Source organism: Prescottella equi, assembly GCF_002094305.1.
GTDB classification, from domain to species: Bacteria; Actinomycetota; Actinomycetes; order Mycobacteriales; family Mycobacteriaceae; genus Prescottella; species Prescottella equi.
Genome location: NZ_LWTX01000001.1, coordinates 230,687 through 346,029, shown reverse-complemented (window position 1 = coordinate 346,029; position 115,343 = coordinate 230,687). Strand labels below are relative to the sequence as shown.

The 115,343-nt window shown below is 69.5% G+C and carries 106 protein-coding genes and 1 tRNA gene (1 of these 107 cut by a window edge); 38 read left to right on the top strand and 69 right to left on the bottom strand.

Features of this window, described 5'->3' with window-relative positions; all coding sequences use genetic code 11:
* Positions 1-128: 128 nt before the first annotated feature.
* The gene (locus tag A6I89_RS01660) at positions 129-665 is read right to left on the bottom strand and encodes a hypothetical protein (RefSeq protein WP_013416688.1); all 537 of its coding nucleotides are present in this window, start codon (positions 663-665) and stop codon (positions 129-131) included.
* A 127-nt stretch (positions 666-792) separates the two neighbouring features.
* Here A6I89_RS01660 and A6I89_RS01655 point away from each other — a divergent pair, with 127 nt between their 5' ends.
* The gene (locus A6I89_RS01655) at positions 793-2,436 is read left to right on the top strand and encodes an acyl-CoA synthetase (RefSeq protein ID WP_060934501.1); all 1,644 of its coding nucleotides are present in this window, start codon (positions 793-795) and stop codon (positions 2,434-2,436) included.
* 161 nt (positions 2,437-2,597) lie between these two features.
* Here the strand turns inward: A6I89_RS01655 and A6I89_RS01650 are convergent.
* A tRNA-Met gene (locus A6I89_RS01650) sits at positions 2,598-2,674 on the bottom strand.
* A gap of 458 nt (positions 2,675-3,132) precedes the next feature.
* Between A6I89_RS01650 and A6I89_RS01645 the strand changes: the two genes are divergently transcribed.
* Positions 3,133-3,684, top strand: coding sequence for a transglycosylase family protein (locus tag A6I89_RS01645; RefSeq protein ID WP_022597055.1), 552 nt, complete (start codon positions 3,133-3,135; stop codon positions 3,682-3,684).
* Positions 3,685-3,768: 84 nt separating this feature from the next.
* Here A6I89_RS01645 and A6I89_RS01640 read toward each other — a convergent pair whose 3' ends face one another.
* On the bottom strand, positions 3,769-6,690 hold the full coding sequence (locus tag A6I89_RS01640) for a UPF0182 family protein (RefSeq protein WP_013416690.1): 2,922 nt from the start codon (positions 6,688-6,690) through the stop codon (positions 3,769-3,771).
* Positions 6,691-6,917: 227 nt separating this feature from the next.
* Between A6I89_RS01640 and A6I89_RS01635 the strand changes: the two genes are divergently transcribed.
* Positions 6,918-7,502, top strand: coding sequence for a PPA1309 family protein (locus A6I89_RS01635; RefSeq protein WP_041674339.1), 585 nt, complete (start codon positions 6,918-6,920; stop codon positions 7,500-7,502).
* On the opposite strand, the gene A6I89_RS01630 is transcribed toward A6I89_RS01635, so the two are convergent.
* Positions 7,499-8,557: a YlbL family protein gene (locus A6I89_RS01630; RefSeq protein WP_197939404.1), complete on the bottom strand. Its 1,059-nt coding sequence runs from the start codon at positions 8,555-8,557 to the stop codon at positions 7,499-7,501. The genes A6I89_RS01635 and A6I89_RS01630 overlap by 4 nt on opposite strands.
* A gap of 111 nt (positions 8,558-8,668) precedes the next feature.
* On the opposite strand from A6I89_RS01630, the gene A6I89_RS01625 reads away from it, so the two are divergent.
* A complete protein-coding gene (locus A6I89_RS01625) occupies positions 8,669-10,111 on the top strand; it encodes a zinc-dependent metalloprotease (protein WP_022597060.1) in 1,443 nt (480 codons plus the stop codon).
* Here the strand turns inward: A6I89_RS01625 and A6I89_RS01620 are convergent.
* Complete coding sequence (locus tag A6I89_RS01620) at positions 10,108-10,710, bottom strand: M48 metallopeptidase family protein (RefSeq protein WP_231813109.1); 603 nt, start codon at positions 10,708-10,710, stop codon at positions 10,108-10,110. The genes A6I89_RS01625 and A6I89_RS01620 overlap by 4 nt on opposite strands.
* A 157-nt stretch (positions 10,711-10,867) precedes the next feature.
* Here A6I89_RS01620 and A6I89_RS01615 point away from each other — a divergent pair, with 157 nt between their 5' ends.
* Together A6I89_RS01615 and A6I89_RS01610 are read left to right on the top strand one after the other, a co-directional pair.
* The gene (locus A6I89_RS01615; RefSeq protein WP_022597062.1) at positions 10,868-11,761 is read left to right on the top strand and encodes a TOMM precursor leader peptide-binding protein; all 894 of its coding nucleotides are present in this window, start codon (positions 10,868-10,870) and stop codon (positions 11,759-11,761) included.
* Positions 11,762-11,768: 7 nt separating this feature from the next.
* The gene (locus tag A6I89_RS01610; protein ID WP_005518826.1) at positions 11,769-13,112 is read left to right on the top strand and encodes an ABC1 kinase family protein; all 1,344 of its coding nucleotides are present in this window, start codon (positions 11,769-11,771) and stop codon (positions 13,110-13,112) included.
* 89 nt (positions 13,113-13,201) lie between these two features.
* Here A6I89_RS01610 and A6I89_RS01605 read toward each other — a convergent pair whose 3' ends face one another.
* A complete protein-coding gene (locus A6I89_RS01605; protein ID WP_041674341.1) occupies positions 13,202-13,534 on the bottom strand; it encodes a WhiB family transcriptional regulator in 333 nt (110 codons plus the stop codon).
* Between the two features lie 492 nt (positions 13,535-14,026).
* Positions 14,027-16,198: an ATP-dependent DNA helicase UvrD2 gene (locus A6I89_RS01600; protein WP_005518823.1), complete on the bottom strand. Its 2,172-nt coding sequence runs from the start codon at positions 16,196-16,198 to the stop codon at positions 14,027-14,029.
* Between the two features lie 125 nt (positions 16,199-16,323).
* Between A6I89_RS01600 and A6I89_RS01595 the strand changes: the two genes are divergently transcribed.
* Positions 16,324-16,548: a mycoredoxin gene (locus A6I89_RS01595; RefSeq protein WP_022597066.1), complete on the top strand. Its 225-nt coding sequence runs from the start codon at positions 16,324-16,326 to the stop codon at positions 16,546-16,548.
* Between the two features lie 28 nt (positions 16,549-16,576).
* On the opposite strand, the gene nudC is transcribed toward A6I89_RS01595, so the two are convergent.
* Both nudC and A6I89_RS01585 read right to left on the bottom strand, forming a co-directional pair.
* Positions 16,577-17,479, bottom strand: a complete 903-nt coding sequence (nudC, locus tag A6I89_RS01590) for an NAD(+) diphosphatase (RefSeq protein WP_013416698.1) — start codon at positions 17,477-17,479, stop codon at positions 16,577-16,579.
* A gap of 42 nt (positions 17,480-17,521) precedes the next feature.
* Positions 17,522-18,589, bottom strand: a complete 1,068-nt coding sequence (locus A6I89_RS01585) for a potassium channel family protein (RefSeq protein ID WP_005518820.1) — start codon at positions 18,587-18,589, stop codon at positions 17,522-17,524.
* A 143-nt stretch (positions 18,590-18,732) separates the two neighbouring features.
* Between A6I89_RS01585 and A6I89_RS01580 the strand changes: the two genes are divergently transcribed.
* Positions 18,733-19,128, top strand: a complete 396-nt coding sequence (locus tag A6I89_RS01580) for a DoxX family protein (RefSeq protein WP_013416699.1) — start codon at positions 18,733-18,735, stop codon at positions 19,126-19,128.
* A gap of 10 nt (positions 19,129-19,138) precedes the next feature.
* Here A6I89_RS01580 and A6I89_RS01575 read toward each other — a convergent pair whose 3' ends face one another.
* Positions 19,139-22,516, bottom strand: coding sequence for an ATP-dependent helicase (locus A6I89_RS01575; protein WP_022597073.1), 3,378 nt, complete (start codon positions 22,514-22,516; stop codon positions 19,139-19,141).
* Positions 22,513-25,830, bottom strand: a complete 3,318-nt coding sequence (locus A6I89_RS01570; RefSeq protein WP_022597074.1) for an ATP-dependent helicase — start codon at positions 25,828-25,830, stop codon at positions 22,513-22,515. The genes A6I89_RS01575 and A6I89_RS01570 overlap by 4 nt, the downstream gene beginning before the upstream one ends.
* A gap of 56 nt (positions 25,831-25,886) precedes the next feature.
* Between A6I89_RS01570 and A6I89_RS01565 the strand changes: the two genes are divergently transcribed.
* The 3 genes from A6I89_RS01565 to A6I89_RS01555 are packed head-to-tail and all read left to right on the top strand — an operon-like array spanning position 25,887 to position 28,779.
* Positions 25,887-26,663: an alpha/beta fold hydrolase gene (locus A6I89_RS01565; protein WP_044991357.1), complete on the top strand. Its 777-nt coding sequence runs from the start codon at positions 25,887-25,889 to the stop codon at positions 26,661-26,663.
* 8 nt (positions 26,664-26,671) lie between these two features.
* Positions 26,672-26,968 (top strand): MGMT family protein, encoded by a 297-nt coding sequence (locus tag A6I89_RS01560; RefSeq protein WP_022597076.1) that lies wholly within the window; start codon positions 26,672-26,674, stop codon positions 26,966-26,968.
* A 41-nt stretch (positions 26,969-27,009) separates the two neighbouring features.
* Positions 27,010-28,779, top strand: a complete 1,770-nt coding sequence (locus A6I89_RS01555) for an NTP transferase domain-containing protein (protein WP_022597077.1) — start codon at positions 27,010-27,012, stop codon at positions 28,777-28,779.
* Positions 28,780-28,786: 7 nt separating this feature from the next.
* Here A6I89_RS01555 and A6I89_RS01550 read toward each other — a convergent pair whose 3' ends face one another.
* Both A6I89_RS01550 and A6I89_RS01545 read right to left on the bottom strand, forming a co-directional pair.
* Positions 28,787-29,137: a PLDc N-terminal domain-containing protein gene (locus A6I89_RS01550; protein ID WP_005518808.1), complete on the bottom strand. Its 351-nt coding sequence runs from the start codon at positions 29,135-29,137 to the stop codon at positions 28,787-28,789.
* Between the two features lie 138 nt (positions 29,138-29,275).
* Positions 29,276-30,340 carry an alpha/beta hydrolase gene (locus tag A6I89_RS01545; protein ID WP_044991316.1) on the bottom strand — a complete coding sequence of 355 codons (1,065 nt, stop codon included), beginning with the start codon at positions 30,338-30,340 and terminating at the stop codon, positions 29,276-29,278.
* A gap of 393 nt (positions 30,341-30,733) precedes the next feature.
* On the opposite strand from A6I89_RS01545, the gene rsgA (A6I89_RS01540) reads away from it, so the two are divergent.
* Together rsgA (A6I89_RS01540) and A6I89_RS01535 are read left to right on the top strand one after the other, a co-directional pair.
* Entirely contained in the window at positions 30,734-31,837 is a 1,104-nt protein-coding gene (gene rsgA, locus A6I89_RS01540; protein WP_044991358.1) for a ribosome small subunit-dependent GTPase A, read from the top strand.
* Positions 31,838-31,868: 31 nt separating this feature from the next.
* Positions 31,869-32,378, top strand: a complete 510-nt coding sequence (locus tag A6I89_RS01535) for a GNAT family N-acetyltransferase (RefSeq protein ID WP_022597081.1) — start codon at positions 31,869-31,871, stop codon at positions 32,376-32,378.
* On the opposite strand, the gene A6I89_RS01530 is transcribed toward A6I89_RS01535, so the two are convergent.
* The gene (locus A6I89_RS01530) at positions 32,351-33,391 is read right to left on the bottom strand and encodes a hypothetical protein (RefSeq protein WP_022597082.1); all 1,041 of its coding nucleotides are present in this window, start codon (positions 33,389-33,391) and stop codon (positions 32,351-32,353) included. The two genes, A6I89_RS01535 and A6I89_RS01530, sit on opposite strands and share 28 nt — an antisense overlap.
* A gap of 55 nt (positions 33,392-33,446) precedes the next feature.
* Positions 33,447-34,418 carry a R2-like ligand-binding oxidase gene (locus A6I89_RS01525; RefSeq protein ID WP_005518799.1) on the bottom strand — a complete coding sequence of 324 codons (972 nt, stop codon included), beginning with the start codon at positions 34,416-34,418 and terminating at the stop codon, positions 33,447-33,449.
* Positions 34,419-34,618: 200 nt separating this feature from the next.
* On the opposite strand from A6I89_RS01525, the gene A6I89_RS01520 reads away from it, so the two are divergent.
* On the top strand, positions 34,619-35,461 hold the full coding sequence (locus tag A6I89_RS01520) for an acyl-CoA thioesterase domain-containing protein (protein WP_005518798.1): 843 nt from the start codon (positions 34,619-34,621) through the stop codon (positions 35,459-35,461).
* On the opposite strand, the gene A6I89_RS01515 is transcribed toward A6I89_RS01520, so the two are convergent.
* The 8 genes from A6I89_RS01515 to A6I89_RS01480 form a co-directional block, all read right to left on the bottom strand.
* The gene (locus A6I89_RS01515; protein WP_022597084.1) at positions 35,415-36,146 is read right to left on the bottom strand and encodes a sirohydrochlorin chelatase; all 732 of its coding nucleotides are present in this window, start codon (positions 36,144-36,146) and stop codon (positions 35,415-35,417) included. The genes A6I89_RS01520 and A6I89_RS01515 overlap by 47 nt on opposite strands.
* Entirely contained in the window at positions 36,143-37,312 is a 1,170-nt protein-coding gene (locus A6I89_RS01510; RefSeq protein ID WP_044991360.1) for a uroporphyrinogen-III synthase, read from the bottom strand. The genes A6I89_RS01515 and A6I89_RS01510 overlap by 4 nt, the downstream gene beginning before the upstream one ends.
* On the bottom strand, positions 37,309-37,731 hold the full coding sequence (gene nirD, locus A6I89_RS01505; protein WP_005518795.1) for a nitrite reductase small subunit NirD: 423 nt from the start codon (positions 37,729-37,731) through the stop codon (positions 37,309-37,311). The genes A6I89_RS01510 and nirD overlap by 4 nt, the downstream gene beginning before the upstream one ends.
* A gap of 63 nt (positions 37,732-37,794) precedes the next feature.
* The gene (gene nirB / locus A6I89_RS01500) at positions 37,795-40,320 is read right to left on the bottom strand and encodes a nitrite reductase large subunit NirB (protein WP_022597087.1); all 2,526 of its coding nucleotides are present in this window, start codon (positions 40,318-40,320) and stop codon (positions 37,795-37,797) included.
* Positions 40,317-41,804 (bottom strand): FAD-dependent oxidoreductase, encoded by a 1,488-nt coding sequence (locus tag A6I89_RS01495; protein ID WP_080668426.1) that lies wholly within the window; start codon positions 41,802-41,804, stop codon positions 40,317-40,319. The genes nirB and A6I89_RS01495 overlap by 4 nt, the downstream gene beginning before the upstream one ends.
* Positions 41,801-43,921: a molybdopterin oxidoreductase family protein gene (locus tag A6I89_RS01490; protein WP_013416710.1), complete on the bottom strand. Its 2,121-nt coding sequence runs from the start codon at positions 43,919-43,921 to the stop codon at positions 41,801-41,803. Before A6I89_RS01490 ends, A6I89_RS01495 begins: the two co-directional genes overlap by 4 nt.
* Entirely contained in the window at positions 43,918-45,315 is a 1,398-nt protein-coding gene (locus tag A6I89_RS01485) for an MFS transporter (protein WP_085989452.1), read from the bottom strand. Before A6I89_RS01485 ends, A6I89_RS01490 begins: the two co-directional genes overlap by 4 nt.
* Before the next feature lie 183 nt (positions 45,316-45,498).
* Positions 45,499-46,665, bottom strand: coding sequence for an MFS transporter (locus A6I89_RS01480; RefSeq protein ID WP_044991362.1), 1,167 nt, complete (start codon positions 46,663-46,665; stop codon positions 45,499-45,501).
* Positions 46,666-46,920: 255 nt separating this feature from the next.
* On the opposite strand from A6I89_RS01480, the gene A6I89_RS01475 reads away from it, so the two are divergent.
* Positions 46,921-47,586: a FadR/GntR family transcriptional regulator gene (locus A6I89_RS01475; RefSeq protein ID WP_013416713.1), complete on the top strand. Its 666-nt coding sequence runs from the start codon at positions 46,921-46,923 to the stop codon at positions 47,584-47,586.
* 27 nt (positions 47,587-47,613) lie between these two features.
* Here the strand turns inward: A6I89_RS01475 and A6I89_RS01470 are convergent, their stop codons facing one another.
* The 4 genes from A6I89_RS01470 to A6I89_RS01455 form a co-directional block, all read right to left on the bottom strand.
* Positions 47,614-48,468, bottom strand: a complete 855-nt coding sequence (locus A6I89_RS01470; RefSeq protein WP_005518784.1) for a TIGR02569 family protein — start codon at positions 48,466-48,468, stop codon at positions 47,614-47,616.
* Between the two features lie 79 nt (positions 48,469-48,547).
* Positions 48,548-49,726 carry an adenylyltransferase/sulfurtransferase MoeZ gene (moeZ, locus tag A6I89_RS01465; protein WP_044991363.1) on the bottom strand — a complete coding sequence of 393 codons (1,179 nt, stop codon included), beginning with the start codon at positions 49,724-49,726 and terminating at the stop codon, positions 48,548-48,550.
* A gap of 42 nt (positions 49,727-49,768) precedes the next feature.
* A complete protein-coding gene (locus A6I89_RS01460; RefSeq protein ID WP_013416715.1) occupies positions 49,769-50,524 on the bottom strand; it encodes a beta-phosphoglucomutase family hydrolase in 756 nt (251 codons plus the stop codon).
* Positions 50,525-50,533: 9 nt separating this feature from the next.
* A complete protein-coding gene (locus A6I89_RS01455) occupies positions 50,534-51,622 on the bottom strand; it encodes a DUF3152 domain-containing protein (protein ID WP_013416716.1) in 1,089 nt (362 codons plus the stop codon).
* A gap of 360 nt (positions 51,623-51,982) precedes the next feature.
* Here A6I89_RS01455 and A6I89_RS01450 point away from each other — a divergent pair, with 360 nt between their 5' ends.
* Complete coding sequence (locus tag A6I89_RS01450; protein ID WP_013416717.1) at positions 51,983-52,654, top strand: HTH-type transcriptional activator FasR; 672 nt, start codon at positions 51,983-51,985, stop codon at positions 52,652-52,654.
* A gap of 67 nt (positions 52,655-52,721) precedes the next feature.
* On the opposite strand, the gene A6I89_RS01445 is transcribed toward A6I89_RS01450, so the two are convergent.
* Together A6I89_RS01445 and A6I89_RS01440 are read right to left on the bottom strand one after the other, a co-directional pair.
* Complete coding sequence (locus tag A6I89_RS01445; RefSeq protein ID WP_022597096.1) at positions 52,722-52,952, bottom strand: DUF3107 domain-containing protein; 231 nt, start codon at positions 52,950-52,952, stop codon at positions 52,722-52,724.
* 106 nt (positions 52,953-53,058) lie between these two features.
* Positions 53,059-53,739 (bottom strand): ferritin-like fold-containing protein, encoded by a 681-nt coding sequence (locus A6I89_RS01440; RefSeq protein WP_005518776.1) that lies wholly within the window; start codon positions 53,737-53,739, stop codon positions 53,059-53,061.
* A 370-nt stretch (positions 53,740-54,109) separates the two neighbouring features.
* Between A6I89_RS01440 and A6I89_RS01435 the strand changes: the two genes are divergently transcribed.
* Together A6I89_RS01435 and A6I89_RS01430 are read left to right on the top strand one after the other, a co-directional pair.
* Positions 54,110-55,747, top strand: a complete 1,638-nt coding sequence (locus tag A6I89_RS01435) for a DEAD/DEAH box helicase (protein ID WP_005518774.1) — start codon at positions 54,110-54,112, stop codon at positions 55,745-55,747.
* A gap of 20 nt (positions 55,748-55,767) precedes the next feature.
* Positions 55,768-56,982, top strand: a complete 1,215-nt coding sequence (locus tag A6I89_RS01430; protein WP_022597098.1) for an Rv3212 family protein — start codon at positions 55,768-55,770, stop codon at positions 56,980-56,982.
* A gap of 15 nt (positions 56,983-56,997) precedes the next feature.
* On the opposite strand, the gene A6I89_RS01425 is transcribed toward A6I89_RS01430, so the two are convergent.
* Positions 56,998-57,801, bottom strand: a complete 804-nt coding sequence (locus A6I89_RS01425) for a ParA family protein (protein WP_013416719.1) — start codon at positions 57,799-57,801, stop codon at positions 56,998-57,000.
* Between the two features lie 55 nt (positions 57,802-57,856).
* On the opposite strand from A6I89_RS01425, the gene A6I89_RS01420 reads away from it, so the two are divergent.
* Positions 57,857-58,471, top strand: a complete 615-nt coding sequence (locus A6I89_RS01420; RefSeq protein WP_044991317.1) for an acid phosphatase — start codon at positions 57,857-57,859, stop codon at positions 58,469-58,471.
* A 23-nt stretch (positions 58,472-58,494) separates the two neighbouring features.
* Positions 58,495-58,983, top strand: coding sequence for a GNAT family N-acetyltransferase (locus tag A6I89_RS01415; protein ID WP_044991318.1), 489 nt, complete (start codon positions 58,495-58,497; stop codon positions 58,981-58,983).
* Between the two features lie 13 nt (positions 58,984-58,996).
* Here A6I89_RS01415 and A6I89_RS01410 read toward each other — a convergent pair whose 3' ends face one another.
* Positions 58,997-59,419, bottom strand: a complete 423-nt coding sequence (locus tag A6I89_RS01410) for a hypothetical protein (protein ID WP_022597104.1) — start codon at positions 59,417-59,419, stop codon at positions 58,997-58,999.
* Positions 59,420-59,464: 45 nt separating this feature from the next.
* On the opposite strand from A6I89_RS01410, the gene A6I89_RS01405 reads away from it, so the two are divergent.
* Together A6I89_RS01405 and A6I89_RS01400 are read left to right on the top strand one after the other, a co-directional pair.
* The gene (locus A6I89_RS01405; protein WP_022597106.1) at positions 59,465-60,421 is read left to right on the top strand and encodes a diacylglycerol/lipid kinase family protein; all 957 of its coding nucleotides are present in this window, start codon (positions 59,465-59,467) and stop codon (positions 60,419-60,421) included.
* A 338-nt stretch (positions 60,422-60,759) separates the two neighbouring features.
* Entirely contained in the window at positions 60,760-61,014 is a 255-nt protein-coding gene (locus A6I89_RS01400; protein WP_005518766.1) for a WhiB family transcriptional regulator, read from the top strand.
* Between the two features lie 89 nt (positions 61,015-61,103).
* Here A6I89_RS01400 and A6I89_RS01395 read toward each other — a convergent pair whose 3' ends face one another.
* Complete coding sequence (locus A6I89_RS01395; protein ID WP_005518765.1) at positions 61,104-62,615, bottom strand: sensor histidine kinase; 1,512 nt, start codon at positions 62,613-62,615, stop codon at positions 61,104-61,106.
* A 28-nt stretch (positions 62,616-62,643) separates the two neighbouring features.
* Positions 62,644-62,895 carry a biotin/lipoyl-binding carrier protein gene (locus A6I89_RS01390; protein WP_115155946.1) on the bottom strand — a complete coding sequence of 84 codons (252 nt, stop codon included), beginning with the start codon at positions 62,893-62,895 and terminating at the stop codon, positions 62,644-62,646.
* Between the two features lie 72 nt (positions 62,896-62,967).
* Here A6I89_RS01390 and A6I89_RS25060 point away from each other — a divergent pair, with 72 nt between their 5' ends.
* The gene (locus A6I89_RS25060) at positions 62,968-63,042 is read left to right on the top strand and encodes a 50S ribosomal protein bL37 (RefSeq protein WP_022597109.1); all 75 of its coding nucleotides are present in this window, start codon (positions 62,968-62,970) and stop codon (positions 63,040-63,042) included.
* Between the two features lie 73 nt (positions 63,043-63,115).
* Here the strand turns inward: A6I89_RS25060 and rsrA are convergent, their stop codons facing one another.
* Together rsrA and A6I89_RS01380 are read right to left on the bottom strand one after the other, a co-directional pair.
* A complete protein-coding gene (gene rsrA / locus A6I89_RS01385) occupies positions 63,116-63,415 on the bottom strand; it encodes a mycothiol system anti-sigma-R factor (RefSeq protein WP_005518761.1) in 300 nt (99 codons plus the stop codon).
* Positions 63,412-64,083 carry a sigma-70 family RNA polymerase sigma factor gene (locus A6I89_RS01380; protein WP_169717430.1) on the bottom strand — a complete coding sequence of 224 codons (672 nt, stop codon included), beginning with the start codon at positions 64,081-64,083 and terminating at the stop codon, positions 63,412-63,414. The genes rsrA and A6I89_RS01380 overlap by 4 nt, the downstream gene beginning before the upstream one ends.
* A 234-nt stretch (positions 64,084-64,317) precedes the next feature.
* Here A6I89_RS01380 and ybaK point away from each other — a divergent pair, with 234 nt between their 5' ends.
* Together ybaK and A6I89_RS01370 are read left to right on the top strand one after the other, a co-directional pair.
* Positions 64,318-64,812, top strand: coding sequence for a Cys-tRNA(Pro) deacylase (gene ybaK, locus A6I89_RS01375; RefSeq protein WP_013416724.1), 495 nt, complete (start codon positions 64,318-64,320; stop codon positions 64,810-64,812).
* Positions 64,813-64,885: 73 nt separating this feature from the next.
* A complete protein-coding gene (locus A6I89_RS01370) occupies positions 64,886-65,911 on the top strand; it encodes an LLM class flavin-dependent oxidoreductase (protein WP_005518754.1) in 1,026 nt (341 codons plus the stop codon).
* Here A6I89_RS01370 and A6I89_RS01365 read toward each other — a convergent pair.
* Positions 65,898-66,653 (bottom strand): SOS response-associated peptidase, encoded by a 756-nt coding sequence (locus A6I89_RS01365; RefSeq protein ID WP_022597113.1) that lies wholly within the window; start codon positions 66,651-66,653, stop codon positions 65,898-65,900. The two genes, A6I89_RS01370 and A6I89_RS01365, sit on opposite strands and share 14 nt — an antisense overlap.
* Positions 66,654-66,690: 37 nt before the next feature.
* Between A6I89_RS01365 and aroA the strand changes: the two genes are divergently transcribed.
* The gene (gene aroA / locus A6I89_RS01360; protein WP_037085019.1) at positions 66,691-68,040 is read left to right on the top strand and encodes a 3-phosphoshikimate 1-carboxyvinyltransferase; all 1,350 of its coding nucleotides are present in this window, start codon (positions 66,691-66,693) and stop codon (positions 68,038-68,040) included.
* Positions 68,041-68,048: 8 nt separating this feature from the next.
* A complete protein-coding gene (gene rsgA, locus A6I89_RS01355) occupies positions 68,049-69,029 on the top strand; it encodes a ribosome small subunit-dependent GTPase A (protein ID WP_022597114.1) in 981 nt (326 codons plus the stop codon).
* A gap of 93 nt (positions 69,030-69,122) precedes the next feature.
* Here the strand turns inward: rsgA (A6I89_RS01355) and A6I89_RS01350 are convergent, their stop codons facing one another.
* From A6I89_RS01350 to A6I89_RS01315, 8 genes are all read right to left on the bottom strand, one after another.
* Positions 69,123-70,403, bottom strand: a complete 1,281-nt coding sequence (locus A6I89_RS01350; RefSeq protein ID WP_005518747.1) for an NADH:flavin oxidoreductase — start codon at positions 70,401-70,403, stop codon at positions 69,123-69,125.
* Between the two features lie 113 nt (positions 70,404-70,516).
* Entirely contained in the window at positions 70,517-70,900 is a 384-nt protein-coding gene (locus tag A6I89_RS01345; protein WP_060934502.1) for an SHOCT domain-containing protein, read from the bottom strand.
* A gap of 154 nt (positions 70,901-71,054) precedes the next feature.
* Positions 71,055-72,293, bottom strand: a complete 1,239-nt coding sequence (locus A6I89_RS01340) for a fatty acid desaturase family protein (RefSeq protein WP_005518745.1) — start codon at positions 72,291-72,293, stop codon at positions 71,055-71,057.
* Between the two features lie 70 nt (positions 72,294-72,363).
* Positions 72,364-73,623, bottom strand: a complete 1,260-nt coding sequence (locus tag A6I89_RS01335; RefSeq protein ID WP_005518743.1) for a fatty acid desaturase family protein — start codon at positions 73,621-73,623, stop codon at positions 72,364-72,366.
* Positions 73,624-73,744: 121 nt separating this feature from the next.
* Positions 73,745-74,860 carry a ferredoxin reductase gene (locus A6I89_RS01330; protein WP_005518741.1) on the bottom strand — a complete coding sequence of 372 codons (1,116 nt, stop codon included), beginning with the start codon at positions 74,858-74,860 and terminating at the stop codon, positions 73,745-73,747.
* 118 nt (positions 74,861-74,978) lie between these two features.
* Positions 74,979-75,494 carry a DUF6912 family protein gene (locus tag A6I89_RS01325; protein ID WP_005518740.1) on the bottom strand — a complete coding sequence of 172 codons (516 nt, stop codon included), beginning with the start codon at positions 75,492-75,494 and terminating at the stop codon, positions 74,979-74,981.
* Between the two features lie 21 nt (positions 75,495-75,515).
* Positions 75,516-76,952: a WS/DGAT/MGAT family O-acyltransferase gene (locus A6I89_RS01320; RefSeq protein ID WP_005518738.1), complete on the bottom strand. Its 1,437-nt coding sequence runs from the start codon at positions 76,950-76,952 to the stop codon at positions 75,516-75,518.
* Complete coding sequence (locus A6I89_RS01315; protein ID WP_005518737.1) at positions 76,952-77,392, bottom strand: HAD-IA family hydrolase; 441 nt, start codon at positions 77,390-77,392, stop codon at positions 76,952-76,954. Before A6I89_RS01315 ends, A6I89_RS01320 begins: the two co-directional genes overlap by 1 nt.
* Positions 77,393-77,483: 91 nt before the next feature.
* On the opposite strand from A6I89_RS01315, the gene A6I89_RS01310 reads away from it, so the two are divergent.
* Positions 77,484-78,113 carry an Rv3235 family protein gene (locus tag A6I89_RS01310; protein WP_022597124.1) on the top strand — a complete coding sequence of 210 codons (630 nt, stop codon included), beginning with the start codon at positions 77,484-77,486 and terminating at the stop codon, positions 78,111-78,113.
* A 10-nt stretch (positions 78,114-78,123) separates the two neighbouring features.
* On the opposite strand, the gene secA is transcribed toward A6I89_RS01310, so the two are convergent.
* From secA to A6I89_RS01220, 18 genes are all read right to left on the bottom strand, one after another.
* A complete protein-coding gene (secA, locus tag A6I89_RS01305) occupies positions 78,124-80,961 on the bottom strand; it encodes a preprotein translocase subunit SecA (RefSeq protein ID WP_037086126.1) in 2,838 nt (945 codons plus the stop codon).
* A gap of 155 nt (positions 80,962-81,116) precedes the next feature.
* Complete coding sequence (hpf, locus tag A6I89_RS01300) at positions 81,117-81,794, bottom strand: ribosome hibernation-promoting factor, HPF/YfiA family (protein WP_041674361.1); 678 nt, start codon at positions 81,792-81,794, stop codon at positions 81,117-81,119.
* Between the two features lie 240 nt (positions 81,795-82,034).
* Positions 82,035-82,700, bottom strand: a complete 666-nt coding sequence (locus A6I89_RS01295; protein WP_232244768.1) for a ComF family protein — start codon at positions 82,698-82,700, stop codon at positions 82,035-82,037.
* A gap of 51 nt (positions 82,701-82,751) precedes the next feature.
* A complete protein-coding gene (lpqB, locus tag A6I89_RS01290) occupies positions 82,752-84,524 on the bottom strand; it encodes an MtrAB system accessory lipoprotein LpqB (protein ID WP_022597128.1) in 1,773 nt (590 codons plus the stop codon).
* Entirely contained in the window at positions 84,521-86,392 is a 1,872-nt protein-coding gene (gene mtrB / locus A6I89_RS01285) for an MtrAB system histidine kinase MtrB (protein WP_084978806.1), read from the bottom strand. Before mtrB ends, lpqB begins: the two co-directional genes overlap by 4 nt.
* Positions 86,389-87,066 carry an MtrAB system response regulator MtrA gene (gene mtrA, locus A6I89_RS01280; protein WP_005518730.1) on the bottom strand — a complete coding sequence of 226 codons (678 nt, stop codon included), beginning with the start codon at positions 87,064-87,066 and terminating at the stop codon, positions 86,389-86,391. Before mtrA ends, mtrB begins: the two co-directional genes overlap by 4 nt.
* 66 nt (positions 87,067-87,132) lie before the next feature.
* Positions 87,133-87,801 carry a dTMP kinase gene (locus tag A6I89_RS01275; RefSeq protein ID WP_005518728.1) on the bottom strand — a complete coding sequence of 223 codons (669 nt, stop codon included), beginning with the start codon at positions 87,799-87,801 and terminating at the stop codon, positions 87,133-87,135.
* A 59-nt stretch (positions 87,802-87,860) separates the two neighbouring features.
* Complete coding sequence (locus A6I89_RS01270; protein ID WP_022597132.1) at positions 87,861-89,138, bottom strand: metal-dependent hydrolase family protein; 1,278 nt, start codon at positions 89,136-89,138, stop codon at positions 87,861-87,863.
* Positions 89,139-89,257: 119 nt separating this feature from the next.
* On the bottom strand, positions 89,258-90,736 hold the full coding sequence (gene ahcY / locus A6I89_RS01265) for an adenosylhomocysteinase (protein WP_044991319.1): 1,479 nt from the start codon (positions 90,734-90,736) through the stop codon (positions 89,258-89,260).
* Positions 90,737-90,811: 75 nt separating this feature from the next.
* Entirely contained in the window at positions 90,812-91,420 is a 609-nt protein-coding gene (locus A6I89_RS01260) for a TetR/AcrR family transcriptional regulator (protein ID WP_005518722.1), read from the bottom strand.
* 33 nt (positions 91,421-91,453) lie between these two features.
* Complete coding sequence (locus A6I89_RS01255) at positions 91,454-91,636, bottom strand: rubredoxin (RefSeq protein WP_005518720.1); 183 nt, start codon at positions 91,634-91,636, stop codon at positions 91,454-91,456.
* A gap of 20 nt (positions 91,637-91,656) precedes the next feature.
* Positions 91,657-91,818 (bottom strand): rubredoxin, encoded by a 162-nt coding sequence (locus A6I89_RS01250; RefSeq protein WP_005518718.1) that lies wholly within the window; start codon positions 91,816-91,818, stop codon positions 91,657-91,659.
* The gene (locus A6I89_RS01245) at positions 91,815-93,032 is read right to left on the bottom strand and encodes an alkane 1-monooxygenase (RefSeq protein WP_022597136.1); all 1,218 of its coding nucleotides are present in this window, start codon (positions 93,030-93,032) and stop codon (positions 91,815-91,817) included. Before A6I89_RS01245 ends, A6I89_RS01250 begins: the two co-directional genes overlap by 4 nt.
* A 109-nt stretch (positions 93,033-93,141) precedes the next feature.
* On the bottom strand, positions 93,142-94,668 hold the full coding sequence (locus A6I89_RS01240; protein WP_022597137.1) for an amino acid permease: 1,527 nt from the start codon (positions 94,666-94,668) through the stop codon (positions 93,142-93,144).
* 158 nt (positions 94,669-94,826) lie between these two features.
* Positions 94,827-96,065: a mannose-6-phosphate isomerase, class I gene (gene manA / locus A6I89_RS01235; protein ID WP_005518714.1), complete on the bottom strand. Its 1,239-nt coding sequence runs from the start codon at positions 96,063-96,065 to the stop codon at positions 94,827-94,829.
* Positions 96,065-97,180: a hypothetical protein gene (locus A6I89_RS01230; RefSeq protein ID WP_022597140.1), complete on the bottom strand. Its 1,116-nt coding sequence runs from the start codon at positions 97,178-97,180 to the stop codon at positions 96,065-96,067. The genes manA and A6I89_RS01230 overlap by 1 nt, the downstream gene beginning before the upstream one ends.
* 84 nt (positions 97,181-97,264) lie before the next feature.
* On the bottom strand, positions 97,265-98,647 hold the full coding sequence (locus A6I89_RS01225) for a phosphomannomutase/phosphoglucomutase (protein WP_022597141.1): 1,383 nt from the start codon (positions 98,645-98,647) through the stop codon (positions 97,265-97,267).
* A gap of 189 nt (positions 98,648-98,836) precedes the next feature.
* A complete protein-coding gene (locus tag A6I89_RS01220) occupies positions 98,837-99,235 on the bottom strand; it encodes a DUF3499 domain-containing protein (protein WP_013416746.1) in 399 nt (132 codons plus the stop codon).
* Positions 99,236-99,380: 145 nt separating this feature from the next.
* Between A6I89_RS01220 and A6I89_RS01215 the strand changes: the two genes are divergently transcribed.
* Positions 99,381-99,872 (top strand): metallopeptidase family protein, encoded by a 492-nt coding sequence (locus A6I89_RS01215; protein WP_037085013.1) that lies wholly within the window; start codon positions 99,381-99,383, stop codon positions 99,870-99,872.
* Positions 99,873-99,879: 7 nt separating this feature from the next.
* Here the strand turns inward: A6I89_RS01215 and A6I89_RS24740 are convergent, their stop codons facing one another.
* The gene (locus tag A6I89_RS24740; RefSeq protein WP_172504596.1) at positions 99,880-100,113 is read right to left on the bottom strand and encodes a WhiB family transcriptional regulator; all 234 of its coding nucleotides are present in this window, start codon (positions 100,111-100,113) and stop codon (positions 99,880-99,882) included.
* Positions 100,114-100,593: 480 nt separating this feature from the next.
* On the opposite strand from A6I89_RS24740, the gene cofD reads away from it, so the two are divergent.
* From cofD to A6I89_RS01195, 3 genes are read left to right on the top strand one after another with little or no spacing between them, the layout of a single operon-like run.
* The gene (gene cofD, locus A6I89_RS01205; RefSeq protein WP_022597145.1) at positions 100,594-101,589 is read left to right on the top strand and encodes a 2-phospho-L-lactate transferase; all 996 of its coding nucleotides are present in this window, start codon (positions 100,594-100,596) and stop codon (positions 101,587-101,589) included.
* A complete protein-coding gene (locus tag A6I89_RS01200; protein ID WP_022597147.1) occupies positions 101,586-102,953 on the top strand; it encodes a coenzyme F420-0:L-glutamate ligase in 1,368 nt (455 codons plus the stop codon). The genes cofD and A6I89_RS01200 overlap by 4 nt, the downstream gene beginning before the upstream one ends.
* Positions 102,954-103,517 carry an NUDIX hydrolase gene (locus A6I89_RS01195; protein ID WP_005518702.1) on the top strand — a complete coding sequence of 188 codons (564 nt, stop codon included), beginning with the start codon at positions 102,954-102,956 and terminating at the stop codon, positions 103,515-103,517.
* Positions 103,518-103,555: 38 nt separating this feature from the next.
* Here the strand turns inward: A6I89_RS01195 and A6I89_RS01190 are convergent, their stop codons facing one another.
* Positions 103,556-104,203, bottom strand: a complete 648-nt coding sequence (locus A6I89_RS01190; RefSeq protein WP_022597149.1) for a CoA transferase subunit B — start codon at positions 104,201-104,203, stop codon at positions 103,556-103,558.
* A complete protein-coding gene (locus A6I89_RS01185) occupies positions 104,200-104,946 on the bottom strand; it encodes a CoA transferase subunit A (RefSeq protein ID WP_022597151.1) in 747 nt (248 codons plus the stop codon). Before A6I89_RS01185 ends, A6I89_RS01190 begins: the two co-directional genes overlap by 4 nt.
* Positions 104,947-105,127: 181 nt before the next feature.
* On the opposite strand from A6I89_RS01185, the gene pcaH reads away from it, so the two are divergent.
* From pcaH to A6I89_RS01155, 6 genes are read left to right on the top strand one after another with little or no spacing between them, the layout of a single operon-like run.
* Entirely contained in the window at positions 105,128-105,850 is a 723-nt protein-coding gene (gene pcaH / locus A6I89_RS01180; RefSeq protein WP_005518695.1) for a protocatechuate 3,4-dioxygenase subunit beta, read from the top strand.
* Complete coding sequence (gene pcaG / locus A6I89_RS01175) at positions 105,843-106,487, top strand: protocatechuate 3,4-dioxygenase subunit alpha (RefSeq protein ID WP_022597153.1); 645 nt, start codon at positions 105,843-105,845, stop codon at positions 106,485-106,487. Before pcaH ends, pcaG begins: the two co-directional genes overlap by 8 nt.
* A 13-nt stretch (positions 106,488-106,500) precedes the next feature.
* On the top strand, positions 106,501-107,832 hold the full coding sequence (locus tag A6I89_RS01170; RefSeq protein ID WP_022597155.1) for a lyase family protein: 1,332 nt from the start codon (positions 106,501-106,503) through the stop codon (positions 107,830-107,832).
* Positions 107,829-109,016, top strand: a complete 1,188-nt coding sequence (pcaDC, locus tag A6I89_RS01165; protein ID WP_022597156.1) for a bifunctional 3-oxoadipate enol-lactonase/4-carboxymuconolactone decarboxylase PcaDC — start codon at positions 107,829-107,831, stop codon at positions 109,014-109,016. The genes A6I89_RS01170 and pcaDC overlap by 4 nt, the downstream gene beginning before the upstream one ends.
* Positions 109,017-109,018: 2 nt before the next feature.
* A complete protein-coding gene (locus A6I89_RS01160) occupies positions 109,019-109,849 on the top strand; it encodes an IclR family transcriptional regulator (RefSeq protein ID WP_005518689.1) in 831 nt (276 codons plus the stop codon).
* On the top strand, positions 109,842-111,053 hold the full coding sequence (locus A6I89_RS01155; RefSeq protein ID WP_013416755.1) for an acetyl-CoA C-acetyltransferase: 1,212 nt from the start codon (positions 109,842-109,844) through the stop codon (positions 111,051-111,053). Before A6I89_RS01160 ends, A6I89_RS01155 begins: the two co-directional genes overlap by 8 nt.
* A gap of 83 nt (positions 111,054-111,136) precedes the next feature.
* On the opposite strand, the gene A6I89_RS01150 is transcribed toward A6I89_RS01155, so the two are convergent.
* The 4 genes in view from A6I89_RS01150 to A6I89_RS01135 are tightly spaced (each overlapping or abutting the next) and all read right to left on the bottom strand, a layout consistent with a single transcriptional unit that may run on beyond the window.
* Positions 111,137-111,958, bottom strand: a complete 822-nt coding sequence (locus A6I89_RS01150; RefSeq protein ID WP_022597159.1) for a sugar phosphate isomerase/epimerase family protein — start codon at positions 111,956-111,958, stop codon at positions 111,137-111,139.
* Positions 111,955-113,679 (bottom strand): FAD-dependent oxidoreductase, encoded by a 1,725-nt coding sequence (locus A6I89_RS01145; RefSeq protein WP_022597161.1) that lies wholly within the window; start codon positions 113,677-113,679, stop codon positions 111,955-111,957. Before A6I89_RS01145 ends, A6I89_RS01150 begins: the two co-directional genes overlap by 4 nt.
* Positions 113,676-114,770: a Gfo/Idh/MocA family protein gene (locus A6I89_RS01140; RefSeq protein ID WP_022597162.1), complete on the bottom strand. Its 1,095-nt coding sequence runs from the start codon at positions 114,768-114,770 to the stop codon at positions 113,676-113,678. Before A6I89_RS01140 ends, A6I89_RS01145 begins: the two co-directional genes overlap by 4 nt.
* Positions 114,770-115,343: the 3' portion of an aldo/keto reductase gene (locus tag A6I89_RS01135; protein ID WP_022597164.1), read on the bottom strand. Its footprint extends 230 nt past the window's final position; the window shows 574 of its 804 coding nt (coding positions 231-804); the start codon falls outside the window, past its right edge; its stop codon occupies positions 114,770-114,772. The genes A6I89_RS01140 and A6I89_RS01135 overlap by 1 nt, the downstream gene beginning before the upstream one ends.

Below are 115,343 nucleotides of genomic sequence, written 5' to 3'. Positions count from 1 at the left end.
GGATCGGCGCGCGAAACGAACGCGCGCCGCAAGGAATCCGCCGACGGGCCCCGGAACACGGGTCGTGTGGGGACATCGGCGGTGAAGACGACGGCAGATGCCGGGCACGCGAGCGCGTGACCGGTCGGCTACCGGGAAAGAGCGGGCGGGCCGCGGGTTCCGCCCGCGACGAGGGCGACGCGAGCGCCGGTCGGGTCGAGGCGACGGACGACCGTGGGTGTCCACCGGCGAATGTGGGGGACGGGGGGCGCGGACAGCACCGCGACGACGACCCGGAGCACCGATCCGAGGAGGCTCAGCAGCGACCGCTCGGCCGCCCGGATCAAGACGGCGCCGACGATGGTCGCCGCGGCGTGCGCACCCAGCATCTGCGGGGTGAGCTGCAGTCCGTGTGCGTGCTCGGACGCCAACGTGAGGGTGAAGTGGCCGATTCCCTGCCCCGCTGCCAGCATCAGCGCGAGAAGTACCAGCGGGCCACGCCGGGAGCGCAGCGACGCGACCGCGGCGCCGACGACGGCACTCGCCGCGACCAGCAGCACGATCGCCTCGTCTCCGGGGAACGCGGAGCCTCCGCCCAGTCCGTGTGCCGCGATACTGAGCGCCCCGGACAGCGCGCCGACGACCGTGCCGCGCAGTTGCGCGGCGGCGTCGGGTCCGGATTCCACTCCGCGAGACTAACTGCCGGCGTCCGACTCGCCCGCGGCCGCCGACTGTCGGACCAGGACGAATTGCCCCACTGTGACGCACATCACCGCTAGTCTGGGGCTGCCGACGTCACCGATGGGAGCAACCATGCAGGACGTTCTGACGAAGATCACCGACACACTCAGCGCGGTGCGCGTGATGCAGCGTTCCGGGCTCATCCCCTTCCCCCGTGTGGACGAGGGGGTTCGCGTGCTGCTCGCCGTCGACAAGTACGGCCCGTTCGCGGGTTCGGTGCACGCCCATGCCGCGGCCGGACACGGACGGATCGCACTGATCGACGAACGCGGCGCACTCACCTACCGCGAGCTCGAGGCACAGTCCAACGCGCTGGCACGCGCCTGGAAGACCGAGGGCATCGGTGTCGGCACCTGCGTCGGCGCGATGTGCCGCAACCACCGCGGCCTGATCCTCACGATGCTCGCCGCAGCCAAGAGCGGAGTTCGCCTGGTGCTGATGAACACCGGATTCGCGCGGCCGCAACTGGTCGACGTCGCGGTGCGGGAGAAGGTGGAGTTCTTCGTTTTCGACAGCGAGTTCGCCGACATCGCCGATGCCCTCCCGTCCGACGTCGCCACGTACCTGTCGTGGGTCGACGAGCCGGTGCGCACTCCCCCGGCCGAGACACCGCCGCGCACCCTCGACGACCTCATCGCCGGACAGTCCACCGACACCGTGCCCGCCCCCGAACAGCCCGGCGTCTTCATCCTGCTCACGAGCGGCACCACCGGCACCCCCAAAGGCGCGCCCCGGGGGCACACCTCCCCGTTCGTCACCGCACAGTTCCTCGACCGGATTCCCTTGCGTCCCAAGCAGACCATGCTGATGGCCGCTCCCGCGTTCCACGGCACCGGCATCTCCCAACTCGGCCTGGGCATGGCGCTCGAGAACACCGTCGTGATGCAGCGTCGGTTCGACCCGGAGACCACGGTGCGCCTGATCGCCGAGCACCGCGCCGACACCCTCGTGCTGGTGCCGACGATGCTGCAGAGAATCATCGATCTCGGCCCCGACGTGCTCGGCAAGTACGACACGTCGTCACTGAAGGTCATCTTCGCGGCCGGATCGGCCATACCCCCGGACCTGTGCATCCGCACCCAGGAGGTGTTCGGCAAGGTGCTGCACAACTTCTACGGCTCCACCGAGGTCGCCGCGGTCACCGTTGCCACCCCGGACGACCTCGAACGCGCACCCGGCACCGCGGGACGACCGCCTGCCACGTGCCACATCGCCCTGTTCGACGACGCCGGCAAGCGGATCACCGAACCCGACGTCGTCGGGCGCATCTTCGCCAAGTCCGGACTGAGCTTCGAGGGTTACACCGACGGACGCGACAAGGAACGCATCGACGGCATGCTCTCGACCGGCGACGTCGGCCACTTCGATCACGACGGACTGCTGTTCGTCGACGGACGCGACGACGACATGATCGTCTCGGGTGGGGAGAACGTCTACCCACTCGAGGTCGAGAACCTCATCGCCGAGCGGCCGGATGTCCTGGAGGTCGCGGTGATCGGCGTGCAGGACGACGAGTTCGGCCACCGCCTGCGCGCCTTCGTCGTCGCGGCGTCCACGTCCACGCGCGATCCCGACGAGATCCGTGCCCACGTGAAGTCGAATCTCGCCCGATACAAGGTGCCGCGCGACGTCGTCTTCATCGAGGAACTGCCCCGCAACGCCACCGGCAAGTTGCTGCGTCGGGTGCTCTCGGAAATGGACGTCGAGTCGTCCTGAGCGGCCCCGGCGCACACACATCGCCCCGGCGCACTGAACCCGATCGGAATCGGCACAGACAGCACGATCGACCACCCACGGCAAGTTCCCGTGCGAGGACGCTGCCTGCACGAGCACAAAAGGAAGAACCCCCGCCCTGATCCAGGACGGGGGTTCTTCATTGGTAGCGGGGACAGGATTTGAACCTGCGACCTCTGGGTTATGAGCCCAGCGAGCTACCGAGCTGCTCCACCCCGCGATGCATGAACGAAGTTACACGAGCGGCGGAACGGAAGGCAAATCGCCTGCAGCGAGCCGGTCGCGTCCGCCGAAGCCGCCACCGAAGCTCGTTGCAGGGTGACTCGGATCACGAAAAATCGGTAATCCATCTCACATAACACGCATGTAACGGCCAGGGCTCGAAAAGGCAACGCGCCGCTCGGACCTGCATGAATGCGGCCGGGTAGCACTTCCGAACGGGTCGACCGGACTGTTTCGTCGACATGACTTTCCGGCGGGCGTCGTCGTACGTTCGTTACCAGCTCGTGATGTTCGAGTGCAGGACCGACCCGCCGCTGCCAGCTCTGCCCCCGCGGGATTCGGACGAACACAAACCCTTCGAGGGGCAGGGACGCGACACCACGAACGGTGTGCCCGGGAGGACGAACCCGTCTCCCGCCGGCCCAGTCGCGTCGGCGCAGGAGAGGAACTACCCGCATGACCAACACCAGCTTCACCAAGCGCGCCCTCGGCTGGGCCGCCGTCACCGGCGCCCTCGTCGCAGTCCCGTTCGCCGCAGGCACCGCCACCGCAAGCGCCGCCACCCACAACTGGGACGGCGTCGCGCAGTGCGAGAGCGGCGGCAACTGGGGCATCAACACCGGCAACGGCTACTACGGTGGCCTGCAGTTCTCGCAGAGCACCTGGACCGCCAACGGGGGCACCGGCTCCCCGCACACCGCGTCCAAGGAGGAGCAGATCCGCGTCGCCGAGAACACCCTCGCCTCGCAGGGTCCGGGCGCCTGGCCCACGTGCGGCCAGTACCTGACCACGGCCGAGCCGGCCCCGATCGCCGAACCCGCGCCTGCCCCTGCCGAGGCCCCCGCACCGGCGCCGATGCAGGCCCCGTCCGCTGCCGACCTCGTCGACCAGGCCGTCCGGCTTGCCGGCGACGCGGCCTCCCAGCACGGCTACGGCGACCAGTTCCAGCAGCTGCTCGACACCCACGGTGGCGCCGTCACCGACGTGAAGGCCGCGCTCACCCGCTGAGCCCACACAGCTGAAGGGACCCTTCGTACGCTCGGAGCGTACGAAGGGTCCCTTCAGCTGTTTACCGGACTCGGAACCTACCGATCAGCCACCAGCCGACTGGTAGGCGTTGACGGCCCGCTGCAGGCGATCGAGCGCCTCACCGTAGGCCTTGAAGTCGCCGCCGGCCTGCGCCGACTGCAGGTTGGCCAGTGCCGCATCGAGTTCCGCGACCGCAGCAGCCTTGTCCGGCGTCTGACCCGGTGCCGGCGGAGCCGGAGTGGGTGCCGGCGTCGTCTGACCGCCGGTCTCCGGCTGGGCGGCGGGCTCACCACTCGGCCTGGTGGCCGAGCTGCCCGTGCCCGACCCGAACACCTGGTCCAGCGCCTCCGCGAGCGTCGGCGCGTAGCCGACCCGGATGCCGGTGGTGTCGGTGAAGCTGACCATCACCCTGGCGAGCTGCGGGAAGGCGTTGGCCGAGTTGCGCTGCGTGTACAGCGGTTCGACGTACAGGATGCCGCCGTCCGCGATCGGCAGCGTCAACAGGTTTCCGAAGATCACCTTGTTCGACTGCCGCAGCAACGCCAGCTCGCTGGCGACGCGCGGATCCGACGTCATCGCGGACTGCGCCTGCTGCGGACCCTGCGTCTGGGTGTTGGTCGGCAACTGCAACACCCGGAACTTGCCGTAGTTCTCGGGGTCCGACTGCACCGAGATGTACGCCGACAGCAGCTCGCGCTGGTAACCGACCATCGGGCTGGTCAGAACGAACTGCGGCTTCGCCGTCTCCGGGTTGCCGGCCAGCACGTAGTACGGCGGCTGGTTCTTGTCGGTCTCGACCGTCGGGTCACTGGGCACCGACCAGAACGCGTTGTTGCTGAAGAACTCGCCCGGATCGTCCACGTGGTACTTCGCGAGCATCTCGCGCTGCACCTTGAACAGATCCTCCGGGTACCGGAAGTGCGCCTGCAGATCCGGGCTCACCTCGGACTTGGGCTTGACGGTGTCGGGGAAGACGCCCATCCAGGCCGAGAGCACCGGATCCTTGTCGTCCACCTGGTACAGGGTCACCGTGCCGTCGTACGCGTCGACGGTCGCCTTCACCGAGTTGCGGATGTACGAGACTTCCTTCTTCGGCAGCATGCGGCCGTTGGCCTGGTTCGTGCTGTCCTGCACCAGACCGTCGAGCGAGGACCGCTGCGCGTACGGGTAGTTGTCGAGCGTGGTGTACGCGTCGACGATCCACTGCATGCGCCCGTTCACAACGGCCGGGTACACGGTGCCGTCCGTGGTGAGCCACGGCGCCACCTTGTTCACGCGGTCGGCGGGATCACGGTTGTAGATGATCTTCGAATCCGAACCGATGGCTCCGGAGAACAGGATGTTGCGCTCGGTGTACTTGGCTGCGAACGCCAGGCGGTTGAACCAGTTCCCGATGCCGACACCGCCCGCACCGGTATAGGTGTACTTCCGCGAGTCGGTGTCGTACTCGCGAGGAGCACTGCCCGGCTCGCCGCCCACGATCGCGTAGTCGGCATCCGAGGACGCGATCACCGGACCGTAGTAGGTGCGCGGATTCTCGACCTCGAGGGCGGGGTCCGCGGGCTTCGTCTCCAGGTCGCTGACGCTGTAGATCGGGTAGCCGCCGGTGTTGTTCTGGGTGTCGCCGCTGACCGCCGTCACCTGGTTCGCGTACGCAGCGACGAAACCGTTGCCGTGCGTGTACACGGTGTGCTTGTTGATCCAGTCCGTCTGGTTGCCCTGCAGACTCGACGGCGACAGCTCGCGGGCCGCGACGACGAAGTCGCGGAGCGTGCCGTCCATCTCGTACCGATCGATGTTCAGCGACTTCGGGAACGCGTAGAAGTTCTTGAGCTGCTTCTGCGCGGTGAACGTCGGCGAGAGCACGTTCGGATCGAGCAGGCGGGTGTTCGCGATGGTCGTGACGTCCGCCGGAACATCCTTGGGTTGCTTGGTCGACGTTCCCGAGTAGTCGACGTATTCGACTGTCTGGTCCGTGATCCCGTACGCCTGTCTGGTCGCGGTGATGTTCCGTTCGATGTAGGTGCGTTCCTTGTCGGCCGCGTTCGGCTTCACCGAGAACTGCTCGACGACGAGCGGGTACACGGCACCGACGAGCACCGACGACAGCACCAGCAGCGCGACGGCCATCGCCGGGATCCGCAGATCGCGCAGGAAGATCGCCGCGAAGAAGGCGATCGCGCAGATGACGGCGATCGCCAGCATGATCAGCTTGGCGGGCAGCACCGCGTTGATGTCGGTGTAGCCGGCGCCGGTGAACGTGGGCTCCTTGCGTGAACTCGACAGCAGCGCGTACCGGTCGAACCAGTACGAGACCGCCTTGAGGAGCACGAACGTGCCGGCGAGCACCGCCAGCTGCACGCGCGCCGACTTCGTCAGCGCGCCCTGACGACCACTGAGCCGCAGCCCGCCGAAGATGTAGTGCGTGATCAGGCTGGCGAAGAACGCGATGACCACGGCGACGAACAGCCAGTTCAGGACGAACTGGTAGAACGGCAGATCGAACGAGTAGAACCCGATGTCCTTGCCGAACTGCGGGTCCGTGATCCCGAAATTCTGGCCGTTGAGGAACAACTGCACCGTCGCCCAGCTGGCCTGTCCCGCGAGACCGGCGAACAGGCCGATCACGACCGGGATGCCGATGCCGAACAGCTTCTGACGGGTCATCACCGCGGTGCGGTAGCGCGCGACCGGGTCGTTCGAGCCCGGCGAGGGCAGGAACATCGGACGCGATCGATACGCCAGCAGCAGCGCGAGCCACACGATGGCGCCCACCACGAGGCCGACCACGAAGAACAACGCGATCCGGGTCAGCAGCACCCTGCTGAACACGCTCCGGAAGTCGACCTCACCGAACCACAACCAGTCCGTGTAGACGTCGATGAATCGCGGGCCGACCAGCAACAGTGCTGCGGCGATCAACGCCAGGATCAGCAGCACCCGTGTGCGTTTCGACAACGAAGGTAAACCGGCGGGGGGCCTCATGCCCACGTGCCACTCTCCCAACAATCCGGCGACGCCTTCGCGCCGCAGCCAATGCACCGTCCAGCGTCACCTGAGAGTGACCGTTTCGTCCCACTCTACGTAACTACCCGTCGACGTCGCGCCCCGTGACCGAGCCGCGCGCCGTCGGGCCATGGTGCAAGGATAAGGATGTGATCGATAGCGATGGTGTTTTCCACGGCGACGGGTCCCCGGGAAACCGCGGAAATGTGAGCCTGTCCAGCGAATCCTTGAGCCGATGCGTGCACGAGGTGATCGACTTCGTCGACGCCGGCGGGTGGGGTCAGCCGCCCACCGTGTTCGCCATCGTCCCGACGGCGCTCGTCGCGGCGGCCGAGCCGTCGCTTCTCGACCAGCTGGACGACGGGGCCGAGCTCACGCCCATCGAGCAGGAGTCGCTGCCCGACGACGTCGAGGGCGGCTCCCCCGCGCTCGACGAGTTCCTGGCCACGACCACGTGGCCGTCCGAGGTGGTCGGCTGCGCTCTGGTGCAGGAGATCGTGGTGCTGCCGCCCGAGGCGGAGTCCGACCTGGACGACGCGGTCGCCCCGACGCTCACCGATCGGCACGCCGCGAACGAGGCCGCCCGGACCGCCGCCGAGTCGCATCCCGACCGGCGTGAGGCCCGGCTGATCGCGGCGGTGCTGCGGGACGGCCCGTCACTGGCCCTTCTGCAACTGCGACCGACTGACGACGACGATCCGTTCGCCGGGGTCGAACTGCGCACGTACGACAATCTCGCTCCCGGCGTCGTCTCCGCTCTCTACGCGACGCTCGACGCGGACGAGCTCTAGCAACTCGGCGCCGGACGGCCCTCGTTGATGTCGGCGAGGGCGTCGATCGCGCCGCCGAGCGTCTCGACCTTCACCAGGTCCAGGCCGTCGGGCCGGTTCGCCACCGCCTCGTCGCAGTTCTTGGCCGGAACCAGGAAGGTCGTGGCGCCGGCTTCCTTGGCGGCGATCATCTTGTAGGGAATGCCGCCGATCGGCCCCACGTCACCGGCGGGGTCGATCGTGCCGGTGCCGGCGACGAAGTCGCCGCCGTTGAGTTCGCCCGGGCTGAGCTTGTCGACCACGGCCAGGCTGAACATGAGGCCGGCCGACGGCCCGCCGATGTCGGCGAGGTTGAAGTCGATCGTGAACGGCACCTCCGGCACCGTCCCGGCGCCGACACCGAGGTAGCCCGGGTTCGAATCGTCGCCGTCGCCGTGCGGGCGGGAGCCGAGGGTCACCGGCGCGGTGGTTTCCACACCGTCCCGCACGAACGTGATGTCGACGGTGGATCCGGCACCGGCCGCACCGACTGCGTCCTGCAGTTCGTCGGCGCTGTCGACCGGAGTGGAGCCCACCCGCAGCACACGGTCGCCCTCACGCAGGACGCCGGCGGCCGGGCCGCCCTCCGCGACGGTGCGGATCTCGACGGCGACCGGAAGGTTCAGATACCGGAGGGCCGCGAGCTCGGCACTGTTCTCCGACTTGGCGAACTGAGCCGAATTCTCTTCCTTGACCTCTTCCTGCGACTTCTGCGGCGGGTAGACGTCCTCGCGGGGCACCAGCCCCTGCCGTCCGCTCACCCACAGACCGAGCGCGTCGAACAGCGTCAGGTTGTTGCGCACCGCGACGGTCGTCATGTTGAGGTTGCCACTCGTGGCGTCGACCGCGGTGCCGTCGATCTCGACGACGGGCTTGCGCACGATCTCGCCGTTCTCTTCGACGTCGGTCTCGCCGAGCGTGTTGAAGGTCGGGCCGGGGCCGAGCGCGACGAACGGGACCTTCACCGTCGTTCCGAGGACGCCCAGTGCCAGGACCGGGGCCAACGTCGCCAGTAGGGTCACCATCCGTCGGTTCACCTGGCCAGGATAGAGGCCGCCGCGAGTTGCATCGCCGGACCCCGGGTGGTGTTCGCCGTGAGCGTGATCTCCGCACGGGCCATGCGGGGCCGCGCCTTGTACCGTTGAACTATGAGCGATCTGCCCTTTGGCTTCTCCAACTCCGATGACGACCCGGACCGCAACAAGGATTCGGCGGGCCGCGAGCAAAGCGGGGGTCAGGGAGGTTCGGCCGGTCAGCCGTTCGGCTTCGATCCGAGTGCATTCGGACTTGGCGGCGCGGGCGGTGCCGGGGGCGCCGGGTTCGATCCGGCCGCGCTCGGTCAGATGCTCTCCCAGTTCGGGCAGATGCTCAGCGGCATGGGCAGTGCGATGGGTAAGGGCGACCAGTCCGGCCCCGTCAACTACGAGATCGCGAAGAATCTCGCGCGCCAGCAGATCGGCTCGGTGACGCCGATCGGTGAGGGCACCGCGTCCGCCGTCTCCGACGCCGCGCGTCTCGCCGAACTGTGGCTCGACGGCGCCACCACACTTCCCGCCGGCGCCACCCGCACCCTGGCGTGGACTCCCAACGATTGGCTCGACGGCACCCTCGACACGTGGAAGCGGCTGTGCGACCCGGTCGCCGAACAGGTTTCCGGCATGTGGGTGCAGGGCCTTCCCGAAGAGGCCCGCAACATGATCGGCCCGATGGCCGGGATGTTCACCCAGATGGGTGGTCTCACGTTCGGATCCCAGCTCGGCCAGGCACTCGGCCAGCTGTCGAAGGAGGTCCTCACCTCCACCGACATCGGCCTGCCGCTCGGGCCTGCCGGTACCGCAGCTCTGCTCCCCGCCGCGATCGAGGCCTTCAGCGAGGGGCTCGAGCAGCCGCATCGCGAGGTGCTCGTGTTCATCGCCGCCCGCGAGGCCGCCTACCAGCGGCTCTACAACCACGTGCCGTGGCTGCGGCAGCGACTGCTCGCGACCGTCGAGGACTACGCACGCGGGATCAAGATGGACTTCTCCGCGATCGAGGAGGCCGCGCAGGGACTCGACCCGTCGGCGCTCACCGATCCGTCGCAGCTCGAGAAGATCCTGCAGCAGGGCGCTTTCGAGCCGCAGACCACGCCGGAGCAGAAGCAGGCCCTCGAACGCCTCGAAACCATGCTGGCGCTCGTCGAGGGCTGGGTGGAGGTCGTCGTCGCCGAGGCGCTCGGCGAACGCCTGCCCGGTGTCGCCGCGCTCACCGAGACGCTGCGCCGCCGCCGCGCGACCGGTGGACCCGCCGAGCAGACCTTCGCGACGCTCGTCGGCCTGGAACTGCGCCCCCGCAAAGTCCGTGAAGCCGCGCAGCTGTGGCGCCGGCTCACCACCGACACCGGCATGGAAGCGCGCGACGGCGTGTGGGCTCACCCGGACCTGCTGCCCGACTCGTCGGACCTGGACAACCCGGCCGCATTCGTCGACCGCGTTCTCGGCGGCGGCGAGGCGAGCACCTTCCACGACCCGATCGCGCAGCTCGAGCAGACCGAGGCACGCGAGCGGGAGGAGAAGAACCGCGATCAGGGCGACGCCGGCGAGTCCGAGGCCTAGTCCGGAACGCTGTCGTCGGCGGCGGCGCAGTCGTCCGCGTCGCCGCCCTGCAGGCCCGGTTGCCGGGTCACCACTGAGTACGCCTCCAAGTAGCCCATGGCCCGCTCGGTGCGCGGATACTGCCGGACCTCACGCCAGAACCGTTGGTTGTGGCCGCCCGAGACATACAGGTGCACCAGTTCGTGGACCAACACGTAATCGAGCACGTAGGCCGGCACCGTCTGCAGCAGTTCGCTGACCCGGATGGTGCCGTCCACCGGCGTGCACGACGCCCAGCGCGTCTTCATCGACGGCACCCACCGCACCGAGACCGGGGTGGCCGCGCCGCCGAGCCATCGCGCCGACAGTCGCGCGGCGCGCTCGGCCAGTTCCACGTCGCTGCGTCGGGCCCGGTCCGCCGCGCGTAGATCCGCGCGCTCGAGCTTCTCGATCATCTCGGCGACCAGATCGGCCTCTGCCTTCTTCGACAGACCGGTCGGCATCAGCACGACGACCTTGTCGCCCTCGCGGCGCGCGCTCACCGTCCGCCGTCGGCGGGCGCTGCGCCGGATCTCCACCTCGGGCCCTGCACCGCTGTTCGACGTCTCCGAGCCAGTCACGGACCACCACGCTAGCCGTCCGGTCCGACACCGCTCCACACAGATCTCGGACCGATCGGCTGCCTGTGCGAAATACCGAGCTCACGGCGCATTTTTCCCTGTGGATAACCCCGGAATTCCGACGGGCGGTCGGTGTCCGGGATGAGATCGTCCGTCCATGACCTCGGTAGCCGCCACACACCTGCGACGTCTCGTCCTCGATCCCCGACTGCCCGTGCTGGTGCGGCCGAGCGGTCGCCTGCAGATCGGGTGGGACCCGGAGACGTCGATCATCCTGACGCCGCCCCCGTCGGTCGATCCGCAGGCCCTCGTCTCGATGCTGGGGCTTCTCGACGGCCGCACGTCCCGGCCGGGCGTGGTGTGGCGTGCGGTGGAACACGGCATCGCACCGGCCGACATGTCGACGATCCTGAGCGAGCTCGAAGAGGCCGGGGCGCTGCGGCCCGCCACGACGCCCCCGGACGACGTCCCGACGATCCGCGTGCACGGCCGCGGACCTTTGGCCGACGCCATCTCCAGCGCACTCACCACCGGCCCGGCCCGGGTCACCCGGTCCACCCACTTCACCGCGGACACCGACGTCACGACGTGGAACTGTCTGTGTGTCGTCCTCACCGACGAGCTCGTCGTCGATCCCCGGCTGGTGGACGCGCTGTTGGTCGCGGGTATCCCCCACCTGCCCGTCCGCCTGCGGGACGGGCGCGGGGTGGTGGGGCCGCTGGTCCTGCCGGGCAGCACGAGCTGCCTGCGGTGTGCCGACCTCACGCGGTCCGACGCCGACGAGGAATGGCCGCACGTGGCCGCGCAGCTGCTCGGCCGGGTCGGTCACGCCGCCCCGGCGACCGTGCTCGCCACCACGGCCGTCGCGTTGGGACAGCTGGAAATGGTGCTCTCGCGGGCGGCCCGCCCCGCGCCCGCGAGCCTGGACGCGACGCTCGAGATCGACCTCGATTCGCACCGGTTCGCGGTCCGGCCGTGGCCCCGCGATCCGCGGTGTGGATGCTCACGTTCCGCAATCTTCTTGGACGAACCCGCGAATCTTCCGCCATGATGGTCTGGTGTCCGACATCCCACGCAGAAGCACCGCCCGCACCGCCAAGCTCGCGAGCATTCCGCTGGGCATCGCCGGTCGCGCGGCGATGGGTTTCGGGCGCAAGCTGGCCGGTGGGGACCGGGACGAGATCGACGCCCAGCTGACCGCGAAGGCCGCCGAGCAGTTGTTCACCGTGCTGGGTGAGCTCAAGGGCGGCGCGATGAAGCTCGGGCAGGCGCTCAGCGTGATGGAGGCCGCGATCCCGGAGGAGTTCGCCGAGCCCTACCGCGAGGCGCTCACCAAGCTGCAGGCCGAGGCACCGCCGCTGCCCGCGAAGCAGGTGCACCGAGTCCTCGATCAGCAGCTCGGCACCAAGTGGCGCGATCGCTTCGCCGAGTTCGACGACACTCCGACCGCTTCGGCGAGCATCGGTCAGGTGCACCGCGCGGTATGGGCCGACGGACGGGAGGTGGCCGTCAAGGTCCAGTACCCGGGCGCCGACGAGGCCCTGCGCGCCGACCTGAAGACGCTCACCCGGTTCGCCGGGCTGTTCACGTCGGTGATGCCGGGAACGGACATCAAACCGATCCTCGACGAGCTGAGTGCACGCACCGAGGAAGAGCTCGACTACCGCATCGAGGCCGACAATCAGCGCGCGTTCGCGAAGGCGTTCCACGGCGACCCCCGCTTCGTCGTGCCGCGGGTCGTCGCGAGCGCCCCCAAGGTCGTCGTCACGGAGTGGATGACGGCCACCCCCCTCTCGGCGATCATCACCGACGGCACGACCGAACAACGCAACACCGCGGGCGCGCTGCTCGCGGAGTTCCACTTCGTCTCACCTGCGCAGGTGGGGCTGCTGCACTGCGATCCGCACCCGGGCAACTTCATGCTGCACGACGACGGCCGCCTCGGGATCATCGACTTCGGCGCGACCGCCCCGATGCCGAACGGGTTGCCCCCGGTGCTGGGCCGCATGGTCCGCCTCAACCTCGAGGAGCGCTTCGACGAGCTGACGGAACTGTTGCGCGCCAATGGTTTCGTGCTCCCCGGTCGCACTGTCACCGATCAGGAGATCGCCGACTACCTTCGCCCGTTCACCGATCCGATCCGCACCGAGTCGTTCCACTTCACGCGTGCGTGGCTGCAGAAGGCGGCCGGGACGGCGACCGATCTGTCGGGCAGCCACTTCCGAACCGCGCGTGCCCTCAACCTCCCGGCCGAGTACCTGATGATCTTCCGGGTGCTGCTGGGTTCGGTCGGCATCTGTGCCCAACTCGACGCGTGCGCCCCGTACATGGCGATCCTCACCAAATGGCTGCCCGGCTTCTCGGACGACGCCGACGGTCTCGAGAGCCTCGACGGCGCGTAGGGTCGCCGGCTTTCCGAACACCGACACACGGCCGAATGTCACACGCGTTCAGTTGGGCTGAACGCGTGTGACATACGGCCGTTGTCAGGTCAGGCGCAGACGAGCGCCTTGCGTTGGTCCGGGTTCTTCCGGGGCCGACCTCGCGGCCTCTTACGGGCGATCACGACCCCCTGATCGAAGATCTCACCGCCCCAGACTCCCCACGGCTCGGCGCGGTCGAGTGCGGCGCGCAGGCACCGGTTGCGGACGGGGCACTGTCCGCACAGCGCCTTGGCCCGCTCGAGGTCGGCAGGTGTCTCGGCGAACCACAGGTCGGGGTTTTCCACTCGACAGGGCAGCTCCGGGCGTGCCGAGTCGACTACTGCCAATCCGCCGGACACGGTGCTGGTCTCGTTCTGTACTCGGCATGTCGCGGTAGACACGTCGTTCTCCTCTGCTGATGTTTCGCGGCTGGCGCCGGCTTTCGGTGGTCACACGAACCGAAGTCGAAGGCCTGGAGCTCGAAGGCTCGAAACACGAAGGCCACGGTTCGCAGTTGCGATCCGTGGCCTCGAGAGGAATGGCGGGAGTGCCTACCGAACGAATTGTCGGTGTCTACTCCGGGCCACGGATGCGGGGGCTGCTGCTTCTGCTGCTGCGCGCAGACGGATTGCGTGCGGTGCGGCGGCTGCGTTCCTCGCAGCGACCGGGGCGGCCGCAGGGAGGTACGCGCCAGCGATTGCGGGCACAGATGCACGCGCTGCTGCTGCAAATGCAGTTGCATTCCAGTCGTTCATCTTTTTGCCACCTCCCTTTCGTATCGGTCCGACAGTTACCGCACACAAGTTTTACCCCGTGGCGTGCAGTCCAGGGTATGCAACCCGAACAGACCGCACAAGTTATTTTTGACCTGCGGTTTTACCGCGGATCGTGGGTCACGTGGGATCCAGTGTCGCCGACGACCACTCGCCGCGCACCACCGCGAGAACATCGGCGCCGAACTGTTCCAGCTTTTTCGCACCGATCCCCGAAATCGCGGTGAGCGCACGTTCGTCCTGCGGCTGCTGCTCGGCGATCGCCTGCAGCGTGTTGTCGGTGAACACCACGTAGGCGGGCACCTTCATCTCACGGGACGTCTCCCGGCGCCAGTCCTTGAGCGCCTCGAAAAGCTCCATGTCGAGGTTCGACGGGCAACCCTCGCACCGGCCGAGCGTGTGCGCGGTCGCGTCCAGCAACGGCTTACCGCACACGCGGCACCGCGGCCGCTGTTTCGTGGAGCGAGCGGGCTTGGCGATCCGCGACGCCGGCGAATCGTCCGGGATCACGTTGGTGAGGAAGCGGGACCGGCGCCGGGACTTGCGTCCCCCTTCGTTGCGCGCGAGTGCCCACGACAGCGCCAGGTGTTCGCGGGGACGTGTCACGCCGACGTAGAGCAGCCGACGTTCCTCCTCGATGCCGTCCTGGTCGCCGGGCGAATTGGAGTCGCCGAGCACGTGCGCGATCGGCAGCGTCCCCTCGGTGAGTCCGACCAGGAACACCGCATCCCATTCGAGTCCCTTGGCGGCGTGGAGCGACGCCAGCGTGACTCCCTGCACGACCGGAGGATGTCGCGCCTCCGAACGGGCGGCCAACTCTGCGAGCAGCCCACCGAGCGTGAGGTGCGGGTCGTGCGCGAGCAACTCCTCGGTGAGCGACACCAGCGCAGTGAGCGAACCCCACCGCTCGCGCGCCTGGGCGCCGGTCGGTTCGACGTCGGTGAGCCCCAACGGGACCAGCACCGCCCGCACCAAGGTCACCAGCGCCTGGCCGGTGTCGGCGCCCTCGGGCAGGTCGTCGCGACCTGCCACCTGCCGCAGCGCGTTGATCGCCTGCCGCACCTCCTGCCGAGTGAAGAAGCCTTCGCCGCCCCGCACCTGGTACGGGATCCCGGCCTCGGTGAGCGCCTGCTCGTGCACCTCCGACTGTGCGTTGATGCGGTACAGCACCGCGATCTCGGCCGGTTCGACACCCTGCTCGATGAGCTTCTTGATCTGCCGCGCCACCGCCGCGGCTTCGGCCGGTTCGTCGTCGTACTCGGCGAACGTCGGTTCGGGGCCGGACGGCCGCTGCCCGATCAGCTGCAGGCGCGTGCCGGCGATCCGGCCGCGGGCCTCCCCGATCACCCGGTTGGCGAGCGAGACGACCTCCGGGGTGGACCGGTAGTCGCGCTCGAGCCGCACGACGGTCGCGTCGGGGAACCTGCGCGAGAAGTCCAGCAGGTACTTCGGGGTGGCACCGGTGAACGAGTAGATCGTCTGGTTGGCATCGCCGACGACGGTGAGGTCGTCACGATCCCCCAGCCACGCGTCCAGCACCCGCTGCTGCAACGGCGTCACGTCCTGGTACTCGTCGACGACGAAGCACCGGTACCGGTCACGGAACTCCTCGGCGACCGCCGAGTGCTCCTCGAGAGCGGCCGCCGTGTGCAGCAACAGGTCGTCGAAGTCGAGCAGCATGCCGTCGTAGTTGCGGGCCTTGAGTTCCTCGTAGCCCGAGTACACGGCCGCGACCTTGGCGGCGTCGGCCGGGATGTCCCGCCGGGCCCGCGCCGCGACAGCCGGGTAGTCCTCCGGGGCGACGAGCGATCCCTTGGCCCACTCGATCTCGCTCGCAAGGTCGCGGATGCTCTCGGTGCTGGTGGACAACCCCACCCGGCTCGCCGCCTGCCCGACGAGCGCGAACTTGCGGTCCAGCAGCTGCCACTCGGTGTCGCCGATCACCTGCGGCCAGAAGTAGCGCAACTGACGCAGCGCCGCGGCGTGGAACGTTCGGGCCTGCACCTGCGGCCCACCCCCGCCGATGCCGAGCCCGCGGAGCCTCCCGCGCATCTCTCCGGCCGCACGGGCCGTGAAGGTCACCGCGAGGACCTGACCGGCCGAGACGTGCCCACCCGCGACGAGGTGTGCGATGCGGCGGGTGATGGTGCGGGTCTTGCCGGTGCCGGCGCCCGCCAGTACGCACACGGGGCCGCGCGGTGCCAGCACGGCGGCAGACTGCTGCGGGTCCAGGCCCTCGTCGGGCCTGGTTCCGGTGCGCTCCGGGGTGACATCCGCTGACATGCCGTCCATCCTCTCAGGGCGCACCGACACCGGCTGCCCGCACCCGCTGCGCTGTGACGTACGCCCGTGCGGGAACAGTACGGACCGATCGTGGTGTTATAGGCGCCGTGACTACCGAAGCTCCCGCCCTGACTATGTACTCGACCACGTGGTGCGGTTACTGCCGTCGCCTGAAGAAGCAGCTCGACGAGAACGGCATCTCGTACGTCGAGATCGACATCGAGCTCGATCCCGCGTCGGCCGAGTTCGTGGGCAGCGTCAACGGCGGCAACCATGTCGTCCCCACCGTGAAGTACGCGGACGGCAGCACCGCCACCAATCCGAGCCTGGCGCAGGTCAAGCAGGCCCTGGGCCTCTAGCCCCTCGTTCGGCTCGTCGGTCGGCCCGTCAGTCGGTTGCGGCCCAGGACTCGATCATCACTCGCGCGATCGAGATCGATCCGGGCAGCAGCAGCTCGGCGTCCGAGCGCGACGTCCAGTCGCCGGCGTCGAGCGCGGACCGGATCTGTTCGCGCGTGAACCAGTGGGCCTCGGCGATCTCGCCGTCCGCGAATTCGAGCGGAGCGGCGGGGTCGCCTACGGCCGAGAACCCGATCATGACCGAACGCGGGAACGGCCACGGCTGGCTGCCGAGATACCGGACGTCGTGCACGTCCAACCCGACCTCCTCGCGGATCTCCCGCACCACGCACGTCTCGAGGGACTCCCCGGCCTCGACGAATCCGGCGAGGACCGAGAACATCCGCGGCGGCCACACCGGCTGACGTGCGAGCAGCACCCGGTCGGCGCCGTCGTGCACCAGGCAGATCACCGCCGGGTCGGTGCGCGGAAACTCCTCGTGCCCGGTGCTCGAGCTGATCCGGGACCACCCGGACATCGTCGGTTCCGTCGCGGCCCCGTCGATCGCGCTGTAGCCCGCGTGGTCGTGCCAGTTCAACAGCGCCACAGCGGTTGTCAGCAGTCCCGCACTCGACTCGTCGAGCCGGTGGCCGAGCATTCGCAGATCACCGAGTTCGCCGGTCATCGCCGGAACCCGTACCGCCCACACGTGGCGCGTACCGTGAAGCCCCAGGAATACCGCGTCGTTCGCCGGTTCGTCGCCCAGCGTCGATGCCGGCTCGAGAACCAGTTCGCCGTCGGCTACCCGAACCTGACCCCGCGGATTGACCCGCAGCAGAAAAGCGTTCGCCCATCCGGCACGCAGCGCGTCGGTGTCCGCGCGCAGTTCCTCCGCCCGGTCGAGGGCGGCTCGCGACAGCAGTGGAGTCTCGGTCAGTTCGAAGTGCGGCACGGGAACGACCCTACTGCGAGGGACCGGTCCGCCCGACTTCGCTCAGCTGCTGACGCGCCGGATGTACAGCAGGAGGTCGTCGGCCTCCACGGCGTCGACCTCGGGCGACCCCACCCGCAACAGACGGCCGTCGCGCACCACGCCCAGCACGATGTCGGACAGGTGCCGCGGCGAACCACCGACCTCCTCGGGTTCGACCTCACGCTCGGCGATCGCGAAACCGGCCTCCGGGGTCAGCAGGTCCTCGACCATCTCCACCACGCTCGGCGTGGTGCGGGCGATACCGAGCAGGCGTCCCGCGGTCTCCGAGGAGACGACCACCGAATCCGCCCCCGACTGCCGCAGCAGGTGCGCGTTGTCGGTCTCCCGGATCGCGGCGACGATCTTCGCCTTGGGTGCGAGTTCGCGCGCGGTGAGTGTGACGAGGACCGCGGTGTCGTCACGGTTCGCGGCGACGATGATCGACGCTGCGTTCTGCACACCGGCGAGCCGCAGCACGTCGGACTTGGTGGCCGAGCCGTGCACGGTCACCAGGCCCATGCTCGCCGCGGTGTCGAGCACCACCTGATCGGTGTCGACCACCACGATGTCGGAGGGCACGATGCCGTCTCCGAGCATGGCGTCGATGGCGGTACGTCCCTTCGTACCGAATCCGACGACGACGGTGTGGTTGCGCACGCGATGCCTCCAACGCTGGATCTTGAACGCCTGGCGCGAGCTCTCGGTGAGCGCCGAGAGGGTCGTACCGACCAGGACGATGAGGAAGAAGATGCGGAGCGGCGTGATGACCAGAACGTTGATCAGTCGCGCTTCCGGGGTGATCGGGGTGATGTCGCCGTAACCGGTGGTCGACAGCGAGACCGTCGCGTAGTAGATGCAGTCCAGCAGCGACAGCTGGTTGTCCTGCGCATCCTTGTAGCCGTCCCGGTCGATGTAGACGACGAGCACGGCCAACGCCAGTGCGCCGAGCGCGTACGAGACTCGCCGCGCGATGGCGCGGGACGGACTGGTCTGCATCTCCGGGACCTTGAGCACGCCGACTAGCGCGAAGTCCGGCCGATCCGTCAGCGCGTCCGCGTTCCCGAACCGCGCTCTCAACCTACCGGGCATCCACTGGTCCCCATCTCCTCTGCTCCGACTGGCAGTTCACACAGTCGGCTCGCAGCCTAACCGCGGATCCCGGAATAGCGGAACGGCACAGGAAAATCGGGGTGACGGTGGCGGAACGACGGCGCGTGGGGCAGGGTGGCCGCATGTCACAGCGTCCGAACCGATCCAGTCAGGCTCCTGCTCTCCGCCTCGCCGCTCTGCTCTTCGGCGCCGGAACACTGCACTTCGTCCGGCCGCGGCCGTTCGACGCGATCGTGCCGCGCGCGCTCCCCGGAAGCGCGCGCACGTACACGTACGCGTCGGGTGTCGCCGAGCTCGCGACGGCCGCGGCGCTCGCGGTGCCCCGGACGCGCCGGCTCGGCGGCACGCTCGCGACCGCACTGTTCGTCGCCGTGTTTCCCGCCAACGTGCAGATGACGATCGACTGGTTCCGGTCGAACCGCACGTCGACGCCCGCGAAGGTCCTCGCCGCGGCCCGTCTGCCGCTGCAGATCCCCCTGGTCGCCGACGCATTGAGGGCCCGGCGCAACGCGGCCTGACCGGACAGCTTCAGTCGGCCGGCGTCTCTTCAGCACCGGCAGTCGTGATGAGACGTGCCAGACGGTCGGCGTCGGGCAGATCCTCGGGCGCGATGGTGCGTCCGGTACGCACGTAGTGGAACGCAGCGCGCACCTTGTCGAGCGGCGGCTCCACCGGCCGTCCGGTGAGCCGGGACTGACGCGCCGCCATCAGCTCGGCCCACGCGATCCGGTAGGCGGCCAACTGCATCACGACGGCGCGTTCGTTCGCGGCGGACGGCTCGGCGCCGGTCTTCCAGTCGATCACCGTCCAGCCGCCGTCGGCGTCGGCGAAGACGGCGTCGATCCGGCCGCGTAGCACGGTCCCGGCGACGGAAGTCTCGAACGGCACCTCCACCTCGACGGGGCTGCGGTCGGCCCACGGCGAGCGCAGGAACGCGTCCTGCAGCAGAGCGAGTTCGGTCTCGGTGCCCACCCCGGTGTCGGCGGCGCCGGGAAGCTCGTCGAAGTCCAGCAGACGAGTGGCACCGAACCGCTGTTCCACCCACGCGTGGAACGCGGTCCCCCTGCGCGCCAAGGGGTTCGGCGGGAACGGCAACGGTCGACGCAGCCGGGCCGCGAGTGCGTCGGGATCGGCGGCCAGGTCGACGAGCTGGCTGACCGACAGTTGCGCCGGCATCTCCACGTCGGTGCCGCCGTGTCCGCGTTCCCTCCGCTCGGCGAGGAGCGCGTCCACATCGGCAGCCCAGTTGTCCGGGTCGTCGTCCGCCGCCTCGGGCTCCGGCGCGGCCTTCCCCAACCCCGCGAGCGCTCCGCGCACCAGTTCGGCACCGCGTTCGACGTCGGCTCGCCGGCGCCCCAGCGGATCCCGCGGCCACAGCGCCGATCGCGGCGTCGCCGTGAGCGGGTTCTCGGCGCCGTCGTCCGGCGCGGGTGCCCAGACGTCGATCGCGCCGAGTCGCTCACCCTCCCACGTCGACACGAGTTCCTCGAGTTCGAGCAGGAACGGCGACGGGCCCTTGGGGTCCGCACCGGATTCGGCCCAGTGATGGCCGGACACGAACAGCGCCCGCTCGGTGCGGGTGAGCGCCACGTAGAACAGGCGCCGGTCCTCGTCGAGACGGCGTGTCGAGAGCGCGTCCTTGTGGGACTTGATCGCGTCCTCGAGGTCCTTGCGGTGGTACAGATTCTCGAGGTCGAGAACCGGGACGCCGTCGGCGGATTCACCCGGGTAGGCACGATCACCGCGCAGTGTGGGCGGCAGTTCGGCCACCGATCCCAGCCACGTCGCCGACGCCTGGCTGGAAGGGAAGACGCCGGCGGTCAGGTGCGGCACCGCCACGACCTCCCACTCGAGCCCCTTCGCCGAGTGCACCGTGAGCACCTGCACACGGTCGGGCGCCACCTCCACCTCGCCGGGGGCGAGACCGTTCTCGACATGTTCGGCGGCGGCGAGGAACGACAGGAGTCCCGTCAGCGTCGCCGACGTGCGGTTCGCGTAGCCGGACACGACATCCGCGAAGGCGTCCAGGTGCTCGCGTCCGGCGCCACCCACCTCGGACTGCCGTGTCCGAGCCTGCGCCTCGATCCCGATGCCGATCACGCGTTCCACCTCGGCGACGAGTTCGGTGAGGGGCTGGCCCAGCCGTTCCCGTAGCGACGCCAGCTCGGCGGCGACCGCACAGATCCGCACGTACCCGGCCTCGGAATACCGGTGCGCCGGGCCGGGATCGGCGAGCGCGTCGGCCAGGCCGGCCTGCTCCGACTGCTCTCCGGGCAGGGCGCTGCCGAGCGCGTCGTCGAGGGCGGCCGCGTCGGTGACCGCACCGGTGGCGCCGTGGTCGGAGCGGATCCCGAGTTCGCCTGCACGCTTCCACAGGGCACGGATGTCGGCGGCACCGATCTGCCAGCGGGCGCCGGTGAGGACGCGTACGGCGGCGCTGCCCGCCATCGGGTCGGCGACCAGGCGCAGCATCGCGACGACGTCGGCCACCTCAGGCGTGTGCAGCAGACCACCGAGGCCCACCACCTCCACGGCGAGGCCCCGCGCCCGCAGTTCCTCCGCGATCGGGGCGGCGTCGGCGTTGCGTCGCACCAGCACGGCCGCGGTGGGCGGCTTCGCGCCGTCGACGCGGGCCGCCTCGTACTGCTCGGCGATCCGGTCGGCCACCCAGGCGCGCTCGGTCTCCACGGTGTCGAGAAGGGCGAGCCGCACGTCGCCGGGGACGGCCGCGGGCCGCGCCCGCAGCTTGCTGACCTCGACTCCCCTGTCGCGCAACGGCTCCGAGATCATGTTGGCGAGCTCGAGGGCCTCCGGCGGGTTCCGCCAGCTCGTGAGCAATTCCAGCTTGGGCGCCGGGGTGCCGTCGGCGAGCGGGAAATCGGTGGCGAAACGCGGCAGGTTGGCCGCCGATGCCCCACGCCAGCCGTAGATCGACTGCATCGGGTCGCCGACCGCCGTCAGTGCCAAACCGGCGTCCTCACCGCCACCGAACAGCGACGACAGCAGCACTCGCTGCGCGTGCCCGGTGTCCTGGTACTCGTCGAGCAGCACTACCCGGAACCGGGCGCGCTCGCTGCGCCCCACCTCCGGATGCTCGGACGCGACGCGTGCCGCGAGCGACATCTGACTGCCGAAGTCCAGCGCGCCCTCACGACGCAGGGTGTCGGCCAGACGCTGCACGAGCGGCAGCAGATCGAGCCGCTGATGCTGCACCTCGAGCAGGTCCAGCAGCGTCTTCGACGGGCCGCCACGCTGTTTCGGCCCGGCCGGGAGCGTGTGGATCAGCTTGTCCAGTTCGGTATGCGCCTCCCGCAGGTCGGCCGGTTCGACGAGGTGCTCGGCGAGCTGACCGGACAGCGCGAGTACCGACTCGGTGATCGAGGCGGGGTTGCGGTCGGTGTCGAGATCGTCGTCCCAGGCGCTGACCACCCGGTACGCGAGCTGCCACAGCTCGGTCTCGGACAGCAGCGTCGCGGACGGCTCGATCGGCAGCAGCAGCCCGTGTTCGGAGAGCAGCCGTCCGGCGTACGCGTGATACGTGCTCACTTCGGGTTCACTCGCAAGGATCCGGGACCGCAGCGACCCGCTGGGGTCGAGATCGCGGACCAGCGCCGAGCCGGCCAGCTTCGCGAGTCGCTTACGGATGCGGGCAGTGAGCTGCTGCGCCGCCTTACGGGTGAACGTCAGGCCGAGGACCTGTTCGGGATCGACCAGCCCGTTCGCGACCAGCCACACGACGCGCGCCGCCATCGTCTCGGTCTTGCCCGCCCCGGCGCCGGCCACGACGAGGGTGGGGCCGAGCGGAGCCTCGATGACCGCGGCCTGCTCGGGCGTCGGCGGGAACTGCCCCAGCGCCTCCGCGAGTTCGGCCGGGCTCACGCGGCGCCCGCTCTGCACGGTGCTCACTCCGACGTCACCTGCCGTCCTTCGTCGTGTGCCGGGCAGCTCGAGAGCACCGGACAATGCCTGCAGCCGTCGTTGATCCTGGCGAGGAACGCCGGTCCGCGGGTGGCCGCGGCGGCGTCGTGGATCACGTTCTCCCACAGCGCGACTCCGTCGTCGTCGAGCGCGGACTGTATGCGCTGCGTCGACCCTTCCTTCTTGTGTGGCTTGGCCACGAACACCAGACGGGCGCCACCGGGCTGCGACGCCGGCACCCCGTCGATCAGACCGCGGGCGGCGGCCACCTGGTAGGCCGCCAGCTGTGCGTGCTGCTCGGCCTGTTCCTTGGTGACCGCGGCCTTCGCGGTCTTGACGTCGATGACGACGGGCCGCCCGTCCGAGTCGCGCTCGAGCCGGTCGATCCGGCCGCGGATCCGCACGGTCGCCTCGCCCTCCGTGCGGGGTTCGAGCACGCCGTCCACGGCCACCTCGACGCCGATCTCGGTGAGTTCGGATCGAGTGCCCCGCAGCCAGTCCGCGAAGTTGTCGAGCATGCCCCGCGTGCGCTCGAGTTCGCGGCGCGAGAACCACTCCGAGCCGAGATCCACCGAGTCCCATGCCGTTTCCAGGGCGTGGTCCACCTGATCCGGCGGGATGTGGCCGGCCAGCGCCTGCACGAGGGTGTGCACGAGCGTGCCCGCGATGGCGTGGGTGTTGTCGCCGTCGCTGCCCCCGTGCCGCTCGAGCATCCACCGCAGGGGACAGTTGGCGATCAGTTCGATCGTCGACGGCGACAGCGGAACCGGTCCGTCCTCCGGATCCCACAGCCCCACATCGGAACTGGGCGCCGACGTTCCGTACCACTGGTCGGGGTGCGCGCCGCGGACGCCGGCCTCGGCGAGCCGCGCCAACTGGTGCGCCGCCCGTTGCTGCCGCTCCGGGTCGGCGACCGCCACCTCGGGATCGCACACCACACTGCGCAACTCGGCAACCAGGGCCGGCAAGGCGAGGACGCGGGGGGTGTCGTCGGTGACCGGCGCGACCTCGTCGACGTCGAGGTCGTCGGCGCCGCGCAACAAGTCGTCCACGAACCGCGAGCGCACCAGTTCGGTGTCGCCGCTCGACGAGTCGACCGCTGTCACGAGCAGCGAATCGCGAGCCCGGCTGCACGCCACCAGGAACAGGCGCCGTTCCTCTGCGAGCAGCGGCGCGGTCCGCGACAGCGTCTTGTCGACCTCGCCGAGCCCGCTGGTGATCTCGATGAGTTCCTCGGTGCCGAGCAGCGTTCCGCGCGCCCCGAGGCTGGGCCACAGCCCCTCCTGGACGCCGAGCACGACGACCACCCGCCACTGCCGTCCCGCCGCCGAGTGCGCGCTGAGCACCGTCACGGTCTCCTGCGACGCCACGGCGCGCATCGGGGCAGGCCCCGGAATCGCCTGCTCGACGAGGTAGTCGACGAACCCGGACAACTGAGCCCGCGGCAGTCGGTCGACGTAGTTCGCGGCAGCATCGAAGAGAGCCACCACCGCATCGAGATCGCGGTCGGCCTGGGCGCCGATCGGCCCGCCGAACGCGGAGGCCGCCGCCCAGCGACGCTCGAGCCCGGTCGCCTGCCACGCCGCCCACAGCACCTCTTCGATGCCCCGGCCGCGCTGCAGCGGTACCCGGGCGCGCCGCAGCACCTTCAGCACCCTGCGCAGCGAGAGCGATTCGACATCCGTCAGTCCGGGAAGCAGGTGTGCCACCCCGTCGGCGTCCGGCCCGTCCACGATGAGCGCCCGCAACAGCTCGGCCGAGTCGCGGTCGCCACCCGACGCCAACTCGACCCGTCGCAGGCCGCGACGCAGCCGCCGCAGGCTCACCGGCTCGGCCCCACCGATGGGACCCGACAGCAGCGCGATCGCGTCCTCGCCGGTGAACTCGCCGCCGACGAGGGCGCGCATGACGGACAGCAATCCGGCCACCCCGTGCTGCTTCGCGAGCGGCAGTTCGCTCGCGGCGGTGGTCACCGGCACTCCCGCCGAGAGCAGCGCGCGCCGCAGTGGCGGCAGCACCCGCGGCACCGACCGCGCAACGATCGCCATCTCCGACCACGGCACGCCGTCGATCAGGTGCGCGCGCCGCAGGGTGTCCGCGACGAGCGCCGCCTCCTTGGCCGGAGTCGACAGCACCCGGACCACTGCACGCCCGTCGGTGTCGTCCTCGGTGACGGGCACCGCCGCGCCGCGGTGCGGCGGGTTGCCGGGGAGCAGGCCCGCGATCCGCCCCGCCACCCGTGCGACGGCCGGCGCCGCCCGGAAGTTGGTGTCGAGGATCACCTGCGCGAGGTCCCCGCGATCGGCGAGACCCGTGAGGAACCGTGGGTCCGCGCCACGGAACGCGAAGATCGCCTGGTCCGGGTCGCCGGCGATCGCGGTGCTCGCGGTCCCGGTTCCGATCAGGCGTACCAACTGCGCGGCCTGCGGATCGAGGTGCTGGGCATCGTCGACGAGCAGGTGCCGCACCCTGGCGCGTTCGCGGCGCAGCAGGTCCCGGTCGGTCGCGAACGCGGTGAGAGCCGCGCTGATCAACTCGGCGGCGTCGAGCGCCGGCGCGGTGGCCTCCGGCGCCTCCATTCCCACCGCGCCACGCAGCAGCATGCCCTGCTCGTAGTGGGCGGCGAACCGCCCCGCCGCGACCCATTCGGCCTTGTCGTGGGCATATCCGAGATCGATCAGATCCTCCGGGCCCAGGCCGCGCTCGTTGGCGCGCAGCATGAGGTTGCGCAGTTCGACGGCGAAACCGGTCATTCCCAGAGCGGGACGCAACCGCTCCGGCCACATTCCCCCGCCGTCCGCGATGTCGCCACGCAGCAACTCGCGCAGTACCGCGTCCTGCTCCGCACCGGTGATCAGCCGCGGCGGCGGATTACCGTGCGCGGCGGCCTGCAGCCGCAGTACCGCGAAGGCGTACGAGTGCACCGTCCGGACGAGGGGCTCCCGGGTGGCCCGGGGCTGGACCCCGGGGCTCTCCGGGTCGTGCTCGGCCGCGAGCAGTCGCTCGGTGATCTGCTCCCGGATCGCGGTGGCCGCTCGGCGCGACTGGGTGAGCACGAGCACCGACTCGGGATCCTCGCCGGCAACGATCCGGGCCACCGCGGCATCGACCAGCAGCGTCGTCTTCCCGGTCCCCGGGCCCCCGAGGATCTGCCAGGGGTGCCAGCCGCGGCCGGGCGGTGCACCGGTCAGGACCCGTGCGGGGTCCGCCGGCCAGGTGCGCAGCGACGGCGTCGATCCGCGTCGCCCGACGAGCCGTGCGGTGGGCGCCGTCTGCCTCGTGCGTGCGCCCGTTTCGCTCATACAGGGAATCTCACCAGACGGGTCCGACAGACGTCGCATCCGGCATAGTGGACGACATGCGCGGTCTCCACACGTACCTGTTCGGCACGCCCGGAGCACCCGAAGTGCTCGCCCTGCACGGACTCACCGGGCACGGACGCCGGTGGGAGGCGCTCGGCACCGGCCAGCTCGGTGACACCCGGATCATCGCACCAGATCTGCGCGGCCACGGCCGCTCCCCGTGGACGCCGCCGTGGGGTCTGGACACACACGTCGGCGATCTGGTCGGAGTGCTCGACGAGCACGCGACCGGCCCCGTCGTCGTGGTGGCCCACTCGTACGGCGCCGCGATCGCGCTGCATCTCGCGCAGGCGGTACCGGATCGGATCCGCGGGGTCGTCCTGCTCGATCCCGCCCTCGGGCTCGACCCGGAGAACATGAGCCGGATCGCCGGACTCGTCGCCGCCCACCCCGACTACACCGACGCAGCGGAGGCCCGCTCCGAGAAACTGCACGGCGCGTGGGCCGACGTGCCCACCGAGGCCCTCGACGCCGACCTCGCCGAGCACCTGGTCGAACTCGACAACGGACGAGTCGGCTGGCGCATGTCGGTTCCGGCCGTCGTCGCGTCGTGGGGCGAGATGGCACGCCCGTTCGTCCTCCCACCCAAGGGCATCCCGACGGTTCTGGTGCAGGCACTGCGCGTGCAGCCGCCGTACGTCACGCCCGAGTTCCGCGCCGCGCTCGCCGAGCATCTCGGGGACGACCTGACCATTGCCGACCTCGACTGCGACCACATGGTCGCCCACGCGAAGCCCGACGAAGTCGCTTCCCTCGTCCGCAAGCTGCTGTAGGACCGCACGTGGCCGCCACCACCGAGGAACAGATCGAGCGCGTCCGCGACCTGGTCGCCTCGATTCCACTCGGTCGGGTCGCCACGTACGGAGACATCGCCTCGGCCGCAGGACTTTCCAGCGCCCGCACCGTCGGCTGGATCATGCGTACCGACTCCGCCGACCTCCCGTGGCACCGAGTCCTGGGAGCGTCGGGCCGGCCGGCGGCCCATCTCGCCCGTCGCCAGTTGGCGAAGCTCGAGCTCGAAGGTGTGCCGATCCGGGACGGTCGGGTGGATCTCGGGGCGGCACGCCACCGGTTCTGACCGGCGGCGCACGCGTACACCCGATGGGGCAGCATTGGGCCATGCAGACCTTCGGCCCTCCCGGCGGGCACCCCGCCGCGATCGTGCTCGCCGGTGGACGTGCGACCCGGATGGGCGGGATCGACAAACCCGGCCTCGTCGTGGCGGGCCGTCGGATGCTCGACACCGCACTGGACGCCGTCGCCGACTGTGATCGGGTGGTCGTCGTGGGTCCGCACCGCGACGACCTGCCGGCCGCGATCGTGCAGACGCAGGAGTCACCCGCCGGCGCCGGCCCGGTCGCCGCGCTGGCTGCGGGCCTGGCCGCGCTCGATCGAGCACCCGGCGACATCGTCGTGCTTCTCGCCGCCGACCTGCCGAGCCTCGACGCGACGGTCGTCGCGGCTCTCGTCGCGAGCCTGGGCGCCGACCCCGGCGCGGAGGCCGCGTTCGCGGAGGACGACGCCGGCCGACTGCAATTCCTGCTGTCGGCGTGGCGCCGGACCGCGCTCGCCGCGCGTCTCGACGCGCTGCCCGACCTCACGAACCTGCCGATGAAGTCGCTCGTGCCGGACCGTCACGTCACGCTGGTGTGCGCGGGCGTCGCCGACTGCGACACTCCGGCCGACGTCGAGCGGGCCCGCGTCACCCACGTGCCGGGGCCGATGGACATCACTACGGCGCGTACGACGATCCGGAACACGCTCGCGCCCTTACCGATCCGTGCGTCCGCTCTCGGCGACGCGCTGGGGGCCACACTCGCTGCCCCGCTCGTCGCGGCGGAGGCGCTGCCCCGTTTCGACGTCTCCGCGATGGACGGCTATGCCGTCTCGGGACGGGGACCGTGGCGACTGCACGCCGAGATCCGATACGCCGGGGCGGCCTCCGATCTCGTGCTCACCCCCGGGGACGCGGTGCGGATCGCGACCGGCGCCCAGGTCCCGCGCGGTGCGACGTCGGTGATCCGGGACGAATTCGTGGACGTGGCACCGGATTCGGTGGGCAGGCTCGTGGTGCGGCGCCCCGAGACCCCGGAGCGCGACGACACCCGTCGCCGCGGCGAGGACTGGCAGCCCGGCCATCACCTCGCCGAGGCAGGGACCGCGGTGACTCCGATGCTCGTCTCGGCCGCCGCGAGCGCGGAGGCCACGACGGCCGAGGTGCGCGGACCGGTGTGCGCACACGTCGTGGTGACGGGCGACGAGATTCGACGCAGCGGCCCCCTGCGCGCCGGTCAGACGCGCGACTCGCTGGGACCTGTGCTGCCGGACCTGCTGCGGCACTGCGGGGTCCGAACCGTCGCCGACACGCATCTTCGGGACACCGCCGACGGCTTCGACACCCTCCTCGACGGCGCCCGGGACGCCGATGTGATCGTGGTCGTCGGCGCGACGGGTGGCGGCGCCGCCGATCAACTCCGCAGCGCACTTCTGCGTGCCGGCGCCCGGATCGTCGTCGGACGGGTGCGCTGTCGGCCCGGAGGTTCGCAGGTGACCGCCATGTTGCCCGACGGCCGGGTGGTCCTTGGACTGCCCGGCAATCCCGTCGCGGCGGTGGCGACCTTGCTGATGGTGATGCCGGCGATCGTCGACGCGCTGACCGTGCGCACGCCCGTCGTACCGATGACCGGCGCGGTGTCGAACGCGTCGCAGGTCGGTGCCTCGGTCGCCCGGATCGTGCCCGTCACGCGGCAGGTGGACGGGACCTGGCGGGCCGACACGATCGTGCGCACCGCACACCTGGCGGGGCTGATCGGGAGGGAGGCGCTCGCGCTCGTCCCGCCCGCCCCGGTCGACGGTCAGAGTGTGGAGCTGCTGCCCCTCCCGACGTGACGGCGGGTCAGTCGGGCTGAGCCCGCCGCTGCTCCCGACCGATCCGGCGCTGCTCCTCGGCGCGCTCCCGGCAACGCCGCAGGAACTCCTCGTCGGTCTCCGAGTCCTGCGCGATGTGTCGTCCCGGCCGGTCGTACTCGGGGAACGCCGACGGCGGTCCGGAACGACGCGATGCGCTGTATCCGCCTTCCGGACGGCCCGCGACCAGCCACAGCACCGAGCCCAGCAGCGGCACCAGCACGACGACGACGGCCCAACCGACCTTCGGGATGTTCCGTACGGCGTGCTCGTCGGCGACGATCACGTCGACCAGACAGAACACCCACAGGACCATCACGATCAAACCCAGATACGGCATGGACGCCGACCCTCCCCACTTCCGCCCCGACCACGATGACTCCCCGACCACACGTGCACCGTCGATGAAACCAACCCAAAGGTACGTAGCGCAACTATCGAGTCTCGCCCGAGGAGCCGGGGCGTGCGGGACGCGTGATCAGATCCCCAACGACCGCGCGATCATCGGCCAGGAGTTGTGCAGGTCGTCCTGCCAGTAGCCCCACGAGTGCGTGCCACCCGGCTTGAAGTCGAACGTCGCCGGAATCTGCAACTGGGCCAGACGATTCGCGAGATTGTGGGTGCAGTAGTTCGTTGCCGCTTCGATGATGCCGCCCACGATCACCTGGTTGGCCAGCGCGGCCGGGCGACCGTCGATCCCGAGACCGTCCAGTGTCTCGTGCGGACCGGGCAGTCCCGACCCGGTGGTGATGTACAGTTCCGTGCCCCGCAGGCGTTCGGCGTTGGCCACCGGATCGTTCTGCCCCCAGCCGGGCCCGTCGAGCGGCCCCCACATGTTGGTGACGTCCACCCCGCCGCGGAGACCGACCACGGTCTGGATGAAACTCTGGCCGGCCGGCGTCGCCGTCTCGGCGCAGCCGCTGAACGAGCCGACACTCCGGTAGAAGCCGGGCTTGGCGATCGCGTAGTTGAGAACCGACGTGCCGGTCATCGAGATCGCGACGATCGACTGCACCTTGTTCGTACCGAACTCGGCGTCGATGACGGGAGGCAGTTCCTCGAGCATGAAGGTCTGCCACTTCTGGCGGCCCAGCTTCTCGTCGTCCTTCTGCCAGTCGGTGTAGTAGCTGAAGGCGCCCTGGAGTGGGGTGACGACATTGACGTTCTTGTCCTGGAAGAACTGGTTGATGTCCGTGTTCCGCTGCCACGTGGCCCGGTCCTCGCCACCGCCCGCGCCGTTGAGGAGGTACAACGTGGGGCGCGGCACGCTCCCGTCCGCGGGACGAATGACCTCGAGCGGAATGTTGCGGTCCATCGAGGGCGAGTACACCGAGATGTTCACCCTGCGATCGGATACCGCGGTCGATTTCACCAGATACGCGCCGGAGGCTTTCGACACTGCCGTCACCGCACCGCCCGAGGAGTCGCCGCCCACGGTGTCGCCGCCCGCGGACGCCGTTGCCGGAACGGCGACCAGCGGGACCACCGCCGCGGCGGCTGCGGCCACGAACAGACGCGTCGCCGAAAATCTCGGATGCCTCATGTGAAACCCTCTCCCCCGGAACACGAACGCGCCGGACCTCACCGGACCGCAGAACCACGCCGGACCATACCGAGCGAATCACCCCGAGTGTCCCGATCGGAGTTTTCGCTCGAAGTTCACCCGCCGCCTCACCCGCCTGCGCGGACCGCCCGCGAAAATCACGTTGCGGAGCAACGGCACCGGTCGCTAGGGTCGTCCGCAGACGTTCGAGAGCGACCAGGAGGTGAGTCGATGATTGCGGTGACAGCCACTGCCGTGGGCACTGCCCGGACCATCCTCACATCCCGGGCCTCGATCTGAGTCGAATCCCCTCTTCCTGACCGGACGGTGCGCAACAGCGCGCCGAGGGTGAAGCGCGTCCTCGGACGGGGCCCGATCCCGAAGGGTCTCACCATGTCTTCTTCACCATCGTCTTCCACACCATCCCCCAACTCCTCCGCACAGGACCTCGCCGCACTCGGCTGGGACGGCACGCTCGCCGAACAGTTCACCGAGTACGAATCCCGAGGGCTCGTCGCTGCCCGCGTCGCCAGGGTCGACCGTGGTCGCTGCCACGTACTGACCGCGAGCGGTTCGGTACGTGCCGACAGCACGGCCGTCACGACGTCCGATCCCGAGCACACGGTGTGCACCGGAGACTGGGCTGCACTCGAACTCGGCCCGCAACCTCGAGTCGTGGCAGTACTGCCGCGACGCGGCGTGATCGCACGAGCATCGGTGGGTCGGACGTCGCATCGCCAAGTTCTGGCGGCCAACGTCGACACCGCCTGCGTCGTGGTGTCACTCGCCGCACCGATCAAGCCGGGCCGAATCGAGCGGCTGCTGGCGCTGGCCTGGGACGCCGGCACCACACCGTTGATCGTTCTGACGAAAGTCGATGCCGCCGAGTGCGATCCGGGGACCGCAGCGGACGAGGTCTCCGCACTGGCGATCGGTGTCGACGTCGTCACCGTCAGCGCCCGCACCAGAGAGGGCATCGACGAACTCGCGCGGCGCCTACCCGGAACCACCGTGCTGCTCGGCCCGTCCGGTGCCGGCAAGTCCTCGCTGACCAACGCCCTGCTCGGCGAAGACCGGATGGATACGAACGAGGTCCGCGCCACCGACGGCAAGGGACGGCACACCACGGTGCACCGGGAACTGTTCCCCGTCCCGGGAGGCGGTGTACTGATCGACACCCCAGGACTGCGAGGCATCGGCGTGCACGACGTCGGCGACGGCATCGAGCACGTCTTCGGTGACATCGAAGAGATGGCCCGGGGCTGCGGATTCCGGGATTGCCGGCACCGCAGCGAACCGCGATGCGCGGTCCAGGACGCGGTGACCGACGGTCGACTCGACCTCGAGCGGCTCGACCGCTACCGCCGAATGCTGCGCGAGAGCGAATGGGCGGCGTCTCGCGGCGACGCCCGGCAGGCCGGCAAGCGCACCGCCGCGGACAAGGCCATCACGCGCGACATCAAAGCCCTGTATCGCCTCCGCGGGCGCCGAGACTGAAACCCGAATCCCCTTGAAACGGAAGGATTACATGACCATTCACTGGACCACCCGGCCCGAGAGCGACACCGACAGCGACGCCGTCCGCCGGATCCTGCTGGCTGCGTTCGACACCGCCGAGGAGGCCGATCTCGTCGACGCGCTGCGCCGCGATCCGGCGTGGGTCGACGGCTTGTCGATGCTCACCGTCGACGCCGACGGCGAGCCCGTCGGGTTCGCGCTGCTCACGCGCTGCCACATCGGCGACACCCCCGCACTGTGTCTGGCACCGTGCGCGGTGCTGCCGCAGTATCAGCGGACCGGTGCCGGCTCGGCCGCGATCCGTGCGGTGCTCGACGCCGCGAAGCAGCGCGGCGAGCACTTCGTGACCGTCCTCGGGCACCCGGAGTACTACCCGAGGTTCGGGTTCACCCGCGCGTCCGCGCACGACGTGCGAATGAACGTCGTCGTACCCGAGGACGCCCTCATGGTGCTCGCGTTGGACGGGCGCCCGATCCCGGGCGGGACGATCACCTACGCCGCCGCGTTCGGCGACATCTGACGGCGACCCAGCACGAACGACCCCCGCGCGACCGCTGCCACGACGAGTAGCAGCGTCAGCGCACCGGCGACGTAGATCCACGCCGGGGTTCGGTCGGCGTCCGGGGCGGCCTGCACGGCAGTGTCCGCCTCGGACGCCTTCGTCTGCGCCGACGGCAGCGCTTTCGATGCGTCGGACACGTTCGTCGAAAGCCCCTGCACCACACCGGTGATCGGCCCGGTGCCGTCGACGAGCTGCCCGGTTCCGTCGGCGAGGGCCTTGCCACCGTCGTCGAGGAGCGCGAGGCCGTCACTCAGCTGCCGGGCGCCGTCCGCAACCTGTCCCACACCGCTGACGAACTGGGCGGACGGATCACTCAGCTCGTACGACAGTTGACGAGCGCCGTCCTTCAGCATGGCGAGCTGCGCGAGGGTGTCCGGTCCGAGCCCCTCGGCGTCGAGCTGCGCGACGAGGTCGTTCACCCGCCCCGACGCGGCCTGCGACACCGGATCGGTGGATGCCGACAGCGCTGCCGCCACCTGCCGCAGCGAACCGGTGACCTGCCCCTGCAGCTCCCCCAGCCCGGAGAGCCGGTCCACGACCTCGTCGACGCCGCCGCTGATCTGTTGCGCGCCGTCACCGAGTTGTCCGACGCCTCCGCTCAACTGGTCGAGCCCGGCAGACAGCTGCCCCGCCCCGTCCCGAGCCTGCCCGAGTCCCACCGAGAGCTGGTTGGCGCCGTCGTCGAGCTGCCGGCCCCCGTCCACCAGCTGGTTCATCCCACCGTTCAACAGCGACAGCGGCAGGCTGGTCTGCTGCAGGCTCCGGCGGGCCTGCGCGAGAGCGTCGGCATCCGAGTCGGCGGGCGGACCCGCCTCGAGCGACGTGTCGGGGTCGGCCCTGACCACGGGTTCGTCGGCGAACACGGTGAAGTACGACACCGTACCGACGACGGCGACGACGAGCAGGCCGAGGAGCGCGACGACCTGTCGGGTGGAGAGTCTGCGGCGGCGGGGTTTGTCGTGTTCGCTCATAGGTCCGCGAACGGTAGCCGCGGCAATTAAGCGATCTCTGAGATGGAGACACCTCTCACATCGATGTCGCCTCCGCCGCGACCTCGGCGATGACCGCAGCGTCCTCCTCACCGAACGTCTCCTCGAGCGCCTCGGGTGAGTAGTCGAGGTCGATCTCCTCGACCGGCCGGCCCCGGGCCGACTCGATCGCACCGAGGCGACGTTGCGCCCGGTCCGCGGCGTACTCGAGATACACCGCGGGGTCGATGCCGAACGGCGGTTCCTCGAACTGGTCGTTGACCCACTGAATCATGTCGAGCGCGTGCGGGAGAAGCTCCCCCATCCGCTGCTGGACGAGGTCCCAGTTGCTGTCGTCGGCGGCGACGTGCCGGCGGCACGTGAAGGTGCCCCACGCCATATGCCGACGCTCGTCGTCACCGATGCGACGGACGAGTTCCTGCATGCCCGGGAAGATCCCGCGCTCGGTGCACACACGCTGCCACGCGTAGTAACCGGTGAGCGCGAGGCTGCCCTCGATGACGTGGTTGTAGGTGACGCTCGCGCGGATCTGGTTGGCCGGACTGGGATCGGTCTCGAGGATCCGCAGGGATCGCGGCAGCTCCTCGTAGAACAGCGTGCGATAGTGCGGGTTCTCGGCAACGAACGGGTGGAGATCGCCGTCGAGGCCGACGGCGTCCATCCACCGCCGGAACACCTGGACGTGCTTGGCTTCCTCGAAGCAGAACTGCGTCAGGTACATCTCGTCGTTGAACCGCCCCTCTGCGGCCATCGCCTTCATGAACGGCTGGATGTCCTCGGTGACCGCCTCCTCGCCGGCGATGAACTGGGTGCACAGGTACGTGGAACTGCGCTTCTCCTCACTGGTGAGTGAGGCCCAGTCCTCGGCATCCTGCGTGAAGTCGATGTCCGCCGGATTCCAGAACTTGGCATTGCCCTTCACGAACAGTCTGAGCGGGAATGCGTCCCAGTTGAGTCCGCCCTTGCGGAGCGAACTGAAGCCCTCTCTGTCCACCGATGTCGCGGTCATCCGAAGAACCTCCTGCGCCGACGTCCGCCTCGCACGCTCCCAGTCCCGGACCTGGACGTATCGATTGGGCCGAGCGTGCCCGGTCGCTTCTCACGGTAGTCCGGTTCGACCCCCGTCGGGAGTGTTTCCTGCACACCGATGCGCAAAGAAGTCGGGCGCGCGACGGCAATGCCTGTGTCTCCGGTCACCGCCGATGTCGTATGTTCCGGGAAGCAGTCGACGAAGGAGCAGTTGTGGACACGACCGAGATCGGATTCCTGCGCCGCGACGGCGACGGGTTCTTCCCGCTCGACATGGGTATCAGCAAGTGGTCACCCGACATGATCAACGGGCCGGCGATCACCGGCATCCTCGCGCGGGCCATCGAGAACGAGCACGGCGCAGAGGGATTCGTGCCGGCGCGCCTGACCGTCGACCTGTTCCGCCCGGCACGGGCCGAGCAACTCCACGTCGTCACCCGCAGCGTCCGCGACGGCAACCGTATCCGCGTCGCCGACGCCGAGGTGATCCAGCAGGGCGAGGCCGTCGCCCGCGCCTCGGTGGTGTTCCTGCGCCGCTCGGAGCAGCCGCCGGGCGAGCTCTGGACTCGCCCCGACACACCGCAACCGCCGCCGCTGAGCCTCCTCGAACCGTTGCAGGCACCGTCACATCCGTGGATCGGCAGCGACGGCCATCCCGCCGGCTGGTCACCGTCACTGCGCGATCACGAGGGTTCGAGCCGCAAGCGCATGTGGCAGTACCAGATCCCGGTGGTCGCCGGGGAGGAACCGTCACCGTTCGCCCGCGCCGCGATGGTCGGCGAGACCACCAGCCTCATGACCAACTGGGGCACCGCCGGCATCGGGTTCATCAACGCAGACCTGACCCTCGCGCTGTCCCGGCTGCCGGAGGGACCGGAGATCGGCATCGAGGCAGACAATCACCTCAGCGTCGACGGCATCTCCGTCGGTAGCACGACGATGTTCGATCGGCGCGGACCGATCGGCACGTGCATCGTCAGCGCACTGTCGAACGCCGAGCGGCAGCTGGGGTTCCGCCGCTGACCCGCGCCGCTCGCGGACTCGCCAGGAAGAAGCGCTCGGCGACCAGGTCGGCGATCGCGTCGTGCGCGCCGAGCGGGTCCGCGACCCCGTCCGCCCCGGCCTGACCCAGCCGCGTGTGGAACAGGCCGGGCGCCAGCAGGTACGACGCGACGCGCACGCGCCGTTCCCCCTCCGCCCGAAGTCGGGCGACGGCCTCGGCCACCGTCGGCGTGCCGGAGGCGATGTAGCCGACCGGGACGTCACGGCGCACCCGCGCCGACAGCATCGCCGCGGCGCGGCGTACGTCGTGCCGGCCCCGCGGATCCGACGACCCCGCCGCGGCGAGCACCACGGCATCGCCGAGCCGCCAACCGGATTCGCGCAGTCGCTGTTCGAGCACCCTTGCCAGGGCGGGGTGCGGGCCGAGGGCGCGGGTCACGACGACCCGCGGGTGTCCGCTGTCCGCGACCGCACGGGGCACGTCGGTGTGCACGTGGTACCCGGACGCCAGGAACGCGGGCACGAGCACTGCCGGTCCGCGGACGTCGCACAGCACCTCGGTGGGCGACGGCCCCAGCACGTCGACGAACGCGGTGCGCACCGCCCCGACCTGCTCGGCCGCCGCTTCGGCGAGCGCCGCAACGGTTTCGACGCCGGCGCGGCTGCGGGTGCCGTGCGCGACGAGCACCAACTCCGTGGCGCTCACCGGCTCGCCTCGAGCAGCCGGTCGTACTCCGCCGGGTCCAGCGCCAACCGGTAGCCACGCTTGACGACGGTCTGCACCGCCTTGGGTGCCCCCAGGTGGCTGCGCAGCCGCGCGATCGCGGTCTCGACGGCGTGCGGATCACCGCTGCCGCCGGGGAGCGACGCCAGCAGGTCCGCACGGGAGACCACCATGCCGGGCCGCTCCGCCAGGCGTCGTACGAGTGCCATTCCGGCGGGTGAGAGCACCTTGACCTCGCCGTCGACGACGACGCACGTGCCGCGCACGCTCAGTTCGTGGCCGCCCGCCCGCACCTGCGCGTCCCGCCGTGGCAACTCGTCCGCGATGTGCCGGGCCAGCGACCCCAGACGTGAGCGTGCCGGCATCGTCGTAGGTGCCCCGAGTGCGGTCAACGGCGCGGCGGTGACGGGTCCGACACACGCCGCGAGCACCCGCCCGTCAAACGCCCGGAGCAGCGGTTCGAGCGCACCGGTCTGCTTGGCGCGGCCCAGGATCGAGGCGACCGCGGGCGCACTCGTGAAGCTCACCGCGTCCAGCCCACCGCACCCGACGGACTCGATCAGCCGGTCCATCGCGCTGCAGTCGTCCGGCGGCGTCCATCGGTACACGGGCACCGCGATCACGTGGGCCCCGGCGGCCCGCAGCGCCGCGCAGAAATCCGGTGCGGGTTCCCATTCGGTGGTTGCACCGTGCAGTTGCACAGCGATTCGTCGGCCCGCGATCCCCTCGCCCAACAGATGTTCGAGCACCTCCGCCGACGACTCGGATTCCGGCGACCACTCCTCGCGCAGGCCGGCGGCGCGCACCGCTCCGGTCGCCTTGGGACCGCGAGCCAGGATCCTCGTGGACCCCAGCGCGGTGAGCAGTTCCTCGCCCGTTCCCCAGCCCTCGGCCGCACCCATCCAGCCCCGGAAACCGATGCCGGTGGTCGCGACGATCACGTCCGGCGGGTCCGCGACGATCGTCTCGGTCACACGGGCCAGTTCGGTGTCGTCGGCGAGCGGGATGATCCGGATCGCCGGCGCGTGCACGACGTCCGCACCCCGCCGGACGAGCAGCGTCGCGAGCTCGTCCGCCCGACGCGACGCCGTGATCCCCACCGTGAAGCCGCGCAGCTCGTCGCCACGCGGCGGCCCCCCAGCCGTCACGTGGACCCGACCGGGGTCACGCACACCTGGACGACGTCGCCGCCACGCCCCTCGACGACACGGACCGGGTACACCGGCAGCCGCACCGACGCGTCGTCGAGACACCTCCCGTCCACGAGCGAGAACACCTGCTTGAGCAGTGGCGACGCGACGGTTGGTTCACCGTGCCGGTCGCCGACCAGTCCCCGGGACATCACCGCGGCCCGGGCGACGGGGTCGATGTTGCCCACCGCTCGCAGGCTGCCGTCGGCGAGCCGGAACAGTGCGGCCTGGGCGCCGCCGCGCAGGAGCACGGCCACGCCGCGCCCCGGGATCAGATGGCTCCGCGTACACGCGGACGTCCAATGCCGTGCCTCCGCCTCGAAGGGCGTCTCACTGGTGCCGACCTCGCCGGACACCCAGCTCTCCATCACCGTCATCGCAGACCTCCCTGTCCTGTGCTCATTCAAAAGTCGGGTTGTTTCCGCGGCGTTACTCCTCGATTACCGACTCGAGGAGAGTTCCGAACGGCGTTCCGGTACGTCCGGTATGCCCATCAGGACGGGCACCTTGCGGGGTCCGGAGTCGTCGAACACCACGGTCGGGTCGGGCACGTCGGGGGCGTTGACGAACGACACGAACCGCGACAGCTTCTCCGGATCCTCGAGTACCCCGGCCCACTCGTCGCGGTAGCCGGCGACGTGCCGGGCCATCGCCGCCTCGAGGTCGTCGGCGATCCCGAGGCTGTCGTCGCACACCACGGCCTTCAGGTGATCGAGTCCGCCGTCGAGCGATTCCACCCACGGCGCGGTGCGCTGCAACCGGTCCGCAGTGCGGACGTAGAACATGAGGTAGCGGTCGATGTACCGGATCAGGGTCCCGTCGTCGAGACCGCCCGCGAGCAACTGCGCGTGCCTGGGCGACTGGCCGCCGTTACCGCCGACGTACAAATTCCAGCCGCTCTCGGTGGCGATGACGCCGACGTCCTTGCCGCGGGCCTCGGCGCACTCGCGCGCGCACCCCGACACCCCGAACTTGATCTTGTGCGGCGCGCGCAGGCCGCGGTACCGGTTCTCGAGTCGCACCGCCATCCCCACCGAGTCCTGCACGCCGTACCGGCACCACGTGGACCCGACACAACTCTTCACGGTGCGCAGCGACTTCCCGTACGCCTGACCGGATTCCATGCCGACTTCGATCAGACGCCGCCAGATCTCCGGTAGCTGCTCCACGCGGGCACCGAACAGGTCGATCCGCTGACCACCGGTCACCTTGAGGTAGAGATCGTAGTCGCGGGCGATCTCACCGATCGTGATGAGCTGTTCGGGCGTGCACTCGCCGCCGGGCATCCGCGGCACCACGGAGTACGTGCCGCCCCGCTGGATGTTGGCGAGGAAGTGATCGTTGGTGTCCTGCAGTGCGGCCTGCTCGCCGTCCAACACGTGGTCCGACGACGTGGACGCGAGGATCGACGCGACGACGGGCTTGCAGATGTCGCAGCCGGTTCCGGTGCCGTACTGCGCGATCAGACCCGAGAACGTGCGGGTGTCGGTGGCGCGGACGATCTCGAACAGTTCGGCGCGGGACTGCGTGAAGTGCTCGCACAGCGCCTTCGACAGCTCCACACCCGACGACGCGAGCAGTGCCTTCACGGTCGGCAGGCACCCACCGCACGTCGTGCCCGCGCCGGTGCAGTTCTTCACCGAGGCGAGATCGCACGCACCGTCGGCGATCGCCGCGCAGATCTCGCCCTTGGTGACGGCATTGCACGAGCACACCTGCGCGTCGTCGGGAAGTGCTCCGGCGCCAGGCTTCTCGCCGGCCGAGGAGATCAGTGCCGCGGGGTCGCCGGGCAGCTCCCGTCCGACGAGCGGACGCAGCGATCCGTACGCGCTCGCGTCGCCGACGAGGATGCCGCCGAGCAGAGTCCGCGCGTCGTCGGAGACCACGAGCTTGGCGTAGGTGCCCTTCGCGGCGTCGCTGAGCACCACCTCCAGGGCGCCCGGGGTGGCGGCGTGCACGTCGCCGAAGCTCGCGACGTCCACGCCGAGCAGCTTGAGCTTGGTCGACAGGTCGGCGCCCGGGAACACCGCGTCGCCTCCGAGCAGCCGGTCCGCGACCACCTCGGCGGTGGTGTATCCGGGCGCGACCAGCCCGTAGCAGCGGCCCTCGACGGCCGCGCACTCACCGACCGCGAACACCGCGGGATCGGAGGTGACGCAACCGCTGTCGGTGAGGATGCCGCCCCGCTCGGCGACGGCGAGCCCGGCGTCGCGGGCCAGCTGGTCGCGGGGCCGGATGCCCGCCGAGAACACCAGCAGCGCCGCGTCGATCACCGTCCCGTCGGACAGTTCCACGCGCACCCCGGCCGGGCCGTCGGTGATCGACGCGATGCCGGTGCCGGTGTGCAGCGCGAGCCCGAGGTCGGTCACCAGCCGGGCCAGCACGGCGCCGCCACCCTCGTCGACCTGCAGTGGCATGAGGCGTGCGTTGTGCTCGACGACGTGCGGCGTCATACCCAGCTGCCGCAACGCGTTCGCGGCCTCGAGCCCCAGTAGCCCGCCGCCGACCACGACACCGACCGCACTCGGTCCGGCCGCCTCGGCCCGCGCGCGGATCCCGTCCAGATCGGTGGGAGTGCGGTAGACGAAGCACAGATCGTGGTCGTGGCCGGGCACCGGCGGCACGAACGGATAGGAGCCGGTGGCGAGGACGAGTGCGTCGTAGCGCAGTTCCTCCCCCGTCGACGTCGTGACGATGCGAGCATCCGGGTCGATCGACTCCGCGCGCACCCCCACCCGCAGATCGACGGCGCCGTCCCCGTCGAAGTCGTTGCCCGACAAAGCGAGTTCGCGCACATCCCAGGAGCCGACGTACGACGACAGCGCCACCCGGTCGTACGCCGGCACGTCCTCCTCGCCCAGGACGATCACCGTCCAGGTGTCGGCGTCGTCGCGCGCCCGCAGCGCCTCGACGAATCGGTGTCCCACCATGCCGTGTCCGATGACGATCGCGGTCCGTACGCTCATGCCGCACCTTCCTTCCGGGCCCGTTGTGTCGTGTCTTCGTCGTGTTCGTTTCGGGGGTCGGTGGTCCGCAGCCAGTCGCAGATCCCCTCCACCGCGGAACTGCAACCGCCGCACCCCGTCGTCGCACGGGTCGCCGTCGCGAGCGCCCCGACCGACCGCGCACCGGCCCGCCACGCGCCCGTGAGATGCGCCTTGGTCACCGAGTTGCAGCGGCAGATCACCGCGCCGCCCGGCATGCCTGCGGGGCTCGCGGTCTCCGCTGCCGCGCCGGTGCGCCCGGTCAGCAGCGACATCCGGTCCTGCGGCACCGGCAGTCTCGCGTCGAACAGCTGGGTGACCGTCCCCACGGTGTCGGGGCAGCCGAGCAGGACCGCTCCGGCGATCCGCCCGTCGGCCACGACCAACTTGGCGTAGCGCCCGCGGGCCGGGTCGGCGACGGTGAGAACCTCGTACTCACCGTCGTGCAGGTCCGCACTCACGTCACCCATCGACGCGAGATCGATGTCGTGGGCCTTGAGTCGCGTCACCGGCGGGGTGCCGTGGTACTCGGCGGTGGCGTCGGCGCCGGTGATCCGGTCGGCGACCACCTCCGCCTGCTCCCAGCCCGGCTGCACGAGCCCGTACACCTCGCCGCGGTGCTGCGCGCACTCGCCGATCGCCCACACGTGCGGGACGTCGGTGCGCAGCGCGTCGTCGACGACGATCCCGTGCTCCACCGTGGCGCCGACGGCCGAAGCCAGCTCGGTCGCCGGCCGGATTCCGGCCGTGAGCACCACGATGTCCGCGGGAAGTTCGGTGCCGTCGTCGAGCACGAGCGCTCTCCCGGAGGCGTTGCGACGCAGGGCGACCGCGCGGCGCTCGAGTACCACCCTCATGCCCAGGCTCGTCAGGACGCGGGTGAGTACCCGGCCGCCGCCCTCGTCCAGCTGCCGCTCCATCGGCACCGCCCTGGGATGCACGACGGTGACGTCGGCGCCGCGCAGCAGCAGCCCGCGGGCGGCCTCGAGCCCGAGCAGCCCGCCCCCGAGTACCACCGCCCGGCAGCCCGGGCCCGCGGCCTGGGCGATGCGCGCGCAGTCCTCCACCGTCCGGAATGCGACGACGTCCGAATCGTCGGCCGCCATCCCCTCGATGCGCGGCACGAACGGAACGCTGCCCGTCGCGAACACCAGCTCGTCGTAGCCGAGCGTCGTGCCGTCGTCGCCGCACACGGTTCGGGTCGCGGTGTCGATCCCGGTCACCCGCACCCCGGTGCGGACGTCGACGTGGTTGCGGACCCACCAGTCGTCGGGCCGCAGCCGGGTGTCGCGCGCGGTGATGCTTCCCGCCAACACGTTCGAGAGCAGGATCCGGTTGTACGCGGCCCGCGGCTCCGCACCGAACACCACGATCCCGAGCCGGGCCGGGTCGCGTTCGCGCCGCCGCAACTCCTCCGCCAGCCGCGCCCCGGCCATGCCGTTGCCCACGATCACCACCCGGCTCACGGGGCCACCGCCCGGGCCTGCTCCAGCCGCACCGCGCACACCTTGAACTCCGGCATCCGGCTCGTCGGATCGAGTGCCGGGTTGGTGAGCAGGTTGGCGCGGGCGTCGCCGGCGAAGTGGAACGGCAGGAACACCGTGTCGAGGCGCATCGAGTCGTCGCACCGCACCGTGACGGACACTCGGCCGCGGCGCCCGACGACGAGCGCGTCGTCCCCGTCGCGCACTCCCGCCCGTGCCGCGGTGTCCGGGTGCACCTGGACGAACATCGACCCGGCCGCGGACGCCAGCTCCGCGACCCGGCGGGTCTGCGCGCCGGATTGATAGTGCGCGAGAACACGTCCCGTGGTCGCGACCAGTGGGAAGTCCTCGTCCGGCGCTTCTGCCGGACCCCGATGCTCGACGGCGGTGAACCGAGCCCTCCCGTCGTCGGTGCCGAAGCGGTCGAGGAACAGCCGGGGCGTCCCGGGATGCCCGACGTCGGGACACGGCCAGTGCAGCACCTCCCCCGCATCGAGACGGTCGTAGGTGACGCCCGCATAGTCCGCGCCGCCACCGGCGGATGCGGCCCTCAGCTCGTCGAACACCTCGCGCGGCTCGACCGGGAACCGGTGCGCAGGCTGCCCGAGCCGAACGGCCAACCCACGCAGCACTTCGAGCTCGCCGCGAGCTCCGTCCGGTGGTTCCACACCCCGACGCCGCCGCAGCACGCGCCCCTCGAGGCTCGTCATCGTGCCCTCCTCCTCGGCCCACTGCAGGACCGGCAGCACCACGTCGGCCATCGCGGCGGTCTCCGACAGCAGGAAGTCGCACACCACCAGCAGATCGAGGGAGCGCAACCGGTCGACGACGTGCCCGGCCCGGGGCGCCGACACCGCGAGGTTGGCGCCGTGCACCATCAACGCGCGGGGTCCGCCGGGGCGGCCGAGCACGTCGAGCAGTTCGTACGCGCTGCGGCCCGGCCCGGGCAGGTCCGCCGGATCGACGCCCCACACGCGTGCGACGTGCTCGCGTGCAACGGGATCGCTGATCTTGCGGTAGCCGGGCAACTGGTCCGCCTTCTGCCCGTGTTCGCGGCCACCCTGGCCGTTGCCCTGACCGGTGACCGGGCCGTAACCGCTGCCCCGCCGGCCGGGCAGGCCCAGCGCGAGCGCCAGCCCGATCCACGCCGAGACGGTGTCGGTGCCGCTCGCGTGCTGCTCTGTCCCGCGCGCGGTGAGCACGTACGCGCCCGTGTCCGCCCGTCGGGACCGCGCCAGGACCTCCACTGCGCGCCGCAGCGCCGCGACCGGGACCCCGGTCACCCGTTCGGTGCGCTCGGGCCACCACTGTGCCGCTGCGAGCCACGCGTCGTCGAAGCCGGTCGTGCGGGTCTCGACGAACTCCCGGTCGAGGTGCCCCTCGGTGACGGCGAGGTGCAACATCCCCAGCGCCAGGGGCAGATCCGTGCCGGGCGCGAGTTGCAGGTGCAATCCGCCGCCGGCCAGCGCCCGGTCCGCCGTGGCGGTGCGCCGCGGGTCGACGACGATCAGCCCGCCGGCCTCCGCCGCTGCCGTCAGGTGCCCGACGAGCGGCGGCATCGTCTCGGCGACGTTGCCCCCGACCAGCAGGATCGCCTTCGCCGACGTCAGATCGGTGACCGGGAACGGCAGTCCGCGATCGAGCCCGAACGCGCGGATCCCCGCCGCCGCGGCGGACGACATGCAGAACCGCCCGTTGTAGTCGATGTTCGACGTGCCGAGCGCGACGCGCGCGAACTTGCCGAGCATGTACGCCTTCTCGTTGGTGAGCCCGCCGCCGCCGAAGATCCCCACCGCGTCCCGACCCCCGACCTCCTGCGCGGCGCGGAAGCCGTCGGCGACCCGGTCGAGGGCGTCGTCCCACGACGTCGGCTGCAGCCGCCCGGCGACCCGGACCAGGGGCGTGGTGAGCCGGTCGGGGTGGCGCAGCAGTTCGGCGCTCGTCCACCCCTTCTGGCACAGGCCGCCGCGGTTGGTCGGGAACTGACGGGCCGAGACGGTCGGCCCGGATGCGCCGTCGGCGGTGAGCGCCATCGCGCACTGCAGGCCGCAGTAGGGACAGTGGGTGTCGATCCGTCGGCCGACGACGGGCGCGATCACGACGCCACCGCGATCGACTGTCCGGCAACGTCGTTCGCTGCGGACGTGCGCCGCACGAACACGATCCAGGTGACCACGGCGCACACGATGTAGAAGCCGAGGAACACCCAGAACGCCATCGTCGCCGACTTGGCGGGGCTGCTGTACGACGCCCGCAGCACCAGGTTGATCCCGACTCCCCCGAGCCCGCCGATCGCACCGGCGAACCCGATCAGTGCCCCGGTCATGTTGCGCGACCATGCGGCCCGCGCGTCGGCGTCCAGTCCGTCCAGCGTCCGGGATCGGCCCTCGAAGATCGACGGGATCAGCTTGTACACCGACCCGTTGCCGATGCCGGAGAGCACGAACAGCGCCACGAAGCCGATCACCAACGCGGTCATGGCGGTCCCGGTCGCGGCGCCGGGGGTGGCGTCGTCCGCGGTGCCGGCCGCGACCAGCACTGCCGCCGCCAGCACCATCGCGGCGAACGTCCACAGCGTGATCCGGCCACCGCCGATGCGGTCCGCGAGCCGGCCGCCGAGCGGACGGGCGATCGAGCCGAGCAGCGGCCCCAGGAACGCGATCTGCGCGGCGTGCAGTGCGGCCTGCGCCGGGGTGTCGCCACCGGCGAGGAAGTTGATCTGCAGCACCTGACCGAACGCGAAACTGAACCCGATGAACGAGCCGAACGTACCGATGTAGAGGAAGCTGACGATCCACGACTCCCGAACCCGCAGTGCTTCGAGCATCGAGTGCAGGTCGGCCTTCTGCCCCGTGAGGTTGTCCATGAACAGCGCCGCACCGACCGCCGCCACCGCGATGAGCACGAGGTAGACCGCGCACACCAGATACGGCGCGGTGTTGCCGACCGTCGCGATGACGAGCAGACCCACCAACTGGATCACCGGCACGCCGATGTTGCCGCCGCCCGCGTTGAGCCCGAGTGCCCACCCCTTGAGACGCTGCGGGTAGAACGCGTTGATGTTGGCCATCGACGACGCAAAGTTGCCGCCGCCGACACCCGCGGTCGCCGCCACCAGCAGGAACGTCGTGTACGACGTGCCGGGGTGCATCACGAACCACAGCGTCAGCAGTGTCGGGACCAGCAGTACCAGCGCGCTGAAGATCGTCCAGTTACGTCCGCCGAACCGGGCCGTCGCCACCGTGTACGGGATGCGCAGGATCGATCCGACCAGGGTTGGCACGGCTACGAGAAAGAACTTGCCGGCCGCGTCGATGCCGAAGACATCGGTCGGCATGAACAGCACCATCACCGACCAGATCGACCAGACCGAGAAGCCGACGTGCTCAGCAACCACCGACCACACGAGATTGCGTCGGGCGATGGCCTTGCCGCCGGCTTCCCAGGCGTCGACGTCCTCGGCGTCCCAACGCTCGATACGGTGGCCGCGCACCGTGGGCGCGGCGCCGGACGTTTCTGTGGGCCGATCGGAGAGAGTGGTCACCTGGGCCTCCTACCTGTGTGGGAAACCCCAAGGTAGGAGGCCGGTGTTGCGTCGGTGCTGCGCCCGGTGACCCGTCCGTCAACTCTCGCTCACGATCGCCCGGCCGGGCGGTGAGGTCCACGAACGTCCAGGTCAGGCGGCTTTCGCACCCCAGCTGTCTTCGAGCATGCGGGGCTTGCACGCCGCCCACGCCGAGATCAGGACCACGACGACGGCGACACCGAGCAGCGCGAACGGCGCGCCCCAACCGCCGGTCGACTCGTGCAGTACGCCGAACAGCAGGGGCCCGACGCACGCGACGGTGTAACCGATGCCCTGGGTGAATCCGGACAGCGCGGCGGACCCGGCGTGCGTCCGGGTGCGCAGGTTGATCAGCGTCAGCGACATCGGGAACGTGCTGGGGCCGAGGCCGATCACGACCACCCACAGGATGGGCGCTGCCATCGGCGCGAGGAACAGGCCGGTGAACCCGATCGCGTAGGCGAGCGCGCAGCCCACGACGATGGGGAACGGGTTACGCATCCGGGCGCACACGCTCGGCGCCGCGAACGCCGCGATCAGGCCCATGAACGAGAACACCGCAACCATGCTGCCGCCGAACGATTCGCTCGCCCCCGCCTCGGTGAGGATCTTCGGGATCCACGTGAACATCGAGTACGTGATCAGGGATGTCATCCCGAACATGCCGGCCATGCCCCAGCCGACGGGCGAACGCCACGGGCGTCCCGGCGCGTGCGACTCGGCGGGCAGCGCCGCCGCGGCGGCGGCGCCGCCGACCTGCTTGCGCCCGCGGGCGAGGATCATCAACCACGGCGCGGCAGCCGCGAAGCCCAGCAGCGACCAGACGCCGATCGAGATCCGCCAGTCGAACGCGTCCGCGAGCGGCACCGCGACCGTGGCGGGCAGGATCGTGCCGATCTGCACACCCGTGATGTAGACCGAACTCATGAGCGCCAATCGGTCGCCGAAGTACCGCTTGACCAGCGGCGGGATCACGACGTTACCGATACCCATGCCGCCGAGGGCGAGTGCCGACAACGCCAGCAGCGACCACGTGTCCGACACCATCGCGCGGGTGAGCATCCCGACGCCGGCCATCATCATGCCCAGCAACGCGGTCCATTCGAGCCCCAGCCGACGCGCGATGGCAGGAGTGAGCAGGCCGAAGACCGCGAACATCGCCGTCGGGACCATGCCGAAGACGCCGACCACGGTGGACGAGAAGCCCAGTTCCGAGCTGATCTGGTCCGCCAGCGGCGTGAACGAGGTGACCGCCGTTCGCAGCACCAGCGCCGACATGGCGATCGCGGCGAAGACGAGTACCCGGCCTGCCAGGAGCGGTTGTGGCCCGCGCGGGGCCGTGGCGATGGATCCCGCGGAGCGGGAACTGCCTGCAGGCGCGGTCATGTACTGCCTCGTTCCGTGATCGATCGGAGAAAATTCGGGAGCGCTCTCGCCGGGGCTTTGGCACTCGACCGGATAAATCATAGGATGACCGGATGAAAGAGGGCAAAGCATAATTCGTGTGACGCCCGTCTACCCGCAGGAGCTCCGTTGCAACCCGTTCGCCGCAGCACCCTGATCACGCAGGTGACCGACCAGCTCCGGGACGAGATCCGCTCCGGCAAGTGGCCGGTCGGCTCACGCATCCCCACCGAGCCGGAGCTCTCCGAACTCACCGGGACCGGTCGCAACACGGTGCGTGAGGCCGTCCAGGCCCTCGTCCACACCGGACTGCTCGAACGACGACAAGGGTCGGGCACGTACGTGCTCGCGGCCTCCGAAGTGAGCGGCACGCTGGGCAAGTACTTCGCCGGCGCGCACGAACGCGACGTCCTGGAACTGCGCCAGTCGCTCGACGTGACGGCCGCGGGACTCGCCGCGCGTCGGCGCGACGACCAGGACATCCGGAACCTGCGCGCCCTGCTCGCCGCCCGCAGCGAGGCCTGGCACGGCAGCGATCTACGCACGGCGATCACGGCCGACATCGCATTGCACCGCGGCATCGTCGCCGCCAGCCACAACCGCGTGTACCTCGAGTTCTACGACTCGCTGCTCCCCGCGATCGAGGAGACGGTCACCAAGCACGCCTCCGCGACGGGCGCCGCATTCCACGACGAGCACAGCGAACTGGTAGAGGCGGTCATCGACGGCGACAGCGTGCGCGCCGTCGCGGCGGCCCGCTGCTTCTTCGACGAACTGCTCGCGGGCTACGCCTAGACCCGGCGGCAGCTGGGGTCGGTGTGGCTAGAGGATCAGCCGCACCAGATCCGCGGTCCGCAGCAGACCGGGCAGCGCGTCGGGCGTCGAGCGCGGATGCAACGCATGGACGGAGAGCCGGAAGAGCAACGCCCGCAACAGCATCTGCGGCCACTCGGGTAGATCTTCCCAGCGCCCGATCAACCCCTCGTCGGCGCCGCCCCACGACAGTGCGTCGACGACGACCACACCGGCCGCCCACGCGGCGGGACGCCAGTACGGGGTGATGTCGGTGACGCCGGGCGCGGCGCTGCCGTCGAACAGCACGGTGCCGAACAGGTCTCCGTGCACGAGCTGGTCCGGGGACCGCACGGGCTTGCGCAGGGTCGCGAGCTGACCGATCACGTCGACGCTGCGCTTGGCATCGGGAGTGAGGTCCTCGAGCGCCCCCGCCGCACGGGCCGTCCGCAGCGGGACCGTTTCCCACGCGGCCCGATCCGCGGCGACGAAGACGTCGACGTCCGCCCACGGCGCCACCGGCGGCTGGGCGAGGAATCGAGGTCGCTCGAGCTGCGCGGTCGCGGCGTGCAGGCGCAGCGACAACGACACCACCTCGTCGTGCCGAGGCTCGGACGAGCCCGTCAGGAAGGTGTCGGCGCGCCAACCGGAGACGACGTAGCGGCCGTCGGTGGCCCGCACCGGGCGGGCGAGGCGCACCGCGTCGACCGCGAGCGTCTCGCGTACCTTCGCGGACCACGCCGCGCGTGCATGATCGGCTACCGCCGACAGCACGACGTCACCGCAGCGCCAGCCGCCGTCCCAGTCGGCACCCAACGCGACCGGCTCGACCTCACGGAGACCGAACGTGGAACAGACGTGCTGGGGCGGTTGCGTAGAGCTCACGGCCGTCAGGCTACCGCCGCAGACCGTCCGTTTCGGTGAGGCTCTCCGAAGGCCGCGCTGATTGGATCCGGGGGGACGTTCAGTAGACCGGGAGGGACGGGTCGACCTGGTTCGCCCATGCGACGACCCCGCCCTGCAGATGCACCGCGTCGGCGAACCCGGCCTTGCGGACCGCGGCCAACGCCTCCGCCGAGCGGATGCCGGTCTTGCAGTGCAGCACGATCCGCTTGTCCTGCGGTAGTTCGGAAAGGGCCTCCCCCGACAGGATCCGGTCCTTGGGGATCAGGGTCGCACCGGGCAGGTGCACGATGTCCCATTCCACCGGCTCCCGCACGTCGACGATCGCGATATCGGCACCCGCGTCGAGCAGCGCGCGCAGTTCGCGCGGGGTGATCGTGGCGTCGCGCTCGGCCTCGGGAACCGACGTCACCCCGCAGAACGCGTCGTAGTCGACGAGTTCGGTGACGGCCACCCGGTCGGGGTCGCGGCTGAGCCGCACGGTCCGGTAGTTCATCGCGAGAGCGTCGTAGATCATCAGCCGGCCCAGCAGCGACTCCCCGATGCCGGTGATCAGCTTGATCGCCTCGGTCGCCATGATCGACCCGATCGACGCACACAGGACGCCGAGCACGCCCCCCTCCGCGCACGACGGCACGGTGCCCGGGGGCGGCGCCTCCGGGTACAGGTCGCGCAGCGTGATGCCGCGCCCGTCGGGGGCGGCGTCCCAGAACAGCGACACCTGCCCCTCGAACCGGTAGATCGACCCCCACACGTACGGGCGCCCGGCCAGCACGGCGGCGTCGTTGACGAGGTAGCGCGTCGCGAAGTTGTCGGCGCCGTCGAGGATCAGATCGTACTCGCCGAAGAGTTCGACGGCGTTGGACGCATCGAGCCGGAACTCGTGCAGGCGGACGTCGACGTGCGGGTTGATCTCCACGATCTTCTCCCGCGCACTCTGCGCCTTGGGCCGTCCGACGTCGGCGGTGCCGTGGATGACCTGACGCTGCAGATTCGACTCGTCGACGACGTCGAAGTCGACGATGCCGATCGTGCCGACACCCGCCGCCGCGAGGTACATCAGCGTCGGCGAGCCCAGCCCGCCCGCTCCGATGACCAGCACGCGGGCGTTCTTCAACCGCTTCTGTCCCGTCGTACCCACGTTCGGGATGATCAGGTGCCGGCTGTAGCGGGCCACCTCGTCGCGGCTCAACTCCGCCGCAGGCTCCACCAGAGGGGGAAGCGGACTCTTCGCGGACACCACACGCTCCTGAACTCGACCGGTCAACGCTCGTCGTCCAGCCTAGGCGGTCGGCAATCTCACCTCGAGGTCGCTCAGGTCGGACACCACGACGTCCGCACCGGCCTCCCGGAGCGCGTCCGCATGATGAGCACGGTCGACGCCCACGACCACCCCGAAGCCCCCACGCCGGCCCGCCTCGACGCCGGCCAGCGCATCCTCGAGCACCACGCACTCCGACGCGGACAAACCCAGTCGCCGGGCGCCCTCCAGGTACGTGTCGGGCTCCGGCTTACCGGCGAGCGCCAAGCGGTCGACGTCCACGCCGTCGACCCGGGCGTCGAACAGGTCGGTCAGGCCGGCCGCGTCGAGCACGCGGACCGCGTTGCGGCTGGCGGTCACCAACGCGACCGGCACGCGCGCCGCTCGCAGTCTCCGGACGAGTGCGACGGTGCCGGGGAACGCCTCGACCCCGTGCTCCTCGAGTTCGTGACCGAACATCGCATCCTTGCGGGCCGCCAGTCCGCACACCGTGTGCTCGGTCGGGGGATCCGACGGCCGGCCGTGTGGGATGTCGATCGAGCGGGAGGCCAGGAACGACGCGACGCCGTCGACGCGTGGCCGGCCGTCCACGAACTGCAGGTAGTCGTCGGACGTGAAGGGTGGTTCGCCGCGGCCCCGTTCGGCCAGGAAACCGTCGAACAGTCGCTTCCATGCCCGTTCGTGCACGCGTGCGGTGTCGGTGACCACGCCGTCCATGTCGAACAGGAATCCGGCGCACACGGCGTCCCCGATGCGGGCGGCTCCGGCGGCGGTCACGGTCGGTCCTCAGCCTCGGGGGTACGGCCAGGGGTTGAAACGGCACACCTTGCCGTCCATCGGGACGACGCCCTCCGGGTCGAGCTTGGCGATGTCGTTGTTGGCGGTGCCGAACGACTGCTGCATCATCACCGGCGCGAGCCCGCCGTCGGTCTCGCACGGCTGATGCGCCTGGTACCCGATGGCGTGCCCCACCTCGTGGTTGATCTGGTACTGCCGGTACGAACCGATGTCGCCCTGGAAGGCGGTGGCGCCGCGCACCCAGCGGGGCTCGTTGAGCACCACCCGGTCGATACCCGGGTTGAAGCAGGACACCTCGAGCTGGATGTCGTAGCCACAGGCCTCGCGGATCGTCATCTGCGAGGTCAGCGAGATCCGGAAGTCCGGCCCGTTCCCGTTCTTCAGTAGCGGATCGGTCGCGTCGACGCGCCGGAACGCGAATCGCGGATCCCGTGTCCAGCTCTTGGGGTTGCCGAGCGTCTGGTCCACCATCCGGCCGAACGCCTCGTCGCCGCCCAGACCCGCCGTGTCGATTCCGTCCTCGACCTCGACGCTGTACGTGAACACGCGCTCGGTACCCTGCCCGACCTGACCGGTCGTGCCGGGCACCACGTGCCAGGTGCCTGCTCCCGTGGCGGTGAACGGCCCGCCGTCGGGCAGCGCACCGGCGGGCACGGTGTCGGCGAAATTGCCGTCCGCGAGGGGCGGGACGCCGACGATGTCGGTGCCGTCCTCGTGGCTGAGCACACCGAATCCGGGGTCGTCGGAGGCCGCGGAGTCGGAATCACCGATCCCGCGGACAGCGTCGACGAGCACCAGCACCGTGACGATCAGGAGGACCGGGATCGCGTAGGCGCGCCACCCGTACATCGAGACGAACCTGCCGAGTTTGCTCTGCTTGCGGACGTCCCGCTCGGGTCGTGGAGCCCGGGGACGACCGATGTTCCGGCGGGTCGGATCCCACAGCGCGCGCAGCGGCTCGTGCGGATCGGGTACCCGGCCGGGGTCGATGCCGGAGGCCCGGTAGTCACCGGATCTCGGGTCGTCGGACGCCTCGGGAACTGTGCCCCCCAGGCGCGGTCCTCCTCGGTCAGTCACCCCGCCAGAATCTCACAGACCGCCCGACGGTTCACCCGGCGCGCCGGAAATCCGGAGGGCACGACCCCCGTGTGTGAGGTGCCCCACCGGCCGCTGCACAGCTCCCGCGGCACCCCGCACCGCCACCGCCGGCGGGCGACCGCTCACCGCGCCGCCGTGTCCCGCGTGGGGAATCCTGGAATACTCGCAGACAGGGGGCGTGACGGTGCCCGGCACACGGCGCGTCGACGACAAGTTCAGTACAGCGAAATAGGCCGAGAAGCGTCCGGGTATCGTGCAAATGATTTATCTTGCCCCGAGACGTTCGTGAGAGGTCGGACACCGAACGAAGCGGGGCTCTTTGTGCAGATTGGGAGCGACATGACTGAACTCGCGGATCGGACACACTCCGATCGCGCCGCCACGACCGCAAACGGTCAGGGCACCCGCCGCAACACCCGGCTACCCCGGGACGCGCGGCGTCTTCAGTTGCTCGCGGCCGCCAGCGAGGTCTTCGTCAGCCGCGGCTACCACGCCGCCGGCATGGACGAGATCGCCGAGTGCGCCGGCGTGAGCAAGCCCGTCCTGTACCAACATTTCCCGGGCAAGCTGGAGTTGTACGTAGCGGTGCTGCAGAGCTACGTCGACACCCTGATCTCGGGAGTGCGGCAGGCACTGCGGTCGACCACCGACAACCGGCAGCGCGTCCGGGCGGCCGTGCAGGCATTCTTCGACTTCGTCGACACCGACACCCAGGGCTTCCGTCTGGTGTTCGAGTCCGACCTGATGGGCGAGCCCCAGGTGGCACGTCGCGTCGAGCAGGCCACCGAGGCCTGCGTCGATGCCGTGTTCGACCTCGTCGCGCACGACTCGGGACTCGATCCGTACCGCGCTCGAATCCTCGCCGTCGGCCTGGTCGGCGCGAGCCAGTTCACCGCACGGTACTGGCTCGAGGCTGCGCGGCCGATCCCCAAGGAGGAGGCGGTCGACACCACCGTCGCTCTGGCCTGGGGTGGCCTCTCCCACGTGCCGCTGCACGCGGAGACCAAGTAGTCGGTCCGCCGACGAGCGAAGGGCGCGGAGTCTTCGAAGACCCCGCGCCCTTCGCGTACATCCGGATCTAGCTGGTCGGCGCGAACCCGACCTTGCGGCTGTCGGACGGGCCGATCTCCACGTAGGTGATCCGCGCTGCCTGGACGAGGAACTTGCGTCCCTTCTCGTCGACGAGCGAGAGCACACCGCCCGCGTCTCCGAGCGCCTTCGTCACGTGCGCCTCCACCTCGTCGGGCGTGAGGACGCTGTTGACGACGAGCTCACGCGGGCTGTCAGTTACACCGATCTTGACCTCCACGGTCAACCTCCGAACTCTCCGAGCGCTTGAAGCTGTCCCGGCCAGGTTAATGCAGCGCTGCCCGCCCGGGCCTGCCGCGACGCTGTGCTGAGAGCGAACAGCGCGCTCAGACCAGGCCCAGCACCGCCATCCGCTCGGCGTGCTTCGCCTGCATGTTGTCGAACAGAGCGGCGACGCCGTTGAGGCTGCCGGTCGCCGTCATCACGAGGTCGGTGAGGTCCTCGCGGCGTGCGAGGACGAACTGGGCCTGCGTGATCGCCTCCCCGAGCAGCCGGCGACCCCACAGCATCAGCCGGTCCTTCTCGCTCTTGCTCGCGGCTACCGCGGCACGAACCTCCTGCACGACGAACTCCGAGTGGCCCACTTCGGCCAGCACCTCGCGGACGATCCCGCCCACCGTGGGATCGAGCGAGTGCGCGATCTCGAGGTAGAAGTCGGCCGCGATGCCGTCACCCACGTACGCCTTCACGAGCGACTCGAGCCACGTCGAGGGGTCCGTCGACGCGTGGTAGGCGTCCAGGGCACGAACGAACGGGTCCATGGCCGCGTACACCTCGATGCCCCGGTCCGTGAGCGCCCTGTGCAGCGTCTCGAAGTGACCCATCTCGGCGGCGGCCATGCTCGCGAGCGCGACCCGTCCCTGCAGCGTGGGAGCCATCCGGGCGTCCTCCGCCAGGCGATAGAACGCGGAGATCTCGCCGTACGCGAGAACTGCGAACAACTCGGCCACACCCGGGTGGTCGGCAGCGATGGCGGGCACGGACGACGTCGGTGAATCGGCTCCCATGACGCCACAGCCTAATCCGTCCTGTGACGTACCCCCGGGAGCGACAGGACTCGCCCGGATACGTGATCTGCGCCATCAGGTGTCGGGCGTGACGGGGTGGGCCGCTACAATTGTGTCGGGAGACCGATATTTCCGCGCTGGTCCCGGTACCGGAGCACGACATCCGGAGTGCCGAATTCGAGTTTGGATTCGAACGATTCGGGCGCGAAACGGATACGGACTCCCGAAGATAATGTGCGCGCACCTGATCGACGGCGCTCGCCGCGTCTCGCCGAGATCCACGCGATCTCCGCGCTGAGACGGAGGCTGGGCCACCGCACAAGAGGGCACCGACATCGGCCGACTTACGGCCTGGCCCCTTACCTCGTGCGTGCGTGCCGATACGAGGAAGGCCAGTTCCCTGAGCAAGATCACGATCGACCACGAAGACAGTAACCACGCAGCAACCGAGACCACGCTGTCCGCGCAGCTGGACGAGACGCACACCCCGCCGACCTTCGGCGAGCTGGGCGTCCGCGACGAGATCGTCAAGGCGCTCGCCGAGATCGGCATCGAGCGCACGTTCGCCATCCAGGAGTTGACGCTCCCCCTCGCCCTCGCCGGCGACGACCTCATCGGTCAGGCCCGCACCGGCATGGGCAAGACGTTCGGCTTCGGTATTCCGCTCCTGCACCGGGTGTCCACCGCCGATTCCGGCACCACCCCGCTCGACGGCACACCCCGCGCCCTCGTGATCGTGCCGACGCGCGAGCTGTGCGTCCAGGTCACGCAGGACCTCGAGAACGCATCGAAGTACCTGAAGTCCGGCGAGAAGAAGCTCGAGGTCCTGTCGATCTACGGCGGCCGCCCGTACGAGCAGCAGATCGACGCGCTCCGCAAGGGCGTCGACGTCGTCGTCGGTACCCCGGGCCGCCTGCTCGACCTCGCCAACCAGGGTCACCTGATCCTCGGCAAGGTCGGCGTCCTGGTCCTCGACGAGGCCGACGAGATGCTCGACCTCGGGTTCCTTCCCGACATCGAGCGCATCCTCGGCATGGTGCCCGACAAGCGGCAGACGATGCTGTTCTCGGCCACGATGCCGGGCCCGATCATCACGCTGGCGCGCACGTTCCTGACGCAGCCGACGCACATCCGCGCCGAGGAGGCGGACTCGTCCGCCGTCCACGAGCGGACCACGCAGCACATCTACCGCGCCCACGCACTCGACAAGGCCGAGATGGTGGCCCGCGTCCTGCAGGCCGACGGCCGCGGCGCGACGATGATCTTCACCCGCACCAAGCGCACCGCGCAGAAGGTCGCCGACGACCTGAACGAGCGCGGGTTCAACGTCGGTGCCGTGCACGGCGACCTCGGCCAGATCGCCCGCGAGAAGGCGCTCGCCGGCTTCCGTAGCGGCAAGGTCGACGTCCTGGTGGCCACCGACGTCGCGGCCCGCGGCATCGACATCGACGACGTCACGCACGTCATCAACTACCAGTGCCCGGAAGACGAGAAGACCTACGTGCACCGCATCGGCCGCACGGGTCGCGCCGGTCGCACCGGTATCGCGATCACGCTCGTGGACTGGGACGACGTCCCCCGCTGGCAGCTGATCGACAAGGCTCTGGCTCTCGGTGTGCCCGACCCGGTCGAGACCTACTCGAGCTCGCCGCATCTGTACGAGGACCTCGGTATCCCCACGGACGCAAAGGGTTCGATCCGCAAGCCGCGCGCCGAGCGTCCGGCCAAGGAGCACAAGGACGCCCCGGCCGCCGAGAAGTCGGAGAAGTCGGACGCTCCCAAGCGTTCACGCCGCCGCACCCGTGGCGGTAAGGCCACCGACGGTTCGGCGTCGGCCGCCGCGACCGCGACGTCCGGCGAGAAGACCCCCGAGGTCGCCTCGTCGACGACCGACGAGGCCGGCTCCGCGCCGCGTCGCCGTCGTCGCCGCCGTCGTCCCGCATCCGCCGAGGGCGCACCGGCGCAGACCGACTCCCAGCCCGTGAGCGTCACGGCAGCCGCCGAGTAGTTCGGGGTAACCTGCCACCTGTGCTGGCACCCGAGCGTCGTACCCGTCTGGACGTCGCCGTCGCCGCGACCATCGCGATCGTCGTCGCGGTCGCCGCGGCGGTGATCTGGATTCGGAGCGACGCTCGGGGTACCACCTCGGTGACCGCGGATGCTCCCGCGTCCACTGTCGACACTCCCCTGTCCCCGCCCGCGTCGCTGACCGAGATCTGGCGTGCCGCGAGCCCGGAATCGGCCGCCCCCATCGTCGCCGACGGCACGGTTGCGACGGCCGACGGCGGAACGGTTCTCGGGCGGGACCCCGTCACCGGCACCGAGCGGTGGCGGTACCAGCGGGACATGCCGCTGTGCGGCGCGATCGGAGCCTGGAACACGGTGGTCGCGGTCTATCGCGATCAGCGGGGCTGCAGCCAGGTCACCCAACTCGACGGAGCGACCGGACAACGTGAGGCGCAGCGTTCCAGCGACGCCGACGACACGGTCACCCTCTCCTACGACGGCACGTACGTGGTGTCCCGCGGCTCGGAGCGGATGGAACTGTGGCGGTCCGACCTGGTCCGCACGCTCGAGTTCGGACGGGTCGACGCGCCGATCAACCCCGGCAAGCAACCGCGCCCCGACTGCTCCCTGAAGTCGGCGGCAGCCGGCGGCACCCGAGTGACCGTGCTGATGAACTGCCCCGGCGAGGCCGGCGACCGGATCAGCGTCCTCGACGCCGCCCCGAAGGACAATCAGGAACCGAAGGAGGCCGGCTCGACGCTGCTGACCGGGCCGGGCGCCGACACGTCCGGGGCCCGGCTCATCGCGGCGTCCGGCGACCGCACCGCGGTGTACCTGCCGGCCGGACCGATTTCCGAGGCCCGCATCGCCGTGGTCGACGGCGAGGGCACCGAGATCGCGTCCCACCCCGCCACCACCCCGGTCGCCGACGGCGCGACCGCCGCCCGCAACGGTTCCGTCTTCACGTGGTGGACCGGTACCGAGCTCATCGCGCTCTCCACCAGCGAACTGGCGCCGAAGTGGACGATGACCGGCGCTCTGGGCCCCGGCGCGATCATGGCCGGTTCACTGCTGGTTCCGGTACCCGGCGCGATCGCCGTCCTCGATCCCGCCACGGGCACCGAGCGGGCGCGGATTCCCGTAACCCGAGGCAGTGACGCCGGCCCGATCGCGACATCGGTCCTGGGCGACATCGTCCTCGAGCAACGCGGCGACGAGGTCGTCGCGCTGCGCTGAGTCACGCGGGCACGGTCAGGCAGTTCCCTCGTACGGCGAGAAGGTGACGAGCTCGGCGTCACCGGTCCAGTGCGCCGAAAGATGATGCGCCAGTTGACGATACGCCTCGCCACCCTTGTTCTTGCGTCCCGCCAGGACCGTCGCGCCGGACGCCGACGCCTCCGCGAACCGCACCGTCCGAGGAATCGGCGGGGCCAGCACCGGAAGGTCGTAGCGATCCGAGACGTCGGACAGGACGTCGCGGCTGTGCGTGGTGCGCGCGTCGTAGAGGGTGGGCAGCGCACCGAGCAGAACCAGGTCGGGATTGGTGATCTGTTGGACCTCGGACACGGTCCGCAACAACTGCCCCACGCCACGGTGCGCGAGCGTCTCGCACTGCAACGGCACCAGAACCTGTTGCGCCGCGGTCAATCCGTTGAGGGTGAGCACCCCCAGCGACGGCGGGCAGTCGACGATGATCACGTCGAAGTCGTCGAGCACCGGCGCGAGGGCGCGCTTGAGCGCGAACTCACGGCCCGGGCGCATCAGCAGCAGCGCCTCCGCGCCCGCGAGGTCGATGGTTGCGGGGAGCAGCTTCACGCCGTCGTCGGTGTCGAGCAGCACGTCCGCGACCGGGACGTCGCCCGTGAGGACGTCGTGCACCGACGCCTCGAGCCGATCGGGGTTGTGCCCCAACGAGAATGTCAGACATCCCTGCGGGTCCAGGTCCACCACCAGCACCCGCCGGTCGAGATCCACGAGCGCCGCCCCCAGAGACGCGACCGTCGTGGTCTTGGCTACCCCACCCTTTTGATTCGCTACAGCCAGTACCGTCGTCACGGCCTAGATCCTTGCGTACTCGAGGCCCGAAGGCGAGGGTTCGAGCGCACCCGGCATGATTGATCCCATGACCCCACGCGAGCGCCGACTGGTTCTGCTGCGACACGGGGAGACCGAGTGGGCGCGCCTCGGCCGGCACACGAGCACCACCGAGGTCCCTCTCACCGAGCGCGGCGCGGCCCAGGCCCGGGCGGTCGGCGCGCAGTTGACCGAACTCGCGCTGGACGATCCGCTCGTCGTCACCAGCCCCAGACGCCGGGCGCACGTCACCGCAACGCTCGCCGGGCTGACCCACGACCGTCACTGGGACGCGTTGACCGAGTGGGACTACGGCGAGTTCGAGGGCCTGACCACCCCCGAGATCCGCGAGCAGGTCCCCCATTGGACGGTGTGGACCCACCCCTGCCCGGGCGGCGAGACCCACGAGATGGTCGACTCCCGAGCCGACATGGTGGTGCACACCGCCGAGGCTGCTCTCGCGGACCGCGACGTCGTGCTGGTGGGACACGGCCATTTCATGCGGGCTGTGATCGCGCGCTGGGTGGAGCTGCCCGTGACCGAGGGGCGACGTTTCCTACTCGATCCCGCCGCGCACACGGTCCTGTCCTACGAGCACGGGTTCCGCACCATCCGAGCCCACAACGTGACCCCGAGAGAAGGCCTCCAGTGAGTGAATCGACGAGCCCGACCGCGGTGATCCGTCGTGCGACGCCCGCCGACGTCGACGCCGTCACCCGCTTGATCTACGAACTCGCCGAGTGCGAGAAGGCCCGGCACGAGTGCACCGTGGTTCCCGAGCAGCTCGCCGCCGCTCTCTTCGGCCCCGAGCCCGCGGTGTTCGCCCACGTCGTCGAGGTGCCGACGCCGGAGGGGCCGACGGTCGTGGGGACGGCCATCTGGTTCCGAAACTTCTCGACGTGGGACGGCGTGCACGGGATCTACCTGGAGGATCTGTACGTCACGCCCGAGCACCGGGGTGCCGGCTACGGCACGGCGCTGCTGGCGACGCTCGCCGAGGAGTGCGTGACGAAGGGATACACGCGGCTGGCGTGGTCGGTGCTGAACTGGAACACGCCGTCGATCGGCTTCTACGAGTCACTCGACGCGGTCGCCCAGGACGAGTGGACGACCTACCGGCTCACCGGCGACCCGCTGGCGGCTCTCGCCGCCCGGGTGTCGTGATCGGCCGCCGCGCTCATTCCTCGTCTGCGTCCGGAGCCCCGTAGGCCTCGGCCATCCAGCGGGAGGTGCTGCCGGCGAACAGCATCGCCAGCGCCGCCAGCACCACCGCGCCGAGCAGGACGCCCCAGAACCAGCGGTGCGAGGTGAGCACGTACCACGTGACGGGCAACAGCAGCAGCTGCGCCATGAGGGCGATCGTTCGGCCCCAACGCTGACCACGCAGCAGTGCGACGCCGGCCGCCAGTACGGCGCCACCGAGAATCAGGAACCAGGCGGCGGTGCCGTAGCCGCTCGTGACGCTCTGGTCGGCACCGAGCAGACCCCGCACCACCAGGAAGATCGCGAAACCGACGGCGACCGCGCCTTCGAGGGCGACGAGCACGCCGGCCCGCCGGACCGTGCTGGGAGTCGGGGCGGGTGCAGGCTGATTCGACACGCAGCCAGCCTATACATCGACCGGACCCGGCTAGGCTGATGCCCCGTGCGCGCGCTGCTGATCGTCAACCCCAACGCCACCTCGACCACTCCCGCGGGACGAGACCTCCTCGCACACGCGCTGTCGAGTCGGGTCCGCCTCGACGTCGCGCACACCACCCACCGCGGACATGCCGGCGAACTGGCGGCGCAGGCCCGCACCGACGGGGTCGCGTTGATCATCGTCCACGGCGGCGACGGCACGGTGAACGAGGTGGTCAACGGTCTGCTCGGCGAGCCGCACCCCAGATCCATGCGGTCCGTTCCGATCGGGCCGATACCGCTGGTCGCGGTGGTCCCGGGTGGATCGGCGAACGTCTTCGCCCGCTCGCTGGGCATCGAGCCCGACCCGGTCGACGCCACGAATCAGCTGATCGACCTCCTGGCCGCGCGCCGGCGCCGGACGATCGGCCTCGGTCACTGCGACAACCGCTGGTTCACCTTCAATGCGGGGATGGGCCTCGACGCGCAGGTCTGCGAAGCCGTCGACAAGGGCCGCAACAACGGGCAGGCGGTGACGCCGGGGCGCTACGTGCGTCACGCCGTCCGCGCCTTCTTCCGAGCGAAGCGCGAGGAGCCGACTTTGACTGTCGAGGTCCCGGATCGCGACCCCATCGACGGCATCCACTACGCGTTCGTCTCGAACTCGACACCGTGGACGTACCTGAACAGGCGTGAGGTGCACACCAACCCGGGAACCGGCTTCGACACCGGCCTCGGCCTGTTCGCGATGCGCACGATGCGCGTCTTTGCCAGCCTTCGCGTAGTTCGTCAACTACTTTCGGCCGGATTATCGCCTAAATCACATTCATTGATTCGATTCGACGATGTTCCGCAAATCCGTATCCGTTCGAGTTCCCCCATCGGGTTGCAAATGGACGGCGACTATATCGGCCTGCGAACCGATGTGACATTCGTCGCCGTGCCCGGCGCACTCGAGGTCGTGGCCCCCGCGCCGCGCTGATCCGCGCGGCGCCCAGGATCCCCCGCAGCGGCACCGCCGCGGCCCCGTTCCACTGAATCGAACGACCGATCGGGACCCCTCAGCCGTCCGATCGGCCACCGCGCTGGACCCAAATGTCCAGATGGGGTGCGCAAACCCGCAGGTGGGTGTAGAAAGGACGAGGGCCCACATAGGGGAGCCTAACCGAGTGAGCTTGCCCACGGTGCAACCGATTTCTATTGACTTCCCCTGGGTTCGTGAAAGCATTCACAAGTAACAGCGCTGAAACTTCCAAGTAAGCGCCCATGAACTTGTGAATACATAACGGTGCACATTGCACCCAGTTAAGGAGTAGAAGGATGGACTGGCGTCACACTGCAATCTGTCGCGACGAGGATCCCGAACTGTTCTTCCCGGTGGGAAACAGCGGTCCGGCCCTTGCGCAGATCGCTGATGCCAAGGTTGTCTGCAACCGTTGCCCCGTCACCGCCGAGTGCCTGTCCTGGGCCCTCGAGTCCGGCCAGGACGCCGGCGTCTGGGGCGGCATGAGCGAAGACGAGCGTCGCGCCCTCAAGCGCCGCAACGCCCGCACGCGCGCACGCACCGCGGTCTGATACGGCTTTCGCAGGAGGGCCCGGCACCTATCGGTGCCGGGCCCTCCTGCTTTCCACGCGTTTCGTGACGCGAACGTAAGAAAGGTCGGTCAGCCGCGCGGTGAGCGGCGGCCCAACGGCACCCGCAGCACGGCGTCGGTTCCGCCGTCCGGCGACGGGTGCAGCCCGAGGGAGCCACCCAGTTCGGCGCCCACCAGGGTCCGCACGATCTGGAGCCCCAGACGGTCCGACTTCTCGAGACTGAATCCCGGCGGCAGTCCACGGCCGTCGTCGTGGATGACGACGTCGAGCCAGCGCGCGGAACGGTCCGCCCGCAGATACACCGTTCCCGACTCCCCCGGCTCGAAGGCGTGCTCGATCGCGTTCTGCACGAGTTCCGTCAGCACCATCACCAAAGGCGTCGCCCGCTCGGCCGAGAACACCCCCAGACTGCCCTCCCGCTCGATCTTGATCGGCATGTTCACCGACGCGACGTCGGCGAGGATCGGCACGAGGCTGTCCACGACCTCGTCGAGGTCGACCTCCTCGTCCACCGACATCGACAACGCATCATGAACCAGCGCAATGGAAGTCACGCGGCGGACCGACTCGCTGAGCGCCTGCCGCGCCTCCTCGTTCTCGGTCCGGCGGGCCTGCAGTCGCAAGAGCGCGGCGACCGTCTGGAGATTGTTCTTGACCCGGTGGTGGATCTCGCGGATCGTCGCGTCCTTGCTCAGCAACGCGCGGTCTCGCCGCTTGACCTCGGTGACGTCGCGGATGACCACGGCAGCGCCGACCACCTGACCGCGCGGTTTGAGCACGAGCGCCCGGAGCAGGACGGTGGCTCCGCGGGCCTCGATCTCCATCCGGTGGCCGAGCCGACCGCCGAGCGTGCCGCTGATGTAGTCGGCCACTTCCTGCGACTCGAACGGGTCGTTGATGAGCGAGCGCGTCGTGGACGCCAGGTCCTTGCCCACCAGATCGGTGTTCAGCCCCATGCGGTGATACGCCGACAGCGCGTTGGGGCTCGAGTAGACGACGCGGCCTGCGGGGTCGAGACGGATGAAACCGTCGCCCGCGCGGGGGCTCGAATTGGTGTCCGAGCGCGTCTCGGGATTGGGGAACGTCCCCTCGCTGATCATCTGGCACAGGTCCGCCGCGCAATCGAGATACGCGATCTCGAGTGGGCTCTGGGCACGCTGCTGCGCCAGATTGGTGTCCCGGCTGAGGACGGCGATCACCTCGCCGTCGCAGCGCACCGGGACCGCCTCACGACGGAGCGGGGTTCCCCCGCGCCACGTGCGGTCGACCTCGCTGACGATCTCGCCCTCGACGAGTGCCCGCAGTACCTGCGGGTGCTCGGACTCCGAGACCACGGACCCGACGGCATCGTCGGGAAACGCCGTGGAGGCGGTCGTCGGCCGGCACTGCGCGACGCACACGACGGTCCCGGGCATTGCGCCGTCGGTGCCCTCCGGTCGTTCGGTGGCCACCCACAGCAGGACATCGGCGAAGGACAGGTCCGCGAGCAACTGCCATTCGCCGACCACCTGCTGCAGGTGGTCTACCGCGTTACCGGGAAGGTCGGTGTGCTCGGCGAGCAGGTCGCTCAGGGTCGACATGTGCCAGGCTCCGAATCGCTTCTCTGGTTCAGCTGATGGTGGCGATCAGATCGCCCTGCTGGATGACGTCGCCTACCTTCACGTCGACGGACGTCACCTTGCCGGCGACCTCGGCCAGAACGGGGATCTCCATCTTCATGGACTCGAGGATCACCAGGGTGTCGCCCTCGTCGACCTCTTCGCCTGCACTGACAACGACCTGGTAAACGGTCGAAACCATCTCGGCGCGCACATCTTCTGCCACCTGGCACCTCACTGTTCGTGGACGGTCGCGGACCAGCCAATGGAACCACAGCCAACCACACGTGAAACACTAGGACGAACCCGAGTTCGAACAGAGAAGGAGCTACTCATGGGTAAGCGTGGTCGTAAGAAGCGCAGCCGCAAGGGCAACGCCGCCAACCACGGCAAGCGTCCCAACGCCTGAGTAAGGCTGTAGACGAGAATCGGGGGCCGGCAAGCCACAGCTTGCCGGCCCCCGATCGTCGTATCGGACCAGGTCAGCGGTCGGTCTCGCGATCCACTACCGGTCCGGCGTCGCTGACGACCACCGTGCGGCGGATCTCGATCGACAGGCGTTCCCGGAGCCCGGCGGGTGCATGATCCCCGCCACACTTGCGCCCGATCAGTCTCTTGACCTTCTCCTCGATGCCGTACGCCGCGAAGCATGCACCGCAGGTCTCGAGATGGTGCTCGATTCGCGCTCGGGAATGCTCGTCGCACTCGCTGTCGAGCAGCAACCACACGTCCGCGATCACCGCCGAGCAGTCCAACTGCTCGAACTCGTTCTCCCCGGTCACCGAGTAACCTCCTGCTCCGCCTCGACCTCAGTGCTGTGCCCGGCGGCGTCGACGGCGCCCCCGCGGTTGAATCCACGTTCCCGCGCGACATCCGCGAGCAGACCCCGCAACTGCTTGCGCCCGCGGTGCAGTCGGGACATCACGGTGCCGATCGGCGTGCCCATGATCTCCGCGATCTCCTTGTAGGGAAATCCCTCGACGTCGGCGTAGTACACCGCCATCCGGAACTCCTCCGGCAGTTCCTGCAGGGCTGCCTTGATGTCGTCGTCCGGGAGGGCGTCGAGCGCCTCGACCTCCGCGGACCGCAGACCGGTGGAACTGTGCTCGGCCGTCGCGGCCAACTGCCAGTCGGTGATCTCGTCCGTCGGGTACTGCGCAGGCTGACGCTGCTTCTTGCGGTAGGAGTTGATGTAGGTGTTGGTGAGGATCCGGTACAGCCAGGCCTTGAGGTTGGTCCCCTCCTTGAACGAGCGGAACGCCGAGTACGCCTTGACGTACGTCTCCTGCACCAGGTCCTCGGCGTCCGCGGGATTGCGCGTCATGCGCAGCGCGGCACCGTACAGCTGATCGAGGAGCGGTAGCGCGTCACGCTCGAACCGCTCGATCACCTGGTCCTGGGACTCCGGCCCATCACCCGCAGATTCGTTCGCGGGTTCGTGATCGTCCAGCACACTGATCCCTTCGCTAGCCGTAGGGGTCAAGGCTACCGCCAACCCCGGGGCCGTCGAGGGATGCGTCTCGGTCACGAAACCGGCCGTCGTCGATCCGGTCACGATCTCCGGACGAACCCGTTCTGCACACAACACCGGCACGTACCACTCCCTTCGCTGATGCAGCGTCTCGCGAGGTATCAACAGCACGGGGCGAGAGTCTGTTCCCGGACCGCTCTAGAGTCAGTGCTCATGGCCGGAACATCGACTCCCGCAACGAAGCTGCTCGACAAGGAGAAGGTTGCGCACCGGATCCACTCGTACGACCACGACGCCCGCGCGGCGTCGTACGGCGACGAGGCGGTCGAGTCGCTGGCCGGACAGCTCGGGGTCGAACCGGGACAGATCTTCAAGACGCTCGTCGTCAAGACCGACACCGGCAAGCTGGCGGTGGCGGTGTTGCCGGTGCCGTCGAAGCTGTCCCTCAAGGCGGCCGCCGCGGCGTTGGGCGCGGGCAAGGCCGTCATGGCCGAGCAGTCCGACGCGGAGAGGTCCACGGGGTACGTGCTGGGCGGAATCTCGCCGCTCGGCCAGCGCAAGCGCCTCCCCACGGTGGTCGACGCGTCCGCGCTCACGTGGGATCGCGTGCTGTGCAGCGCGGGCCGGCGGGGGCTCGAGATCGAGGTGGCTCCGCAGGACCTGGTGCGGCTGGCGGGCGCGGTGGTCGCGGAGATCACCACCGGCTGACGCTCCCGCCTAGGAATCTGTGGGCGGCTCCCGCTGTTGCCCTGTGGGAAGAAACTTCGACGAACGAAAGACGGTGCCCGGCGTGTCTGGTCTCTCCCTGCCCATCTCGATCCTCGACCTTGCCCACATCGGTACCGACGAGAGCGCCGCCGACAGCTTCCGGGCGAGTGTGGAGATGGCCCGCAACGCGGAGCGGTGGGGCTACGAGCGGATCTGGTACGCCGAGCACCACAACATGCCGGCGATCGCGTCGTCGGCGACGAGCGTGCTGATCGCTCACGTCGCCGCGCACACCGAGCGGATCCGGCTCGGTTCGGGCGGCATCATGCTGCCCAACCATGCTCCGCTGACGATCGCCGAGCAGTTCGGCACCCTCGCCGAGCTGCATCCCGGCCGCATCGACCTGGGTCTGGGCCGCGCCCCCGGCAGCGACCAGCAGACGATGCGGGCGCTGCGCCGCGACCCGAGCTCGGCGGAGTCGTTTCCGCAGGACGTGCTCGAGCTGCAGGGCTACCTGACCGGGCCGTCCCGGGTGCCCGGCATCGAGGCGACCCCGGGCAAGGGCACGAACGTGCCGCTGTACATCCTGGGTTCGTCGCTGTTCGGTGCCCAGCTCGCGGCCGCACTGGGTCTGCCGTACGCGTTCGCGTCGCACTTCGCCCCGGCCGCGTTGGACGACGCGATCGCGATCTACCGCCGCGAGTTCCGCCCGTCCGCACAGCTTGCCGAGCCGTACGTGATCGCCGCCGTCAACGTGATCGCCGCCGACACCGACGAGGAGGCGCAGCGGCAGTTCCTCGAGACCAAGCGCAAGCGGGTCGGGCTGTTCGTCGGACGCGGGCGCACCTTCACACCGGAGGAAGCGGACATGATTCTCGAGTCGCCCGCGGGCCGGCAGGTGCTGGCGATGGTCCGGTACACCGCCGTCGGCACGCCGACCGTGGTGGGCGACTACCTCGACCGGTTCGCCGCGCAGACGGGCGCCGACGAGCTGATGGTGGTGTCGTCGGCCACCGAGCGCTCCGCGTGGATGCGTTCGCTGGAACTGGTTGCCGACGTCGCCGGCCTCACGGCACGGCAGCCGCTCACAGCAGGCTGATCTGCTCCCCTGCCCGGTCGCCCACATCGGGCGCCAGGAGGTCGGGGCCGTTGTTGCGGACGCTGTTCACCTTCGGTGACACGCGCCGGATCTCGACGGCCGCGGCCTCCTCGAGGCTCGGCCGGATCAGGTCGGGATGACCGAGGCTGTCCGGATCCAGCCAGGCGTCCCAGCGGTCCCGCGGCAGGATCAGCGGCATGCGGTCGTGCACGTTCGCGAGCTGGTCCACCGACTCCGTGGTGAGGATCGTGGTCGACAGCAGCGGCGCCTCCCGCGGAGCCTTCGGGTCGTGCCACACCGACCACAGCCCCGCCATGAAGAGCCGCTCACCGTCGCCCCGGGACATGTAGTACGGCACCTTCACGGCCTTGCCGTCCGCGGTCGGCTCGGTCTGCCACTCGTACCAGCCGTCCATCGGCACGAGGCACCGCTTGAACCGCAGCGACGTCTTGAACGCCGCTTTGGTGGCGACGGTCTCGGACCGAGCGTTGAACAACGGCGCACCCTTGCCCGGCTCGGTCGCGTACGACGGCACCAGTCCCCAGCGCATCCGCCGGATCCGGCGCCGCACCGGGCTGTCGTCGTCGCCCCGGTCGTGCCGCGCGACGACCGTCAGCACCTGGGTCGTGGGCGCGACGTTGTAGTCCGCGGTCCCGGAATCGGTCTCCCCCGTCTCGTTCACGGCGTCGAGTTCCACCGCGAGCGTCGCGGGGTCGGCCGTCGTCGCATACCTGCCGCACATGCCTCCATGCTGGCACGGATCACCGACACGTTCCGTCATGAGAGAAGATGGACCGGTGAGTCGTGAGAGCCTGTGGAGAGCGCCCCGAGCCGAAGCCCCCGTGGATGCGTCCGTGACGCTGCCCGGATCGAAGTCGATCACCAACCGGGCGCTGATCCTCGCGGCGCTCGCGTCGGGACCGTCCACCATCACCGGCGCTCTGCGAAGCCGCGACACCGATCTGATGATCCAGGGCCTGCGCGCGCTGGGCGTCGCCATCACCGCCACCCCCGACCCCGCGACCGGCACCACGCTGCATGTCGTGCCCGGCCCGATGACCGGCGCCGCGGTGGACTGCGGGCTCGCCGGCACCGTGATGCGGTTCCTGCCGCCCGCCGCCGCCCTGGCCGAGGGCACCGTCGCCGTCGACGGCGACGAGCAGGCCCGCACCCGGCCGCTGGGCACGATTCTCGACGCGCTGCGCGGGCTCGGCGCCGACATCGACGGTGACGCGCTGCCGTTCACCGTGCACGGTCACGGTGGCCTGCGCGGCGGGACGGTGACGATCGACGCCTCCGGCTCGTCGCAGTTCGTGTCCGGGCTGCTGCTCTCGGCAGCCCGATTCGACGAGGGTGTGACCGTCCGGCACCAGGGCGGCTCGCTGCCGTCGATGCCGCACATCGACATGACCGTCGAGATGCTGCGCGAGGCAGGCGTCACCGTCCACACGCCGGGCGAGAGCGGCGACGCCGACACCTGGAAAGTGTTGCCTGGCAAGATCGATCCGGTGGACTGGGTCGTCGAGCCCGACCTTTCGAACGCGACGCCGTTCCTGGCCGCGGCCGCCGTCACCGGTGGCACCGTGCGGGTGCCGCTGTGGCCGTCGCGCACCACGCAGCCGGGAGATGCGATCCGCGGAATCCTCGCGGAGATGGGCGCCGACGTCCGACTCGAGGAGGGCGTGCTCTCCGTGACCGGGCCGAAGACGTTGCGCGGCATCGACATCGACCTGCACGACATCGGCGAACTCACTCCCACCGTCGCGGCGCTGGCGGCCCTCGCGGACGGCCCGTCGGTGCTGCGCGGCATCGCGCACCTGCGCGGCCACGAGACCGATCGGCTGGCGGCGCTCGCCACCGAGATCGGCAAACTGGGCGGCGCGGCCACCGAGACCGCCGACGGCCTGCGCATCGAGCCCCGACCGCTGCACGGGGCCCAGTGGCACTCGTACGCCGATCACCGGATGGCCACCGCCGGCGCGATCCTCGGACTCGTGGTCGACGGCGTCGACATCGAGGACGTCGGCACCACGGCGAAGACGCTGCCCGGGTTCGAGAACCTGTGGACGGCCATGCTCGACGAGACACGGTCCGCGTCGGGACCCGCCGAGCAGGAGGCGCTGTCCTGAGCCGCCGGGTGTACGACGAGTCCGACGTCCGGATCCGTCCGGGCAAGGGGTCGCGTCCACGGACCAAGAACCGACCCGAACACGCCGACGCCGCAGAGGGAATGGTCGTCTCCAAGGACCGGGGCCGCTGGGGCGTCGTACTGGGCGGCGACCCGGACCGGCTCGTCGTCACCATGCGGGCCCGCGAACTCGGCCGGACACCGATCGTGGTGGGCGACCAGGTGAGTGTGGTCGGCGACCTGTCCGGCAAGCCCGACACCCTGGCCCGCATCGTCCGCGTCGCCGACCGGTCGACCGTGCTGCGCCGCACCGCCGACGACACCGACCCGTTCGAGCGGATCGTCGTCGCCAACGCCGAGCAACTGCTGATCGTCGTCGCGCTGGCCGACCCGCCTCCGCGCACCGGCTTCGTCGAACGCGCCCTCGTCGCCGCATACGTCGGTGGTCTGGAACCCGTTCTGTGCCTGACGAAGAGCGATCTCGCGACGCCCGACGAGTTCGCGGCCACGTTTGCCGGTCTCGACGTTCCCGTGGTGGTCGCCGGCCGCGACGATCCGATCGAACCGGTGACCGAGATCCTCGAGGGCCGCCTGACCGCACTGATCGGACACTCCGGTGTCGGCAAGTCGACGATGGTCAACCGGCTGGTACCGGACGCCGACCGGGCCACGGGCGTGGTCTCCGGCGTCGGTAAGGGCCGGCACACGTCGACGCAGTCGGTGGCGTTGCCACTGCCCGGCGGAGGCTGGGTGATCGACACCCCCGGTATCCGATCGTTCGGACTCGCGCACATCTCCCCCGAGAACGTCGTCGAGGCGTTCACGGACCTGGCCGCGGCCGTCGAGGACTGTCCCCGCGGATGCACGCACCTGGGCCCGCCCGCGGATCCCGAGTGCGCGCTGGACAAACTCGAGGGGAAGTCGGCGGACCGCGTCGAGGCGGTGCGCCGACTGCTCGTTGCGCTGATGTCCAACGAGTCCTGGACGTAGGGGGCGGTAGCCCGACCCCCGCTGTGCCACGTCGCGACCGGACGGCGCCCGCCCCGATCCGGGGCGGGCGACCATCGGGTGCGGGGCGCCGCGTCAGGCGGGAGTTATCGGCAGTTCCCGCGAGCGGTCGGCGGTGAACGAGGTGGCCGTGGCGGGACCCGCGGCGCCGTGAGTGCTGTCCGGGTCGAGCACGCAGTGGGTGCGTCCGTAGACGGTGTACATGCACTTGTTGTTGTGGTTACAGCGCCCGGAGACGGTGCGGTCGGCCTGGATTCGGCTCACGAGGTCCGGCTCGCGCAACAGCGCCCGACCCATCGCGACGAACCCGAAGCCCTCGCGCATGCCGGTGGCGATATGGTCGTAATTGTTGATGCCGCCCAACAGGATCAGCTGGGTCTCCGACACCACCGGGACGAACTGTCGAGCGGATTCGAGCATGTACAGGTCCTCGTACGGGTAGGTGCCGAGTGCGCGCTTCCCGAAGAGCCGGACCCCGGTCTTGAACGGCTCCTTCATCACCGCCGCGAACTCCTCCACGGGGACGTCACCGCGGAACAGGTACATCTGCTTGAAGAACGACGAACCCTGGGTCAGCTCGATCGCGTCGAGGTTGCGGTCCCGGTCGAGCAGCTGCACGGTGCGCAACGACTCGGACAGCCAGATGCTGCCCCGGATGCCGTCGTCCATGCTGATCTTCGCGGTCACCGCGATCCGATCTCCCACGACCTCACGTACCCGCTGCGCGATCTCCCGCACGAGCCGCGAGCGGTTGTCGATGGTTCCGCCGTACTCGTCCTTGCGGCGGTTGAGCAGCGGGCTCAGGAACGAGCTCGGCAGATACAGGTGCCCGAAGTGCAGCTCGACGGCGTCGAAGCCCGCCTCCACGGCGATCGCAGCCGCGTCCCCGAACTGGTCGATCACGCGGCGGATCTCCGACGCGGTGATCTCGCGGCAGTACTCGAGCGACGACGGGTTGATCACCCGGCTCGGCGACATGGCCGTCACTCCGGTGATCTTCTTCGACGCGACGACACCGGCGTGGCCGAGCTGCGCGGCGATGGCTCCGCCCGCGGCGTGGACCGCGTCCGTCAACCTCTGCAGGCCCGGAAGTGCCTTGTGGCTCATCAGGATCTGGCCGGGCGCACTGGCCCCTTCGGGGGCCACACAGCAGTAGGCCACCGTCGTCATCCCCACCCCGCCCCGGACGAAACCGAGGTGGAAGTCGATGAGGTCGTCGGTGACGAGGCCTTCCGGCGACCGCCCCTCCGAGGTGGCGGCCTTGATGATGCGGTTGCGCAGCCGAACGGGCCCCAGAGCGGCGGGGGCGAAGGGATCCGGGGTCACCGTCTCGGTGGGTAGGCCTGCGATGGTCATGAGTCGCCCTTCTCTCGATCCAATTGTGACGGGCACCACGATTCGTGGAGGCTGTCGCGGCGTCAATACCGCGTCCCTCCCACCGGGCAACCTGCCTGGATCGAGAGCCCGGGTCAGTCGACCCCGCGCGCACGCGCCGCGAGGACGCGGTACTCCTCGTCGGTGATCGTCCCCGAGTCGAGCAGTGATTTCGCCGTCGCGAGGTCGTCCGGCGACGGCGTCCCCGCGACCCCCCGGATGTAGGCGTCCTCGGCCGCTCGGTACCGACGGTCGGCGCGGGCGGACCGCTCGACCATGCCGCGGCCGCGGACGATCAGGTAGACCATCTCCCCGATGATCGGCAGGACGAACAGGAAGAAGACCCACACGGCCTTCGCCCATCCGGACGTCCGGTGGTCGCGGAAGAGATCGGTGAGGATCGAGAACAGGATCACCACGTACGCCGAGAAGGCGAAGCACGCGAAGACCAGCCAGAAATACTCCCAGAACGAGTCCATCGCTTGCTCCGTTCACGAGACGACGGCGAGTGAACTGCGCAGTCCATTCTGCTACCGGTCCGCCCGCGGGACACGACGATTCACGGAAAGCACGAATCCCGGTGGGATCCACACCGAGAAAGGTGCGGATCCCACCGGGACTCGGACGAACCCTCTAGCGCGACACCAGCGCGCGCAGGCCGCGGCGCTTCTTCGACGCCTTGATCGCCGACAGCAAACCCTTGCGCCTACCCGTCACCGGGTCGATCGTCGCGGTGGTGTTGCCGCCGAACTTGCGCTCCGACGCCGTCTCGGGCGCATCGTCCGGCGTGTCCTTGAGGAACTTGTTCGGCAGCGACAGCTTGGCGATGGTGCGCCACGACTTGGCGTACTGCACCGGCAGCGGACCGGTGGTGTACGGCAGGTCGTACTTCTCGCACAGCGCCCGCACCTTGACCGCGATCTCGGCGTACCGATTGGACGGCAGATCCGGGTAGATGTGGTGTTCGATCTGATAGCTCAGGTTGCCGGTCATGAAGTCCATGACCCGCCCTCCGGAGATGTTGGCACTGCCGAGCATCTGCCGCAGGTACCACTCGGCGTGGGTCTCGTTGTCGACGTCCGCCTTCGTGAACTTCTCGGCACCGTCCGGGAAGTGACCGCAGAAGATGACCGCATTGGTCCACAGGTTTCGGATGACGCCGGCGGTGAGGTTCGCGGTGAGCGTGCTCTTCCACGCCTTGCCGGTCAGGGCCGGGTACACGACGTAGTCCTTGAGGGTCTGCTTCGCGATCTTGCGGCCGACCTCCTTGGCGTTCTTCTTCGTGTACTCGCGGTCGTCGCGACCGGCCGCGACCCGGCCCAACTCGAGGAGCTGGATCGCGATGCCGTACTCGAACAGCAGCGCCAGGATCGCGTTGTACGCGAGGTTGCCGTAGTTGAACGGCCGCCACTTCTGGTCACGGGTGACGCGGAGGAGCCCGTAGCCCACGTCGTCGTCCATGCCCAGGATGTTCGTGTACTTGTGGTGCAGGTGGTTGTGGGTCTGCTTCCAGTGCGCCGACGGGTCGACGTTGTCCCACTCCCAGTTCGCGGAGTGGACCTCCGGATCGTTCATCCAGTCCCACTGCCCGTGCATCACGTTGTGCCCGAGCTCCATGTTCTCGATGATCTTCGCGACGCCGAGCATGCCGGTGCCGAGCAGCCACAGGGGCCGCTTCCGGCTGCCGAACAGCACCGCACGTCCACCGATCTCGAGGGACCGCTGCAGTCGGATCGTGTTGCGGATGTAGCGCGCATCGCGCTCGCCACGGGAGTCCTCGACATCACGACGGATGGCGTCGAGTTCGCGGCCGAGCGCCTCGACGTCGGCATCCGTCAGATGCGCGTACTCCTTGATGTCGGTAATCGCCACGGCCCTACCGTACCGTAAGTTACGGCACCGTAGGTTAACAACAGATCACTGTGTGACACGTCACAGTCGGCTACACCCGGCGGGGACGCCCCCGCCGACCCACCTGCGCCTCGGCGTGCGCGCGCAGCGCCGACAACAGTCCGCGGCGCCGCCCGGTGCGCGCGTCGACCCGCAGCGCCTCGGCGATCCGGGACCCCGTCGAGGCGAACTTGCGCTCCGACGACGTCTCGGGCGCGTCGTCGGAGGTGCGCTTGAGGAACCGGTCGGGCAGCGCGAGCTTGTGGATCGTCCGCAACGCCAGCAGGTACTGCCTGCTCAGCGGCCCGGAGGTGTACGGCAGGTCGTACTTGGCGCACAGCGCCTGCACCCGGACGCCGATCTCGGCGTAGCGGTTCGACGGCAGATCCGGGAACAGGTGATGCTCGATCTGGTAGCTGAGGTTGCCCGTCAGGAACGCCATCACCGGACCCGCGTCGATGTTGGCGCTGCCGAGCATCTGCCGCAGGTACCACTGCGCCCGAGTCTCGTTCTCGAACTGCTCGACCGTGAACTTCTCCGCCCCGTCCGGGAAGTGACCGCAGAAGATCACCGCGTAGGCCCACAGGTTGCGGACGAGGTTCGCCGTCGCATTCGCGGTGAGCGTGTGCTTCCACGCCCGGCCCGACAGAGCCGGGAACAGCACGAAGTCCTTGCCGACCTGCCGGACGATCTTCACCGCGAACTGCCGATTGGGCGCGGTGTTCAGTTTCTTGTGATCGACGCCCTCGAGGTCCTTCTGTGCCGAGAGGTCGTGCAGCGCAATCCCCCACTCGAAACCGGCCGCGAGAATCACGTTCGCGATCGGCTGGAACAGATTGATCGGCCGCCACTTCTCGTCGCGGGTCATCCGCAGGATGCCGAATCCCACGTCGTCGTCCATGCCGACGATGTTCGTGTAGGTGTGATGCGAGTAGTTGTGCGCACGCTTCCAGTGGTCGGACGGACCCGTCATGTCCCACTCCCACGTCGTGGAGTGGATCTCCGGATCGTTCATCCAGTCCCACTGGCCGTGGGTGACGTTGTGCCCGAGCTCCATGTTCTCGATGATCTTGGCGAGCGACAGCATCGCGGTGCCCGCGACCCAGGCCGGCTTGCGTCGACTGGCGAGGAGCACCACCCGCGCACCGAGTTCCAGCGAGCGCTGCAGTTTGATCGTGCGCCGGATGTAGCGGGCATCGCGTAGGCCCCGAGACTCCTCGACGTCGCGACGGATCGCGTCCAACTCGCGCCCGAGGGCGTCGATATCGGCGTCGGTGAGGTGGGCGAACTCTTTGATGTCCGTAATGGCCACCGAGGTCCTCCGTTGGATAGATCAGTTCACCGGCGTCGACATTCGACGCGAGGCACAGCACTCAACGATACGGGAAATCGGACACCTGCCGATCTCGCAGATACCGAGATCACAGGCGCGTTCAGGCGTCGAGAGTGCAGTCGCCGGCGGCGGCCGAGATGCACGTCTGGATGCGCTCGCCCTCGGCGTGCTCCTTGCCGTTGCGCAGATCGACCGCGTGACCGGACTCCAGCGGCAGCACGCACGTCTGGCAGATGCCCATGCGGCAACCGAACGGCATCAGCACGCCGGCCTTCTCGCCGGCCTCGAGGAGCGTGGTCGCGCCGTCCACCTGGACCTGCTTGCCGGAGCGGGAGAACGTCACGGTGCCGCCGTCGCCGGACAGATCCGCGCGGGACACCGCGAAACGCTCGAGGTGCAGGTTCGGACCGACGCCCTCGCGCTCCCAGGTCTTCTCGATCTCGTCGAGCATGCCCTGCGGACCGCACGCCCACACCTGACGCTCGCGCCAGTCGGGGCATACCTCGTCCAGCGACGACAACTCGAACTTGCCCTGCGCCCGGGTGTGCCGGACATGGCAGCGGAAGGACGGGTGCGACTTCTCCAGCGCGGTGAGTTCGTCACCGAACATCACCGCCTCCTCGGTGGGGGCCGAGTGCACGTGCACGACGTCGGGCAGGTCGTCGCGGCGGTCCATCGTCCGCAGCATCGACATGATGGGGGTGATGCCGCTGCCCGCGGTGAGGAACAGGATCTTCTCCGGCGGCGGTTCCGGCAGCGCGAAGTTGCCGGTGGGCGCGGCCAGGCGCACGATCGTGCCCGACGGCACGCCGGTCACGAGATGGCTCGACAGGAACCCCTCGGGCATCGCCTTGACGGTGATGGAGATCAGCTTGTGGTCGACGTTGGGCGCCGATGTGAGCGAGTACGACCGCCAGTGCCAACGTCCGTCGACGTGGATGCCGATGCCGACGTACTGGCCCGGCTGGTAGTCGAAGTCGAAGCCCCACCCCGGCTTGATCACGAGCGTCGCCGAGTCGGCGGTCTCCGGCCGGACCTCGACGATGCGGCCGCGCAACTCGCGCGCCGACCACAGCGGGTTCACCAGGTGTAGGTAGTCGTCGGGGAGAAGCGGCGTCGTCAACCTGGTCACGGCACCGCGCACCAGGCTCGCCACGGACCGGTTAGACCCGGCAACTCCCGCTGCAGGCCCCTCGATCCAGCTCTTCAGTCCCATCCGACCTCCATCTCGCACTTCGGGCGTACGGCCAGAGTAGGGCATGTCCCTACGGTGGCGTAACTTACGCCCGAGTAATGAGCAGAGGTAACGATCCGGGTGGGACGTACGACCCCGATCAGAGCAGTTCGAGCAGGAACGGCAGCTCCTGCGTCGCGTACCACGCCAGCTCGTGGTCCTCGGCGTCCCCGAGCACGAACTCGGCGTCCGCGTCACCGAGATCCGCGTCGTCGACGATCGCGACGGCCTTCTCGATGTCCGGCTCCGCCTCCGCCAGGTCGACGTGCACCGACGCCACCTGCTTCAGCGTGAGCACCTGACCGAGCCGCACCACGGCGTCGTCGAGGTCGGGACGGTGCGTCGCGTCCTCGACGTCCGCCGCGATCACCGCACGGCGGTACCGGGGCGCCGGGGCGTCGCTGCCGGGTTCCGGAACGGCGGCGGCGATCAGTCGCAGCGACGCGCGTGCCGCCTCCGCCATCGCGACCTCGGACAGCTCGTCCTCGTCACCGGAGTGGTACGCCTCGCGCAGCGCGGGGGTGACCGCGAACGCGGTCCGGCTCACCGGCGCCAGCTCGCGCTCGGCCACCAACTGCTCCAACATCGCGATCGTCGCGGGAACGTAGACCCTCACGCTCGACCTCCGGTCACGGACTCAGCCACTGGCATCCAACAACTCCTCGAGAGACTCGTGCAGCGACGCGGCCACGACGTCCACATCGGCCATCGCGTCGCGATCCGCATTCAAACCGTAGTGGACGTTCCCGTCATAGGACGTCAACGCAATGCTGAGGGCCTGATTCTCCAGCAACGGGGACACCGGATACATCTCCACCATTCGCATCCCCGCCAGGTACAGCGGAATCTGCGGGCCGGGCGCATTCGTGACCATGACGTTGAACATCCGTTGGGACAGACTGCTCGCCGCCCGGGCCCCGCGGGCGTGGAGCGAGGCCGGCGCGAACCCCGACAACCGGATCATCGTCCGGGCGGTCACCTGCCTGCTCTGCCGCCCGAAAGCCTCGGTCGCGTGCGCCACGTGGGACAGGCGCATCACCGGATTCGGCTCCCCCACCGGCAGATCTACCAGGAACGACGAAGTCCGCCCGTGCGGTTGCCCGTCGCCCCCACCCACGTCGACGACACTCGCACCGTTCGTTCCCGGATGCGCCTCGCAGATCGACATCGGTGCCAGCGCGCGCAACGTCGTCCCCTCCGACACCGGCATCCCGCGCGACAGCAGCCAGTTCCGCAACGCCCCCGCGACCACCGTCAGCACGACGTCGTTGATCGAACACCCGTAGCGGGCCCGGATCTTCCGATAGCGCTCCAGGTCGGTGGTGGCGGTCGCGAACCGACGGTTCCGCGAGATCGGCGCGTTGAGCGGACTCGACGGTGCCGGCTGCGCGGCGGTGCGGGCGAGCGCGGCGAGTTTGCCGAGGGCGCCCACCGTCTCGTCGACCACGCTCGACACGTCGCCGAGCGTCATGCGCAGCGTCTGCAGGCCCTCGCGCGGTTGCGAGACCAGTTGCGCGAGGGCACCGGCCACCAGCGCGGCTTCGCTCGGCGCCGACTCCGGCATCCAGAGGTCCACCGACGTCTCCTCCGGTATCGCGGTGTCGTCCAGCAGCACCTGCCCGATGTCGAGCGCCTTCTCGCCGTCCACGAGGGCCGAATGCGACTTCACGAACACCGCGCACCGGTTGTCGGTCAGCCCCTCGACCACGTACATCTCCCAGAGCGGGCGGGTGGTGTCCAACGGTCGCGACAACAGCCTGGCCACCAGGTCGTGGAGCTGCTCGTCGGTGCCCGGGGACGGCAGCGCCGAACGCCGCACGTGGTAGGTGATGTCGAAGTCCTGGTCGTCGACCCACACCGGTCGCGCGAGCCCGAACGCCACTTCCCGAACCTTGCGGCGATACCGCGGAACCAGATGGAGACGGGCGTCGACGAGCCGTAGCACCGCCTCGAAGTCGAATCCTCCCGACGGAACTTCCAGCACCGCAACGGAGCCCATGTGCATGGGAGCGGTACCCCCGTCGAGGAAGTAGAACGACGCGTCCTGCGTCGTGAGCCTCGTCGCTTTCGCCATCAATGCCCCCTGTTCCGCGCCACCTTCGCCCCCGACTCCCGACTGTCCGAATCGAGAAGAATCGCAATCTCTTCCGCGGCCGACTCCGGATCGGCGTGATGCACACCCACCATGCCCGCGGCGACCGCACCGCGTACGTTGCCGATCAGGTCGTCGACGAAGATGCACGCACTCGGCGCCAGCCCCAGCCGATCGGCCGTCAACTCGTAGATCCGGCGATCCGGTTTGGCCGTCCCGACGTCCCCCGAGATCACCACGACATCGACGAACGCACCCTCGAGATCCCGCAACGGCTGCGCGCGCGGCCCGCCGGGGTCGTTGCTGAGGATTGCGGTGCGCACACCGTCGCGCCGGGCCGCAGCCACGACGCCCGCCATCAGGCGGCCGTCGGCGCCCGGTCCCGCGAGCACGCCACCGAAGTCCAGCACCAGCCCTTGCACTCCCCCACCCTAGGACGGCCCGGACGTCTCCGCGACACCAGCCGGACCCCGACAGCGCCCGCGCCTCTCGCTTTCTGTGGCCGGACATGTCATGCTGTCGCGCAGATTCCGCCTCTCCACGGAGTCGACCACCCGCGTCCGTCCGGATCCGAATCCGGCGGGCGCAGTCGACGAGCGTGCCGCCCCGAGCGCACCGGAGAGGACGATCATGCAGGTACCACACCGATTCATCTCCCCCGCACCGCATTTCGAACCGCCTACCCGGAACGGGGTCCACCCGCTCGGCCGACGACCGGTGGCCGAACCGCGGGTCGGCACCACTCGTAGGTCACCGCACGACGGCCGCTCACCGCGCCGAACCCTGCCGCGGCCGAATGTGGAGAACGCCGCGCCCCCGGAACTGCGCCGGTTCACCGAACACTCGCTCCGGCTCACCTTGGAAGTGCTCGACGGACGCCGTCCGCCGGCCCACCTGCGCCCCCTGCTGACCAAGTCCGTGCACGATCTCGTGCCGGCGCTCGTCCGCTCCGCGCCGGCCGGCCGCCGCCTCGGGGGCGCCATCCTCACGCGCATCCACATCCGCGTCGTGCAGGTCGACGCCGCCGAGGTGTTCGGCACCTACAACCGCGGCGGCCGGGTGTTCGCCCTCGCCGCGCGTATCGAACGCGGAAAGGGCGCACACCCGGCCGGATGGGCGATCACATCTCTGCAGATCGCCTGACGAGCACGGTCTAGCGCTTGCGCTTGGACTTGGGGGCCCGCTTCGACTTCGCGTCGGCACGGGCCGCCTCACGACGCTCGCGGCGGGTGCCGGGCTCACCGTCGACGTCACCGGCCGCGCGGCTCACCTGAGCGCTACCGTCCTCCGCGGGGCCCGACAGCGTCAGCCCCCGGGGCTGCTCGTCGTCGAGGCCCTTCGCCCGCAACGCGACCGGTGCGGCAGGCGCCGACTCCGACGCCGGAGCGGACTGCTGCCCCAAGGCCGGCCCGCCCGCGGCAGCGGCAGCAGCCGAGGCCGCGGTGACGCTCACCGGAGCTCCGCCGCCCTGCGGCGTACCGGCCTCGACCTGCAGGTTGAACAGGAACCCGACCGACTCCTCCTTGAGCCCCTCGAGCATGCCGGTGAACATGTCGAAGCCCTCGCGCTGGTACTCGACCAGCGGGTCGCGCTGCGCCATCGCGCGCAGGCCGATGCCCTCCTTGAGGTAGTCCATCTCGTAGAGGTGCTCACGCCACTTGCGGTCCAGGACCGACAGCATGACGCGACGCTCGAGCTCGCGCATGCCGCCCTCACCGGCGATCTCGTTGATCTGCTGCTCCCGCTTGGCGTACGCGTCGTGCGCGTCCTTCAACAGGGCGTCGAGCAGACCCTCCCGGTCGAGGTCGGAATCGCCCGCCTCCGCGGCGCCGACCAGTTCCTTGTAGTCGATGCCCACCGGGTACAGCGTCTTCAGCGCCGACCACAGCTGCTCGAGATCCCAGTCCTCGACGTAGCCCTCGGACGCGGCACCGTTGACGTACGCGGTGATCACGTCCGTGATCATCGACTCGACCTGGCCCTCGAGGTTCTCGCCTTCGAGGATGCGGCGGCGCTCGTCGTAGATGACGGTGCGCTGCTGGTTCATCACCTCGTCGTACTTGAGGACGTTCTTGCGGATCTCGAAGTTCTGCTGCTCGACCTGCGTCTGCGCGCTCTTGATGGCCTTCGAGACCATCTTGGCCTCGATCGGAACGTCGTCGGGCAGGTTGAGCCGGGTCATGATCGACTCGAGCGCCGCACCGTTGAACCGGCGCATCAACTCGTCACCGAGCGACAGGTAGAAGCGGGACTCGCCGGGATCGCCCTGACGTCCCGAACGACCACGCAGCTGGTTGTCGATGCGGCGGGACTCGTGACGTTCGGTGCCCAGCACGTACAGGCCGCCCGCGGCACGAACCTTCTCCGCGTCCGCCTTGACCTCGTCCTTGACCTTCTCGAGGACGCCGTCCCACGCCGCCTCGTACTCCTCCGGATTGTGCACGGGATCGAGCCCCTGCTTGCGGAGCACCAGGTCGGCGATGATGTCGGGGTTGCCACCGAGCACGACGTCAGTGCCTCGGCCGGCCATGTTGGTCGCGACCGTCACGGCGCCGGAACGGCCGGCCTCGGCGACGATGGTGGCTTCCTGCTCGTGGAACTTCGCGTTGAGCACGCTGTGCGCCACGCCGCGCTTGGTGAACTGCTTGGAAAGGTACTCGGAACGCTCGACGCTGGTGGTACCGATGAGGACCGGCTGACCCTTCTGGTGCCGCTCGACGACGTCGTCGACGACCGCGTCGAACTTGGCCTCTTCGGTCTTGTAGATCAGGTCGCCGTTGTCGACGCGGATCAGCGGCCGGTTGGTCGGGATCGGGATGACGCCCAGGCCGTAGGTCTGGTGGAGCTCGGCAGCCTCCGTCTCGGCCGTACCGGTCATGCCCGAGAGCTTGTCGTAGAGGCGGAAGTAGTTCTGCAGCGTGATCGTGGCGAGCGTCTGGTTCTCCGCCTTGATCTCGACCTTCTCCTTGGCCTCGATCGCCTGGTGCATGCCCTCGTTGTAGCGGCGCCCGACGAGGATGCGGCCGGTGAACTCGTCGACGATGATGACCTCGCCGTCGCGAACGATGTAGTCCTTGTCGCGCTGGTAGAGCTCCTTGGCCTTGATCGCGTTGTTCAGGTAGCTCACCAGCGGCGAGTTCGCCGCCTCGTACAGGTTGTCGATGCCGAGCTGATCCTCGACGAACTCGACGCCGGCCTCGTGCACGCCGATCGTGCGCTTCTTGATGTCGACCTCGTAGTGGACGTCACGCTTGAGCAGCGGCGCGATGCGGGCGAACTCGCCGTACCACTTGCTGGACGCGTCGGCCGGACCCGAGATGATCAGCGGCGTACGGGCCTCGTCGATGAGGATCGAGTCGACCTCGTCGACGACCGCGAAGTTGTGCCCGCGCTGGACCAGGTCGTCGAGCGTGTGCGTCATGTTGTCGCGCAGGTAGTCGAACCCGAACTCGTTGTTGGTGCCGTACGTGATGTCGGCCGCGTACGCCTTGCGGCGCTGTGCGGGCGTCATGCCGGACAGGATCACGTCGACCTCGAGCCCGAGGAAGCGGTGGACGCGGCCCATCCACTCCGAGTCACGCTTGGCGAGGTAGTCGTTGACCGTGACGACGTGCACGCCGTCGCCGGAGATCGCATTGAGGTACGCCGGGAGGACACAGGTCAGGGTCTTGCCCTCACCGGTCTTCATCTCGGCGACGTTGCCGAAGTGCAAGGCTGCACCGCCCATGACCTGGACATCGAAGTGACGCTGGCTGAGCACGCGGCTCGCGGCCTCGCGGGCGACGGCGAACGCCTCCGGCAGCATGTCGTCGAGCGTCTCGCCGTCCGCGTAACGCTTCCTGAACTCATCGGTCTTGGCCCGCAGCTGCTCGTCGGAGAGCGCCTCGACCTCGGGAGAGAGGGAGGAGACATGGTCGGCGATCTGCTTGAGCCGCTTGACCATGCGACCCTCACCTACACGGAGCAGCTTCGATAGCGACAGTGACGGCACGGTCTTCTTCGTCCTCAATCCAGGTGTCGGGTTCCAGGTGTCGGTATCGGTGGCAGATACATGACAAACGGGATCCGGCCGAGGTCGGGTTACCCCAGCCGGATCCCATGTTATGCGTATTCACGGTCGGACGAGTAGACCGACCGGCCGCAACGTCAGGCCAGGCGAATCAATCCGTAGTCGAACGCGTGGCGGCGGTACACGACGGAAGGCCGGTCGGTCTCCTTGTCGTGGAACAGGTAGAAGTCGTGGCCGACCAGCTCCATCTCGTACAGCGCGTCGTCGACCGTCATCGGCGAGGCGGAGTGGACCTTGGTGCGCACGATCTGCCCCGGACCGGGCGGCGCCTCGCCGTCGAGGGAGAGATCACGGTCGATCGCGAGCGAATCATCTTGCGCGAGTGCTGCGGTGGCTTGCGCGACCGATACCGGCGTCTTCTCCCCGTAGTGGACCTTTCGGCGGTCCTTGGTGCGGCGCAACCGACTTTCCAGCTTGGCAGTCACGGATTCGAATGCCGCGTAGAAACTGTCCGCGCTCGCTTCGGCGCGGGCGACCGGCCCCTTGCCGCGGGCCGTGATCTCGACTCGCTGGCAACTCTTGGCCTGTCGGCGGTTGCGTTCGTGTTGGAGTTCCACATCGAAGTGGAAGATGGTGGGATCGAAGCGCTCGAGTCGTGCGAGCTTCTCGGAAACGTAGACCCGGAAGTGTTCCGGCACTTCTACGTTGCGTCCTTTGACGACGATTTCGGCGTTGTTCGCGCCCGTGGTACTCGGAGCCTCCGTCGTGGCGGCGTCTTCGTCAACGAAAACCGAGGCTTGCATAGGGGTCGTCACTCGTACCTCCCGATTTACGGCCGGTTCACTGAGGTGAGACCGGCGAGTTCGATCTCGACCGGGCGGGGGACCACCCGGTATCAGAACGTGAAATATCACCTCCCACCTGTGACTTCGGGTGTGATGGCGACGCTAGTACGTAACTGCTCCGTGTGCCACTGTTCAGCGCGATTTCACCGGTGTGTCGTGAACGACATTCGCCCGGATCGACCGTTTCCGCAGTTCGCCGCGTTTGCCGGGTCAGGCGGCGGCCACGACGATCACCGCCGCGACCGGCACCCCCGCGGCACCCAACGCACGCACCGATTCCGCACACGTCGCGCCGGTCGTCACGACGTCGTCGATCAGAACCACCTGCCTCCTCCCGGGGGCGCACACGCCCCACGGCGACCGATCGACCACGATCCGTCCGCCGATGCTGTCCTGCCGCTGGCCCGCCGAGAGGCCGACCGAATCGCGCACGCCTCGGCGCATCGACAGGACGGGCCACACCCGGCACCGCGCGTCCAGACAGGTCGTTGCGGACTCCACGGCCCGCAGCACCGGGTCACCTCCGCGCAGTCGCGCGGCACGGGTGCGCGTCGGCGCGGGCACCAGGCAGAGCCCTGACGACGCCGCGGGCCGCAGTTCACCCCACCGTCGCAGAACGTCGATCGCGCCCGCCAGCGCGGCACCGAGGGGCCCTGCGAGATCGCGGCGCCCACGCTCCTTCGCGGCGATCACCGCGCGCCGCCGGGGACCCGAGTACGGCCCCAGCGCCCACACCGGCACCCCCGGGTCCACGCGCGGTGTGACGGCGATCGGGACATCCGCCAGCGCCCGACGGCACCGCCCGCACCACTGGGTGCCGGTGACACCGCAACCCCCGCACTCGGCGGGCAGGACCAGGTCGAGGAGTGTGCGCACAGCCGGCAGTGTGCCGCCCGCCACCGACAACCCGCGCCGCTCGAAGCCGGGTCAGCCCGGCAGGACCGGAACCGCCTTGGTCCCGGCCAGGCCGGGCACCTCCCGCCAGTACCGGTCACCGGCCGGATCGTTGTTGTTGAGCTGGAACACCGCACGCGCATCCGCCACGTACTCGGTGGTGGACGTCGCGTCGACGGCCGTCACCGGCGCCGTCAGGTTCCGGCTCGGCAACGAATCCATCCGCGACCCGTCGACCGCCAGCTGGACCACCGGGACGTCGGATCCGCCGCGCGCGACGACCACCGTGTCCCCGGTACTCCAGTCGAGCGAGATCGCCGGCCCGCCGAGGCCGTGCGCGATCGCCCGCGGGCTGGTGAGCGAGTACGCGCCGTCCGGCATCTGGACGACCGTGGCGACGTACACCTTCCCGTCGATGATCATCGCGGCGCGGACGCCGTCGCGGGAGAGCCGCAACTCCGTGATCGGGCCACCGATCGCGCCGAGCGCGCCGCTCTCCACGTTCATCGTGGTCAACTTGCCGGTGCCGGTCTCCCGGACCACCCGCACCACGGTCGACCCGTTCACGACCGCCCAGACGCTGGCGCCGTCGACGCCCCACGACGGTCGCGTCACGGACTGCGCCTCGAGCGCGGTCGCCACGTTGCCGTCGTACGTCCCCACCACCAGGGCCGTCTGCGGCTCGGGTGCCGGCCGCCGGGTCTCCGCCACGGCCGCGACGAGGGCGCCGTCACGCGAGATCGCGACGGAACGGAGGTTGTCCGACGCCCCGAAATACCCGGGAACCTGCGTCACGGCGCCGTCGTCGACGGCGACCAGCCCGCCGCCGCGCAGCGCGTGCAACCCGACGGAGGCGCTCGACGTCGCAAGCGGATTCAACGAGGCGACGTCCGCGGTGGTCCAGCCGTCGGCATACCGCGAATCGAGCGGTTGGCCGTCGGCCAGGAGCACGTAGGGTCCCGAGATGTCGGCGTTGGCCAACGTCCAGACCACCTGCGCCGCAAGTAGTTCGCGCGACTGCGCGTTCATCTTGCTGAGCCCCTGGAAGTCCACTCGGATGCCGCCGAGTCCCACCCCGACCTGGGACGAACGTCCGTCCGCCTTGGTGATGGTGCCGAGCACCGACACTCCCGAGCCCAGCTCGTTGCGCACCGCGCCGGCGAGCGAAGGCTTGGGACCGTCGATGAGCAGCCCGATCAACTGCGTCGCCATCTGGTCCTGGCTGGCCGCGACCCACCGTGGATCCGGCACCACGGTGGTGGCACTCGGATCCAGGAAGTACAGCGACTTGCGTTGGTACGAATTCAGGAACTGCGGGCGATCCATGATGACGCCCGACGGCAGGTCGTCGATGCGCCACTCGCCGTCGACCTTGACCCAGCTGAACTTGGCCTCGAAGGTGCCCTCCTGGGCCTGGTAGAGGCCACCCGGTTCGAGCTGCCCCACCCGGTTGGCCCGGATCGTGTACACGGCGCGGTCCGCGGTTCGCGATTCGAGGATGAGGTCGATCTTGTCGACGATGGTCGCGCTCGCGGCGTCGTCCCACCGCGCCGAGGTCTCCTTGGTGAGGAACTGCCGAGCGGCGAGGTGCCGGTTGGCGGGATCGGTGCTCGCCTTGACGAAATCGCGAAGCAACAGGTCCGGCTCGCGTCCGGGCGCGGGCGCCTCGACACTCGTGGTCGGCATCGAGCGTTGGATCGTCCCGATCGCCTGCGGGGCGGACGAATCCGGCAGGTTGGCGCAACCCGTCGCGCCGACGATCACGGCACCGAGCACCGCGCACAGCACCGCCCGCGCCCGGCTCACGATTCCCTCTCCCGCACCCTCGGCACGGTCGGACTCTCGTCCGGATCGGGCTGCGGAGCCGTCGTCGGCAGGTCCTCACCCGCCCCGGTGGTAGCCATCGTGGGCTCCGAGACGACGGGAGCCGTGGGCGTCGAGACGATCGGGGGCGTGGGCTCCGACACCGCCGGGGCCGCGGTTTCCGCAGAGCCCTCCGCCGACGCCTCGTCGGCCCCGGTCGCGGCGGGCGCGCCCGGCAGCGGCCGACCCTGGATGTACTTGGCGACGCCGGGCTTGAGCGGCAACGGACTCCGCGACACCTTGCGCCCCCGCACCCGCGGCAGCGTCAACCGGAAGCACGCACCCTCGCCGGGCTCGCCCCAGGCCTCGAGCATGCCGTTGTGCAGGTTCGCGTCCTCGACGCTGATCGCCAGCCCCAGGCCGGTGCCGCCGGACCGGCGGACACGCGACGGGTCCGAGCGCCAGAATCGGTTGAACACCAGCTTCTCCTCCCCCGGCCGCAGACCGACACCCTGGTCGCGCACGATGAACGCCGCGGCGTCGTCGTCCGCCCGCAACCGCAGCAGCACGGGCTTGCCCTCACCGTGGTCGATCGCGTTGGCGAGCAGGTTGCGCAGGATCCGCTCGACGCGGCGGGGATCGACTTCCGCGACCACCGGCTCCTCCGGCAAGTCGACGATCAGTTCTGTCGACGTCTCCTTCGCGAGATGACGCACCGTCGAGACCGCGGCGCGTGCACACATGCGCAGGTCCAGCTGCTCGGACGCCAGTTCGGCGACGCCGGCGTCGTGGCGCGAGATCTCGAGCAGGTCGCCGAGCAGGCTCTCGAAGCGGTCGAGCTCGGCGACGAGCAGTTCGGACGAACGCTTGAGCACGGGATCGAGCTCGTCACTGCTGTCGTGGATGAGGTCGGCAGCCATTCGCACCGTGGTCAGCGGGGTCCGCAGCTCGTGGCTCACGTCGGAGGTGAACCGCTTCTGCAGGTTGCCGAACTCCTCGAGCTGCGTGATCTGCTTCGACAGGCTCTCCGCCATCTCGTTGAACGACATCGCCAGGCGCGCCATGTCGTCCTCGCCGCGCACCGGCATGCGCTCCTTGAGTCGACCGTCCGCGAAGCGCACCGCGATGCGCGACGCAGAGCGGATCGGCAACATGACCTGACGCGCCACAAGCATCGAGATGGCCGCGAGCAGCACCGCCAGCACGGCGCCGCCGATCAGCAGCGTGCCGCGCATCAGCGACAGACTGCTGTCCTCGCTTGCGAGGGGGAACACCAGGTACAGCTCGAGTGTGGCGATGTCCGACGCGGTCGGGCTGCCGATGATGAGCGCGGGACCGGAGTAGCCGTCGGGGTCGTTGACGGTCGCGAACTGGTAGCTGATCTGGTTCGCGCGCACGAATTCCCGCAGGCTCTCCGGGATCTGCTCGGCCGGGCCACTCGACGTCGGCTCGCGTGGACCGTCCCCCGGCACGATGAGCACCGGGTCGAAGGTGCCCGCCGAACCGGACGTCTGGCCGGCGTCGGACTCCCGGTTGGTCAGCGCCAACCGGGCCGCGTCCAACCGGACCTGCAGCGATCCGCTGTCGTCGGCGCCGGACAGCTGCGCCTCCACGGTCCCCCGCGCGCGGTCGAGTTCCTCGCTCGCCGCCGTGATCTTGGCGTCGAGGAGGCGATCGGTGAGCTGACTGGTGAGCACCACACCGAGAATCGTGATGACGATCAACGACAGCGACAGCGCCGAGACCACGACGCGCAGCTGCAGCGACCTACGCCACGAATGAGCGAGCCAGTTGCCGGAAGCCCGACACCAGCGGATCAGCGGAGAGAACGCCCTGTTGACTCGCCGCCGGTTCCGTCCGGCACCGATCACGGCGGTCCGGCCTTGTAGCCGACCCCCCTGACTGTGAGCACCACCTCCGGGTTCTCAGGATCCTTCTCGACCTTCGCGCGCAGCCGCTGCACGTGCACGTTCACCAGTCGGGTGTCGGCGGCGTGGCGGTAACCCCACACCTGCTCGAGCAGCACCTCGCGGGTGAAGACCTGACGCGGCTTGCGGGCCAGCGCCACCAGGAGATCGAACTCGAGGGGCGTCAGCGAGATCAGCGCGTTGTCGCGGGTGACCTTGTGCGCCGGGACATCGATCATGATGTCGCCGATGCTGAGCACCTCTGCCGGCTCCTCCTCGGTGCGACGCAGCCGGGCGCGGACCCGGGCGACCAGTTCCTTGGGCTTGAACGGCTTCATGATGTAGTCGTCCGCCCCGGACTCGAGCCCGAGTACCACGTCGACGGTGTCCGTCTTGGCGGTGAGCATCACGATCGGCACGCCGGACTCGGCCCGCAGGACACGGCAGACGTCGATGCCGTTCATGCCGGGAAGCATGAGGTCGAGCAGCACCAGGTCCGGACGCGTCTCACGGACGGCCGTCAGTGCCTGGCTGCCGTCGCCCACCACGTAGGGTTCGAACCCCTCCCCACGAAGCACGATGGTGAGCATCTCGGCGAGCGCCGTGTCATCGTCGACAACCAGAATCCTTGGCTTCATATCCCTATCGTTACATCTTCGAGGCTGCTTGATGTGGAAAGGCGCGTACACGCCCCGGCGTGCCGCTCAATGTTGCGACGGCAGGCCTCTCCGCTGATGCAAGACTGCCAGTTTATCGGCCAGAATGCCCGGATCGGTGTCCGGTGTGAGCGTCCACCACGGGGAATTCCAGTCCGCGGCCGCCAGCTCGCGGTACACCTCACCGGTCCTCGCCTGCAGGCCACTGTCCTTCTCGTACGCGTCCAGCGTGCGGGAAACGTCCTCCGCCTCGCGGGCCCGGGCACGCTGCTCGGCCAGCGCGACGGGCACGTCGAGGTACAGCTGGAGGTCCGGGCGCGGCAACCCGAGGCGGTCGAACTCGAGGTTCTCGATCCAGCCGACGAATTCGCCGTCGCCGCCCTCGTGCATCCGGGCGGCGCCGTACGCCGCGTTGGAGGCGACGTACCGGTCGAGGATCACGACGTCGTGCGCGGCGACGAGGTCGCGCAACCGGTCGGCAGCGCCCGCCCGGTCGAGGGCGAACATCACCGCCATCGCGTGCACCGACGCACTCAGGTCGCCGTGCGCGCCTTTGAGGGCCTCGGACGCGAGGTCGGCGTGGATCGACGTCCCGTACCGCGGAAAGTCGAGAGTCGCGACGTCCAGGCCGTCCGCTTCGAGTCGCGCGACGACCTTGCCCACCAGCGTGCGCTTACCGGCACCGTCGAGCCCCTCCAGGGCGATCAGCATTCCCACGACGGTCGAGCCTATCGGTGGTCACCGCCGGACGCCCGGACCTGGGGACGGGACGGCGGTCACAACGTGTTCTTGTGAACGACGCCGCCCTTGACGATGACGTCGAGGTGCTTGTCCGGGTCGGCGAGCAGCGACAGGTCCTCGAGCGGATTCCCGTCCACCAACAGCACGTCGGCCCACGCGCCGGGGGCGATCACGCCGAACGGGGCGTCCCGGTACGGGTCCCGCTCCCCCGCCAGACGGAACAGTCGGGCATTGCCCGACGTCAGCATCCTCAGCGCCTCCAGGTTGCCGAAGTAGTCGGCCAGGCGTGCCGCCATCGCGCTCTGCCGCGCGGCGGACTCGGGTTCGAGGAGCAGATCGGTACCGAAGGCGACCCGCACCCCGTGTTTGCGCGCCCAGCCGTAGACCTGTTCGACCCCGCCGCAGATCTCCCGGTTCTTCTCGGCGCGATCCGGATCCGGGTAGTGGTGGTCGTCCTCGGCGAACGGCTGCATCGACAGCCACACGTCACGCTCGGCCATGAGGGCGACGGTGTCCTCGTCCGCGAGATGTCCGTGCTCGATCGACTTCACGCCGGCCTCGATGGCCCGCCTGATGCCGGTGACGTTGTAGACGTGGGTGGCGACGTAGGTCCCGTAGTCGGTGGCCGCGTCGACCGCCGCCCGAAGCTCACGGGCGGTGAACTGCACCGTGTACAGCGGGTCGTACATCGACGCCGCGCCACCGCCGACCATCAGCTTGATCTGCGAGGCCCCGCGCTTGAGTTGTTCGCGCACCGCCGCGAGTACCTGCGATTCACCGTTCGCGATGCGCATGAATCCGATTGCCTCGGAGCGGTTCTCGACACCCCCCAGCTCGGTGGGCGTGTCGTAGACGAACCCGAAGTCGCCGTGTCCGCTGGTCTGGGAGATCGCCGCCTGGCACGGATAGATTCGCGGCCCCGGGAACTGGCCCCGGTCTATCGCGGTCTTGATGCTCGCGGTGTCGCCGGCCATGTCCCGCACGGCGGTGAAGCCGCGCAGCAGCATGTTCCGGGCCTCCGCGGTCCCGTTGAGCGCGATGTGCGCCTGCGTCCCCGTGAGCAGATCAAGATACGAGTTCGCATTACCCACCAGGTGCACGTGCGCGTCGCTCATCCCCGGCATCAGCACCCGGCCCCCGCCGTCGACGACGACGGTCGGCCGGCCCGGTGCCTCCCCGATGGGCGATCCCGACACCGCCTCGATCCGGTCGCCGTCGATCAGCACGTCGCCGTGCACGAGGTCCGCGGACTCACCGTCGAACACCCGCACGTCGCGAAACAACAGCCGCTCGCCACTCCCCGTTGCCGCCATACCCTCGGACCCTAGCGAGCGGGCGCGCCCGGGGCGGCCGGATAACGGCATCGGCCGGGGATCGTGACCACGATCCCCGGCCGATGCCGTGACTGATTACGACGAATGTCGCGGGTACCTCAGTAGCGGTAGTGCTCCGGCTTGTACGGACCCTCGACGTCGACGCCGATGTACTCGGCCTGATCCTTCGTCAGCTTGGTGATGGAGCCACCGAGCGCTTCGACGTGGATCTTCGCGACCTTCTCGTCGAGGTGCTTGGGCAGGCGGTACACCTCGTTGTCGTACTCCTCCGGCTTGGTCCACAGCTCGATCTGCGCGATCGTCTGGTTCGCGAACGAGTTCGACATCACGAACGACGGGTGACCGGTGGCGTTGCCCAGGTTGAGCAGGCGTCCCTCCGACAGCACGATGATCGAGTGGCCGTCGGCGAACGTGAACTCGTCGACCTGCGGCTTGATGTTGATCCGCGTGACGTCGCCGGCCCGCTCGAGGCCCGCCATGTCGATCTCGTTGTCGAAGTGGCCGATGTTGCCCAGGATCGCCTGGTGCTTCATCTGCTTCATGTGCTCGAAGGAGATGATGTCCTTGTTGCCGGTCGCGGTGATGACGATGTCGGCCTCACCGATGAACTCCTCGACGGTCTTGACGTCGTAGCCGTCCATCATCGCCTGCAGCGCGTTGATCGGGTCGATCTCGGTGACCGTGACGCGCGCGCCCTGGCCGCGCAGCGCCTCGGCGCAACCCTTGCCGACGTCGCCGTAGCCGCACACCAGCGCCGCCTTGCCGCCGATCAGCACATCGGTGCCGCGGTTGATGCCGTCGAGCAGCGAATGGCGGGTGCCGTACTTGTTGTCGAACTTGCTCTTGGTGACCGAGTCGTTGACGTTGATCGCCGGGAAGGCCAGCTCGCCTGCAGCGGCGAACTGGTACAGGCGCAGCACGCCCGTGGTGGTCTCCTCGGTGACGCCCTTGACCGACTCGGCGATCGCGGTCCACTTGCCACCGTCGGCCTCGAGCGACTTGCGCAGCAGCGCCAGGAACACCTTGTACTCGTCCGAGTCGTGCTCGTCGTCGGTGGGCGGGACCACGCCGGCCTTCTCGTACTGTGCGCCGCGCAGCACCAGCATCGTGGCGTCGCCGCCGTCGTCGAGGATCATGTTCGCGGTGGTACCGGGCCACGTGAGCATCTGCTCGGCTGCCCACCAGTACTCCTCGAGGGTCTCGCCCTTCCATGCGAAGACCGGGACACCCTTGGGCTCGTCGACGGTGCCGTGCTGGCCGACGACGACGGCCGCGGCCGCGTGATCCTGCGTCGAGAAGATGTTGCACGACGCCCACCGAACCTCAGCACCGAGGGCCGTCAAGGTCTCGATCAGGACCGCGGTCTGGATCGTCATGTGCAGCGAGCCGGAGATGCGAGCGCCCTTGAGCGGCAGAACGTCTGCGTACTCACGGCGGAGCGCCATGAGACCGGGCATCTCGTGCTCGGCGAGACGGATCTCCTTGCGGCCGAACTCGGCGAGCGACAGATCCGCCACCTTGAAGTCGATGCCGCCGCGGTGCTCTACCACCGGCTCCGATGAAACTGAGGTCGTCATGTGCCTCTCCTGTTGGCTGTCTGGGTTGGCTCCCAGGCTATCGGGTGCCGATCCGCCCCGGGGGACGGGACGTGCCTACGCCCGGGTCACGACGTCGACGAAGGGGGCGAGCAGGGCCGCCAACTCCTGGGCGTCGTCCCGATCGGACGTCGGCGGCATCGACACGTAGCTCAGTGCGATACGCACGATGCCGTGTCCCAGCACCGTCGAATCGCCCTCCGACGCCTGAATCCAGCTCAGCCGGAAGGTCTCTGCCAGCCGCCCCGTGGCCCGCTCGATGAGCGGCGCGCTGTCGGTGGTGACGATGCGCAGAAGGTCCGGTTTCGCCGCGCCCGTCCGCAACGACCGAACCAACGGGTCCGCGCCACTGGCCTGGAAGAAGCCGGTGAAGCCGTCCACCAGCGCCGCACGCGCGTCGCCCTCGTGTCGGTAGACGGCGTCGGTGACGGCGTCGACGAAGCGGTCCACCAATCGCAGCGCGTAGCCGTTCGCGAGACCCTGCCGCGACCCGAACTCGTTGTACAGCGTCTGCCGGCTCACGCCGACAGCCGCCGCGACGTCGGTCATCGTGACCCCCGACCAGTCCCGTTCGAGCAGGAAGTCGTGGACCGCGTCGAGGATCGACTCGCGCAGCAGCAGTCGCGACGCCTCCTGGTAGGGCACACGTGGCTGGGGCTCGGTCATGACGTCGAGCCTAGTGGCGGCACGCCCCCGGCCTCAGCTGCGCTCGACCTCGACCATGAAGAAGTCCTCCTTCGCGGCGCCGCAGTCGGGACAGCGCCAGTCGTCGGGAATGTCCTCCCATCGCGTCCCAGGGGCGATGCCCTCGTCGGGCCAGCCGAGTTCCTCGTCGTACTCGAATCCGCACTGCGCGCACTGATAGAGCTTGTAGTCCTTCATGATCCCTGTCCTCTTTCCCGTCAGACGGGTTCGAAATCGATCTTCTCCCGGACACCGCAGTCGGGGCAGCACCAGTCGTCGGGCACCGTCGCCCACGACGTCCCCGCCGGGAACCCCTCACGGGGAGCTCCGACGGCCTCGTCGAACACGAACTCGCACACCGGGCAGCGATACGCGCTCATGCCGCTCCCCCGTGGGCCGCGAGCAGCTTCTCCCGCCTACTCGGCTGCAGGTTGACCTTCGTGATGTCACCGTCGTAGTGGGCGAGGACCTTTCGATCCATCACCGCCCGCCACAGGGGCGGCACGTACGCGAGCATGATCATGCTGGCGTACCCGCTCGGCAGGTTCGGCGCGATGTCCATGCTCCGCAGCGTCTGGTAGCGCCGCGTCGGGTTGGCGTGGTGGTCGCTGTGCCGCTGCAGGTGGTACAGGAAGATGTTGGTGCAGATGTGATCGCTGTTCCAGCTGTGAGCGGGCGTGCACCGTTCGTAACGCCCACTCTCGGTGCGCTGCCGCAGCAACCCGTAGTGCTCGAGATAGTTGACGGTCTCCAGCAGGGAGAACCCGAACACGGCCTGCAGCAACAGGAACGGCGCCACTTCCCAGCCGAAGATCGCGATCATCGCGCCGAACAACACCACCGACATCAGCCACGCGTTCAGCACGTCGTTCCGAATTGTCCACGGCCCCTTACCGAGCCGCTCCAGGCGCGCCTTCTCCAGGCGCCAGGACGACCGCAGACTGCCCCACACGCTGCGCGGGAGGAATGCCCAGAAGCTCTCCCCGAAGCGTGAACTCGCGGGGTCCTCGGGGGTCGCGACCCGCACGTGGTGGCCGCGGTTGTGCTCGATATAGAAGTGGCCGTAGAACGACTGCGCGAGCGTGATCTTCGACAGCCATCGTTCCAGGTCGTCCTTCTTGTGGCCGAGTTCGTGCGCGGTGTTGATGCCGATCCCGGCCACGCACCCGACACTGATCGCGAGACCGATCTTCGAGACCAGGCCCAGGCCCCCGTCGATCCCGAGCCAGCTCAGGTCGTCCGCCGACCACAGGTAGCACGCGACCACCACCGTGACGATCTGCAGCGGGATGTACGCGTAGGTGCACCAGCGGTAGTACCGATCGTTCTCGAGCTGTTCCATAACCTCGTCGGGCGGGTTCTGCCCGTCCGCCCCGAAGGCGAGGTCGAGGATCGGCAGCAGCACGTAGACGAGCAGCGGACCGATCCACCACCACACCGGCGCCACCGCCCCGAGCCCGACCCGATTGAACGCCCAGACCAGCGCGAGCGCCAGGAAGATCGCGGTGGGCGGAATCAGGCCCAGCAGCCACAGATAACGCTTCTTGTCGCGCCAAACCGGCACTTCCGTTTCGACAGCTCCGTCCGCCGCCATGATCGTCCCCTTCCACGAGGCCACTCCAACGTGAGCATCATCACCCTGGAATTGACGATACGCGTCCTCGTGTATGGGGTCTAGACAATCGCAAAGATTTGTAAACCGGTCAGGATTTCTCCTTCGCCTCCGCCGCCGCCGCGCGCTCGCGAACCCCGATCATGGAGTGCCGGCGACTGTAGGCGAAGTAGACCACCACACCGATCGCCATCCAGACGATGAAACGCAGCCAGGTCTCGACGGAGAGGTTGAACATCAGCCACAGGCAGGAGAGCACCGCCAGGATCGGGACGAGCGGTACCAACGGCACCCGGAAGCCGCGCGGCAGGTCCGGACGCGTGCGACGCAACACCACGACGCCGATCGACACCAGCACGAACGCGAACAGCGTTCCGATGTTCACCATTTCCTCGAGCGTGCCGATCGGGAAGAACGCGGCGAGAACGGCGACGACGACACCGACCAGCACCGTGATCCGCACGGGGGTGCCGTGCTTACCGGTAGGCGCGAGGCTCCTCGGCATCAGGCCGTCCCGCGACATCGCGAACAGCACGCGGGTCTGGCCGAGCATGAGGACCATGACGACGGTGGTGAGGCCGGCGAGGGCGCCGAACGAGATGAGATTCTTCGCCCAGTCCATGCCGTTGATCGCGAACGCCGTCGCGAGCGTGGAGTCGTCGCCGGCGAGGTCGGTGTACTTCACCATTCCGGTGAGCACGAGGGAGACCGCCACGTAGAGCACCGTCACGATCGCGAGCGATCCGAGAATGCCGCGCGGCAACGCCTTCTGCGGATTCTTGGTCTCTTCCGCGGTCGTCGCCACGACGTCGAAGCCGATGAACGCGAAGAACACGAGGCTGGCAGCCGCGAGGAGGCCGTACCAGCCGAATGTGCTGCCGCCGGCGCCGGTGACGAACGAGAACAGCGACTGGTGGATGCCCTCACCGGTCGATCCGGCCTCGGACGGCGGAATGTACGGGGAGTAGTTCTCGCCCTTGATGTAGAAGGCGCCGACCACGACGACGAACAGCACGACCGCAACCTTGATCGCGGTGATCACCGCGGAGACCCGCGACGACAGTTTCGTGCCGGTCGCCAGGAGGACGGTGATGATCGCGATGATGAGGACCGCGCCCCAGTCGATTTCACGAGAACCGATGTGCAGCACGGGGCTCGAGCTGCCCAGCACCTCACCGAGGTACAGCGACCAGCCCTTCGCCACCACCGACGCCGCGAGTGCGAACTCCAGGATCAGATCCCAGCCGATGATCCAGGCGACGAACTCACCGAAAGTCGCGTACGAGAAGGTGTACGCGCTGCCCGCGACGGGGACTGTCGACGCGAATTCCGCGTAACACAGGGCCGCCAACGCACACGCGACGGCCGCGAACACGAACGCCAGCGATACCGACGGCCCCGCAATGTTGCCGGCCGTCCGCGCGGTGAGGGTGAAGATGCCGGCGCCGATCACGACCGCGACGCCGAAGACCGTCAGGTCCCACGAGGTGAGGTCCTTGCGGAGTTTGGTCTCCGGCTCGTCGGTTTCCAGAATCGACTGCTCGACCGACTTGGTGCGGAACAGACCTGATCGTGATCGTGCGCGGGTACTACCGACATTCGGGTCGGACGTCGCCATCGCTGCCTCCTCGGAGGTGGGGATGGAGAAAGCCTATGCCGGTGGGACGCCGCCAGCACGGTTTCGCGACACGCCGCCTGACCTGGGACGAAACACCCAAACGGCACTCGCGCGGTATACGCGCGGCCCGATCTCGGACCGGGTCGCGGAACGGGGCGTCAGCCCCCCACCCCGGCCCGGAAGATCTGGGTGTCGTCGGCGCAGGCCTGGATGTGAACCTCGTTGTCCGACGCCGAGATCCAGGCCGCACCGCCCCGCTCGAGAACGAGCGAGTGCGGGCCGCACCCGAGCTTGGCCGCACCCGACGTGCACAGCAGGATCTGCGGGCCGTCCGGCTCGATCGTCACGGAGACCTCGGAACCGGCGTCCGACGCGTCCAGGTCGATGCGGGTCAGCACGAACTCCGCCGCGGGAGTCGCGTAGGCCACCTCGCCGGGCCGGCCGGTCGGAGCCGGCGCCAGCAACGGCACGTCGACGGAGTCGAAGTCGAGCACGCGCAGCAGTTCCGGCACATCCACGTGCTTGGGGGTGAGCCCGCCCCGCAGCACGTTGTCGGAGTTCGCCATGATCTCGACTGCCGTTCCGTGCAGGTAGGCATGGAGGTTGCCGGCGGCCAGGAACAAGCCCTGCCCGGGTTCGAGCGTGATGCGGTTGAGCAGCAGCGCCGCGAGCACCCCTGCATCACCCGGGTAGCCCTCGCTCAGTTCGAGCGCGGTTCGCGCCTCGGGGACGAACTCGGCCTCGGCCGCGTCGGGCCGCGACAGGTACCGGACACAGCCGTCGAGCACGGGAGGCAACAGCGCCGACAGTGCCGGCGACGGCAGCGTGATCCACGTCGTGAACAGTGCGCGCAGACCGTCCGGGTCCGGCTGGCCGGCCAGCAGACCGACGTAGGGCGCAAGTTGTTCGACCTCGAGCGCCTGCAGGAACCGCACGGTGCGGTGCGGATCCCGGAACCCGGCCAGCGCCTCGAACCTGGTGAGTGCGACGACCAGTTCCGGCTTGTGGCTCGCGTCGCGGTAGTTGCGTTCCGCCGAATCCACGGGGATACCCACCGCGTCCTCGCGCGCGAACCCCTCACGGGCCTGTTCCGCACTGGGATGCGCCTGCAGCGACAACGGTTCCTCGGCGGCCAGCACCTTCAGCAGGAAGGGCAGCCGCTCACCGAACTGCGCGACGCTCCGCTCCCCGAGTTCGGACAACGGCGCGGCGTCGATGACGTCCCGCAGCGAACGGGTGCCGCCGTCCTCGATCACGTGTGCGGGATCGCCGGGATGCGCTCCCAACCACAGTTCCGCCTCCGGGTGTGCACTGGGGCTCGGACGACCGCACAGTTCTGCGAGCGCGGTCCGCGACCCCCATGCGTACGACCGGAGCGCCCCTTCGAGTTGGCGCACTAGTTACCACCGATCAGACGTAGATAGGCCGCGCTCATCTCGAGTCGGCCGACGAGAATTGCGAGTTGCTCGACGTCGGTTCGCGTACCCCCGGGCCCTGGCGACCGCGATGCCGACCCGGCGAGGTCCGGCGCGCTCTCGCTGCCGTCGGCGACGACGACGTCGGCGTCGGGAAGAGCCGCGACGCGACGTTCGACCAGTGCCCGATTCTCTTCGAGCGCCAGCACCACGACACGCACGGCCGCAGCGGGGGCCGGACCGTCGAGTTCCTCGTCGTGGAAGAACGGGTCGTAACCGGCCGCGGTGCCGGACGGGAACCGGCGCACGCCGCTCACCGCATCGGGCAGGTCCGTCGCGGCGGCCACGTCCGCTCCGACGCGCAGCAGCGCCTCGCTGCCGTGCCGCGCCACGAGCGCGGTCGTCCGGGAATCCCCGGTGAGCACGACACGTCGGCCCTGCATCCGCGCGGCCAACGACTTCGCCGGATTGTGGAAGACCTCGTTCGACGGGTGATCGCGCACCGCCTCCGCGTCGACCACGTCGGCGAGACGGTCGAGATCCGGGACGATCTTCGCCGTCCGCTCCGCGTCGACGGCGACGAGGACCGCCAGGAACGCTGCGAGGTACCGGAGCAGTCCGTGTTGACCTGGGACGGCGACGCGGGGCGGCAGGAGCAGGGCCCGCCCGGCACCCGCAGCACGCATCGGGCCTTCGTCCGGGGCGACCACGACGACCTCGGCGCCGCGCCGCAGCGCGCTGTCGACGGACTCGACGAGGCGCGGGTCACCCGCATCGTCACCGGCGACGACCACCACGTCGAGCGGACCCACCCAGGGCGGTGTCCCGACGGCTCCGAGTACCGGGACCCCGATGCGGCTACCGACGGCGGCCTGGGTCAGTTCCGCGGCCCGGGACGCGCTGCCCTCGCCACTGACCAGGACGACGCTGCGCGGCTGCATGCCGTGCAGCCGGGCCAGTGCGTTCTCGTGCACCGCGGCCGCGTTCGCACGGATCTGGGCACCGCCGAGCGCCGCGAACCTGAGTGTGCCGTCGACATCGGCAGCGAGCAGGGCGTCGACATCGTCGAGATCGAGCAGAGACGACGGAGCTGTCATGGCGAACACACCTCCCTTTCACTCCCACTCAACCCTGTCCCCCCGACGAGTCCAGGTGAATCGAGTATCCCAGCAATCGACGTTCTAGGCGCGGACCGTTCCCAGGATCTCGGTGACGAGCGCGTCCACGTCGGCGGACGTGCGGGCCTCCACGTTCAATCGCAGCAGCGGCTCGGTGTTGGAGGCGCGCAGGTTGAACCAGGCACCGTCACCCAGGTCGACGGTGACGCCGTCGAGACGATCCACGGAGACCGTGCGGTCCGCGAACTGCGCGAGGACGGCCTCGGTGCGCTCGGACGCGTCCGCGACGGTCGAGTTGATCTCGCCGGACGCGGCGTATCCCTCGTACGACGCCATCAGCTCCGACAGCGGCCGCTCCTGCTCACCGAGGGCGGCGAGGACGTGCAGTGCCGCGAGCATGCCGGAGTCGGCGCCCCAGAACTCACGGAAGTAGTAGTGCGCCGAGTGCTCGCCACCGAACACCGCGCCGGTCTCGGCCATCTGCTGCTTGATGAAGGAGTGGCCGACACGGGTGCGAACGGCCGTGCCGCCGAGCTTCTCGACGAGTTCCGGCACGAAACGCGACGTGATGAGGTTGTGGATGATCGTGGCGCCGGGCTCCTTCGCCAGCTCGCGATCGGCGACCAGCGCCGTCACCGCCGACGGCGAGACCGGGTCGCCCTTCTCGTCGACCACGAAGCACCGGTCGGCGTCGCCGTCGAAGGCCAGCCCGATGTCGGCGCCCGTCTCGCGCACGAACTTCTGCAGGTCGACCAGGTTGGCCGGATCCAGGGGGTTCGCCTCGTGGTTGGGGAAGGTGCCGTCGAGCTCGAAGTACAGCGGCAGCACCGTGACGGGCATGGGATCGAACACCGCCGGGACCGTATGGCCGCCCATGCCGTTGCCGGCGTCGACGGCGATCTTCAGCGGCCGAAGGTCGGCCAGTTCCACCAGGCCGCGGACGAAGCTCGCGTACTCGGCGAGCACGTCCTGCTCGGACACCGTGCCCGCGTCTCCGTCGTACGCGGGCACACCCTCCGCGACCTCACGTGCGATGACGGCGAGACCGGTGTCCTGCCCCACCGGCCTGGCGCCCGCGCGACACAGCTTGATGCCGTTGTACTTCGCCGGATTGTGGCTGGCGGTGAACATCGCACCGGGGCAGTCGAGGATGCCGGAGGCGAAGTAGAGCTGGTCGGTCGACGCGAGCCCGATGTGCACGACGTCGAGGCCCTGCCCGACGACGCCTTCCGCGAACGCCCGGGACAGTTCGGGTGACGATGCGCGCATGTCGTGTCCGATCGCGACGCGGGTCACCGGCGCGATGCCGGTCGCCTCGTCGCGGACCAGCCGAGCGAACGAGGCACCGACGTCGCGGACGAACTCGACATCGATCTGCTCGCCGACGACACCACGCACGTCGTAGGCCTTGATCACGGCATTCACGGATTCGACGGATCGAGCCACTGCTGGTTACTCCTGCTGTTCGTAGATGCGACAGACGGGGCTTTTCGGGCCGATTCGTCCACCGGGTCGATCACCGAGCCTAGTGGGGACCGTGCCGGGTTCGCCTCCCGAGCGGCAGCGCCGGGCGCGTGGTAGGCCTCCGAGCGGAGAACGGCGGTCGCCGAGGGCGCTGTCGCGCGCCGGGACGGATCAGTTGGCGGGGTCGGGTAAGACGCGCAGATGACCGCGCCGACCGGTCCGCACCGTGGGCGGCGCCGACGGCACCGAAGCACCGGACCGGGACTCCGGCGAGCCGTCGTCGGTGCGGGGGCGCTCCCCCAGGCCGGCCTCGCGGACCGCTTCGGCCAGCGCGGTGAGATCGTCCTCGTCGGGTGTGCTGGACGAGAAACCGCCCTCGTAACGCACGAGTTCCCAGCCCTTGGGGGCGGTGATGCGCGACGCGTGGGTCTCGCACAGGTCCCACGAGTGCGGCTCTGCCACCGTGGCCAGCGGACCCACGACGGCGGTGGAATCCGAGTACACGTACGTCAAGGTGGCGACAGCAGGGTTCTTGCACCCAGGCCGGCAGCATCGACGCAGTGATCTCACAAGCAAGGAGACTAACCCCATGTGTCCGGTTGGCATACTCGGACACACCGAGGAAGCGATTCCGGGACTGCTCGCACGCGTCCGTGCCACAGGTCACCGGCGGCGTCCAGGGGTGCGGTTCGGCGGTCGCGGTAATCTCCACGGCATGGCCAGATCTCGTCGCCCTCGCCCGCTGACGTCGCGCTCGGTCGCGCGCCGGGGCCGCGGCATCCGGGGACCGCTGTTCCCGCCGGATCTGCCGGCAGCGCGCACCCGCGCGGAGAAGTTCGACCAGTTGGTGCTGGGAGCTTTCGAGCCGATCGATGCACGATGGCACGACCGCCTCACCAAGCTGGACATCGCGGTCGACGAAGTGCCGCGTATTCGCGCCATCGACCCGGATTCGGTGAACTGGCCACCGGAAGTCGTCGCAGACGGACCGGTGCCGCTGTCGCGTCTCATCCCCGCGGGCATCGATCGGCGCGGGACGGCGACGCGCGCACGCATCGTCCTGTTCCGGCGCCCGATCGAATTGCGCGCCAAGGATCCTCAGGACCTCGAAGACTTGGTGCACGACGTCCTGGTGGAGCAGGTGTCCACCTATCTCGGCGTGGACCCCGAAGTGATCGACCCCGATCTGCCGGGAGCCGACGAGTAACGAATCGTCAGATGATGCCGCGCTTGAGGCGCCGGCGTTCGCGTTCCGACAGCCCGCCCCAGATACCGAAGCGCTCGTCGTTGGCGAGTGCGTACTCGAGGCATTCGCCCCGCACCTCGCACCCGAGGCAGATGCGCTTGGCCTCACGCGTCGATCCGCCCTTCTCGGGGAAGAACGCCTCGGGGTCGGTCTGCGCGCACAGCGCCCGGTCCTGCCACTGTTCCTCGGCCGGGTCGACCATCGCGTCGAGTCCCGGGATCAGACTGAGCTGCGGGACGGTCACGCCGAGTTCGAAGTCGACGGCGTCGCCGAGCGACACATGTGCGTCCGAATCGGCCTGCGGCTCGTCGTCGACAACGCTCAGAGGAGTGTCGAACTCATACTGCCGGTACTCGTACTGCTGGTACTGCATCGCTCCGCCTCCCCACCTGTGTTCTAGCGCAGAATTAGTCGATCGATCTCGATGGAAATCACGCCGTTCTCGCCTCGAGGGCTACCCGTGCAACGGCCCGAACGATGGTTCGAACCGACAGCCGCTCCAGATGAACTCGCCCCTCGAACCTGGAATGACATACATGTGATTAGACATGCCCTGGCGTGTCGGGTCAAGCTGAACGGGAAAAGTCGTTTACTATCCGCGCCCCATCGCACAGCGTGGTAGAACCCGGTTCGATGAGACAGCCTCGATCAGCACTGAGCGACAACGCATAGGCTTCGGGTTGTGAAGGTGACTGTATTGGTTGGCGGCGTCGGAGGGGCCCGTTTCCTCCAAGGTGTTCGAAATCTGCTCGGCGACGACTCGGCGACGCCGGACGCGTCGTCCGATCACGAGATCACGGCGATCGTCAACGTGGGTGACGACGTCTGGATGCACGGGCTGCGTATCTGCCCCGATCTCGACACGTGCATGTACACCCTCGGCGGGGGTATCGACCCGGAACGTGGCTGGGGTCACGTCGGCGAAACCTGGAATGCCAAAGAGGAACTCGCGGCGTACGGCGCCCAGCCCGACTGGTTCGGACTCGGCGATCGCGACATCGCCACGCACCTCATCCGCAGCCAGATGCTGCGGGTCGGCTACCCGCTCTCGGCCGTCACCGAAGCCCTCTGCAGGCGTTGGCAGCCCGGTGTCTCGCTGTTGCCGGTCAGCGACGACCGCAGCGAGACCCACGTCGTCATCACCGACCCCGAGGATCCCACCGGCGAGCAGCAGAAGGCGATCCACTTCCAGGAATGGTGGGTCCGGTACCGCGCCCAGGTTCCCACGCACAGCTTCGCGTACATCGGTGCGGAGCAGGCGAAGCCGGCCCCCGGAGTCCTCGAGGCGATCGAGTCCGCGGACGTCGTGCTACTCGCGCCGTCGAATCCGGTCGTGAGCATCGGCGCCGTTCTCGCCGTCCCCGGGATCCGCGGCGCACTGCGCACCACCAAGGCGAAGATCGTGGGACTGTCGCCCGTCATCGACGGAAAGCCGTTGCGCGGCATGGCGGACGAGTGTCTCGAGGTGATCGGCGTGGAGACCTCCGCCGAAGCGATCGGCCGCCACTACGGTGCACGTTCGGGTACCGGAATCCTCGACGGCTGGCTCGTGCACTCCACCGACCGGGCCGACGTCCCCGGCGTCGAGGTCCGCAGCGTCCCCCTGCTGATGACCGACCCCGAGGCCACGGCCGAGATGGTCCGCGCCGCCTTCGACGTGGCCGGAGTGAGCCTGTGAACGACCGGAGTGAGCCTGCGAGCGTGCGCGATCACGGCGCCGGTCGGGCGATCGAGATCGTGCCCGTCACCGGGCTTCCCGAGTTCCGGCCCGGCGACGACCTGGCCGGCGCGATCGCGGAGGCGGCACCGTGGCTCGCCGACGGCGACGTTCTCGTCGTGACCAGCAAGGTGTTCTCGAAGGTCGAGGGCCGGATCGTGGCCTCCCCCACCGACCCCGACGAGCGGGACGCTGCCAGGCGGCGCCTCGTCGACCAGGAGGCAGTCCGGGTGGTGGCCCGCAAGGGGCGCACTCTCATCACCGAGAACCGACTGGGCATCGTGCAGGCGGCGTCGGGCATCGACGGCTCGAACGTGGACGGCGCCGAATTGGCGCTGCTGCCCGAGGACCCGGACGGCAGTGCCCGAAAGTTGCGGTCCGACATCGAGTCCCGTCTGGGCGTCGACGTCGCCGTCGTCGTCACGGACACGATGGGACGGGCGTGGCGCATCGGCCAGATCGACGCCGCGATCGGGGCCTCGGGTGTGCCGGTCCTGCACGCGTACGCCGGTGCGGTCGACGGCCAGGGCAACGAACTGTTCGTGACGGAGGTCGCGGTCGCCGACGAGATCGCGGCGGCAGGCGATCTCGTGAAGGGCAAGCTCGGTGGAGTGCCCGTCGCGGTCGTCCGGGGGCTGGGTCTCGAAGACGACGGGTCGGCCGCCGAGAAGCTGATCCGCCGCGGACCCGAGGACCTGTTCTGGCTCGGCACCGCGGAGTCGGTGGAGATGGGTCGCCGCGAGGCGTTGCTGCTGCGCCGGTCGGTGCGTGAGTTCTCCCACGACGTCGTCGACCCCGACGCACTGCGGGACTCGATCGCGGAAGCGCTGACCGCACCCGCACCGCATCACACCCGGCCGGTGCGGTTCGTGTGGCTGCGCAGCCGTGACGTCCGCGGCCGCCTGCTCGACGCGCTGCAGCAGCGCTGGCGCGACGACCTCGCCGCCGACGGATTGAGCGCCGAGTGGATCGAACGTCGAGTTCGCCGCGGCGACATCCTCTTCCGCGCACCCGAGGTCGTGATCCCGTTCTGCGTGCCCGACGGCGCACACGACTACCCCGACGAGCGCCGTACCCGTGCCGAGTCGACGATGTTCACCGTCGCGGTCGGCGCGGCGGTACAGGGTCTGCTGGTCTCGCTCGCGACCCGTGGCCTCGGCAGCTGCTGGATCGGTTCGACGATCTTCGCGGCCGACACCGTCCGGGCCGAGCTCGACCTTCCCGACGACTGGAAGCCCCTGGGCGCGATCGCGGTGGGACATCCGGTGCAGCCGCTGACGCCCCGCAAGCCGGTCGCGCCGGGCGACGCCCTCGTGGAGCTGTAGATGTCGGCGCGGTCACTGCACGCGTCCGCACGCGAGGCGCTGCAGAACTGGGAAGCGGACTCCGACGACGCGGAGTCGTTGCGGCACACGATGCTCGCGTTTCTCGACTCCGCACCCGACGGCTGCCTGCGCTCGCACGCACCCGGGCACATCACCGCGTCGTCGCTCGTCCTGGACGAGGACGGACGGCACGTTCTGTTGACACTCCACCCGCGGGTGGGCCGGTGGATCCAGCTCGGCGGGCACTGCGAGCCCGGCGACGAGACCGTCGTCGACGCGGCCCTGCGCGAGGCGCGCGAGGAGTCCGGCATCGAGGGGCTGCGTATCGAGCCGCGAATGCTGTCCGCGCACACGCACCCGATCACGTGCTCACTGGGCGTGCCCACCCGCCACCTCGATCTGCGTTTCCTCGTCACCGCGCCCGGACCGGCGTCGGAGGTACCGATCACCATCAGCGACGAGTCGCAGGATCTGCGCTGGTTCCCGCTCGACGACCTGCCGGAAGGCGCCGAGAAGGAGACGATCGACCATCTGGCGCTCCGCGCCCGTGCGCCTTTTCGGTAGCTGCAACTACCGAAAAGGCGCACGGGCGGCGAAGCCGCCTACACCAGCAGCTTCGCCGCAGTGGCACCGACCACATCGTCGACGCCGATGCCGGGGGCCGTCTCGACCAGCCGCAAGCCCTCGTCGGTGACGTCGAGGACGGCCATGTCGGTGATGATCCGCTGGACGCAACCCTTGCCGGTGAGCGGCAGGGTGCACTCGTCGAGGATCTTGGATTCGCCCTTCTTGGAGACGTGTTCCATCATCACGATCACCCGCTTGGCGCCGTGGACGAGGTCCATCGCACCGCCCATGCCCTTGACAATGTGGCCGGGGATCATCCAGTTGGCGAGATCACCGCGGGCGCTGACCTGCATCGCGCCGAGGACGGCGACGTCCACCTGACCGCCGCGGATCATCCCGAACGACTGCGACGAGTCGAAGTACGACGCGCCCGGCAGGACCGTGACGGTCTCCTTGCCCGCGTTGATCAGTTCGGGGTCGAGTTCGTCCTCGGTGGGGTACGGGCCCACGCCGAGCACTCCGTTCTCGGAGTGCAGCACGACGGTGATGTCCTCGGGAATGTAGTTCGGCACCAGAGTCGGCATGCCGATGCCGAGGTTGACGTACTGACCGTCGGCGAGTTCCCGGGCGACCCGGGCGGCCATCTGCTCGCGGGTCAGCTTCTGCGCAATTGCCTGAGTCATGCTCGTACCGTTCGCTTCTCGATTCCGACATTGACCTTGCCCACGTGCACCACCCGCTGCACGTGGATGCCCGGGGTGTGAATCTGGTCCGGGTCCAGCTCGCCGGGTTCGACGAGGTGCTCGACCTGCGCGATGGTGATCCGGCCCGACGCCGCGGCGGGCGGGTTGAAGTTGCGCGCGCTGCGGCGGTACACGAGGTTGCCGTGGCGGTCGCCCTTCCACGCGTGGACGAGCGCGTAGTCGGCGGCGATGCCGCGCTCCATGACGTAGGTCGTGCCGTCGAACTCGCGGGTCTCCTTGACCGGGCTCGCGACCGCGACACCGCCGTTGCCGTCGTAGCGGCGCGGCAGCCCGCCCTCGGCCACCTGCGTTCCGACGCCGGCCGGAGTGAAGAACGCGGGGATGCCCGCGCCGCCGGCACGCAACCGCTCGGCGAGCGTGCCCTGCGGCGTCAGCTCCACCTCGAGCTCACCGGACAGGTACTGGCGCGCGAACTCCTTGTTGTCGCCCACGTACGAACTGATGGTTCGTCGGATGCGGCCCTTCTCGAGCAGCACACCCAGACCGAAGCCGTCGGTCCCACAGTTGTTGCTCACCGTCTCGAGGTCGGTGGCGCCCTGGTCGAGAAGCGCGCCGATGAGGATCTCCGGCACTCCGACCAGGCCGAACCCGCCGACGGCGATCGTCGCGCCGTCCGGCACGTCTGCGACGGCCTCGGCCGCTGTGGCAATGACTTTGTCCATCATGGCGGCCAGCATACGACGCTTCGTACGTAATGTGAACCACCGTCCGCATCATGAACACGCCACCGCTCGGCATTGATCGCAGCGACCCGACGCACTACCGTGTTCGTATAGCGTCACATCGTCCACATTGCGAACAGCATTCGGTTCCCCCTCACCCTGTTCCCCGAAGAGGTCTCTCATGCTCCATCTGCCCCCGCAGTACCGGCCGCTCGGCGCCGGCGTGAACGCCCCGCCCGACTTCGCCGACTACAAGACGACCGGTCTGCGCAGTCCCCGGCAGCCCCTGAAGTTGCTGCCGCAGCGCCTCGGTGAACTGACCGGACCGGTGTTCGGCGAGGACCGCATCCAGGCCGGCGACGCCGATCTGACCATCGCGAACGGCGGCGAAGCCCAGGGCCAGCGGATCGTCGTGCACGGCCGCGTGCTGGACTCGAACGGCAAACCCGTCCCGAACACCCTGCTCGAGGTGTGGCAGGCCAACGCCGGCGGCCGCTACCGCCATACGGGTGACAACTGGCCCGCACCGCTCGACCCGCACTTCGACGGAGTGGGTCGCTGCGTCACCGACGCCGACGGCCACTACACGTTCACGACGATCAAGCCCGGTGCGTACCCGTGGCGCAACCACGACAACGCGTGGCGCCCGTCGCACATCCACTTCTCACTGTTCGGCACCGCGTTCACCCAGCGCCTGGTCACGCAGATGTACTTCCCGGACGATCCCCTGTTCTTCCAGGACCCCATCTACAACGCCGTGCCCGCCGAGGCGCGGCACCGGATGGTCAGCGTCTTCGACTACGACGCGACCGTGGCCGACTGGGCACTGGGGTTCCGCTTCGACATCGTCCTCCGCGGACGCGACGCCACTCCGTTCGAGGACGACGAGGATCACGATGACTGACACCGCCCCGCAGCACACCGCCCCGCTCTACCCCGTCACGCCGGGCGACTTCACCACCGCCCCATTCGGTGTCACCCCGTCGCAGACCGTGGGCCCGTACTGGCACATCGGCCTGCCCTGGGCCGACGGCCCCGACGTCGTGGCGCCGGGGACCCCCGAACGGATCACGCTGCGCATCACCGTCATCGACGGCGACCGCGTCCCCGTGGCGGATGCGATGGTCGAGACCTGGCAGGCGGACGCGGTCGGCCGCTTCGCCCATCCGGACGATCCGCGCGGCGCAGCCGCACCGACTCCGGCGGGATTCCGCGGCTTCGGCCGGGCCGGCGCCGACGAGACGGGCACCGCGGTGATCCACACCGTCAAGCCGGGCGCCCTCCCCGCGGAGAACGACACCGTCGAGGCGCCGCACGTCAACCTCGGCATCTTCGCGCGGGGCATGCTCGAGCGCCTCTACACGCGGCTGTACTTCCCGGAGGACACGCAGGCTCATACCGGCGATCCGGTGCTGCTGGCACTGCCCGAGTCGCAGCGACCCAAGCTGATCGCGAGCAGGACCGACGACGGTTACAGCCTCACGGTCTATGTTCAGGACAGCGACCCCGACGGTGTCGAGACGCCGTTCTTCGAGCTGTGATCAGGAGCCTGGCGTGACACACACCCGCGGTGAACTGTTCGACCCCGTCTTCGGCGGCTCCGCCGTCGCCGCGGAGGTCTCGGATCACGCGTGGGTGGTCGCGCTGCTCGAAGTCGAGGCCGCGCTGTCCCGGGCGGCCGCAACGGTGGGCCTGGTGACGGTCGAACACGCGTCGATCGTCACCGGCGTCGCGACCAGGCTCGCCGCGCCCGGCGCGCTCGACATCGCCGACCTCGGCCGCCGATCCGCCGCAGGCGGCAACCCGGTGATCCCGCTCGTGCAGATCCTCCGATCGACCTGCGCCGCCGAGGGGGTGCCGAGGTCCGCCGTGCACGTGGGTGCCACCAGCCAGGACGTGATGGACTCGGCGCTGATGCTGTTGTCGCGCAGGGCGGGTCGGCATGTGCTCGCCGATCTGCGGGTCGCGGCGAACGCCGCGGCCGAACTGGCCCGGCGGCACCGTGCCACCCCGATGGTCGCGCGCACCCTGGGACAACAGGCACTACCGACGACGTTCGGCGCACTGGCGGTGTCCTGGTTCACCGGTCTCGACGACGCGGTGGCCCGGATCGACCGGGCACTGTCCGCGCTGCCCGTCCAGTTCGGTGGTGCCGCCGGCACCCTCGCCGCCGTCCACCCGCACGGCCTCGCGATGGCCGACGCCCTCGCGGCCGAGCTGGGCCTGGCCCGGCAGGTGGCGCCGTGGCACACCACCCGCACGCCCGTTGCCGCACTCGCGTCCGGCCTGGGGATCGCCGCCGGAGCAGTGTCGAAGCCCGCCACCGACGTCATCGCGATGGCCTCCACCGAGTTCGGGGAGGTGGCCGAGAACGCACCCGGTGGGTCGTCGGCCATGCCGCACAAACAGAATCCGGTGTCCGCGATCGCCGCGCGAGCCGCGGCTCGGCGGGTGCCGGGCCTGGTATCGACGATCCTGGCGTCGATGGACCACGAGTTCGCGCGCGCCGCGGGCGCGTGGCATGCGGAGTGGGAGACGGTCGGCGACCTGCTGCGGCTCACCGGCGGCGCCGCGCGGCGCCTCGCGTCGAGCCTCACCAGTCTGCACGTCCATGCCGATGCCATGTCCCGCAATCTCGACATCACCGGGGGCCTGATCCTCGCCGAACGGGTGACCGGGGCGCTCGCGGCCCACACGGACTCGGCCCGCGAGATCGTGACCGCCGCCGCGTCTTCGGGATTACCGCTCGATCAGGCGCCGGAGATCACCGCGCACCTGACGGCCGGCGAGCTGCGCGATCTGCTCGACCCCGCGAACTATCTGGGCCACGCGATCGATCTCGTCGACCGTGCGCTCGCTTCTCGAACCACCGGAGGACACCCATGACCGAGGACGGGCGCACTGCCCTGCACTACGAACTGCACGGTGACCCGGACGCCCCGCCGGTTCTCCTGCTCGGCTCGCTGGGCTCGGACCTGCACATGTGGGCCCCCCAGATCCACGCACTCTCGGCGCACCATCGTGTGATCGCCGTCGACCATCGCGGCCACGGCGGATCCCCGGCCCCGACCGGGCCGTACACGATCGCGGGCCTCGGCGGCGACGTCGTCGCGCTCCTCGACACACTCGGGATCGACGCGGTGCACTTCGTGGGCCTGTCCCTCGGCGGCGCGGTCGGACAGTGGCTGGCAGCACACCGCCCGCAGCACCTGCGCACGCTGACCGTGCTGTGCACGGCAGCGCAGTTCGCGCCCGCGCAGCCGTGGCTGGACCGGGCGGCGGCCGTCCGCGCCGACGGCGTCGCCTCCATCGCGGACGCCGTGGTCGGACGCTGGTTCACTCCCGAACTGGCGCAGCGGGATCCGGAACTGGTGGCCCGCCACGTCGCGATGGTGCGCGGCACCACCGACGAGGGCTACGCGGCCTGCTGCGAGGCGCTCGCGCACTGGGACGGCCGGCCCGACCTGGCGCGCATCGTCGCACCCACACTGGTGATCGCTGCGGAACAGGACGGCCCCACTCCCCCTGCAGCGCTGCAGGAGATCGCGGACGGTATCGCGGGCGCCGAGTTCCACGTCGTGTCGCCCGGTGCACACCTCGCGAACGTCGAGCAGGCCGGCACCGTGACGCGGTTGATCGCCCGCCACATCGCGGCCGCCACTCCGGTCGGGGTCGCCCGACGAGCGGTTCACGACGCCGGAATGTCGGTACGCCGTTCGGTTCTCGGCGACGCGCATGTGGACCGCGCGATCGCGAACAGCACCGCGTTCACGGAACCGTTCCAGGACTTCATCACCCGTACGGCGTGGGGCGACATCTGGGCACGCGAGGGCCTCGACCACCCCACCCGGCGTCTGCTGACGCTCGCGATCCTCACGGCCGTCGGTAACGAGCACGAACTGGACATGCACATCCGGGCCGCACTGCGCGCGGGCACGGCCCCGGAGTTGCTCGTGGAAGTATTCCTCCATACCGCGGTGTACGCGGGTGTGCCGAACAGCAACCGGGCCTTCGCGCTCGGCAAGCAGGCTCTCGCCGACCTGGCGGGCGCCACCGAGGGGAGTACCTGACAGTGACGAATTCGAGCGGGACCGAAGCGGCCGGGGCGTCGACCGACTACGTGCAGTCACTCGCGCGCGGGCTTTCCGTCATCAAGGCCTTCGACGCCGAGAATCCGCGTCGCACGCTCAGCGACGTCGCACGTGCCACCGATCTCACCCGGGCGACCGCTCGACGCTTCCTGCTCACCCTGGCCGAGCTCGGGTACGTCCGCACCGACGGATCGGCCTTCTGGCTGACCCCGCGGGTACTCGAACTCGGCTACAGCTACCTGTCCAGCCTGTCGCTGCCCGACATCGCCGGACCACACCTCGAGGCGCTGTCCGACCGGGTCCACGAATCGACGTCCGTGTCGATCCTCGACGACGGCGACGTCGTGTACGTGGCGCGTGTGCCGGTCCGGCGCATCATGACCGTGTCCATCACGATCGGCACCCGCTTCCCCGCGTTCGCGACGTCGATGGGACGCGTGCTGTTGGCCGGTTTGAGCCCCGCGGAGCTGGACGCCTACCTCGCCCGCGTGGATCTGACCCCCATCACGGGCCGCACCATCGCCACACCTGCCGCCCTGCGCGACGAGCTCGACAAGATCCGGGTCGACGGCTTCTGCGTCGTCGACCAGGAACTCGAGGAGGGTCTGCGCTCGCTGGCGGCACCCATCCGCGACCGCGACGGCACCGTCGTCGCGGCCGTCAACATCTCGACACAGGCTGCGCGCTACACGACGGAGGCGGTGTACGACACGCTCGTGCCGGCCGCCGTCGCGACAGCCGACGCCATCTCGGCCGACCTGGCCCGTACCCAGACTCAATCGCCATCGCACCAAGGAACGAGATATGCCTGACGCAGTCATCTGCGAGCCCCTCCGCACCCCCGTCGGCCGCTTCGGTGGCGTCTTCCGGGACGTCGCCCCCGAGGATCTCGCAGCCACGGTGATCACCGAAATCGTCACCCGCACCGGCATTTCCGGTGGAGACATCGACGACGTCATCCTCGGCCAAGCCTCCCCCGGCGGCGAGGCGCCCGCGATCGGGCGAGTTGCGGCTCTGAACGCCGATCTGGGAGTGGACGTTCCCGGCCTGCAGGTGGACCGGCGTTGCGGTTCCGGGTTGCAGGCGATCATCCAGGCCGTGATGCAGGTCCAGTCCGGCGGCAGTGACCTCGTCCTCGCCGGTGGCGTCGAGTCGATGAGTCAGGCCGAGTTCTACGCCACCGGGATGCGGTACGGCGTCCGCGGAGAGTCCGTGGCGCTCAACGACCGTCTGGCGCGCGCCCGCGTCACCGCGGGAGGCCGTAACTATCCCGTCCCCGGCGGCATGATCGAGACCGCCGAGAATCTGCGTGCCGAGTTCGACATCAGCCGCGAGGACCAGGACGCGCTCGCGGTGCAGTCGCATCGACGTGCCGTCGCGGCGCAGCAGAGCGGCATCTTCGCGCAGGAGATCGTCCCCGTGGCGGTCCCGCAGCGCCGGGGCGACGCCCTCATCGTCGACACCGACGAGCATCCCCGCGCCGACACGAGCGTCGAGTCCCTCGCGAAGCTGCGCCCGATCCGCGGCAACATCGACCCCGGCTCCACCGTCACCGCCGGCAACGCCAGCGGCCAGAACGACGGTGCCGCAATCGCAATCGTCACGACACCGGAGAAGGCGGAAGCTCTCGGGCTTCGTCCGCTCGCGCGCCTCGCGAGCTGGGCGGTCGCCGGTGTCCCGCCCCGGACGATGGGCATCGGGCCGGTCCCCTCCACCGAGAAGGCCCTCGCGCGGCTCGGCCTGTCGCTCGCCGACATGGGCGTCATCGAGCTCAACGAGGCCTTCGCGGCCCAGGCGCTCGCCGTGATCCGCACCTGGGGCCTCGAGCCCGACGATGCGCGCCTCAACCCCAACGGCTCCGGCATCTCGCTGGGTCACCCCGTCGGCGCCACCGGGGCCCGCATTCTCGCGACGCTGCTGCGCGAGATGGACCGTCGCGAGGCCCGATACGGCCTCGAAACCATGTGCATCGGCGGCGGCCAGGGCCTGGCCGCGGTCTTCGAGCGCATCGCCTGACCCCGGAAGACGAGCAGGGCCGGCCCCGTGGGGCCGGCCCTGCTCGTTCGCGTCGAGGGTGCAGCGGCGGAGGCGAGCCTCGGTCAGGCCGCCGGCACCGGCGAGACGACCTCGCGCGTGGCGGCGACGAGTCGATCGAGCCAGGCACCCGTACCGACCGCGCGGCGCAGCGGCTCGTTCGGCAGTTCGATGCTCACCGGCAAACCGGCCGGAAGCGTCGACCAGATGCCGGGGAGGTCGATCCCGCCGGTCCCCGGCACCAGCCGCTCCTCCCGGGCGTGCCGGATCAGCTCCGCGTCGTCGGCCGGCGCGGGCACGGAGCCGTCACACATCTGGGCGTAGTGCAGCCATTCGCGCGGGATCGCCGCGAGGTCCGCGAGCGTCGTCGAGGACCGCGCGACGTGCAGGGCGTCCACCAGGACGCTGCGGGCCGGGCCGTCCGCCTGCGCGACGATCTCCACCGCGGCCTTCGCGTCCGGGACCGCCGTCCACGGCATGAACTCGAGACTCGCGACGATGCCGTACCGCGCGCACAGCTCGGCGAGCCGGGCGTACGAGTCCGTCAGCCGGGCGCGGTCGGTGTCGTCGCCGCCGACGAGCACGGCCTTGGCCCCGAGCCGGGCGCCCGTCTCGAGCAGCGGCACGTACGCAGACGGGTCGAAATCCGCAGCGAGCCGGATGATCTCGAGGTCGAACACCTCGACCGGCGAGTCCGCGAGGCGACGCTCGAGTTCGACGAGCACGCGCTCGTCCTCGTGCAGCGGGTAGGCCGTAGTGCCGGGGGCGGCCGGCAGGAGGCGCAGCCCGATCGTGTCGAACCCGTGGCGCTCGGCGAGCCCCACGTGGTCGAGCGGCGCGGTGTCGAGCACGGTCAGTGCCGCCAGTCCGAGCGGTGCGGTGGTCATCGGTTTTCTCCCGTCGTCGAGGCGAGGCGGCGTCCGGTCAGGAAGCCGAAGGTCATGGCCGGGCCCAGGTTGATACCGCCGGACGGGTAGTGCCCGCCCATCACGCTCGACTGGTCGACCCCGACCGCGAACAGTCCGGGCACCGGCTCGTCGGCGGAGTTCAGGACCCGCGACTCGGCATCGGTGACGAGTCCGGCGAAGGTGCCGAAGCTGCCGGGCAGGACCTTGACGGCGTAGAACGGCCCCTTCTGCAGCGGGGCCAGCGCCGCGTTCGGCCACGGGTTGGCGTAGTCACCGGAGCCGATGGTGAACGGCGTGGTGCCCCGGCCGAACTCGGCGTCGACACCGGCGCGCGCACCCACGTTGAAGGCCTCGACGGTCTGCTCGAGCCCGACCGGATCCACGCCGATCTTCTCGGCGAGTTCGCGCAGCGTCGCGCCGCGGGTGAGGTAGCCCGAGCGCAGGTACGGCCAGATCGGAATCGGCAGGGGCTTGGCGAAGCCCAGCGGCAGGTACTTGATGTACTCCTGGTCTGCGATGAGCCACGAGCACACCTCCTCGCCCTCGGGCACCTGCTGCACCATCGCGAGGGTGTAGTCGTGGTAGCCGAGACCCTCGTTGACGAACCGCTTGCCGTTCGCGAGCACACCGATCACACCGGGCTTGCCGCGATCGAGGATGTGCGGGAACACGCCCTCCTTCCCGTTGCGGTACTTCACCACCGAGACGGGGCAGTACGCGACGGGGGACGCGACGCTGCGGTCGAGGCGGCCGCCGACCGACTCGCCGAGGGTGATGCCGTCACCGGTCGTGGTGGACGGCGTCAGCGTCCAGTGCTCACGCCCGGTCGGGGTGCGCGGGAACAGTGCCCGGCGCCGGTCGATGTCGTGGGCGAAGCCGCCGGTGGCGAGCACGACGCCGCGTCGGGCCGTCACGGTGTACGCGCCCTCGGGGCCGGCGAGACGAACGCCGGTCACCGCGCCCGAGTCGTCGGTGGTGAGCGCTGTCGCCGACGTCGAGACCCGGATCTCCACGCCCCGGTCCAGCGCCGAGCGCAGCAGCCGGCCCACCAGCGCCGTGCCGTTCACCAACTGCTGGCCGCGCTGGTGGAGCGCCAGGTCGATCAGGTGTTTGGTCACCCGCACACCGCAGTGCACGAACGCCTTGAACGAGCGGGTCGAGTGCAGGAACGCCTGCAGGTCCGGTCCGGCCATGATGCCCATGCCGAGGAACGACGTCTCGTACAGCTGCCGGCGCAGCAGCCGGGCGACGTCCGGGCCCAGCTTGCGCAGGCTCACCGGCTTCGGCCCCACCGAGCGGTGCCCGGTGCCGGCGCCGGGGGTGTCGCCGTGGATGTCGGCGATCTTCGCGCCGGGCGTGAACTGCAGTGCCGTCCGGGTCTCGAAGAACTCCACCATCTCCGGCGCCCCGTCGAGCAGCGCGTCCACCTTGGCACCGTCGAAGTTCTCACCGAGCCGGTTCTCCAGGTAGGTACGCGGCAGCGATCGGTCCTCGCGGACGCCGTCTGCGTGCGCGAACATATTGCGCGGGGCCCACATCCAGCCGCCCGACCACGCCGTGGCGCCGCCGCACACGTCGGCTTTCTCCACCACCAGGACCGAGGCCCCGCCCTCGGCGGCCGCGACCGCGGTCGACAGACCACCGGCTCCGGATCCGACCACCACGACGTCGTAGGTGGTGTCGTCGTTCATGTCGGTCATCGGGAATCCTTGTCGGCGAGCGGGGTTGGAGAAAGGTTCACGACCGTCCCGGTGCGGGAGGATTCGTAGATCGCGGCGACGATCGCGAGCGAGGCCCGCGCATCGCGGCCGGTGACGGCAGGTGCGCGCCCGGTGAGCAGGGCGTCCGCGAAGTCCTGCACCTGCTCGGTGTGGAAGTCGACCAGCCCGGCGTTGACCTCGCCGACGTCGATGTTGGCGTGGACCGCGGTGTGGAACGGCGGGCGCAAGTCCAGTTCGCCCGGCACCGTCCAGATCTCGTTGACGCCGTCGCGGCCCTCGGGGAACTCGATCAGGCTCGCGAGGGCACCGGTGGCACCCATCACCGTCACCCGGTTGCCCAGATTGTGGTTGGCGCCGGTCGTAGCAGTGATGGTCGCCGTGCCCCCGGACGCGAACGACACCACCGCCGAGGCACTGTCCTCGGTCTCGATGTGCGCGCCGTGCGTGTGGGTCCGGATGAAGCCGCTCACCTGCGTCGCCTCCCCCATGAACCACTGCAGCATGTCGATCTGGTGGACGGCCTGGGTCATGAGCACGCCGCCGCCGTCGGTGTCCCAGCGGCCCCGCCACGCGTCCTGCGCGTAGTAGCTCGACGGACGGTGCAGCAGCACCGACGCCTGGCCGAGTGTCGGGACCCCGAGCCGGCCGTCCTCGATCGCGGTCTTGATCCGGCGCGCAGCCGGCCAGAAGCGCCGCTGGAACAGCACACCGAACGTGATGCCGGCCCGGTCCGCGGCCTCGATCATGCGGTCGGCGGCAGCGACGTCCACGGCGATGGGCTTCTCGCAGAGCACGTGGATCCCGGCCGCGGCGGCGGCGAGCACCACCTCCTCGTGCACGGGGTGCGGGGTGCACACGGTGCACGCGTCGAGGCCGAGCGCGATGAGGTCGTCCACGGTGCGGACGGCGTTCGCGACCCCGTACTCGGCGGCGAAACCCCGAGCCCGGTCCAGGTCGAGGTCGGAGCAGCCGACCACCTCGACGCCGGGAACCTGTTGCAGGGCACGCGCGTGGTTGGCGGCGATCCTGCCGCAGCCGACGATGCCGACGCGCAACGTTGTGGTGGGCATCAGAAGTGCTCCTCTCGTTCGACGTCGCGGGCCGCACCCTCACCGCGATCGAGGCTGTCGAGGGCCGCGACGTCCGGTGCGGTCAGCGTCACGCTCAGGGCCGCGAGGTTCTCCGCCTGCCGCGCCGGGTCGGCCGACCGGACCACCGGCACCACGCCCTTGGCGCGGTGCCACGCCAGAACCACCTGCGCCGCAGAGCATCCGATCCGTCCCGCGATCTCGAGCACGACCGGGTCGGCGAGCACGTCGCCGCGTCCGAGCGGGCTCCACGACTGGGTGAGCACGCCCAGTTCGTCGTTCACCTCCCGCACCGGTGTCCGGGTGAGCGACGGGTCCATCTGGATCTGGTTCACCGCCGGGACCTCCCCCGTCTCCGCGACGACGCGGCGCAAGTGGTGCCCGAGGAAGTTGGAGACTCCGACGTACCGCACCAGGCCTGCGTCGCGGCAGGACAGCATGGCCTCGAACGTCGCGACGTAGCGGTCGATCCGGGGCAGCGGCCAGTGGATCAGGTACAGGTCCAGCCGTTCCAGTCCGAGCCGGTCGAGGCTGGCTTCGAGTGCGCCGCGAATG

Bases quoted from the DNA above. Each gene is read 5' to 3' on its own strand.
- A6I89_RS01655 (WP_060934501.1), top strand. From the start codon at position 793: ATGCAGGACGTTCTGACGAAGATCACCGACACACTCAGCGCGGTGCGC.
- A6I89_RS01645 (WP_022597055.1), top strand. From the start codon at position 3,133: ATGACCAACACCAGCTTCACCAAGCGCGCCCTCGGCTGGGCCGCCGTC.
- A6I89_RS01640 (WP_013416690.1), bottom strand. From the start codon at position 6,690: ATGAGGCCCCCCGCCGGTTTACCTTCGTTGTCGAAACGCACACGGGTG.
- A6I89_RS01625 (WP_022597060.1), top strand. From the start codon at position 8,669: ATGAGCGATCTGCCCTTTGGCTTCTCCAACTCCGATGACGACCCGGAC.
- A6I89_RS01615 (WP_022597062.1), top strand. From the start codon at position 10,868: ATGACCTCGGTAGCCGCCACACACCTGCGACGTCTCGTCCTCGATCCC.
- A6I89_RS01600 (WP_005518823.1), bottom strand. From the start codon at position 16,198: ATGGACGGCATGTCAGCGGATGTCACCCCGGAGCGCACCGGAACCAGG.
- A6I89_RS01595 (WP_022597066.1), top strand. From the start codon at position 16,324: ATGTACTCGACCACGTGGTGCGGTTACTGCCGTCGCCTGAAGAAGCAG.
- A6I89_RS01585 (WP_005518820.1), bottom strand. From the start codon at position 18,589: ATGCCCGGTAGGTTGAGAGCGCGGTTCGGGAACGCGGACGCGCTGACG.
- A6I89_RS01580 (WP_013416699.1), top strand. From the start codon at position 18,733: ATGTCACAGCGTCCGAACCGATCCAGTCAGGCTCCTGCTCTCCGCCTC.
- A6I89_RS01570 (WP_022597074.1), bottom strand. From the start codon at position 25,830: ATGAGCGAAACGGGCGCACGCACGAGGCAGACGGCGCCCACCGCACGG.
- A6I89_RS01565 (WP_044991357.1), top strand. From the start codon at position 25,887: ATGCGCGGTCTCCACACGTACCTGTTCGGCACGCCCGGAGCACCCGAA.
- A6I89_RS01555 (WP_022597077.1), top strand. From the start codon at position 27,010: ATGCAGACCTTCGGCCCTCCCGGCGGGCACCCCGCCGCGATCGTGCTC.
- A6I89_RS01550 (WP_005518808.1), bottom strand. From the start codon at position 29,137: ATGCCGTATCTGGGTTTGATCGTGATGGTCCTGTGGGTGTTCTGTCTG.
- A6I89_RS01545 (WP_044991316.1), bottom strand. From the start codon at position 30,340: ATGAGGCATCCGAGATTTTCGGCGACGCGTCTGTTCGTGGCCGCAGCC.
- rsgA (WP_044991358.1), top strand. From the start codon at position 30,734: ATGTCTTCTTCACCATCGTCTTCCACACCATCCCCCAACTCCTCCGCA.
- A6I89_RS01535 (WP_022597081.1), top strand. From the start codon at position 31,869: ATGACCATTCACTGGACCACCCGGCCCGAGAGCGACACCGACAGCGAC.
- A6I89_RS01530 (WP_022597082.1), bottom strand. From the start codon at position 33,391: ATGAGCGAACACGACAAACCCCGCCGCCGCAGACTCTCCACCCGACAG.
- A6I89_RS01525 (WP_005518799.1), bottom strand. From the start codon at position 34,418: ATGACCGCGACATCGGTGGACAGAGAGGGCTTCAGTTCGCTCCGCAAG.
- A6I89_RS01520 (WP_005518798.1), top strand. From the start codon at position 34,619: ATGTTCCGGGAAGCAGTCGACGAAGGAGCAGTTGTGGACACGACCGAG.
- nirD (WP_005518795.1), bottom strand. From the start codon at position 37,731: ATGACGGTGATGGAGAGCTGGGTGTCCGGCGAGGTCGGCACCAGTGAG.
- nirB (WP_022597087.1), bottom strand. From the start codon at position 40,320: ATGAGCGTACGGACCGCGATCGTCATCGGACACGGCATGGTGGGACAC.
- A6I89_RS01480 (WP_044991362.1), bottom strand. From the start codon at position 46,665: ATGTCGGCGCTGGTGCTGCGAACGGCGGTCACCTCGTTCACGCCGCTG.
- A6I89_RS01450 (WP_013416717.1), top strand. From the start codon at position 51,983: ATGACTGAACTCGCGGATCGGACACACTCCGATCGCGCCGCCACGACC.
- A6I89_RS01440 (WP_005518776.1), bottom strand. From the start codon at position 53,739: ATGGGAGCCGATTCACCGACGTCGTCCGTGCCCGCCATCGCTGCCGAC.
- A6I89_RS01420 (WP_044991317.1), top strand. From the start codon at position 57,857: ATGATTGATCCCATGACCCCACGCGAGCGCCGACTGGTTCTGCTGCGA.
- A6I89_RS01400 (WP_005518766.1), top strand. From the start codon at position 60,760: ATGGACTGGCGTCACACTGCAATCTGTCGCGACGAGGATCCCGAACTG.
- A6I89_RS01395 (WP_005518765.1), bottom strand. From the start codon at position 62,615: ATGTCGACCCTGAGCGACCTGCTCGCCGAGCACACCGACCTTCCCGGT.
- ybaK (WP_013416724.1), top strand. From the start codon at position 64,318: ATGGCCGGAACATCGACTCCCGCAACGAAGCTGCTCGACAAGGAGAAG.
- A6I89_RS01365 (WP_022597113.1), bottom strand. From the start codon at position 66,653: ATGTGCGGCAGGTATGCGACGACGGCCGACCCCGCGACGCTCGCGGTG.
- aroA (WP_037085019.1), top strand. From the start codon at position 66,691: ATGAGAGAAGATGGACCGGTGAGTCGTGAGAGCCTGTGGAGAGCGCCC.
- A6I89_RS01350 (WP_005518747.1), bottom strand. From the start codon at position 70,403: ATGACCATCGCAGGCCTACCCACCGAGACGGTGACCCCGGATCCCTTC.
- A6I89_RS01345 (WP_060934502.1), bottom strand. From the start codon at position 70,900: ATGGACTCGTTCTGGGAGTATTTCTGGCTGGTCTTCGCGTGCTTCGCC.
- A6I89_RS01330 (WP_005518741.1), bottom strand. From the start codon at position 74,860: ATGGGACTGAAGAGCTGGATCGAGGGGCCTGCAGCGGGAGTTGCCGGG.
- A6I89_RS01320 (WP_005518738.1), bottom strand. From the start codon at position 76,952: ATGGCGAAAGCGACGAGGCTCACGACGCAGGACGCGTCGTTCTACTTC.
- A6I89_RS01310 (WP_022597124.1), top strand. From the start codon at position 77,484: ATGCTGTCGCGCAGATTCCGCCTCTCCACGGAGTCGACCACCCGCGTC.
- mtrA (WP_005518730.1), bottom strand. From the start codon at position 87,066: ATGAAGCCAAGGATTCTGGTTGTCGACGATGACACGGCGCTCGCCGAG.
- A6I89_RS01270 (WP_022597132.1), bottom strand. From the start codon at position 89,138: ATGGCGGCAACGGGGAGTGGCGAGCGGCTGTTGTTTCGCGACGTGCGG.
- ahcY (WP_044991319.1), bottom strand. From the start codon at position 90,736: ATGACGACCTCAGTTTCATCGGAGCCGGTGGTAGAGCACCGCGGCGGC.
- A6I89_RS01260 (WP_005518722.1), bottom strand. From the start codon at position 91,420: ATGACCGAGCCCCAGCCACGTGTGCCCTACCAGGAGGCGTCGCGACTG.
- A6I89_RS01255 (WP_005518720.1), bottom strand. From the start codon at position 91,636: ATGAAGGACTACAAGCTCTATCAGTGCGCGCAGTGCGGATTCGAGTAC.
- A6I89_RS01250 (WP_005518718.1), bottom strand. From the start codon at position 91,818: ATGAGCGCGTATCGCTGCCCGGTGTGCGAGTTCGTGTTCGACGAGGCC.
- A6I89_RS01245 (WP_022597136.1), bottom strand. From the start codon at position 93,032: ATGGCGGCGGACGGAGCTGTCGAAACGGAAGTGCCGGTTTGGCGCGAC.
- A6I89_RS01240 (WP_022597137.1), bottom strand. From the start codon at position 94,668: ATGGCGACGTCCGACCCGAATGTCGGTAGTACCCGCGCACGATCACGA.
- A6I89_RS01230 (WP_022597140.1), bottom strand. From the start codon at position 97,180: ATGACAGCTCCGTCGTCTCTGCTCGATCTCGACGATGTCGACGCCCTG.
- A6I89_RS01215 (WP_037085013.1), top strand. From the start codon at position 99,381: ATGGCCAGATCTCGTCGCCCTCGCCCGCTGACGTCGCGCTCGGTCGCG.
- A6I89_RS24740 (WP_172504596.1), bottom strand. From the start codon at position 100,113: ATGGTCGACCCGGCCGAGGAACAGTGGCAGGACCGGGCGCTGTGCGCG.
- A6I89_RS01195 (WP_005518702.1), top strand. From the start codon at position 102,954: ATGTCGGCGCGGTCACTGCACGCGTCCGCACGCGAGGCGCTGCAGAAC.
- A6I89_RS01190 (WP_022597149.1), bottom strand. From the start codon at position 104,203: ATGACTCAGGCAATTGCGCAGAAGCTGACCCGCGAGCAGATGGCCGCC.
- A6I89_RS01185 (WP_022597151.1), bottom strand. From the start codon at position 104,946: ATGGACAAAGTCATTGCCACAGCGGCCGAGGCCGTCGCAGACGTGCCG.
- pcaH (WP_005518695.1), top strand. From the start codon at position 105,128: ATGCTCCATCTGCCCCCGCAGTACCGGCCGCTCGGCGCCGGCGTGAAC.
- pcaG (WP_022597153.1), top strand. From the start codon at position 105,843: ATGACTGACACCGCCCCGCAGCACACCGCCCCGCTCTACCCCGTCACG.
- pcaDC (WP_022597156.1), top strand. From the start codon at position 107,829: ATGACCGAGGACGGGCGCACTGCCCTGCACTACGAACTGCACGGTGAC.
- A6I89_RS01155 (WP_013416755.1), top strand. From the start codon at position 109,842: ATGCCTGACGCAGTCATCTGCGAGCCCCTCCGCACCCCCGTCGGCCGC.
- A6I89_RS01150 (WP_022597159.1), bottom strand. From the start codon at position 111,958: ATGACCACCGCACCGCTCGGACTGGCGGCACTGACCGTGCTCGACACC.
- A6I89_RS01145 (WP_022597161.1), bottom strand. From the start codon at position 113,679: ATGACCGACATGAACGACGACACCACCTACGACGTCGTGGTGGTCGGA.
- A6I89_RS01140 (WP_022597162.1), bottom strand. From the start codon at position 114,770: ATGCCCACCACAACGTTGCGCGTCGGCATCGTCGGCTGCGGCAGGATC.